The 115,343-nt window shown below is 51.0% G+C and carries 112 protein-coding genes and 6 pseudogenes (1 of these 118 running past the window's edge); 58 read left to right on the top strand and 60 right to left on the bottom strand.

The annotated features are described in order from the left end of the window. The 3 genes from lysO to hcr all read left to right on the top strand — a co-directional run. Positions 1 to 91, top strand: partial view of an L-lysine exporter LysO gene (lysO, locus tag A7589_RS13960; RefSeq protein ID WP_000491125.1) — the final stretch only. Its footprint begins 809 nt before the window's first position; the window shows 91 of its 900 coding nt (coding positions 810-900); its start codon lies beyond the left edge, outside the window; its stop codon occupies positions 89 to 91. Positions 92 to 234: 143 nt separating this feature from the next. Next, the gene (gene hcp / locus A7589_RS13955; RefSeq protein ID WP_000458802.1) at positions 235 to 1,887 is read left to right on the top strand and encodes a hydroxylamine reductase; all 1,653 of its coding nucleotides are present in this window, start codon (positions 235 to 237) and stop codon (positions 1,885 to 1,887) included. A gap of 11 nt (positions 1,888 to 1,898) precedes the next feature. Then, positions 1,899 to 2,867 carry an NADH oxidoreductase gene (gene hcr, locus A7589_RS13950; RefSeq protein WP_000178638.1) on the top strand — a complete coding sequence of 323 codons (969 nt, stop codon included), beginning with the start codon at positions 1,899 to 1,901 and terminating at the stop codon, positions 2,865 to 2,867. Positions 2,868 to 2,909: 42 nt separating this feature from the next. Here the strand turns inward: hcr and A7589_RS13945 are convergent, their stop codons facing one another. After that, positions 2,910 to 3,344, bottom strand: a complete 435-nt coding sequence (locus tag A7589_RS13945; RefSeq protein WP_000258530.1) for a DoxX family protein — start codon at positions 3,342 to 3,344, stop codon at positions 2,910 to 2,912. Positions 3,345 to 3,495: 151 nt separating this feature from the next. On the opposite strand from A7589_RS13945, the gene poxB reads away from it, so the two are divergent. The 4 genes from poxB (at position 3,496) to A7589_RS13925 (ending at position 8,807) form a co-directional block, all read left to right on the top strand. After that, complete coding sequence (gene poxB, locus A7589_RS13940; protein WP_000815331.1) at positions 3,496 to 5,214, top strand: ubiquinone-dependent pyruvate dehydrogenase; 1,719 nt, start codon at positions 3,496 to 3,498, stop codon at positions 5,212 to 5,214. Between the two features lie 37 nt (positions 5,215 to 5,251). After that, on the top strand, positions 5,252 to 6,253 hold the full coding sequence (ltaE, locus tag A7589_RS13935; RefSeq protein WP_000566424.1) for a low-specificity L-threonine aldolase: 1,002 nt from the start codon (positions 5,252 to 5,254) through the stop codon (positions 6,251 to 6,253). Between the two features lie 10 nt (positions 6,254 to 6,263). Further along, positions 6,264 to 7,694, top strand: a complete 1,431-nt coding sequence (locus A7589_RS13930; protein ID WP_001136576.1) for an SDR family oxidoreductase — start codon at positions 6,264 to 6,266, stop codon at positions 7,692 to 7,694. A 99-nt stretch (positions 7,695 to 7,793) separates the two neighbouring features. After that, on the top strand, positions 7,794 to 8,807 hold the full coding sequence (locus tag A7589_RS13925; protein WP_024191085.1) for a 3-beta-hydroxysteroid dehydrogenase: 1,014 nt from the start codon (positions 7,794 to 7,796) through the stop codon (positions 8,805 to 8,807). Here the strand turns inward: A7589_RS13925 and amiD are convergent. Both amiD and A7589_RS13915 read right to left on the bottom strand, forming a co-directional pair. Next, the gene (amiD, locus tag A7589_RS13920) at positions 8,804 to 9,634 is read right to left on the bottom strand and encodes an N-acetylmuramoyl-L-alanine amidase AmiD (RefSeq protein ID WP_001255191.1); all 831 of its coding nucleotides are present in this window, start codon (positions 9,632 to 9,634) and stop codon (positions 8,804 to 8,806) included. The genes A7589_RS13925 and amiD overlap by 4 nt on opposite strands. Continuing rightward, the gene (locus tag A7589_RS13915) at positions 9,631 to 9,954 is read right to left on the bottom strand and encodes a heavy metal-binding domain-containing protein (protein ID WP_001160737.1); all 324 of its coding nucleotides are present in this window, start codon (positions 9,952 to 9,954) and stop codon (positions 9,631 to 9,633) included. The genes amiD and A7589_RS13915 overlap by 4 nt, the downstream gene beginning before the upstream one ends. Before the next feature lie 125 nt (positions 9,955 to 10,079). On the opposite strand from A7589_RS13915, the gene A7589_RS13910 reads away from it, so the two are divergent. The 6 genes from A7589_RS13910 to artJ all read left to right on the top strand — a co-directional run bounded on the left by A7589_RS13910 (position 10,080) and on the right by artJ (position 14,689). Continuing rightward, complete coding sequence (locus A7589_RS13910) at positions 10,080 to 10,595, top strand: lipoprotein (RefSeq protein WP_010347551.1); 516 nt, start codon at positions 10,080 to 10,082, stop codon at positions 10,593 to 10,595. A gap of 217 nt (positions 10,596 to 10,812) precedes the next feature. Beyond that, positions 10,813 to 11,541, top strand: a complete 729-nt coding sequence (artP, locus tag A7589_RS13905) for an arginine ABC transporter ATP-binding protein ArtP (RefSeq protein ID WP_000027203.1) — start codon at positions 10,813 to 10,815, stop codon at positions 11,539 to 11,541. An 18-nt stretch (positions 11,542 to 11,559) separates the two neighbouring features. After that, positions 11,560 to 12,291 carry an arginine ABC transporter substrate-binding protein ArtI gene (artI, locus tag A7589_RS13900; protein WP_000756564.1) on the top strand — a complete coding sequence of 244 codons (732 nt, stop codon included), beginning with the start codon at positions 11,560 to 11,562 and terminating at the stop codon, positions 12,289 to 12,291. A 6-nt stretch (positions 12,292 to 12,297) separates the two neighbouring features. Beyond that, positions 12,298 to 13,014, top strand: a complete 717-nt coding sequence (gene artQ / locus A7589_RS13895) for an arginine ABC transporter permease ArtQ (protein ID WP_001001681.1) — start codon at positions 12,298 to 12,300, stop codon at positions 13,012 to 13,014. After that, positions 13,014 to 13,682, top strand: coding sequence for an arginine ABC transporter permease ArtM (gene artM / locus A7589_RS13890; protein WP_000895401.1), 669 nt, complete (start codon positions 13,014 to 13,016; stop codon positions 13,680 to 13,682). The genes artQ and artM overlap by 1 nt, the downstream gene beginning before the upstream one ends. A 275-nt stretch (positions 13,683 to 13,957) precedes the next feature. Then, positions 13,958 to 14,689 (top strand): arginine ABC transporter substrate-binding protein ArtJ, encoded by a 732-nt coding sequence (gene artJ, locus A7589_RS13885; protein WP_010355412.1) that lies wholly within the window; start codon positions 13,958 to 13,960, stop codon positions 14,687 to 14,689. A 28-nt stretch (positions 14,690 to 14,717) separates the two neighbouring features. Here the strand turns inward: artJ and rlmC are convergent, their stop codons facing one another. The 10 genes and pseudogenes from rlmC to A7589_RS13830 all read right to left on the bottom strand — a co-directional run. Next, entirely contained in the window at positions 14,718 to 15,845 is a 1,128-nt protein-coding gene (rlmC, locus tag A7589_RS13880; RefSeq protein ID WP_001149754.1) for a 23S rRNA (uracil(747)-C(5))-methyltransferase RlmC, read from the bottom strand. Between the two features lie 40 nt (positions 15,846 to 15,885). Further along, a complete protein-coding gene (locus A7589_RS13875) occupies positions 15,886 to 16,374 on the bottom strand; it encodes a YbjO family protein (protein WP_000389254.1) in 489 nt (162 codons plus the stop codon). A 59-nt stretch (positions 16,375 to 16,433) separates the two neighbouring features. Beyond that, positions 16,434 to 17,279, bottom strand: coding sequence for a putrescine ABC transporter permease PotI (gene potI, locus A7589_RS13870; RefSeq protein WP_001061658.1), 846 nt, complete (start codon positions 17,277 to 17,279; stop codon positions 16,434 to 16,436). After that, positions 17,276 to 18,220 (bottom strand): putrescine ABC transporter permease PotH, encoded by a 945-nt coding sequence (gene potH, locus A7589_RS13865; protein ID WP_000105412.1) that lies wholly within the window; start codon positions 18,218 to 18,220, stop codon positions 17,276 to 17,278. Before potH ends, potI begins: the two co-directional genes overlap by 4 nt. 9 nt (positions 18,221 to 18,229) lie before the next feature. Continuing rightward, positions 18,230 to 19,363 (bottom strand): putrescine ABC transporter ATP-binding subunit PotG, encoded by a 1,134-nt coding sequence (potG, locus tag A7589_RS13860; RefSeq protein WP_000995981.1) that lies wholly within the window; start codon positions 19,361 to 19,363, stop codon positions 18,230 to 18,232. Between the two features lie 94 nt (positions 19,364 to 19,457). Continuing rightward, on the bottom strand, positions 19,458 to 20,570 hold the full coding sequence (potF, locus tag A7589_RS13855; RefSeq protein ID WP_000126096.1) for a spermidine/putrescine ABC transporter substrate-binding protein PotF: 1,113 nt from the start codon (positions 20,568 to 20,570) through the stop codon (positions 19,458 to 19,460). A 350-nt stretch (positions 20,571 to 20,920) separates the two neighbouring features. Further along, positions 20,921 to 21,397 carry a type III secretion system chaperone family protein gene (locus A7589_RS13845; RefSeq protein ID WP_000203025.1) on the bottom strand — a complete coding sequence of 159 codons (477 nt, stop codon included), beginning with the start codon at positions 21,395 to 21,397 and terminating at the stop codon, positions 20,921 to 20,923. 87 nt (positions 21,398 to 21,484) lie between these two features. Beyond that, on the bottom strand, positions 21,485 to 22,387 hold the full coding sequence (gene rimK / locus A7589_RS13840; RefSeq protein ID WP_000684316.1) for a 30S ribosomal protein S6--L-glutamate ligase: 903 nt from the start codon (positions 22,385 to 22,387) through the stop codon (positions 21,485 to 21,487). Between the two features lie 60 nt (positions 22,388 to 22,447). Continuing rightward, positions 22,448 to 23,119: pseudogene (gene nfsA / locus A7589_RS13835) on the bottom strand (nitroreductase NfsA); the annotation flags it as partial. After that, positions 23,101 to 23,340 (bottom strand): annotated as a pseudogene (locus tag A7589_RS13830) (DUF1418 family protein); the annotation flags it as partial. The pseudogenes A7589_RS13830 and nfsA, both read right to left, overlap by 19 nt. A gap of 159 nt (positions 23,341 to 23,499) precedes the next feature. Between A7589_RS13830 and grxA the strand changes: the two are divergent. Continuing rightward, positions 23,500 to 23,757 carry a glutaredoxin 1 gene (gene grxA, locus A7589_RS13825; RefSeq protein ID WP_001195224.1) on the top strand — a complete coding sequence of 86 codons (258 nt, stop codon included), beginning with the start codon at positions 23,500 to 23,502 and terminating at the stop codon, positions 23,755 to 23,757. 31 nt (positions 23,758 to 23,788) lie between these two features. On the opposite strand, the gene A7589_RS13820 is transcribed toward grxA, so the two are convergent. After that, positions 23,789 to 24,166 (bottom strand): inner membrane protein YbjM, encoded by a 378-nt coding sequence (locus A7589_RS13820; RefSeq protein ID WP_000681103.1) that lies wholly within the window; start codon positions 24,164 to 24,166, stop codon positions 23,789 to 23,791. Between the two features lie 268 nt (positions 24,167 to 24,434). On the opposite strand from A7589_RS13820, the gene A7589_RS13815 reads away from it, so the two are divergent. Then, entirely contained in the window at positions 24,435 to 26,120 is a 1,686-nt protein-coding gene (locus tag A7589_RS13815; RefSeq protein WP_001024862.1) for an aspartate:alanine antiporter, read from the top strand. Positions 26,121 to 26,355: 235 nt separating this feature from the next. Here the strand turns inward: A7589_RS13815 and A7589_RS13805 are convergent, their stop codons facing one another. The 6 genes and pseudogenes from A7589_RS13805 to A7589_RS13780 form a co-directional block, all read right to left on the bottom strand. Then, positions 26,356 to 26,574, bottom strand: coding sequence for an ogr/Delta-like zinc finger family protein (locus A7589_RS13805; protein WP_000972391.1), 219 nt, complete (start codon positions 26,572 to 26,574; stop codon positions 26,356 to 26,358). Between the two features lie 90 nt (positions 26,575 to 26,664). Beyond that, entirely contained in the window at positions 26,665 to 27,765 is a 1,101-nt protein-coding gene (locus tag A7589_RS13800) for a phage late control D family protein (RefSeq protein WP_040090188.1), read from the bottom strand. Beyond that, positions 27,762 to 27,896: pseudogene (locus A7589_RS13795) on the bottom strand (phage tail protein); the annotation flags it as partial. The pseudogene A7589_RS13795 and the gene A7589_RS13800, both read right to left, overlap by 4 nt. Further along, positions 27,889 to 28,440, bottom strand: a pseudogene (gpM, locus tag A7589_RS13790) (phage terminase small subunit); the annotation flags it as partial. The pseudogenes gpM and A7589_RS13795, both read right to left, overlap by 8 nt. Positions 28,441 to 28,443: 3 nt before the next feature. Next, the gene (locus tag A7589_RS13785; protein WP_073278881.1) at positions 28,444 to 29,502 is read right to left on the bottom strand and encodes a phage major capsid protein, P2 family; all 1,059 of its coding nucleotides are present in this window, start codon (positions 29,500 to 29,502) and stop codon (positions 28,444 to 28,446) included. 16 nt (positions 29,503 to 29,518) lie between these two features. Further along, positions 29,519 to 30,352, bottom strand: a complete 834-nt coding sequence (locus tag A7589_RS13780; RefSeq protein ID WP_028985445.1) for a GPO family capsid scaffolding protein — start codon at positions 30,350 to 30,352, stop codon at positions 29,519 to 29,521. Positions 30,353 to 30,494: 142 nt separating this feature from the next. Between A7589_RS13780 and A7589_RS13775 the strand changes: the two are divergent. Both A7589_RS13775 and A7589_RS13770 read left to right on the top strand, forming a co-directional pair. Beyond that, a pseudogene (locus A7589_RS13775) lies at positions 30,495 to 32,261 on the top strand (terminase ATPase subunit family protein). After that, on the top strand, positions 32,261 to 33,286 hold the full coding sequence (locus tag A7589_RS13770) for a phage portal protein (RefSeq protein WP_095474244.1): 1,026 nt from the start codon (positions 32,261 to 32,263) through the stop codon (positions 33,284 to 33,286). The pseudogene A7589_RS13775 and the gene A7589_RS13770 overlap by 1 nt, the downstream one beginning before the upstream one ends. Here A7589_RS13770 and A7589_RS13765 read toward each other — a convergent pair. The 13 genes from A7589_RS13765 to A7589_RS13705 all read right to left on the bottom strand — a co-directional run bounded on the left by A7589_RS13765 (position 33,283) and on the right by A7589_RS13705 (position 41,467). After that, a complete protein-coding gene (locus A7589_RS13765) occupies positions 33,283 to 33,927 on the bottom strand; it encodes a hypothetical protein (protein WP_095474243.1) in 645 nt (214 codons plus the stop codon). The two genes, A7589_RS13770 and A7589_RS13765, sit on opposite strands and share 4 nt — an antisense overlap. Before the next feature lie 5 nt (positions 33,928 to 33,932). Continuing rightward, positions 33,933 to 34,346: a DUF4325 domain-containing protein gene (locus A7589_RS13760; protein ID WP_095474242.1), complete on the bottom strand. Its 414-nt coding sequence runs from the start codon at positions 34,344 to 34,346 to the stop codon at positions 33,933 to 33,935. 14 nt (positions 34,347 to 34,360) lie between these two features. Then, positions 34,361 to 35,509, bottom strand: a complete 1,149-nt coding sequence (locus A7589_RS13755; RefSeq protein WP_049143191.1) for a hypothetical protein — start codon at positions 35,507 to 35,509, stop codon at positions 34,361 to 34,363. 303 nt (positions 35,510 to 35,812) lie between these two features. Beyond that, a complete protein-coding gene (locus tag A7589_RS13750) occupies positions 35,813 to 36,046 on the bottom strand; it encodes a DinI-like family protein (protein WP_001217575.1) in 234 nt (77 codons plus the stop codon). Positions 36,047 to 36,056: 10 nt separating this feature from the next. Continuing rightward, positions 36,057 to 36,245, bottom strand: a complete 189-nt coding sequence (locus tag A7589_RS13745) for a hypothetical protein (RefSeq protein WP_001154434.1) — start codon at positions 36,243 to 36,245, stop codon at positions 36,057 to 36,059. A gap of 152 nt (positions 36,246 to 36,397) precedes the next feature. Further along, the gene (locus A7589_RS13740; RefSeq protein ID WP_108188891.1) at positions 36,398 to 38,812 is read right to left on the bottom strand and encodes a replication endonuclease; all 2,415 of its coding nucleotides are present in this window, start codon (positions 38,810 to 38,812) and stop codon (positions 36,398 to 36,400) included. Next, the gene (locus A7589_RS13735; protein WP_097697469.1) at positions 38,809 to 39,666 is read right to left on the bottom strand and encodes a DNA adenine methylase; all 858 of its coding nucleotides are present in this window, start codon (positions 39,664 to 39,666) and stop codon (positions 38,809 to 38,811) included. The genes A7589_RS13740 and A7589_RS13735 overlap by 4 nt, the downstream gene beginning before the upstream one ends. Beyond that, positions 39,663 to 39,890 carry a TraR/DksA family transcriptional regulator gene (locus A7589_RS13730; RefSeq protein WP_000752613.1) on the bottom strand — a complete coding sequence of 76 codons (228 nt, stop codon included), beginning with the start codon at positions 39,888 to 39,890 and terminating at the stop codon, positions 39,663 to 39,665. The genes A7589_RS13735 and A7589_RS13730 overlap by 4 nt, the downstream gene beginning before the upstream one ends. Beyond that, the gene (locus A7589_RS13725; RefSeq protein WP_001244223.1) at positions 39,890 to 40,123 is read right to left on the bottom strand and encodes a DUF2732 family protein; all 234 of its coding nucleotides are present in this window, start codon (positions 40,121 to 40,123) and stop codon (positions 39,890 to 39,892) included. The genes A7589_RS13730 and A7589_RS13725 overlap by 1 nt, the downstream gene beginning before the upstream one ends. Positions 40,124 to 40,190: 67 nt before the next feature. Beyond that, on the bottom strand, positions 40,191 to 40,532 hold the full coding sequence (locus A7589_RS13720; RefSeq protein WP_000963475.1) for a DUF5347 domain-containing protein: 342 nt from the start codon (positions 40,530 to 40,532) through the stop codon (positions 40,191 to 40,193). Beyond that, a complete protein-coding gene (locus tag A7589_RS13715; protein ID WP_000956182.1) occupies positions 40,496 to 40,696 on the bottom strand; it encodes a phage filamentation protein Fil family protein in 201 nt (66 codons plus the stop codon). Before A7589_RS13715 ends, A7589_RS13720 begins: the two co-directional genes overlap by 37 nt. Positions 40,697 to 40,703: 7 nt before the next feature. Beyond that, complete coding sequence (locus A7589_RS13710) at positions 40,704 to 41,213, bottom strand: phage regulatory CII family protein (RefSeq protein WP_000460883.1); 510 nt, start codon at positions 41,211 to 41,213, stop codon at positions 40,704 to 40,706. 32 nt (positions 41,214 to 41,245) lie between these two features. After that, complete coding sequence (locus A7589_RS13705; RefSeq protein WP_001247707.1) at positions 41,246 to 41,467, bottom strand: hypothetical protein; 222 nt, start codon at positions 41,465 to 41,467, stop codon at positions 41,246 to 41,248. Positions 41,468 to 41,592: 125 nt separating this feature from the next. Here A7589_RS13705 and A7589_RS13700 point away from each other — a divergent pair, with 125 nt between their 5' ends. From A7589_RS13700 to A7589_RS13685, 4 genes are all read left to right on the top strand, one after another. After that, entirely contained in the window at positions 41,593 to 42,162 is a 570-nt protein-coding gene (locus tag A7589_RS13700; RefSeq protein WP_016237786.1) for a phage repressor protein CI, read from the top strand. Between the two features lie 15 nt (positions 42,163 to 42,177). Then, complete coding sequence (locus A7589_RS13695; RefSeq protein ID WP_000900884.1) at positions 42,178 to 42,369, top strand: YdcA family protein; 192 nt, start codon at positions 42,178 to 42,180, stop codon at positions 42,367 to 42,369. Positions 42,370 to 42,555: 186 nt separating this feature from the next. Beyond that, positions 42,556 to 43,587 (top strand): phage integrase, encoded by a 1,032-nt coding sequence (locus A7589_RS23515; RefSeq protein ID WP_108188890.1) that lies wholly within the window; start codon positions 42,556 to 42,558, stop codon positions 43,585 to 43,587. Positions 43,588 to 43,645: 58 nt separating this feature from the next. Further along, entirely contained in the window at positions 43,646 to 43,915 is a 270-nt protein-coding gene (locus tag A7589_RS13685) for a hypothetical protein (RefSeq protein ID WP_001032044.1), read from the top strand. A gap of 81 nt (positions 43,916 to 43,996) precedes the next feature. Here A7589_RS13685 and A7589_RS13680 read toward each other — a convergent pair whose 3' ends face one another. After that, positions 43,997 to 44,602: a TetR/AcrR family transcriptional regulator gene (locus A7589_RS13680; protein WP_108188889.1), complete on the bottom strand. Its 606-nt coding sequence runs from the start codon at positions 44,600 to 44,602 to the stop codon at positions 43,997 to 43,999. Positions 44,603 to 44,685: 83 nt separating this feature from the next. Between A7589_RS13680 and A7589_RS13675 the strand changes: the two genes are divergently transcribed. The 3 genes from A7589_RS13675 (at position 44,686) to ybjH (ending at position 47,078) form a co-directional block, all read left to right on the top strand. Further along, a complete protein-coding gene (locus A7589_RS13675; RefSeq protein ID WP_000217837.1) occupies positions 44,686 to 45,894 on the top strand; it encodes an MFS transporter in 1,209 nt (402 codons plus the stop codon). Further along, complete coding sequence (ybjI, locus tag A7589_RS13670; RefSeq protein ID WP_010354323.1) at positions 45,894 to 46,709, top strand: 5-amino-6-(5-phospho-D-ribitylamino)uracil phosphatase; 816 nt, start codon at positions 45,894 to 45,896, stop codon at positions 46,707 to 46,709. The genes A7589_RS13675 and ybjI overlap by 1 nt, the downstream gene beginning before the upstream one ends. 84 nt (positions 46,710 to 46,793) lie before the next feature. Further along, on the top strand, positions 46,794 to 47,078 hold the full coding sequence (ybjH, locus tag A7589_RS13665; protein ID WP_077629224.1) for a protein YbjH: 285 nt from the start codon (positions 46,794 to 46,796) through the stop codon (positions 47,076 to 47,078). A gap of 40 nt (positions 47,079 to 47,118) precedes the next feature. Here ybjH and mdfA read toward each other — a convergent pair whose 3' ends face one another. Beyond that, entirely contained in the window at positions 47,119 to 48,351 is a 1,233-nt protein-coding gene (gene mdfA, locus A7589_RS13660; protein ID WP_108188888.1) for a multidrug efflux MFS transporter MdfA, read from the bottom strand. 285 nt (positions 48,352 to 48,636) lie between these two features. Here mdfA and ybjG point away from each other — a divergent pair, with 285 nt between their 5' ends. After that, positions 48,637 to 49,233 carry an undecaprenyl-diphosphate phosphatase gene (gene ybjG, locus A7589_RS13655; RefSeq protein ID WP_010354321.1) on the top strand — a complete coding sequence of 199 codons (597 nt, stop codon included), beginning with the start codon at positions 48,637 to 48,639 and terminating at the stop codon, positions 49,231 to 49,233. Between the two features lie 57 nt (positions 49,234 to 49,290). After that, a complete protein-coding gene (gene deoR / locus A7589_RS13650; protein WP_000450138.1) occupies positions 49,291 to 50,049 on the top strand; it encodes a DNA-binding transcriptional repressor DeoR in 759 nt (252 codons plus the stop codon). A gap of 47 nt (positions 50,050 to 50,096) precedes the next feature. On the opposite strand, the gene dacC is transcribed toward deoR, so the two are convergent. After that, positions 50,097 to 51,299: a serine-type D-Ala-D-Ala carboxypeptidase gene (gene dacC / locus A7589_RS13645; protein ID WP_016159005.1), complete on the bottom strand. Its 1,203-nt coding sequence runs from the start codon at positions 51,297 to 51,299 to the stop codon at positions 50,097 to 50,099. Positions 51,300 to 51,545: 246 nt separating this feature from the next. Between dacC and gstB the strand changes: the two genes are divergently transcribed. Further along, positions 51,546 to 52,172, top strand: a complete 627-nt coding sequence (gstB, locus tag A7589_RS13640; protein ID WP_108188887.1) for a glutathione S-transferase GstB — start codon at positions 51,546 to 51,548, stop codon at positions 52,170 to 52,172. On the opposite strand, the gene yliI is transcribed toward gstB, so the two are convergent. From yliI to A7589_RS13625, 3 genes are all read right to left on the bottom strand, one after another. Continuing rightward, positions 52,169 to 53,284 (bottom strand): aldose sugar dehydrogenase YliI, encoded by a 1,116-nt coding sequence (yliI, locus tag A7589_RS13635; RefSeq protein ID WP_000555064.1) that lies wholly within the window; start codon positions 53,282 to 53,284, stop codon positions 52,169 to 52,171. The two genes, gstB and yliI, sit on opposite strands and share 4 nt — an antisense overlap. Positions 53,285 to 53,394: 110 nt before the next feature. Further along, the gene (gene bssR / locus A7589_RS13630; RefSeq protein ID WP_000497145.1) at positions 53,395 to 53,778 is read right to left on the bottom strand and encodes a biofilm formation regulator BssR; all 384 of its coding nucleotides are present in this window, start codon (positions 53,776 to 53,778) and stop codon (positions 53,395 to 53,397) included. Positions 53,779 to 53,882: 104 nt separating this feature from the next. Next, entirely contained in the window at positions 53,883 to 55,937 is a 2,055-nt protein-coding gene (locus A7589_RS13625; RefSeq protein ID WP_108188886.1) for a beta-galactosidase, read from the bottom strand. Between the two features lie 233 nt (positions 55,938 to 56,170). Here A7589_RS13625 and A7589_RS13620 point away from each other — a divergent pair, with 233 nt between their 5' ends. The 3 genes from A7589_RS13620 (at position 56,171) to rimO (ending at position 60,196) form a co-directional block, all read left to right on the top strand. Further along, entirely contained in the window at positions 56,171 to 57,253 is a 1,083-nt protein-coding gene (locus A7589_RS13620) for a LacI family DNA-binding transcriptional regulator (protein ID WP_000849773.1), read from the top strand. Positions 57,254 to 57,507: 254 nt separating this feature from the next. Then, on the top strand, positions 57,508 to 58,743 hold the full coding sequence (locus A7589_RS13615) for an oligosaccharide MFS transporter (RefSeq protein ID WP_000926278.1): 1,236 nt from the start codon (positions 57,508 to 57,510) through the stop codon (positions 58,741 to 58,743). A 127-nt stretch (positions 58,744 to 58,870) separates the two neighbouring features. Next, positions 58,871 to 60,196 (top strand): 30S ribosomal protein S12 methylthiotransferase RimO, encoded by a 1,326-nt coding sequence (rimO, locus tag A7589_RS13610; RefSeq protein WP_000049371.1) that lies wholly within the window; start codon positions 58,871 to 58,873, stop codon positions 60,194 to 60,196. Between the two features lie 46 nt (positions 60,197 to 60,242). Here the strand turns inward: rimO and A7589_RS13605 are convergent, their stop codons facing one another. From A7589_RS13605 to iaaA, 7 genes are all read right to left on the bottom strand, one after another. Next, positions 60,243 to 61,571, bottom strand: coding sequence for a GGDEF domain-containing protein (locus tag A7589_RS13605; RefSeq protein WP_021550502.1), 1,329 nt, complete (start codon positions 61,569 to 61,571; stop codon positions 60,243 to 60,245). 7 nt (positions 61,572 to 61,578) lie between these two features. Further along, the gene (locus A7589_RS13600; RefSeq protein ID WP_108188893.1) at positions 61,579 to 63,927 is read right to left on the bottom strand and encodes a sensor domain-containing phosphodiesterase; all 2,349 of its coding nucleotides are present in this window, start codon (positions 63,925 to 63,927) and stop codon (positions 61,579 to 61,581) included. 177 nt (positions 63,928 to 64,104) lie between these two features. After that, positions 64,105 to 65,016 (bottom strand): glutathione ABC transporter permease GsiD, encoded by a 912-nt coding sequence (gene gsiD, locus A7589_RS13595; RefSeq protein WP_001236057.1) that lies wholly within the window; start codon positions 65,014 to 65,016, stop codon positions 64,105 to 64,107. 2 nt (positions 65,017 to 65,018) lie between these two features. Next, on the bottom strand, positions 65,019 to 65,939 hold the full coding sequence (gsiC, locus tag A7589_RS13590) for a glutathione ABC transporter permease GsiC (RefSeq protein ID WP_000936029.1): 921 nt from the start codon (positions 65,937 to 65,939) through the stop codon (positions 65,019 to 65,021). A 17-nt stretch (positions 65,940 to 65,956) separates the two neighbouring features. Then, positions 65,957 to 67,495 (bottom strand): glutathione ABC transporter substrate-binding protein GsiB, encoded by a 1,539-nt coding sequence (gsiB, locus tag A7589_RS13585; protein ID WP_000090189.1) that lies wholly within the window; start codon positions 67,493 to 67,495, stop codon positions 65,957 to 65,959. Positions 67,496 to 67,514: 19 nt separating this feature from the next. Continuing rightward, positions 67,515 to 69,386: a glutathione ABC transporter ATP-binding protein GsiA gene (gsiA, locus tag A7589_RS13580; protein WP_010354772.1), complete on the bottom strand. Its 1,872-nt coding sequence runs from the start codon at positions 69,384 to 69,386 to the stop codon at positions 67,515 to 67,517. Then, the gene (gene iaaA / locus A7589_RS13575; protein WP_000513751.1) at positions 69,373 to 70,338 is read right to left on the bottom strand and encodes a beta-aspartyl-peptidase; all 966 of its coding nucleotides are present in this window, start codon (positions 70,336 to 70,338) and stop codon (positions 69,373 to 69,375) included. The genes gsiA and iaaA overlap by 14 nt, the downstream gene beginning before the upstream one ends. Before the next feature lie 201 nt (positions 70,339 to 70,539). Between iaaA and moeA the strand changes: the two genes are divergently transcribed. Next, the gene (moeA, locus tag A7589_RS13570) at positions 70,540 to 71,775 is read left to right on the top strand and encodes a molybdopterin molybdotransferase MoeA (protein ID WP_000397376.1); all 1,236 of its coding nucleotides are present in this window, start codon (positions 70,540 to 70,542) and stop codon (positions 71,773 to 71,775) included. Further along, a complete protein-coding gene (gene moeB, locus A7589_RS13565) occupies positions 71,775 to 72,524 on the top strand; it encodes a molybdopterin-synthase adenylyltransferase MoeB (protein ID WP_000829264.1) in 750 nt (249 codons plus the stop codon). The genes moeA and moeB overlap by 1 nt, the downstream gene beginning before the upstream one ends. 87 nt (positions 72,525 to 72,611) lie before the next feature. On the opposite strand, the gene fsa is transcribed toward moeB, so the two are convergent. Then, positions 72,612 to 73,274 carry a fructose-6-phosphate aldolase gene (fsa, locus tag A7589_RS13560; RefSeq protein WP_000424887.1) on the bottom strand — a complete coding sequence of 221 codons (663 nt, stop codon included), beginning with the start codon at positions 73,272 to 73,274 and terminating at the stop codon, positions 72,612 to 72,614. Between the two features lie 129 nt (positions 73,275 to 73,403). On the opposite strand from fsa, the gene A7589_RS13555 reads away from it, so the two are divergent. From A7589_RS13555 to A7589_RS13540, 4 genes are all read left to right on the top strand, one after another. Further along, on the top strand, positions 73,404 to 74,303 hold the full coding sequence (locus A7589_RS13555) for a glycyl-radical enzyme activating protein (RefSeq protein WP_000576967.1): 900 nt from the start codon (positions 73,404 to 73,406) through the stop codon (positions 74,301 to 74,303). A 5-nt stretch (positions 74,304 to 74,308) separates the two neighbouring features. Next, positions 74,309 to 76,741 carry a glycyl radical protein gene (locus A7589_RS13550; RefSeq protein WP_000209333.1) on the top strand — a complete coding sequence of 811 codons (2,433 nt, stop codon included), beginning with the start codon at positions 74,309 to 74,311 and terminating at the stop codon, positions 76,739 to 76,741. 140 nt (positions 76,742 to 76,881) lie between these two features. After that, positions 76,882 to 77,697, top strand: coding sequence for a sugar-phosphatase YbiV (gene ybiV, locus A7589_RS13545; protein ID WP_000216899.1), 816 nt, complete (start codon positions 76,882 to 76,884; stop codon positions 77,695 to 77,697). A gap of 151 nt (positions 77,698 to 77,848) precedes the next feature. Continuing rightward, the gene (locus A7589_RS13540) at positions 77,849 to 79,108 is read left to right on the top strand and encodes a DUF1479 domain-containing protein (RefSeq protein WP_000144771.1); all 1,260 of its coding nucleotides are present in this window, start codon (positions 77,849 to 77,851) and stop codon (positions 79,106 to 79,108) included. A 228-nt stretch (positions 79,109 to 79,336) separates the two neighbouring features. On the opposite strand, the gene A7589_RS13535 is transcribed toward A7589_RS13540, so the two are convergent. Then, a complete protein-coding gene (locus tag A7589_RS13535; protein WP_000961452.1) occupies positions 79,337 to 80,929 on the bottom strand; it encodes an ABC-F family ATPase in 1,593 nt (530 codons plus the stop codon). A gap of 218 nt (positions 80,930 to 81,147) precedes the next feature. Here A7589_RS13535 and ldtB point away from each other — a divergent pair, with 218 nt between their 5' ends. Beyond that, a complete protein-coding gene (ldtB, locus tag A7589_RS13530) occupies positions 81,148 to 82,068 on the top strand; it encodes a L,D-transpeptidase (RefSeq protein ID WP_001056379.1) in 921 nt (306 codons plus the stop codon). A 57-nt stretch (positions 82,069 to 82,125) separates the two neighbouring features. On the opposite strand, the gene A7589_RS13525 is transcribed toward ldtB, so the two are convergent. Next, complete coding sequence (locus A7589_RS13525; RefSeq protein ID WP_108188885.1) at positions 82,126 to 83,244, bottom strand: anion transporter; 1,119 nt, start codon at positions 83,242 to 83,244, stop codon at positions 82,126 to 82,128. Beyond that, positions 83,241 to 83,708, bottom strand: a complete 468-nt coding sequence (mntR, locus tag A7589_RS13520) for a manganese-binding transcriptional regulator MntR (RefSeq protein WP_000091016.1) — start codon at positions 83,706 to 83,708, stop codon at positions 83,241 to 83,243. Before mntR ends, A7589_RS13525 begins: the two co-directional genes overlap by 4 nt. A gap of 185 nt (positions 83,709 to 83,893) precedes the next feature. Here mntR and mntS point away from each other — a divergent pair, with 185 nt between their 5' ends. Together mntS and opgE are read left to right on the top strand one after the other, a co-directional pair. Next, positions 83,894 to 84,022, top strand: coding sequence for a manganase accumulation protein MntS (gene mntS, locus A7589_RS13515; RefSeq protein WP_001001761.1), 129 nt, complete (start codon positions 83,894 to 83,896; stop codon positions 84,020 to 84,022). Positions 84,023 to 84,293: 271 nt separating this feature from the next. After that, a complete protein-coding gene (gene opgE, locus A7589_RS13510; RefSeq protein ID WP_108188884.1) occupies positions 84,294 to 85,877 on the top strand; it encodes a phosphoethanolamine transferase in 1,584 nt (527 codons plus the stop codon). A gap of 49 nt (positions 85,878 to 85,926) precedes the next feature. Here opgE and ompX read toward each other — a convergent pair whose 3' ends face one another. Together ompX and A7589_RS22840 are read right to left on the bottom strand one after the other, a co-directional pair. Further along, on the bottom strand, positions 85,927 to 86,442 hold the full coding sequence (ompX, locus tag A7589_RS13505; RefSeq protein WP_010351215.1) for an outer membrane protein OmpX: 516 nt from the start codon (positions 86,440 to 86,442) through the stop codon (positions 85,927 to 85,929). A 52-nt stretch (positions 86,443 to 86,494) separates the two neighbouring features. Further along, positions 86,495 to 86,560: a hypothetical protein gene (locus tag A7589_RS22840; protein WP_123056750.1), complete on the bottom strand. Its 66-nt coding sequence runs from the start codon at positions 86,558 to 86,560 to the stop codon at positions 86,495 to 86,497. A 233-nt stretch (positions 86,561 to 86,793) separates the two neighbouring features. On the opposite strand from A7589_RS22840, the gene rhtA reads away from it, so the two are divergent. From rhtA to ybiO, 6 genes are all read left to right on the top strand, one after another. Continuing rightward, complete coding sequence (rhtA, locus tag A7589_RS13500; RefSeq protein WP_010351217.1) at positions 86,794 to 87,681, top strand: threonine/homoserine exporter RhtA; 888 nt, start codon at positions 86,794 to 86,796, stop codon at positions 87,679 to 87,681. Between the two features lie 298 nt (positions 87,682 to 87,979). Beyond that, positions 87,980 to 88,483 (top strand): DNA starvation/stationary phase protection protein Dps, encoded by a 504-nt coding sequence (dps, locus tag A7589_RS13495; RefSeq protein ID WP_000100800.1) that lies wholly within the window; start codon positions 87,980 to 87,982, stop codon positions 88,481 to 88,483. A gap of 403 nt (positions 88,484 to 88,886) precedes the next feature. Beyond that, on the top strand, positions 88,887 to 89,633 hold the full coding sequence (glnH, locus tag A7589_RS13485) for a glutamine ABC transporter substrate-binding protein GlnH (protein WP_000843874.1): 747 nt from the start codon (positions 88,887 to 88,889) through the stop codon (positions 89,631 to 89,633). 137 nt (positions 89,634 to 89,770) lie between these two features. Next, a complete protein-coding gene (gene glnP, locus A7589_RS13480) occupies positions 89,771 to 90,430 on the top strand; it encodes a glutamine ABC transporter permease GlnP (protein ID WP_001159053.1) in 660 nt (219 codons plus the stop codon). Next, positions 90,427 to 91,149, top strand: coding sequence for a glutamine ABC transporter ATP-binding protein GlnQ (gene glnQ / locus A7589_RS13475; RefSeq protein ID WP_000569080.1), 723 nt, complete (start codon positions 90,427 to 90,429; stop codon positions 91,147 to 91,149). Before glnP ends, glnQ begins: the two co-directional genes overlap by 4 nt. 116 nt (positions 91,150 to 91,265) lie before the next feature. After that, entirely contained in the window at positions 91,266 to 93,485 is a 2,220-nt protein-coding gene (gene ybiO / locus A7589_RS13470) for a mechanosensitive channel protein (protein WP_001267278.1), read from the top strand. Here the strand turns inward: ybiO and rlmF are convergent. After that, positions 93,482 to 94,408, bottom strand: coding sequence for a 23S rRNA (adenine(1618)-N(6))-methyltransferase RlmF (rlmF, locus tag A7589_RS13465; protein WP_010354760.1), 927 nt, complete (start codon positions 94,406 to 94,408; stop codon positions 93,482 to 93,484). The genes ybiO and rlmF overlap by 4 nt on opposite strands. A 275-nt stretch (positions 94,409 to 94,683) precedes the next feature. Between rlmF and mcbA the strand changes: the two genes are divergently transcribed. The 5 genes from mcbA to ybiJ all read left to right on the top strand — a co-directional run bounded on the left by mcbA (position 94,684) and on the right by ybiJ (position 99,247). Further along, positions 94,684 to 94,944 (top strand): DUF1471 family periplasmic protein McbA, encoded by a 261-nt coding sequence (gene mcbA, locus A7589_RS22835; protein ID WP_010347475.1) that lies wholly within the window; start codon positions 94,684 to 94,686, stop codon positions 94,942 to 94,944. A gap of 264 nt (positions 94,945 to 95,208) precedes the next feature. Further along, a complete protein-coding gene (locus A7589_RS13455; protein WP_105282691.1) occupies positions 95,209 to 97,491 on the top strand; it encodes a catecholate siderophore receptor Fiu in 2,283 nt (760 codons plus the stop codon). 213 nt (positions 97,492 to 97,704) lie between these two features. Then, entirely contained in the window at positions 97,705 to 98,382 is a 678-nt protein-coding gene (ybiX, locus tag A7589_RS13450) for a PKHD-type hydroxylase YbiX (protein WP_000990156.1), read from the top strand. A 73-nt stretch (positions 98,383 to 98,455) separates the two neighbouring features. Then, the gene (gene ybiI / locus A7589_RS13445; protein WP_000146367.1) at positions 98,456 to 98,722 is read left to right on the top strand and encodes a C4-type zinc finger protein YbiI; all 267 of its coding nucleotides are present in this window, start codon (positions 98,456 to 98,458) and stop codon (positions 98,720 to 98,722) included. A gap of 264 nt (positions 98,723 to 98,986) precedes the next feature. After that, entirely contained in the window at positions 98,987 to 99,247 is a 261-nt protein-coding gene (ybiJ, locus tag A7589_RS13440) for a DUF1471 family protein YbiJ (RefSeq protein WP_000849307.1), read from the top strand. Positions 99,248 to 99,399: 152 nt separating this feature from the next. Here the strand turns inward: ybiJ and A7589_RS13435 are convergent, their stop codons facing one another. The 4 genes from A7589_RS13435 to rhlE form a co-directional block, all read right to left on the bottom strand. Then, positions 99,400 to 100,485, bottom strand: coding sequence for a malate/lactate/ureidoglycolate dehydrogenase (locus A7589_RS13435; RefSeq protein WP_000443554.1), 1,086 nt, complete (start codon positions 100,483 to 100,485; stop codon positions 99,400 to 99,402). Between the two features lie 140 nt (positions 100,486 to 100,625). Further along, positions 100,626 to 101,588 carry a DNA-binding protein YbiB gene (gene ybiB / locus A7589_RS13430; RefSeq protein WP_000386503.1) on the bottom strand — a complete coding sequence of 321 codons (963 nt, stop codon included), beginning with the start codon at positions 101,586 to 101,588 and terminating at the stop codon, positions 100,626 to 100,628. A gap of 27 nt (positions 101,589 to 101,615) precedes the next feature. Then, positions 101,616 to 103,766: an ATP-dependent DNA helicase DinG gene (dinG, locus tag A7589_RS13425; protein ID WP_001218647.1), complete on the bottom strand. Its 2,151-nt coding sequence runs from the start codon at positions 103,764 to 103,766 to the stop codon at positions 101,616 to 101,618. 312 nt (positions 103,767 to 104,078) lie between these two features. Next, on the bottom strand, positions 104,079 to 105,443 hold the full coding sequence (gene rhlE, locus A7589_RS13420) for an ATP-dependent RNA helicase RhlE (RefSeq protein WP_000007077.1): 1,365 nt from the start codon (positions 105,441 to 105,443) through the stop codon (positions 104,079 to 104,081). A 228-nt stretch (positions 105,444 to 105,671) separates the two neighbouring features. On the opposite strand from rhlE, the gene cecR reads away from it, so the two are divergent. From cecR to A7589_RS13395, 5 genes are read left to right on the top strand one after another with little or no spacing between them, the layout of a single operon-like run. Next, complete coding sequence (gene cecR, locus A7589_RS13415; RefSeq protein WP_010354758.1) at positions 105,672 to 106,343, top strand: DNA-binding transcriptional regulator CecR; 672 nt, start codon at positions 105,672 to 105,674, stop codon at positions 106,341 to 106,343. Positions 106,344 to 106,345: 2 nt separating this feature from the next. Then, positions 106,346 to 107,341: a secretion protein HlyD gene (hlyD, locus tag A7589_RS13410; RefSeq protein WP_133174892.1), complete on the top strand. Its 996-nt coding sequence runs from the start codon at positions 106,346 to 106,348 to the stop codon at positions 107,339 to 107,341. Further along, entirely contained in the window at positions 107,334 to 109,070 is a 1,737-nt protein-coding gene (locus tag A7589_RS13405) for an ATP-binding cassette domain-containing protein (RefSeq protein ID WP_108188882.1), read from the top strand. The genes hlyD and A7589_RS13405 overlap by 8 nt, the downstream gene beginning before the upstream one ends. Beyond that, positions 109,063 to 110,196 carry an ABC transporter permease gene (locus A7589_RS13400; protein WP_000070112.1) on the top strand — a complete coding sequence of 378 codons (1,134 nt, stop codon included), beginning with the start codon at positions 109,063 to 109,065 and terminating at the stop codon, positions 110,194 to 110,196. The genes A7589_RS13405 and A7589_RS13400 overlap by 8 nt, the downstream gene beginning before the upstream one ends. 10 nt (positions 110,197 to 110,206) lie before the next feature. After that, the gene (locus A7589_RS13395; protein WP_000469029.1) at positions 110,207 to 111,313 is read left to right on the top strand and encodes an ABC transporter permease; all 1,107 of its coding nucleotides are present in this window, start codon (positions 110,207 to 110,209) and stop codon (positions 111,311 to 111,313) included. Here A7589_RS13395 and A7589_RS13390 read toward each other — a convergent pair. Further along, positions 111,275 to 111,685 carry a YbhQ family protein gene (locus A7589_RS13390; protein ID WP_000871987.1) on the bottom strand — a complete coding sequence of 137 codons (411 nt, stop codon included), beginning with the start codon at positions 111,683 to 111,685 and terminating at the stop codon, positions 111,275 to 111,277. The two genes, A7589_RS13395 and A7589_RS13390, sit on opposite strands and share 39 nt — an antisense overlap. Before the next feature lie 132 nt (positions 111,686 to 111,817). On the opposite strand from A7589_RS13390, the gene A7589_RS13385 reads away from it, so the two are divergent. The 3 genes from A7589_RS13385 to A7589_RS13375 are packed head-to-tail and all read left to right on the top strand — an operon-like array spanning position 111,818 to position 114,773. After that, on the top strand, positions 111,818 to 112,579 hold the full coding sequence (locus tag A7589_RS13385) for an endonuclease/exonuclease/phosphatase family protein (RefSeq protein WP_001113335.1): 762 nt from the start codon (positions 111,818 to 111,820) through the stop codon (positions 112,577 to 112,579). Beyond that, positions 112,576 to 113,817, top strand: a complete 1,242-nt coding sequence (gene clsB, locus A7589_RS13380) for a cardiolipin synthase ClsB (RefSeq protein WP_000650352.1) — start codon at positions 112,576 to 112,578, stop codon at positions 113,815 to 113,817. Before A7589_RS13385 ends, clsB begins: the two co-directional genes overlap by 4 nt. Continuing rightward, positions 113,817 to 114,773: a lysylphosphatidylglycerol synthase domain-containing protein gene (locus A7589_RS13375; RefSeq protein ID WP_000045486.1), complete on the top strand. Its 957-nt coding sequence runs from the start codon at positions 113,817 to 113,819 to the stop codon at positions 114,771 to 114,773. Before clsB ends, A7589_RS13375 begins: the two co-directional genes overlap by 1 nt. A gap of 3 nt (positions 114,774 to 114,776) precedes the next feature. Here A7589_RS13375 and A7589_RS13370 read toward each other — a convergent pair whose 3' ends face one another. Then, positions 114,777 to 114,998: a hypothetical protein gene (locus tag A7589_RS13370; RefSeq protein ID WP_000471747.1), complete on the bottom strand. Its 222-nt coding sequence runs from the start codon at positions 114,996 to 114,998 to the stop codon at positions 114,777 to 114,779. 78 nt (positions 114,999 to 115,076) lie between these two features. Continuing rightward, positions 115,077 to 115,343, bottom strand: a pseudogene (locus tag A7589_RS13365) (Bax inhibitor-1/YccA family protein); the annotation flags it as partial.

Below are 115,343 nucleotides of genomic sequence, written 5' to 3'. Positions count from 1 at the left end.
AGGCGGGCTGGAGATGGTTCCAGCGGCGATTGTTCACGGTTTTATTCTTAGTCTGTTAGTGCCAATTCTGATCGCCCTTTTCTCTGCGTAATACCTCTCTGGCGGTAGATCCCTGCCGCCAAAATTGCGCTAAATCAATCTCCCTTAAAGTTGCATGAAAAACCCCTTTTATCCCGTCTTGAAGAGTCTTAACCTTAAACATGTATATTAAATATAACTTTAAAAGGTGTGATCATGTTTTGTGTGCAATGTGAACAAACTATCCGTACTCCGGCAGGAAACGGCTGCTCATACGCGCAGGGGATGTGTGGTAAAACGGCGGAAACCTCTGACCTTCAGGATTTACTCATCGCGGCGCTGCAAGGGCTTTCTGCCTGGGCAGTAAAAGCGCGTGAATACGGCATCATCAACCACGACGTTGACAGCTTCGCGCCACGCGCATTTTTCTCAACCCTGACCAACGTTAACTTCGATTCTCCGCGTATTGTCGGCTACGCCCGTGAAGCGATTGCCCTGCGCGAGGCGCTGAAAGCACAATGCCTGGCTGTAGATGCCAACGCCCACGTCGATAACCCGATGGCGGACTTACAACTGGTGAGCGACGATCTCGGCGAACTGCAACGTCAGGCGGCAGAATTTACCCCGAACAAAGATAAAGCGGCGATTGGCGAAAACATTCTCGGCCTGCGTCTGCTTTGCCTGTATGGCCTGAAAGGTGCGGCGGCCTATATGGAACACGCACACGTTCTCGGTCAATATGACAACGATATTTACGCCCAGTACCATAAAATCATGGCATGGCTGGGAACCTGGCCTTCCGATATGAACGCACTTCTCGAATGTTCAATGGAAATCGGCCAGATGAACTTCAAAGTGATGAGCATTCTGGATGCAGGCGAAACCGGTAAATACGGTCACCCGACGCCAACTCAGGTCAACGTGAAAGCGACGGCGGGTAAATGCATCCTGATTTCCGGTCACGATCTCAAAGATCTCTACAACCTGCTGGAACAGACCGAAGGCACGGGCGTTAACGTCTACACCCACGGCGAAATGCTGCCAGCGCATGGCTATCCGGAACTGCGTAAATTCAAACATCTGGTCGGTAACTACGGCAGCGGCTGGCAAAATCAACAAGTTGAGTTCGCTCGCTTCCCTGGCCCCATCGTGATGACCTCTAACTGTATCATCGACCCAACCGTCGGCGCTTATGACGATCGTATCTGGACCCGCAGCATTGTTGGCTGGCCGGGCGTGCGTCATCTGGATGGCGAAGATTTCTCTGCGGTTATCGCCCAGGCGCAACAAATGGCGGGCTTCCCGTACAGCGAAATTCCGCACCTGATCACTGTGGGTTTTGGTCGCCAGACGCTGCTTGGCGCGGCGGATACGCTGATTGATCTGGTGAGCCGCGAAAAACTGCGTCATATCTTCCTGCTTGGCGGCTGTGACGGCGCGCGCGGCGAACGTCACTACTTCACTGATTTCGCCACCAGCGTGCCGGATGACTGCCTGATCCTGACTCTCGCCTGTGGTAAATATCGCTTTAACAAACTTGAGTTTGGCGATATCGAAGGCCTGCCGCGTCTGGTGGATGCCGGTCAGTGTAACGATGCTTATTCAGCGATTATTCTGGCGGTAACGCTGGCAGAAAAACTGGGCTGCGGTGTCAACGATCTGCCGTTGTCGCTGGTGCTCTCCTGGTTTGAACAGAAAGCGATTGTCATTCTGCTGACGCTGCTTTCTCTGGGCGTGAAAAATATCGTCACCGGCCCGACTGCACCCGGCTTCCTGACCCCAGATCTGCTGGCGGTGCTGAACGAGAAATTCGGCCTGCGTTCTATCACCACTGTTGAAGAAGACATGAAGCAACTGTTGAGCGCGTAAGGAGTTTGTCGATGACGATGCCAACGAATCAATGCCCGTGGCGGATGCAGGTTCATCACATTAAGCAAGAAACGCCGGATGTGTGGACCATTTCCCTGATTTGCCACGATTACTATCCGTATCGCGCCGGGCAATATGCGCTGGTCAGCGTACGAAACTCAGCCGAAACGCTGCGTGCTTATACTATCTCCTCCACACCTGGCGTGAGTGAATACATCACCCTGACAGTGCGGCGGATTGATGACGGTGTCGGCTCCCAGTGGCTGACCCGCGACGTGAAACGCGGTGACTATATCTGGCTTTCGGACGCAATGGGGGAATTTACCTGCGACGATAAATCTGAAGATAAATTCCTGTTACTGGCGGCAGGCTGCGGCATCACGCCGATTATGTCGATGCGTCGCTGGCTGGCGAAAAATCGTCCGCAGGCCGATGTGCAGGTGATCTACAACGTGCGTACGCCGCAGGACGTTATTTTTGCCGACGAATGGCGCAACTATCCGGTGACGCTGGTGGCGGAAAATAACGTTACCGAAGGCTTTATCGCGGGTCGTCTCACTCGCGAATTGCTGGCAAGCGTTCCTGAACTGGCTTCACGTACCGTGATGACCTGTGGCCCGGCTCCGTATATGGATTGGGTAGAACAGGAAGTGAAGGCGCTTGGCGTGACACGCTTCTTTAAAGAGAAATTCTTTACGCCAGTGGCGGAAGCGGCGACCAGCGGTCTGAAATTCACCAAACTGCAACCGGCGCAAGAATTTTACGCACCGGTTGGCACCACGCTGCTGGAGGCGCTGGAAAGCAACAAAGTTCCGGTTGTCGCCGCCTGCCGTGCGGGTGTTTGCGGCTGCTGTAAGACGAAAGTGGTTTCCGGTGAATATACGGTGAGCAGCACAATGACGCTGACCGACGCCGAAATCGCCGAGGGTTACGTACTGGCCTGCTCCTGCCATCCGCAGGGGGATATGGTTCTCGCCTAAAGTTTAATGCCCGGCAAACTTAGCCGGGCATTTTTTAAAGAATTATCGCCAGGCAGAATTACCTGCCACGGCATAACGCCCGGCACCAAGAAAAGCGACGGCCAGAGCTGCAATAAAAAAATATACCAGGCTTTCGATCGCCCACGCGCCGGTTTTATCCAGCATCCCTGTTTTTCCCATTCCCACCATCAACCACGCCACGACCATTGTCAGGGCGATAACCAATGCGGCAGGTCGCGTCAAAATACCTAATATAATCAATATCGGCGCAACCACTTCCCCAATCAGTACGCCGTAGGCAATAAATCCAGGAAAACCTTTTGCAACCAGCATTCCACTAATACCGTCAATTCCGGCAAATAACTTATGTATCCCGTGGAAAAGCATCAATCCTCCCACCGCCAGGCGTAACAATAATTTGCCAAAATCCTCGTGCGTCAGCATCCGGTTCACTGCATTTAACATTGGTGTAACCATCTGAATTAACTCCCTTTATCGTAAAAATGTCATTCACATCAGCGTTGGCGATTCCCGGATTAAAAGCAACAGAAATATCAGTATTCAGCCAGCGCAACAGGCAGCATCTACTAAACTTGTTACCGTTATCACATTCAGGAGATGGAGAACCATGAAACAAACGGTTGCAGCTTATATCGCCAAAACGCTCGAATCGGCAGGCGTGAAACGCATCTGGGGAGTTACGGGCGACTCGCTTAACGGCCTTAGCGACAGTCTTAATCGCATGGGCACTATCGAGTGGATGCCTACCCGCCATGAAGAAGTCGCGGCCTTTGCCGCTGGCGCTGAAGCCCAGCTTTCAGGAGAACTGGCGGTCTGTGCCGGATCGTGCGGCCCCGGCAACCTTCACTTAATCAACGGCCTGTTCGATTGTCATCGCAATCACGTTCCGGTACTGGCGATTGCCGCCCACATCCCTTCCAGCGAAATCGGCAGCGGCTATTTTCAGGAGACCCACCCGCAAGAGTTATTCCGCGAATGTAGTCACTATTGCGAGCTGGTTTCCAGCCCGGAGCAGATCCCACAAGTGCTGGCGATTGCCATGCGCAAAGCGGTGCTTAACCGTGGCGTTTCCGTTGTCGTTTTACCGGGCGACGTGGCGTTAAAACCTGCGCCAGAAGGGGCGACCTCGCACTGGTATCATGCGCCACAGCCGGTAGTCACACCGGAAGAAGAAGAGTTACGCAAACTGGCGCAACTGCTGCGTTACTCCAGCAATATCGCCCTGATGTGCGGCAGCGGCTGTGCGGGAGCGCATAAAGAGTTAGTCGAGTTTGCCGGGAAAATTAAAGCGCCTATTATTCATGCCCTGCGCGGTAAAGAATATGTCGAATACGATAACCCGTATGATGTTGGAATGACGGGATTAATCGGCTTCTCATCAGGTTTTCATACCATGATGAACGCCGACACGTTAGTTCTGCTCGGCACGCAGTTCCCCTACCGCGCGTTCTACCCAACCGATGCCAAAATTATTCAGATTGATATCAACCCAGCGAGCATTGGTGCGCACAGCAAGGTGGATATGGCACTGGTCGGCGATATCAAATCGACTCTGCGTGCATTGCTGCCGCTGGTGGAAGAAAAAACCGATCGCAAGTTCCTCGATAAGGCGCTGGAAAATTACCGCGATGCCCGCAAAGGGCTGGACGATTTAGCTAAACCGAGCGAGAAAGCAATTCATCCGCAATATCTGGCGCAGCAAATTAGCCATTTTGCTGCCGATGACGCCATCTTTACCTGTGACGTCGGCACGCCAACAGTATGGGCAGCGCGTTATCTGAAAATGAACGGCAAGCGTCGCCTGTTAGGTTCGTTTAACCACGGTTCGATGGCTAATGCTATGCCACAGGCGCTGGGTGCTCAGGCGACGGAGCCGGAACGTCAGGTGGTCGCCATGTGCGGCGATGGCGGTTTTAGCATGTTAATGGGCGATTTCCTCTCAGTAGTGCAGATGAAACTGCCGGTGAAAATTATCGTCTTTAACAACAGCGTGCTGGGCTTTGTGGCGATGGAGATGAAGGCCGGAGGCTACCTGACAGACGGCACCGAACTGCACGACACCAACTTTGCCCGCATTGCCGAAGCGTGCGGCATTACGGGTATTCGCGTAGAAAAAGCGTCTGAAGTCGATGAAGCCCTGCAACGCGCCTTCTCCATCGATGGCCCGGTGCTGGTGGATGTGGTGGTTGCCAAAGAAGAGTTAGCCATTCCGCCGCAAATCAAACTTGAACAGGCCAAAGGATTTAGCCTGTATATGCTGCGGGCAATCATCAGCGGACGCGGTGATGAAGTGATCGAACTGGCGAAAACAAACTGGCTAAGGTAAAAAGGGTGGCATTTCCCGTCATAAATAAGGACATGCCATGATTGATTTACGCAGTGATACCGTAACCCGACCGAGCCGCGCCATGCTCGAAACGATGATGGCCGCCCCGGTTGGGGACGACGTTTACGGAGACGACCCTACCGTTAATGCTTTGCAGGACTACGCCGCAGAGCTTTCCGGTAAAGAAGCCGCCATCTTTCTGCCGACCGGCACCCAGGCTAACCTGGTCGCTCTGCTCAGTCACTGCGAACGCGGCGAAGAGTATATTGTCGGTCAGGCCGCGCATAACTATCTGTTTGAAGCTGGTGGCGCAGCGGTGCTGGGCAGTATTCAGCCGCAACCCATCGACGCTGCTGCTGACGGCACGCTGCCGCTGGATAAAGTGGCGATGAAAATCAAACCCGACGATATTCACTTCGCCCGCACCAAATTACTCAGTCTGGAAAACACCCACAACGGCAAAGTGCTGCCGCGTGAATACCTGAAACAAGCATGGGAATTTACCCGCGAGCGTAATCTGGCATTACACGTTGACGGTGCGCGCATCTTTAACGCCGTAGTGGCTTACGGCTGCGAACTGAAAGAGATCACGCAATATTGTGACTCGTTCACCATTTGTCTGTCGAAGGGTCTTGGTACGCCAGTCGGTTCGTTACTGGTCGGCAATCGTGATTACATTAAACGCGCCATCCGCTGGCGGAAAATGACCGGCGGCGGGATGCGCCAGTCCGGGATTCTGGCTGCCGCCGGAATGTATGCCCTGAAAAATAACGTCGCACGGTTGCAGGAAGACCACGACAACGCCGCCTGGATGGCGGAGCAGTTGCGTGAGGCAGGCGCGGATGTGATGCGTCAGGACACCAATATGCTGTTTGTCCGCGTCGGGGAAGAAAATGCCGCCGCGTTAGGCGAATACATGAAAGCGCGAAACGTGCTGATTAACGCCTCGCCGATTGTCCGCCTGGTGACGCATCTTGACGTCTCGCGTGAACAACTGGCTGAAGTTGCCGCCCACTGGCGCGCTTTCCTGACGCGTTAAGGAGAGAGACGTGCCGCAACGCATTTTAGTTCTCGGTGCCAGTGGCTACATTGGTCAGCATCTGGTGCGCACACTCAGCCAGCAGGGGCATCAGGTTCTGGCGGCGGCACGTCACGTCGACAGACTTTCGAAGCTGCAACTGGCTAATGTCAGTTGCCATAAAGTCGATCTTAGCTGGCCGGATAATCTTCCGGCACTATTGCAGGATATCGATACCGTCTATTTTCTGGTGCACAGCATGGGCGAAGGCGGCGATTTTATCGCGCAGGAGCGCCAGGTGGCTCTCAACGTCCGCGATGCACTGCGCGAAGTGCCGGTTAAGCAATTAATTTTTCTCAGTTCACTGCAAGCCCCGCCCCATGAGCAATCGGATCATCTGCGCGCTCGTCAGGCTACGGCGGACATACTGCGTGAAGCGAATGTACCGGTTACCGAATTGCGTGCCGGAATTATCGTCGGTGCCGGGTCAGCAGCGTTCGAAGTGATGCGTGATATGGTTTACAACCTGCCAGTGTTAACGCCGCCACGCTGGGTACGTTCACGCACCACGCCCATCGCGCTGGAAAACCTGCTGCACTATCTGGTGGCGCTGTTGGAGCATCCGGCCAGCGAACATCGGGTATTCGAAGCCGCCGGACCAGAGGTGCTCAGCTATCAGCAGCAGTTTGAACATTTTATGGCGGTGAGCGGTAAACATCGCTGGTTGATTCCAGTCCCCTTCCCCACCCGCTGGATTTCGGTGTGGTTTCTCAATGTGATTACCTCCGTTCCCTCTACTACTGCCAAAGCGTTGATTCAGGGGCTGAAACACGATCTGCTGGCGGATGACACCGCGTTACGCGCGCTCATCCCACAACCGCTGATCGCCTTCGATGACGCGGTACGTCGCACCCTGAAAGAAGAAGAAAAACTGGTTAACTCCAGCGACTGGGGATACGACGCTCAGGCTTTTGCCCGCTGGCGACCAGAATACGGCTATTTCGCCAAACAGGCGGGGTTTACCGTTAAAACTTCCGCCAGCCTTCAGGCTTTATGGCAGGTGGTGAATCAAATCGGCGGTAAAGAACGTTATTTCTTTGGCAATATTTTGTGGCAGACCCGGGCGCTAATGGAGCGCGCGATAGGTCACAAACTGGCGAAAGGTCGCCCCGCACGGGAATATCTGCAAACGGGCGATGCGGTGGATAGCTGGAAAGTGATTGTCGTCGAGCCGGAAAAACAACTTACCCTGTTATTTGGCATGAAAGCGCCAGGACTTGGGCGACTGTGTTTTACGCTGGAAGATAAAGGCGAATATCGCACTATTGATGTACGCGCCTTCTGGCATCCTCACGGTATGCCAGGGTTGTTTTACTGGCTACTGATGATCCCCGCGCATCTGTTTATTTTTCGCGGCATGGCAAAACGAATCGCCAGACTGGCAGAACAAAGCACAGATTAATCGAAAAAAACCTGCGTTATTCTTTCACGTTTCCCATTGCATCAAGGAGGAAATCACGGAAGAATGCGCTCGTCGTTTTATCAACAACAGTGGAATGATATGAAGGTACTGGTTACCGGCGCCACCAGCGGTTTAGGTCGAAACGCGGTTGAGTTTTTATGCCGGAAAGGCATCAGTGTGAGAGCAACCGGTCGCAACGAAGCGATGGGCAAATTGCTGGAAAAAATAGGTGCAGAGTTTGTCCATGCGGATCTGACCGAGCTGGTCTCATCGCAGGCGAAGGTGATGCTCGCAGGCATTGATACACTGTGGCACTGTTCCAGCTTTACCTCGCCGTGGGGAACGCAGCAGGCTTTCGATCTGGCAAACGTTCGCGCCACTCGCCGCCTGGGCGAATGGGCCGTCGCCTGGGGCGTGCGTAATTTTATTCATATCTCTTCACCCTCCCTGTACTTCGACTATCACCACCATCGCGATATCAAAGAAGATTTTCGCCCTCACCGCTTCGCCAACGAATTTGCCCGCAGCAAAGCCGCCAGCGAAGAGGTGATCAATATGCTTTCGCAGACCAACCCACAAACGCGCTTTACTATTCTGCGCCCACAAAGTCTGTTCGGCCCGCACGATAAAGTTTTTATTCCCCGCCTGGCACATATGATGCACCACTACGGCAGCATTCTGTTACCCCACGGCGGCAGCGCGCTGGTCGATATGACCTACTATGAAAATGCCGTGCACGCTATGTGGCTGGCGAGTCAGGAAGCGTGCGATAAGTTGCCTTCTGGTCGTACGTACAACATTACCAACGGCGAACATCGCACTCTGCGCAGCATCGTGCAGAAACTGATCGACGAACTGAACATTGATTGCCGTATCCGGTCGGTGCCTTACCCAATGCTGGATATGATTGCCCGCAGTATGGAGCGTTTAGGACGCAAGTCAGCAAAAGAGCCGCCGCTGACCCATTACGGCGTCTCCAAGTTGAATTTTGACTTTACACTGGATATTACGCGTGCGCAGGAAGAGTTAGGTTATCAGCCGATCATCACGCTAAATGAAGGTATTGAGCAAACTGCCGCCTGGCTGCGCGACCACGGAAAACTGCCGCGCTAATCCTGGCCGTATTTCTCCAGCAACGCTTCGGCAATCGCCTGAGTTTCTGCATCCGCTTCGCCGTTATATAACGTCGGGCGGAAGTGCATCTGAAACGCCATAATCACTCGCTGCTGTTCGTGCGGCGTCATTTCAGGTTTTACGTCATAACCGTAGCGTGCCAAAAGTTCCAGCAACGATGTGGTTTCTACCGGCGTGTATGGCGCGCGCCCGGCCAGATAAAAGCTAACGCGCGATGCATCGGGCCAGGCACCAATCCCCTGCTGCGCCAGTTGCTGCCACGGGAACAGTGGACCCGGATCGTCTTTGCGCTGTGGGGCAATATCCGCATGTGCCACTACGTTTTCTGGCTTGATGTGATAGCGGGCGATAATATCTTTCGCCAGAGGAATGAGCGCCTGAATTTGCGCTGGTTCAAACGGCGTAAAATATTTCACCCCCGCTGATTTCTGCCAGCCGCGATTTTCCAGCTCAATGCCAATAGAGGTGTCGTTAATCCGCGTCGCCCCGCGCCAGGCGCTGATCCCCGCGTGCCAGGCCAGTTCTTGTTCCGGCACCAGTTGCCAGATACGCGGTTTGCCGTTGTAACGCGGCGGCACGGCTGGCACGAGGTAGTGCGAGCTGACTTTTTTATCGGTCAGCGTCGCCAGCGACGTGTCGAAATCATCCGCCGTGTAGTGGATCACCAGCACTTTAATACGGGGATATGCCGCCTGCGCCTGGCGTCGGGTGTCGAGTTGGTATCCCTCTTTCTCGACAATGCCTTTTTCCCCTGCGCACCCTGCCAGTAACAGGATCGCCGCAACCAGCCAGAAAACTCTTCTCATCGACGCGTTTTCACCGCCGTTCCGCTGACGCTGACCATCAGCATACTGCCGTTTTGCCCGACCGTTTCGTAGTCGATATCAATGCCGACCACTGCATCCGCTCCCAGCGCCCGTGCCTGGGAACCTAATTCTTCAAACGCAATTTCTCGTGCCTTGCGCAGTTCCTTTTCGTAAGCCCCTGAACGACCGCCGACGATATCGCGGATACCGGCAAAGAAATCACGGAAAATATTGGCGCCTAAAATCGCTTCGCCCGTCACCACACCGCAATATTCAACGATGGTCTGACCTTCAAGTGTTGGGGTTGTGGAAAATTGCATGATCGATCTCCTTGTATGCTAAGCCTTCGATCTCAAAAGCATTATCGGACTGATACGCTATTATTGAAAGGATATCATTATTATCGTAGAACGCTTTCAAGGTGTTCGCTTATAAGGAAATCATTATGCGCTACAGCAAATTGACCATGCTTATCCCTTGCGCACTGTTACTCAGTGCTTGCACCACCGTCACGCCAGCCTATAAAGACAACGGCTCCCGCACAGGTTCTTGCGTCCAGGGCGGCCCTGACAGCGTGGCTCAGCAATTCTATGACTACCGTATTCAGCATCGCAGTAACGACATTACCGCTCTGCGTCCGTACTTGAGTGACAAACTGGCGGCACTGCTCAGCGATGCCAGCCGCGATAACAACCAACGAGAATTGTTAAGCAGCGATCCCTTCTCCAGTCGTACCACCTTGCCAGACAGCGCCCGCGTCGCCAGTGCTTCTACCATCCCGAATCGCGATGCACGTAATATTCCGTTGCGCGTGGATCTGAAACAAGGCGACCAGAGCTGGCAGGATGAGGTGCTGATGATTCAGGAAGGCCAGTGTTGGGTCATCGACGATGTGCGCTATTTAGGTGGCAGCGTTCACGCCAAAGCGGGGACATTACGCCAGTCCATTGAGAACCGTTAATCCCTTGATTAGATTATAACCCCCATAAATTGTCCGGCATTCTGTGAGGAATGCCGACATTTATGCTCGCCGAACAACGCCCTCGTTATTTTGTGCTATGTTTATTGAATAATGCGCTTTGCTTTTAACTTTTAAAGCAGAAATATTGCATAATTATTCTGTCAAAGGTACTATCTTCGACCTCAATAGCTATCAGACTGCCAGTATACGAGTGTCAATGAGTATTCAATTAAACGGCATTAATTGCTTCTACGGCGCACACCAGGCGCTGTTCGATATCACGCTGGATTGCCCGCAAGGCGAAACGCTGGTGTTACTTGGCCCCAGCGGCGCGGGGAAAAGCTCGCTGCTGCGTGTACTCAATCTGCTTGAGATGCCGCGCTCCGGTACGCTCAACATTGCAGGCAACCATTTCGATTTCACCAAAACACCGTCTGACAAAGCGATTCGCGACCTGCGTCGCAACGTCGGCATGGTGTTTCAGCAATACAATCTGTGGCCGCATCTCACCGTGCAGCAAAACCTGATCGAAGCGCCATGCCGCGTACTTGGCTTGAGTAAAGATCAGGCGCTGGCTCGCGCAGAAAAACTGCTTGAGCGTCTGCGTCTCAAACCTTATAGCGATCGTTACCCGCTGCACCTTTCTGGTGGTCAGCAACAACGTGTTGCTATTGCCCGTGCGCTGATGATGGAGCCGCAGGTACTGCTGTTTGATGAACCGACCGCCGCGCTGGACCCGGAAATTACGGCACAGATCGTCAGCATCATTCGTGAGCTGGCGGAGACCAATATTACCCAGGTGATCGTCACCCACGAAGTTGAAGTGGCGCGTAAAACCGCCAGCCGTGTGGTGTATATGGAAAACGGTCACATCGTTGAACAAGGCGACGCGCGCTGCTTTTCCGAGCCGCAAACCGAAGCATTTAAAAACTATCTCTCTCACTAAAGATTCGGGATAACGACAATGAAAAAAGTTCTGATTGCCGCGTTAATTGCAGGTTTTAGTCTTTCCGCCACAGCTGCCGAAACCATTCGTTTTGCTACCGAAGCATCCTATCCTCCGTTTGAATCTATAGACGCGAATAACCAGATCGTCGGTTTTGACGTCGACCTCGCACAGGCACTGTGTAAAGAGATTGATGCAACCTGTACTTTCTCCAACCAGGCATTTGACAGCCTGATCCCGAGTCTGAAATTCCGCCGTGTGGACGCCGTTATGGCAGGTATGGATATCACTCCAGAGCGTGAAAAACAGGTACTGTTCACCACTCCGTACTATGACAACTCCGCCCTGTTTGTGGGTCAGCAAGGTAAATACACCAGCGTTGATCAGCTGAAAGGCAAGAAAGTCGGTGTGCAGAACGGGACGACACACCAGAAATTCATTATGGATAAACATCCGGAAATCACTACCGTGCCGTATGACAGCTACCAGAACGCGAAACTGGATCTGCAAAACGGGCGTATCGACGGTGTATTCGGTGACACCGCAGTGGTAACCGAATGGCTGAAAGATAATCCAAAACTGGCGGCTGTGGGCGACAAAGTGACCGATAAAGATTACTTCGGTACTGGCCTCGGCATCGCAGTACGTCAGGGCAACACTGAACTGCAGCAGAAATTTAATACTGCGCTGGAAAAAGTGAAGAAAGATGGCACTTACGAAACCATCTACAACAAATGGTTCCAGAAGTAATTCCTGATGAATGAATTTTTTCCTTTAGCAAGCGCCGCCGGGATGACCGTCGGCCTTGCCGTTTGTGCATTGATTGTCGGACTGGCGCTGGCGATGTTCTTTGCAGTATGGGAGTCAGCAAAATGGCGCCCTGTTGCGTGGGCAGGTTCGGCGCTGGTAACGATTCTACGCGGCCTGCCAGAAATTCTGGTGGTGCTGTTTATCTACTTTGGCTCCTCGCAGTTACTGCTGACGCTTGCGGATGGCTTCACCATCAATCTTGGATTCGTGCAGATCCCGGTGCAGATGAACATTGAGAACTTCGACGTTAGCCCGTTCCTTTGCGGTGTTATCGCTCTGTCACTGCTGTATGCCGCTTATGCTTCGCAAACTCTGCGTGGCGCACTGAAAGCGGTGCCGGTGGGTCAGTGGGAATCGGGTCAGGCGCTGGGGCTGTCGAAATCGGCTATCTTTTTCCGTCTGGTGATGCCGCAGATGTGGCGTCATGCGCTGCCTGGTCTCGGCAACCAGTGGCTGGTACTGCTGAAAGATACCGCGCTGGTCAGTTTGATTAGTGTGAATGATTTAATGCTGCAAACCAAAAGCATCGCCACCCGTACTCAGGAACCGTTTACCTGGTACATTGTGGCGGCGGCGATTTACCTGGTGATTACCCTGTTGAGCCAGTACATACTCAAACGCATTGACCTGCGCGCGACACGTTTTGAGCGGAGACCTGGCTGATGCTTGAGTATTTACCCGAACTGATGAAAGGGCTGCATACCAGCCTGACGCTGACGGTTGCCTCGCTGATTGTGGCGCTCATTCTGGCGTTGATTTTTACCATCATCCTGACGCTGAAAACACCGGTGCTGGTGTGGCTGGTGCGTGGCTATATCACGCTGTTTACCGGTACGCCGCTGCTGGTGCAGATCTTCCTGATTTACTACGGACCGGGTCAGTTTCCGACGTTGCAGGAGTATCCGGCGCTGTGGCATTTGCTGTCGGAACCGTGGCTGTGTGCGCTAATTGCGTTGTCGCTGAACAGTGCGGCGTATACCACGCAACTGTTTTACGGGGCGATTCGCGCGATCCCGGAAGGTCAATGGCAGTCCTGTAGCGCGCTGGGAATGAGCAAAAAAGATACGCTGGCGATCCTCCTGCCGTATGCCTTTAAACGCTCGCTCTCTTCCTATTCCAACGAAGTGGTGCTGGTGTTCAAAAGTACCTCTCTGGCATACACCATTACGCTAATGGAAGTGATGGGCTACAGCCAGTTACTGTACGGACGCACCTACGACGTAATGGTGTTTGGCGCGGCGGGGATTATTTACCTCGTCGTCAACGGCCTGCTGACGCTGATGATGCGTCTGATTGAGCGTAAAGCACTGGCATTTGAACGTCGGAATTAATGTGACTGCGTACACATTCGCCGGGGGGTTTTGTAGGTCTGAGAAGACGCGCCAGCGTCGCATCAGACACCTGCACGGTGCCTGTGCCGGATGCGGCGTACATAGTGCATAAATCCTTATAATGAAGACGGACAACCCACTAAGTTGTCCGTCTTTTTTTATCTAGCGCAAACTATTTAATCATATTTATTGCATATAAATTCATTTGATGGCATTGTAAATCCATGCCGCAGACACGGCTAATAATCATAAGATTGACAGACGGGAGTTCCATCATGAAAAAGCTAGTTCTTGCCGCATTACTTGCATCCTGTGCATTCGGCGCTTCTGCCGCAGAGAAAATCAATTTCGGCGTCTCTGCCACTTATCCGCCATTCGAATCGATGGATGCAAATAACCAGATCGTCGGCTTTGATATCGATCTGGCAAAGGCGTTATGCAAACAAATGCAGGCAGAATGTACTTTTACTAATCACGCTTTCGACAGCCTGATCCCGTCACTGAAATTCAGAAAATATGACGCAGTGATTTCCGGGATGGACATCACACCGGAACGTAGCAAGCAGGTAGCCTTTACCATCCCCTATTACGAAAACTCAGCCGTTGTGATTGCCAAAAAAGATGCCTATAAGACTTTTGCCGACCTGAAAGGTAAACGTATTGGTATGGAAAACGGCACCACTCACCAGAAATATATTCAGGATCAGCATCCGGAAGTGAAAACCGTCTCTTATGACAGTTATCAGAATGCATTTATCGACCTGAAAAATGGTCGTATTGATGGGGTATTTGGTGATACAGCGGTAGTTAATGAGTGGCTGAAAACCAATCCGCAACTGGGCGTTGCGACTGAGAAAGTAACCGATCCGCAGTACTTCGGCACCGGTCTGGGCATCGCTGTACGTCCGGATAACAAAGCTCTGCTGGAGAAACTGAATAAGGCACTGGCAGCCGTTAAAGCAGACGGTACATATCAGAAAATCAGCGATCAGTGGTTCCCGCAGTAAGATTCAGAAAGCCGCAGATGCGGCTTTTTTATTGCTTCACCAGCAGCGTCAGCACTTCATAATGTGCGGTGTGGGGGAACATATCGAAAAGCTGTACCCGCTCAATGCGATATCCTGGCAGTTCGCGGATATCTTTCGCCATCGTTTGGGCGTTACAGCTTGAGTAGATAATAAAACGCGGTGCCATCGTCGAAAGATAATCGCACAGCGGTTTACCAATGCCGCGACGCGGTGGATTAACCAGCACCAGTTCCGGCACTTCACCCTGAGCGGTGGCAAACTGAGTGGAGTCCAGCGCCTGAAATTGCAGACGCGCTAGACCCAGTTCAGCAGCAGATTGTTTCGCACAGGCAATCGCTTCTGGCGCAATCTCAATCCCCGTTAACTGCATTTCTGGCGTTGCGCAATGCAAACCAAAACCGCCAACGCCGCAGAACAGATCCCACATATGATTTACCGGCAATTGCCGCACCCAGTCACGCGCGGTGGCGTACAGCTGGCTGGCGACCGCCGGATTTGTCTGGAAGAAACTTTGCGGGCGGATCCACAGCGGCACGTCATTAAAACGCTCTGCCAGCGCCTGCTGTTCGGTCAGGTAGATCTCCGTCTCCCCTTCCATTATCGCCATATGCACTGGCTGAATATTGACGGTAATGACTTTTAGCTGTGGCAGTTGCGCCTGTAACCACGGCAGCGCCTTACGCAGTTGCGCCAGCTTGGTTTCAGAACGCAGTACAAAGCGCAGCATCATACCGCCATCCATCTGGCTTTCAGTCAGCAGAATATATTTCAGTTCGCCACGCTTGCGCGCCACGTTGTAGGGCGTCAGACCCGCACGGGCGATAAACGGTTTTAGCGCCGAAAAAACGGGCGCAAATGAGGCAGGGTAAAGCGGGCAATCGCAAAGATCTTCTGGCGTACCGTCGCGGTGTAGCATTCCGAGCAGTGGTTTTTCAACGCTACCACTCACCACCATTTTGGCTTTATTGCGAAACCCTTGTTCCGGACCAGACACCGGCGCACACCACTCCGAAACCGGAAAATCGGCCAACAGATTTTTAAGATCGGCGGTTTTAGCGGAGAGTTGCTCTGGAATCGGCTGCGTTATCCACTGACAGGAGCGACAGCGACCCGCGTCGTAAAGTGCGCACTGCATACATTGACCTTCACATCATCAGGGGCGAGGATTATACACATTATTGCAACTGGAAGAACCGCCGACTGGTGGCGGGAACGAACAACAGCAATAAGATGAGCATATCCGGCAGCTTTTGTAACATCAGGCTATGGAAGATTTCACGTTTCGATTCACCAGGAATGCTGAACAGCTCAGGGTAACCATAACCGAGCGAAGCTGCCCACAGGTAACTGGCTGCCGTGATTTGCGTCAACAGATACAGCCAGCGCGCCAGGCGACGCCCTTTCACCAGCGAAAACGCACACCAGATTTCAATAAAAACCAGCGCAAGGCTGCTTAGAAAGACCAGCGTTAAACTCCAGGTTTGTACGCTGCGATGAATGAACTCGCCGATACCGCGCACGCCCAGCGTATTGAAAATCATCAGCACGTCGAGGCCACGGATCATAATAATGGCGAGCGCCGCCACCTGCACCAGTGCAGGCACATTCAGGCGAGCATGTGATGAAGATGTTTTCTTAAAAAATCCCAACGTTTCGTCTTCCATGAAAACAATGCCGCGACATGCGCGGCATTATGTAGCCAGGTTGGCAAATTTTAGTGTCTTCAGCCACGTCTTGCACGCTGGATATCGCGTATCCGCTGCTTTTCTGCGCGCGCCATTAAATACCAGGCGATAAATCCGACAATTCCGACCGCACCGAGAATCAATGTTGCCAGGGCGTTGATTTCCGGATTCACCCCCATCCGCACGCTGGAGAAGACCAGCATCGGTAACGTGGTGGCTCCCGGCCCGGAAACAAAGCTGGCGATCACCAGATCGTCGAGCGACAGAGTAAAAGCAAGCAACCAACCAGAAATGATCGCCGGCATGATCATCGGTAGTGTAATGACGAAAAACACCTTCAGCGGCGTCGCGCCGAGATCCATCGCGGCTTCTTCAATGGAGCGATCCAGTTCCCGCAGACGCGAAGAAATAACAACTGCCACATAAGCCGTACAGAAAGTCACGTGCGCCAGCCAGATAGTTAACATACCGCGATCGGCAGGCCAGCCGATGGCATGAGCAAGGGCAACGAACAATAACAACAGCGACAGGCCAGTGATCACATCAGGCATGACTAACGGCGCGGTGATCATAAAGGCAAAGCCATTTGATCCACGAAACCGCCCGAAACGTACCAGCACGACCGCCGCAATAGTCCCGAGGATCGCCGCCGCCGTCGCCGCACAGGCGGCAATCGTCAGACTTAAGCCGACCGCGCTCATCATCGCATCATCACGCAATAACTCACCGTACCAGCGCGTTGACCAACCGGCCCACACCGTCACCAGCTTCGAACTGTTAAATGAATAGATGACCAGCATCAGCATCGGCGCATAGAGAAAGGTGAAGCCCAGCAACAAAATCACAATTCGCCAGGGCGAACGAACGACCGGTAAATTATTCATCCGTGTTCCCCCACGCTTTTTTGCTGATATTTGTGGAACCACATAATTGGCACAATCAGCAGCAATAACATAATGATCGCCACCGCAGAAGCCACCGGCCAGTCGCGGTTATTGAAAAACTCCTGCCACAGAACGCGCCCGATCATGATGCTATCAGGGCCGCCGAGCAGTTCCGGGATCACAAACTCACCCACCGCCGGAATGAAAACCAGCATTGATCCGGCAATAATCCCACCTTTGGTAAGCGGCACGATCACAGTAAAGAACGTTTTCAGCGGTCGAGCGCCGAGATCCAGTGCCGCTTCCACCAGCGAATAATCAATACGAATCAACGCGGTATAAATCGGCAGCACCATAAACGGCACGTAGGCGTAAACAATGCCGATATAAACTGCCAGATTGGTATGCAGAATGGTCAGCGGCTGATCGATAACCCCCAGCCACAGCAGAAAATTATTCAGCACGCCATTGTTTTTTAGTATCCCCATCCAGGCGTAAACGCGGATCAAAAATGAGGTCCACGAAGGCAGGATCACCAGCAGCAATAAGATATTGCGGGTCGACGGTTTACTGTGCGCCACTGCCCACGCCAGCGGATAGCCGAGCAATAAGCAACAAACGGTCGAAATCGCCGCCACCTGTAACGACTGGAGATAAGCATCGAAATAGAGCGGATCGTCAGTCAGTTGCAGAAAATTACCGAGATTAAGAGTGATGGAAAGTTGCCCGCCAGCCCACTCCATCAGTTCGGTATAAGGTGGAATAGCACGCGCCATCTCCGCCAGGCTTATTTTAAAGACGATAAGAAATGGCAGCAGAAACAACAAAATCAACCAGATATACGGCAGCGCAATCACCAGTTTGCGCCCGTGCTTCATTTGCCACTGTGTAAGCCATTGCTTTAATCCACCCGGCTGGGCAGCAGGTTCAAGTGTACTCATCTTTGCTCCTTAAACCGTCAGCACCACACAACTGTCTGATTCCCAGCACAAACGAACTTCATCGCCCCAGGTCGGTAACCCTTTGCGAAAACGATGGGCGTTTTGTAACTGGGCGCTGATCATCTGCCCGCTTTTCAGGCGGACATGATAAACAGACAAATCACCGAGATAGGCAATATGTGTCACCTCTCCCACTGCAAAATTGCAGCCATCAGCAGGCGGTTCGTCACAGAGCATAATTTTTTCCGGACGCAGCGCCACATGCACCGGCACGTTATCCACCACTGACGCATCGGGATCGACTTTCAACGGATGCACCAGCCCAGGCGAATAAAGCAACAGGCCATCTTCCTGGCGTTCCTTTAGCAGTCCTTCGAAAACATTGACCGATCCAATGAACTCGGCGCTATATCGCGTGGTCGGGTGCTCATAAATTTCTTCCGGCTCGCCAATCTGAACAAATTTACCGCGATTCATAATCGCGATGCGCCCCGCCATGGTCATCGCCTCTTCCTGATCGTGCGTTACCATCACACAGGTCACGCCGACACGCTCCAGAATATCCACCACTTCAAGCTGCATCCGGTCGCGCAGTTTTTTATCCAGCGCGCCCATCGGTTCATCGAGCAGTAATAGTTTCGGGCGTTTGGCAAGGCTTCGGGCCAGCGCCACTCGCTGACGTTGACCACCGGAAAGCTGATGCGGTTTGCGTTTGGCAAACTCCTGCATATGCACCAGCCCCAGCATCTCGTTGACCCGACTGGCAATTTCCGCTTTTGGTAACTTGTCTTGTTTCAGACCAAAGGCAATGTTTTGCTCCACGGTCATATGGGGGAATAGCGCGTAGGACTGGAACATCATGTTGATGGGGCGCAGATAAGGCGGAACCTGTGACAAATCGACGCCATCAAGCATAATCTGCCCGGCAGAAGGTTGTTCGAAACCTGCCAACATACGCAGCAGTGTGGACTTGCCACAGCCGGATGCGCCCAGCAGTGCAAAGATTTCGCCTTTATAAATGGTCAGACTGACATCATCGACCGCATGTTGACCATCGTAAGATTTGGTCAAATTGCGGATTTCTAATAGTGGTGTCAGCGACTTACGACTTTTCGCCTGCGGGCGAGGGATAGCGTCATTCACGGCTGCTCTCCGGCATTTAATGTGTGCAAGCGCACCATGATGGTGCGAATTGCCGGCGGGGATGGTGCGCCCGTCCGGCATCTACGGCTGCGGATTATTTTCCGCTCTTCACTTTGGTCCACGCGCGGGTGCGCACACGATCAATTTTCGGATCCTGTACTTGCAGGGTGAACATTTTGGCGCGGACATCTGCCGGAGGATAAATACCAGGATTGTCACGCACTTCCGCGCTCACCAGCGGCGTAGCTGCTTTGTTCGCATTGGCATAGAACACATGGTCAGAGATGTGTGCCACCACATCCGGACGCAGCAAATAATTCAGGAACTGATACGCTTCGTCTTTATTTTTGGCATCGGCAGGCATGGCGAATACATCAAAGAATGCCATCGCCCCTTCTTTCGGAATTGAGAAAGAGACATTCACGCCATTCTTCGCTTCCTTCGCGCGGTTTGAGGCCTGCCAGACATCGCCCGCCCAGCCAATAGCGACGCATATATCGCCGTTTGCCAGGTCGTTAATGTATTGAGATGAATGGAAATAACGAATGTTCGGGCGCAGCTTTAACAGCAGATCGGTAGCCGGTCCGGTGTAATCATCCGCTTTAGTGCTGTTGGGATCTTTACCGAGATAATTCAAGACAGTGGCAAAAACCTCTTCCGGCGCATCGAGGAAAGAGACGCCACAGCTTTTCAGTTTTTCCAGATTTTCAGGTTTGAGGATCAAGTCCCAGCTATCGACGGGCGCGTTTTCGCCCAGTACCGCTTTGACTTTATCAACGTTATAGCCAATCCCGGTCGTCGCCCACATATAGGGCATAGCAAATTTATTGTCGGGATCGTGTTTGGCGACCAGCTTCAGCAGTTCTGGATCGAGATTCTTCCACTCCGGCAATTTGCTTTTATCCAGCGGCTGGAATACTCCCGCAGTCAACTGGCGCTCCAGAAAGCTGGCTGACGGCACAACGAGATCAAAGCCGGTACTCCCCGCCATTAATTTGCCTTCCAGCACTTCGTTAGAATCAAAAACATCGTAGACGACTTTGATACCAGTCTCTTTTTCAAAATTTGCCACCGTATCCGGGGCGATATAATCAGACCAGTTATAGATGTGGAGTGTTTTTTGTTCAGCCGCGAGCGTGCTGACAGAGACGGCCATCAGAGCACCCGCAACCAGGCCCGATAGCCATTTTTTATTTAAGGCGGTCATATCTCTTTCCTTCTGAAAGTTCGTTAACAAACGAACAAAAGTTGTCACACTGAAAGATATGCAATAAACGTGCATATTTTTTATCGGCGCGGTGCAAGAAAAGAGAACTCTCTCCCGGCCAGCATTGCTCGCTATATAAAAGCCTCGCAAGAATAACTTTAGCCAGGGTTTGAAACTATAGCTGTAATTAAAAAACGGTATTTAACAAATTTTTATGCGTATTTGCTCTATGTGATAAAGCAAACCTGGCACAATAGAAGTGAATTAATCTTTAATGAAAGGTTAAAATCAGCAGGAAATATTACGACGCGCAGTCACTGCGGCAGCGACTGCGTGCTCGAAGAGAGTTATCAGTGAAGGAAATAGTTTTCGGTAACGTTGTTTTGCCCTTCATCGTCAGTCGGCAACAGCAGCTGATGGGCATTAGCTTCGAGGATGACCATCGAAATCTGCTCTTCGCTCTGGCGTACAAACCATGCAAACTGTTCATAGGTTACGCCCTGCATAACAGATAAAGACTGGCAAACCACCAGCTTTGGCAGATTATCATCCTGCATATCGAGAAATGCTTTCACGGTCAGTGAGCTGGCATTGATGGCTGATAAATCCGCCGCCAGCGGCAACACGGCTGAAGGCCTGACTTCCGCCATGGCAGAAAACAGGATTGTGTTATCAATCAGGTCGATTTTGGCATCAAAGACCCCGTCGAAATTCTGCATATGGGGCAGATGCAAAGCCTGACAGTTATCACATTCAAAAAAACTCATCCCCAGGTCATCGAGCCATTGACGCAACGTATCCAGACCAGGAACGACCAGCGATGTCATAATTTTGTACAACCTCTTCCGATAAAAAGACTGGCACAGCTTACGCAAAAAGCGCAGGCAAAACCATGATCAGTAATGTAATTGCGACTAACCACCCGTTTTCAGGCAATATTCTGCTGTGGCGTGGCGTTCGATCCAGCGGATCATTTTACCCGCAATGTCGATACCGGTGGTTTTTTCTATTCCTTCCAGCCCCGGCGACGCATTCACCTCCATCACCAACGGCCCGCGATTGGCACGCAGAATATCCACACCGGCAACATCCAGCGCCATCGTTCGCGCAGCTTTGATGGCGATTTCACGCTCTTTCGGCGTGATACTGGCGATGCTTGCCGCGCCGCCACGGTGCAAATTGGAGCGAAAATCGCCCTCTTTCGCCCGCCGTTCAATCGCCGCGACAACTTCATCACCGACGACCAGACAGCGGATATCGCACCCTTGCGCCTCTTTTATATATTCCTGCACCAGAATATGAGCGTTCAGGCCGCGAAAAGCATCAATCACGCTTTCTGCCGCCTGGCGCGTTTCCGCCAGCACCACACCAATTCCCTGCGTGCCTTCGACCAGCTTAACCACCAGCGGCGCACCACCGACCATATCGATTAAGTCGCTGGTATCATCCGGCGAATGCGCAATCCCCGTGACAGGCAGGTCAATGCCCTGACGCGCCAGCAGTTGCATTGAACGCAATTTGTCACGCGCCCGGGCAATCGCGACCGATTCGTTCAGCGGATAACTGCCCAGCATTTCGAACTGGCGCAGCGCCGCCGTCCCATAAAAGGTAATGGCGGTGCCAATGCGTGGGATCACTGCGTCAAAATGGGGGAGTTTGCGGCCTTTATAGTGAATGGAAGACGCCGCAGGATTAATGTTCATGTAGCAAGAAAGCGGATCGAGAATTTCAACCAGGTGACCACGCTGTATGGCGGCTTCACGCAGCCGCTTACACGAATAGAGCGTTCCATCCCGGGACAATATGGCAATTTTCACCCTGCACCTCTCTGTCAGACCTGGTCAAAAGCCCGCGTATAATACATCGCCGTAACGGTTTTAGCGCGTCGCCCAACCTTGTTTATGCAAATAATCGAGAATAAAAGGACGGCTTTCTTTGATAATCGTCCGCCGAATATGATCGCTCCAGGTATCCCGGCGATTATTGCTGCCACGGGTAAGATAATATTCCGCCAGTTGCTCGTCATACTGCGCCAGAGCATCTTTATCCAGCGACTGGTAGCTGTTTTCATGTACCAAAATGGAGGCCGGTAAACGCGGCTTGAGATCCGGGTTATCCGCAGGCCAGCCGAGACACAGGCCAAACAGCGGCAGAACATGCTTTGGTAATTTCAGCAGTTCCGTCACCGCTTCAATGTTATTGCGCAGGCCGCCAATATATACACCGCCCAACCCCAACGATTCCGCTGCGGTTAAGGCGTTTTGTGCCATCATCGCTGTATCAACAACACCGAGCAACAACTGTTCAGCCAGGCCGAGTTGAGCATCCGGGCAGATCTGCAAATGACGGTTAAAGTCGGCGCAAAACACCCAGAACTCCGCCGCTTGCGCAACGTGTTTTTGCCCACCGGTCAGCGGCACCAGGGCTTCACGCAATGCGGGATCGGTAATGCGAATAATGCTGCTGCACTGCAAAAAGCTGGAACTGGAGGTCGCGCGGGCGCTGTTGATAATCGCCTCACGCTGTTCAGCGGAGATAGGTTCATCAGTTGCGGGGCCAGCCGTTTTGCCACCTGAAGAATAACCACCACCGCAGCGGGAAGCATGAGCAAAACACCGAGAAAAATCATCAGAATTTGCGCTTCTGGCGTAGAAAACGGCGCTGGAAGCGAAAAGTTGTCACTTATCGACAGCAGCGCCGCCGCCAGTAACATCATTCCAATAAATTCCAGTATCAACACGCTTTTAGGCAATTTACCGATCGCGCGCATAAACTTCCCTCTGCAAAGTGAGCTGCTAGTTTAAAACCTTTCGCCGCGTTGTGCTTAACAGTTATAGCTTTAAGCAATCAATGCAACAGGTTAAACCTACTTTCAGCGAATAAGATTTGGCGTGATCATGCACACATGAGAGATAAATGGAGAAAGCCAATGCAAACCGTTATTTTCGGTCGTCCGGGTTGCCCTTACTGCGTGCGTGCCAAAGATTTGGCAGAAAAGTTAAGTAATGAACACGATGATTTTCACTATCAGTATGTGGATATTCGTACTGAAGGGATCACTAAAGAGGATCTGCAACAGAAAGCTGGCAAGCCGGTAGAAACCGTACCGCAGATTTTTGTCGATCAGCAACACATCGGTGGCTATACCGATTTTGCTGCCTGGGTGAAAGAGAATCTTGACGCCTGATTACCGGATAAGCCCTCTCTGTTTGAGGGCTTTATTGATTTTTTCTGTGTTGCGGCCTGAACAAGCTACTGATAAACAAAAAACATAATGCGCCCAGCGCACACCAGAAGACGGCACTCAACAACCACGCCAGCTCCTGCCAGAATGAGCGTGATGGTGAAAAAAACAGACGCATAATTAACATAGAACACGGTGCTGCCAGCATTGCGCCAAACAGTGGTTTAAGGACTTCTCTACGCCGCGAAAAAAAGCTGGCTACAGCCCCAGGAAGAATGAAAAACAGTAAGCCGATTTCAGGGTGCCCGGCAGCCCGAAAAGCTCCCTTCATATGTGTCGCCAGAAAAAGGCACACCACAATAAAGAGGACAAAACAGCAAATTGCCCCCGCCCAATGTTGTTTATGTTTCACATGTTCCTCCTGACACTGCCTCTATCGAACACATTTTTCGCCGGTGTGGCGCTCAGTAAGATAAAGCCGCTTCGCATTCCATGCTAATATAGGCCAACACAATTCTTATAGCCGTTGGTATCTAATGTGATTACACTAGTAAAATATATTGTTACTTTACTATTGATTAAGTGCGCTGAATGAATCTGCGCTCTGAATTCAGGTAAAAACATTATCTTAAATTACCATTTCTTTCAACAGCTTACTCGTAAACAAGAAGTTAGTCTCCGTGAATATAAACGTCGCCGAATTGTTAAATGGGAATTACATTCTGTTATTATTCGTGGTCCTCGCGCTTGGACTATGTCTCGGAAAATTACGACTTGGTTCAATCCAACTGGGTAATTCCATTGGCGTTTTAGTCGTATCACTGTTATTAGGTCAACAACATTTCAGTATTAACACCGACGCGCTTAATCTTGGCTTTATGCTGTTTATTTTCTGCGTCGGGGTCGAAGCCGGACCCAACTTTTTTTCCATTTTTTTCCGCGATGGGAAAAATTACCTAATGTTAGCCCTGGTAATGGTCGGTAGTGCACTGCTGATCGCCTTAGGACTGGGTAAGTTGTTTGGCTGGGACATCGGCCTGACGGCCGGTATGTTGGCTGGTTCAATGACATCAACACCGGTTTTGGTTGGTGCGGGCGATACCTTACGCCACTCAGGAATAGAAAGCGGGCAGCTCTCTGCGGCACTGGATAATTTAAGCCTCGGGTATGCATTAACCTATTTGATTGGCCTGGTGAGTTTGATTGTCGGTGCGCGTTACTTGCCTAAGTTGCAGCATCAGGACTTACAAACCAGCGCCCAACAAATCGCTCGTGAACGGGGTCTGGATACCGACGCCAGCCGTAAAGTCTATCTGCCGGTCATTCGCGCCTACCGCGTCGGGCCGGAACTGGTCGCCTGGGCCGATGGCAAAAACTTGCGCGAACTGGGTATTTATCGACAAACCGGTTGCTACATTGAACGTATTCGTCGTAACGGGATTCTGGCAAATCCGGATGGTGACGCCGTGCTACAGATGGGCGATGAAATAGCGTTGGTAGGATATCCCGACGCCCACGCCCGACTCGATCCCAGCTTCCGTAACGGTAAAGAAGTTTTTGATCGAGATCTTCTCGACATGCGTATCGTCACTGAAGAGGTGGTCGTCAAAAACCATAACGCTGTCGGTAAACGCCTGGCACAACTGAAGCTGACCGATCACGGTTGTTTCCTTAACCGCGTCATCCGCAGCCAGATCGAAATGCCGATCGACGATAACGTGGTGCTTAATAAAGGCGATGTATTGCAGGTGAGCGGCGATGCCCGTCGCGTGAAAACCATCGCCGATCGCATCGGCTTTATCTCGATTCACAGCCAGGTTACCGATCTACTGGCATTCTGCGCGTTCTTTGTCATCGGTCTGATGATCGGGATGATCACCTTCCAGTTCAGCACATTCAGCTTCGGCATGGGTAACGCCGCCGGATTGTTATTCGCTGGTATTATGCTGGGCTTTATGCGAGCGAACCACCCGACCTTCGGCTATATTCCCCAGGGCGCGTTAAGCATGGTGAAAGAGTTCGGTTTGATGGTATTTATGGCGGGCGTGGGTTTAAGCGCCGGTAGTGGCATCAATAACGGCCTGGGTGCGATTGGCGGTCAGATGTTGATTGCCGGGTTAATTGTCAGCCTGGTGCCCGTTGTTATTTGCTTCCTGTTTGGCGCTTATGTGCTGCGCATGAACCGCGCGCTGTTATTCGGTGCAATGATGGGCGCACGTACTTGTGCTCCGGCAATGGAGATCATCAGCGACACTGCGCGCAGCAACATCCCGGCCTTAGGTTATGCGGGCACTTATGCAATAGCTAACGTACTGCTGACGCTGGCAGGGACAATCATCGTAATGGTATGGCCAGGACTCGGATAAAACTGAAGTTGCCCCAAAAATGAAATTTTTTTGTACAACCGCAGAACTTTTCCTCGGGGCATCAGTCTTAATTAGTGCCACTGCTTTTCTTTGATGTCCCCATTTTGTGGAGCCCATCAACCCCGCCATTTCGGTTCAAGGTTGATGGGTTTTTTGTTGCCTGAAATTTATGCCGTTTAAAATCATGATGTTAGAAACACTGTTTTTTAACGATGGCGACAAAATGGCGGCAGCGTCAAAGAGAGAGCGCCACCTGTCCTGATTTCATTGGATGCGGCTGAACCGGATTTGACTCTTTTGGCGTTGCAATCGAACGAACAAAAGTTTCATGGGTAACAAAAGTATGGCTGCAGTTAATGTTCTGGCACTGGTTGTAACGCTCTTTGGTCAATGAAGATACCTGAAAACTGCTGCGAGTATGGGCGGCACTTCCACACAGTGGGCAAATCATCATTTTTCGAGTTCTCCCCATTTTTGCTAAATTCACAATAATGATACCGCATTATTCCATTTTGCAAACTTAAAAGTTCTCCATTGCGAAGAATCATTCCATTTCGAAATCATCAATCCTCACTTCAAGCTCCAGACTGGTTGTAAAACCGTTATCGGGGCTGACGGTATGCGTCAGAGTCGTAATGGTCCATTCCGCATCATCTATCGGCTGTTTAAAGCCACTGACCTTCACAGGCATTTCTGTGTAGAGATCTGCCCGCCCTTCCGCCAGTTGTAGCGAGAATGATGCAACGCCGCGTTGCAGGCGTTCCCACTGCATTTTCGCTGCCCGTTCGGCGTTGCTCCGGTTGGCATAAGTGCGATTAAGTACCAGCACGTTTTCATCCGTACCCACCAGGTAATCGCCCTGCTTCGCTTCCGGCTCTTTCTTCTGCTTCTTAGTCCTGCGCTTACGCTTCACCGTGGTGCTTTCTTTCTTCTCGGGTTCGCGGGTATGCAACCAACTGGCAATTACGCCCGTGTAGGCTCCGCGATCTGCCAGGGTAAAGCGGTGACTGTCGCCGTCCTTACGTGTGATTGAGATCACCGGCAGTGGTTTACCGCTGGCGCTTTTGCCCTGTCCCTGCCGGATGAATAACAGATTGCCATTTTTCACCGACGCGATGGCACCGTACTGGCGCGCCAGCCGCATCAGAAAACTGCCGTCACTCTCATTAGTCTGGTCTATATGCTCCACGGGCTTATCCGACAGGTCTTTACCCAGTGCCATCTTCAGCTTATGACGCGCGGCTATTTCCTTCACCACTTCCCCGACAGTGGTCTTGTGCCACGATTTTTCACGGCGGGTATTCAGCGTTTCCCTAAAATCAGCACTTCGCGCCCGGATAGTCAGGCGATCCGGTGCGCCGGTGTGTTCAATCTCGTCCACCGTGAATGCCCCTTTCGGGAAAAGCGGCTGCCCCTTCCAGCCCAGCGCCAGCGTGATGACCGCACCACGGCGCGGCAGCACGATTTTTCCGTCGGCGTCGTCCAGCTCCAGATCAAGCTGGTCCGCTTCAAAGCCCCGATTGTCCGTCAGCGTCAGACTCATCAGACGGTTATCCAGCACAGTAGTGATATCCCTGCCCTCAATACTGATGCTGAATGCGGGAGTTTTGTTGCCTTTGTTAAGCAGTTCAGAGCTGAAATTCACGACAGCAGCCCTCCCACCGTTTTACTGATATCACTTAAGGCAGATGTTGCCGTGTCCTGCAGATTATTCAGTTGCGTACTGAGATCACCGAACATACCGGACAGGGATTCATCCACCCGTTTGAGCGACAGCCGGATTGCTTTCACTCAGGACAGCGCCAATCGCTTTATGCAGACGCGCCCGTGACTGGTCCGGCATATCCAGACCGTCTGTCAGCTCCAGCGTCTGCAGCAACAGATCGGCATCAAAGTCGGTGGCGGCAAGCATTGCGCTCTGCGCTGCATCTGCCATTTCCTCTGCCAGCACGGTCTGCACGTTGCGGTTACCCAGCGGCATCACCCAGCCATGACGCAGGGCATGACGCCCGATCTCCAGCGCCCCGGCATAATCTCCGGCATCAATGCGCCACAGCATCACGTACATCAGCACGTCATCCTGTTGAGCGCCTCCGGCAGCCAGGACGCCCTCCGCCCAGGCGGCGTACTTCGGCAGCAGCTCCACCTTGATTTCCGCTTTTTTGACCGTGGACTGAACGCCCTTGAGACGGCGGCGGTCTTCCGCCAGTTGCAGCAGCATCAGGTCATAGCCCGACGCGTGGCGAACACTGCCCCCCTCGCGAGCGGCCTGTTCAGCCTGAACGCGCAGGCGATGCTGCCGTGCGGGACTCAGGCTCATGAATTACGCTCCGGTTTCTGCTGCGGCGGCGCTGAAGTCACCAATCTGGATGTTTTCCACCAGTGCAGCGCAGCGATAGTCCTCAACCACATAGGCTTCGTTAACGGATTCAAAGTTTTCAATCCGGTCACGTTTCGGGTTGTCGATAACTGAACGGCGGCGGGTATCTTCCTGCCAGTAGATGGACAGGTTATCCAGACGGGTGATCAGCAGCGCATTCGGCGGGAAGAACGGCGCACGCACCGCCTGCAGGCCACCCATGCGTTTCTGACTGATGATCATATCGGCAGCCAGTTTTTCACTGTTTTCCTGCTCTTTGTTGACCAGCGGGAAATACTTGTCAGACAGCAGTTCACGCCCGCAAATCACCACCAGATCGTCATCGTCCTGGTAGACAACGTCGATAAGCTCACTGACGGCATCCATCACTACGGCGTCCAGGTTGGCATATTCGCCCCCTTTCCCGACTTTCACCGCACCCGGTGTGGTTTCACCGCCCGTGGTGGTGCTGCCCATGACGTGATCCGGTGCATCCTCACGGATTTTCTGCAGCCAGCCTTTATTCACATCCTGCAGTAGCGGGTTTTCGCTACGGTTGGAGGTTTTCGCACGCTTCACGCCGTTAAAGCCGATCATGATGCGGTCCAGTGCCTGACGTTTCACGATGGCGTCACGGATACGCACCTGAAAATCCTGAAACTTCGCCCACAGGTCCAGCTTCGCGTAGGTCAGTACCGTGTCAAAGTTGGTTTGCTCGCATTTGTATTCCACATCGACCATCAGCGTCGGATCGACAGGTTCACGCTCTTTCGCGGTGGTGTCAGTGGTTCCGGCAATGGTGCTGCCAACACCCAGCCCCAGCAGCTGACCGGACTGCTCAGTCACTGGCGTGACGTTAATCAGCGTCAGGAAAGCGGCGGACTGCTGGATCTGGTCTTCCAGCGTCTGCTGTACAGACGGCTCTACGGTGAATTTGCTGGACAGTTCTTCAACTGCCACACCGTTCAGACGCGCCAGCTGCTGCAGGTAAGCGTTAAAAGCAAAGCGGGTATTCTTCTTCATCAGGTTTTGTGCTCCATCAGCAATTGGTCAGAGTGTCAGCGGGGGCGTTACCGCCTGTTGCACGCTGGCGGTAGTCCTGGCGGCTGTCTTCATGGCTCAACTTGTCCACCAGTTCGTTAAAGGCGGTCAGCTGTGCCTGCAGGGCTGTCTCCAGCTCAGACAGGCGTTCTTCCTGTTCAGACAGGGATTTTTCGGTGCGCGCACTCAGGTTTTGCTGCTCAGTGGCGACCAGCTCCACGGCCTTATGCACATCAGAGAACCGGGCATCATCGGACTGCTCTTTTTTGGTGAACAGCGCCGTGACACGGGCAAACAGGGATGGTTTTTCGTCCTGGACTTCTTCCAGTTCGATCACCGTTTCCTCTGCAGCGGTAAAAAGATTGGCGGGATTCTGCTTGCGGTTTGCCAGCGGGTTATGGGCTGCACTGGCGCTGAATGTCAGCATTTCCGTACCCAGACTGGCTGGATCATCAGTGGCGGCCAGGCCAACCAGGTAGGCTTTGCCCGTATCAGCGAACTTCGGGCTGACTTCCATAGAGGTGAATAATTTCTGGCCTTTTTTCACCAGCTCCACCAGGGACTCCGTTGGCTCAACATCGGCATACAGCGCCATCTTGCCTGCCAGCGGACCTTCCGTGATTTCTTCAGCAAACAGCGCCGTCACCTTGCCGTAGCGGTTAAAGGTGCTGTCCGGCAGATAAGACTTGATGTGCTCAAGGTTAATCAGCGCGGTGTACACCGCCGGGTTGTAGCTGGCTGCCATCTGTTCCAGCCATTCACGCTGGATTTCGCGTCCGTCGGTGGTGGCACCTTCCACCCCGATGCGAAAACGCTTTGCTTTCACTGTCATGAGCCGTGCTCCGTTAGAAAAAACTTACTGGAGCCTTATGGTTGCGGTGATGGGGGCAGTGAAACAATGCGCGGTATTTGTACCGACAACCACACAAACCGCAGGCGGGGAAAGCCTTCATTCAAGGCTGTAGGTTTGTGCCATGAACACCACACTGACACCCGCAGATCTCGATCCCCGTCGGCAGGCCATGCTGCTGTACTTTCAGGGATACCGCGTAGCCCGCATTGCTGAAATGCTGGGGGAGAAAGTTGCAACCGTTCACAGCTGGAAAAAACGCGACAAGTGGGGTGACTATGGGCCGCTGGATCAGATGCAGCTCACCACCGCCGCACGCTACTGCCAGCTCATCATGAAGGAGCACAAAGAAGGGAAAGATTTCAAAGAGATTGACCTGCTGGCGCGCCAGTCGGAGCGCCACGCGCGGATCGGCAAGTTTAACAATGGCGGCAACGAAGCCGACTTAAACCCTAACGTCGCCAACCGCAACAAAGGCCCGCGCCGTCAGCCGGAAAAGAATGTTTTCACCGATGAGCAGATTGAGAAGCTGGAAGAAATCTTCCATTCCTCCATGTTCAACTACCAGCGCCACTGGTGGGAAGCCGGAAAAACCAACCGCATCCGCAACCTGCTGAAGTCACGCCAGATCGGCGCGACCTTTTACTTTGCCCGTGAAGCCCTGATTGACGCTCTGCTTACCGGACGTAACCAGATTTTTCTTTCCGCCAGCAAGGCACAGGCTCACGTCTTTAAGCAGTACATCATAGACTTCGCCAAAGAAGTCGAGGTGGAGCTGAAAGGCGATCCGATGGTGCTTCCTAACGGAGCCACGCTTTACTTCCTCGGCACCAATGCCCGCACGGCCCAGAGTTACCACGGCAACCTGTATCTGGATGAATATTTCTGGATACCGAAATTCCAGGAGCTGCGCAAAGTGGCTTCCGGGATGGCTATTCACAAGAAATGGCGACAAACCTATTTTTCCACGCCATCCAGCCTGACCCACAGTGCTTATCCGTTCTGGTCCGGTGCGCTGTTCAACCGTGGACGCAACAAAGCTGACAAGGTGGACATCGACCTGTCCCACAGCAATCTGGCCCCCGGCCTGCTGTGCGCAGACGGGCAATACCGCCAGATAGTCACCGTGGAAGATGCGGTGCGCGGCGGCTGCAACCTGTTCGACCTTGACCAGTTGCGCATGGAGTACAGCCCGGACGAATACCAGAACCTGCTGATGTGCGAGTTTGTGGACGATCTCGCGTCCGTGTTTCCGCTCAGCGAGCTGCAGGCGTGCATGGTGGACAGTTGGGAAGTCTGGACCGACTTTCATGCTCTGGCCCTGCGCCCGTTTGGCTGGCGCGAAGTGTGGATCGGTTATGACCCGGCAAAAGGTACGCAGAACGGCGACAGTGCCGGATGCGTGGTGGTGGCACCGCCAGCCGTGCCGGGTGGTAAGTTCCGCATTCTTGAGCGTCACCAGTGGCGCGGGATGGACTTCCGCGCCCAGGCTGACGCCATCAAAAAACTGACCGAGCAGTACAACGTGACCTACATCGGCATCGACTCGACAGGTGTCGGCCACGGGGTTTACGAGAACGTGAAAGCGTTTTTTCCAGCCGTCCGGGAGTTTGTCTACAACCCCAACGTTAAAAACGCCCTGGTACTCAAGGCCTACGACATTATCAGTCACCGTCGTCTGGAGTTTGACGCCGGACACACCGACATAGCGTAGTCATTTATGGCAATCCGTCGCGCCACCACCGCCAGCGGCAACCGCCCAACCTATGAAGCCAGCCGCAGCGAAGAAGCCAGCCATGCCGATCTGGCCTGGGCAACAATGCACGCACTGTTTAACGAACCGCTGCAGGGCGAGTCCGCCAATACCAGCAATATTGTGGAGATTTTTTGATGGGAAAGAGTAAGAAAAACCGCGCTGCGGCGACGAATCAGATCCTGCATAAAAACCAAACTTCAGCCGAAGCATTCAGCTTCGGTGATCCCGTTCCTGTTCTGGACCGCCGCGAATTACTGGACTATGTGGAATGCGTACAGATGGACCGCTGGTATGAGCCACCAGTGAGTTTCGACGGGCTGGCGCGAACCTTTCGCGCCGCCGTGCACCACAGCTCACCGATTGCCGTAAAGTGCAACATACTGACCAGCACCTACATCCCTCATCCGCTGCTCAGCCAGCAGGCGTTTTCACGTTTTGTGCAGGACTATCTGGTATTTGGTAACGCCTACCTAGAGAAACGCACGAACCGCTTCGGTGAAGTGATCGCCCTTGAACCTGCCCTGGCAAAATACACCCGACGCGGATTAGATCTGGATACCTACTGGTTTGTGCAATACGGCATGACCACGCAACCGTATCAGTTCACGAAAGGCAGCATTTTTCACCTAATGGAACCGGATATTAATCAGGAGATCTACGGCCTGCCCGGTTATCTTTCTGCCATTCCGTCTGCCCTGCTCAACGAGTCCGCCACGCTGTTCCGTCGCAAGTATTACATTAACGGCAGTCATGCGGGCTTTATCATGTACATGACCGATGCCGCGCAAAACCAGGAGGATGTGAACAACCTCCGCAATGCGATGAAAAGCGCCAAAGGCCCTGGCAACTTCCGCAATCTGTTTATGTACTCGCCTAACGGCAAAAAGGACGGGCTTCAGATCATTCCTCTGTCAGAAGTCGCGGCGAAGGATGAATTTCTGAATATCAAAAATGTCAGCCGCGATGACATGATGGCAGCACACCGAGTGCCGCCGCAAATGATGGGGATAATGCCTAATAATGTTGGGGGGTTTGGGGATGTGGAGAAAGCTGCCAAAGTATTCGTAAAAAATGAATTAGAAATTCTTCAGAAAAGAATAACAGAGCTAAATATTTGGTTAAACATAACAGTAATTAACTTTGAGGATTACCGTTTTTAAATCAAACCAAGAATGATGGCTTTTGCTTCACTACATTTTTTCGATATAGCAAAGGCCTTTGTTTTATTGGGAGGCCTAACCTCTGCTTCGAAATCTTCACCAGATGCCAAATCATAAATATCAGAAGAAAATTTCTCCAGCTTATTTTTATTTAAAGACTTGTTTTTTAACGGTAAATTATCAACCATAAACCTAATATTTTTATCCAAGGTCATTAACATGGCTTTGATATTAATCTCATCACAAATATTGCTTTCATTATCAGCACAAGATGAATCGTGCCCTCTGACCCAATAACGTACTGCAATATCCTCCAATTCATTTATCAAGGATAACATTGCTTCACCAGATTTGGTGAGACGTTTTGCCTTAGCGTCAATTCCTTTTTGAATCAAATTAAAGAAAAAAGCACTCAACGCACCTGCTAATGCAAGTATAATCCCATCAGAAAGTGTGGTGTTTCCTGAGTTACTAATAGCTTCTGCAACAGATGAAAAACCACCATTGATAATATGTATCAAGTCGACATTATCAACAGCCGAATGAGAAAAAACAACCCCATATTGCTGAGCATCATAACCCGCCCTAAAATAAAGCTCATTATTACTCATCATATAATGATAATTATAATTGGGCTCCATTTGCTTTACTCCTTACGTGTTTTTTGCGTCAACAACTTAGACAAATAAATAGGTTTGGTACTTTCATAAACCTTTGAATCAAACACTGCCTCGTTAATATATTGTATTATTTTTCTCTTAAACAAAGCAAAATCAGGATCTCTCTGAATTAACTCAAGTTTACTTAATAGTTGTTGTTTATCCATATATCCATATTTTACTATACCGGCAAAACCTTCAACGAGGAAAGAAGAACCATAACCTTCAACGTCATCATCCAAAATAATGTCGATCTTTTGCTTTTCTTTAAGCAACTGTAAGCGAGGCCATAAAAGCTCCTCTCTAAACTGTTCGCCGCTGCTATCTGTCATATCAGAATAGAAACGTCCTGAAGGAGTAGAAGAAAACTCTTTCCCTATATTAATTTCTAGATTTTTCATATTAAACCTCCATCTCAATCAAGAGATACACTCCAAGTTATTAGTGTACCATAGATTGGGGATGCAAAACTCTTAGTTTTTATTTTTGTATTACCTTGATTCATTGAGTGTTTATAAAGTCCCTTAAGGCTCATGATTGATAAATAACCATTTTCTCTTTGTTTAATAAACTCAAGTAGATCCTGTAGGCCTTTACCACGATCTCCCTCTTCTGTACTTGTCCTATCCAACTCTACCGCAGCTTTCAAGAGTGCTTCATCACGATATCGCTCCAATACAGGAATTGATGCTAATACATTTAATGCCTTTTCCCAAACTTTTGATGCAGGTAAAGTTTTAGGGATACCAACACCCTGATCATAAAAAACTATCTTCAATTCCTTACTTTCTAAATGATAAGATCCTGTTAGATACCAGTTCTTATCATATTCTTTATATCCGCAATCAGAAGGATATGCATGATGAGAAACATTGGTAATAGCCTCACTTAGGCCCCCATGTAAGAAAGTCCATTTTTCAATAGACTCACCAACTAATTTAATAATCTCCTCTTTTAATACTTTTGTTTTCTTAATTTCCCCACACTTTCCTTTAAGATATTTTACAAATCGCTTACCTTTTATTTTTGAATACTCATCATTAAAATTTAATTTTATATCCCTGCTTTTTTTGAATAAATCAAAGAACCCCAATTCATAGAAATTACGTAGAACATTTTTATCCCAACCGTCTATTTTTGGAGTCAACCTCTGCCTAATAGCATCATCCCATTTAGATAACTCTGCAGTTAACACAAGAGCTGCAGATGTCGATATTTTCTTCAAATTACAAAAATTAACAGATGCTAATTGATAACCTGCATTAGGCAATCCTTTTCTCTCTGATAACATTCGAATCGCATTAATATGCTGAACAGTAACATCGTAGTGTGTAGAAAAATTCATTTCAGAAGGTAAAGTTAGAATTAACCCTTTCTTTTTTTTACTTACAAATTGTACATCTAATCCATTTTTTGATTGTTCTTCAATCCAATAGTTAGCCTTACGCCATTCAACATTATAGTGAAATGATTTACCTTTTTTTCTAACTTTAGCACGCCCTTGTCGTAACTTTATCGAGCGTTTTACGTCAATCTCTCTTTGTCTCGCAGTTAACTTCTTCATATTCTTTTCTTTTTTCTGGATTTTGGTAATTTTCCTATTTAAACATCTGATATGTCAATACTTAACGATGTCAGCGCGCGCTCGTATCCCCGCCACGCCTGCCCGCTTTATGTAGTGGTTTTCATGCAGGTGCATGATCTACGCAAAAGCCCGCCAGTTCTGGCGGGCCTTAGCAAAAACGATCCTCAAACGATCATGCGATCTCATGCGGCATAGACATGCACTACAGAGCTAACGCCTCGCAAGGGCTCGTTGTTCAACCTTGCTGACGCCAGAAACAAGTTCAGACGCCAGCAACGTTTCTTAATGCAGCCAGCTGTCGTCTTCCCACACCTTCTGCATAATTTTCATCACTTGTTTTCTTTCTTCGTCCAGTTGCAGTCCGGTCAGTTCCACACCGTTAGAGCTACCTTTGCGAATACGAATTACCGTTTTGGGATACAGGGGGCGCAGATTGCGGTAAAGCTCGGATTCAAGGGCGTCCAGTGTAGACTGGCTAATCTTCTGCTCTTTATCGATCATTATTTCAATGCGCATAAAAGTCACCTCAGCTGATGACATCCATTGAGCGGTTGTATTCGTGGGTTCTGATTTTTGCCATGAGTTCATCTGTCAGTTCAGAAACCCACTGCAGAGCCAGCCCCTTCTCTTCATCACTACACTCACTAGCCGCTACAAGCTTAAGAAAAAAATCAATGCGCTGGAGCTTCAAAGACTCCAAAAAATAGTCCTGCATCTTTCCTCCTATGACACCAAAGCAATACTGTATATATAATCACTGTTTATATTTACAGTATATAATAATCTTACTGATGTAAAACGTTTTTTTACGTTCATCAGCCTGATATGCCTGGTATTATTAAGAGCACGAATTGTTAACCCGCGTAATTAATACAGGTTTCGCCACTTATCATCTTCCTGCAAACGCTGGTTCCGATAGAAGATACGCAGGCCTGCTCCTGACGGAATACTGCCACCGCGAAGGAGTAAATCGACCTCTTTCTCGCTGCCATCAAATCCTCTGGACTTCAGTTCATAGACGAGCTGCTGTCGCTGATGATCTGTAATTCGCTGTTTGTAGTCTTTACGCCGTTTCGGCTTAACCAGGCGTAACCTTGCTGCCAGTTCCCGGCGCTCTTTTTTGCTCATACTGTGCAGATAATCGTGCAACGCCTTGTCATCCATGCGGGTAATATCCGTTCTGGTGTCCCCATCAGCTGATTTATCTTTCTCCTGTTGGTTCAAATTTTCAGCAAGGGGACAGTTATTGCCACGAGTCCAAGGGGCGCAAGCGCCCTGGTCGGCTGCCGCCTCCTGAACGTCAACGGCCTTACGAACCATTTTCCACTTCACTGCATGAGTGCAGATCTTGCCCTCTGCAATGGGTGACCAGATGCCATAAATACGAATACCGTGATCGCCATAGGCGGTTGGCTCTTCGTTGATTTCATAAGCGGTTCTGATGAGGTGATATTTGCGGGGAACCAGTACGCCGCCCTGCTTCATGATGTAGGTGGCAAAACAACCAGCATCAGCAGCAGCCAGGATGGCATCAAGGCGCGGGTTATCCAGTACCGGCGCACCTGCTTTTTTGTCACCCTGTTGCCTTGCCGCCTGACCAGCCAGCAAGCGAAGTTCACGGTAAGCCTGGCGCCCCGGAATACCAAAGAAGCGGAACTGCTGAACACGATGCAGAGACGCCCAGGCATTAACGTATTCGGCGTTATCACGCAGGGATTTACCCGTTTCCTTGCTGATCTCGTTAGCCAGACCACGCCCGTCAATGTTCTTACTGATGTATTTTGCGATGTAGCTTGTCGGCGTTCCTTTGCGTGGGTTTATCAGCTCAGACTTAAAGCGTGGGCCCGTGTTATTGCCCAGCTCCTCGCGGTCTTCACGGATGGCAAACTTACGCAACAATGCAGTAATGGCGCGGCGGTCTTTTTTGCGCATGAAACACATGAGATGCCAGTGCACAGTACCGTCATGGTGCGGCTCAGCCACCCGTACGCCATACCAGCGCAACCCGGTTTTGTGCATCGCCTTACGAAATGCAGCAAACATGCCGACCAGATAATCGCTGCTTTGTCTTACCGTCGCATTTGTCCAGGTCGGGTTGGGCCTGCCGTTATTGAGCGTGGAATGGAAACGTGACGGACATGTGATGGTGTAGAAAACGGCGCAGTCACCGCGCATTTCCGCGATAAGCTCCAGACCTTTAACGCAGGCCATCATCTCATTGCGGCGATGTGCCGGGTTGCTGCTGCTGGCGTTTACCACATCTTCCATATCCAGCGTGTCTCCGTCTTCGTTCACCAGTTCATGAGAACGGAAAAACTCCAGCGACTTGCGGCGCTGCTCACGTTTATGCGTCACTGCTTCATAGCTGACATAGGGAGATGCTTTTTTGCTGACCAGACAGACAGCACGCAACTGCTCTTCCCGCCATTCGCAACGCATCTTCCACAATTTTCGATACCACCAGTCGGCGCAAAGCATACGTGCCAGCGAACCCGGAATGAGTTCATAGGGCACAGGTTTGCGGCGGTTTCTTTTCCGACGAAGTTTCTCAAACGCAGGCGGGATAACATCCAGACGCAGGGTTTCCGCTGCCACCTTTTCCCATGTCTTGCGGATTTCTTCTGGCTTTACGTCATCGTTGGTATACAAATCACCACAAGCGGCCTCAAGACACATGCTCATATGCGCAGCTACCAGGGTGGACAGGCGTTTCACCTGATCCTGACTCATTTCAGGCAGGATCAGCAGGCCCTCCAGCCCTTGATGGCTTGCCATAAAACGGAAAGAAGTAGATAGCTGACTGTCGCGTACACAATCCAGTCGCTCCAGACATGGCTTAATCGTCTCACGCAAATAGCGGGAATAAGCCTTTGGCCTGCCAAGGCTGCAGAAGTATTCGATACTTTGCATCAGCTGCTTGCTGATGTGGGTGGGCTGGGCGCTGACGTCCGCCAGAATGACCATGTCCGGGTTAAAACGCTGCTGCTCATGCGCCAGCTTTGCCCGACTAATGAGCTTATCCTGCTCCATTTCGCGCTGGACAGGATCACGGGATTCATTAAAGAAATAACGCTCCCAGACCTGTTCACTCAATTCCTCGCGGCGCAGCTGTTCCTGCTCGTTATCGGCAGCATACAGAGTGATCAGGTTTGAAAGCGCAGAAACCGGCGCAACTTCCGCCGGGTCCAGATAAGGGTTTATGGCCTTTTTCGGGCCGTTCCATGAAAATGCTGCAGCGGCCTCGTTAAAGCCGCTAGAGTCGCTCATATCGGCATGACTCATACACGCACCTCGTACACAGCAGAACTATCCACGCCACGCGAAGGATCAAATCCCACCCAGCAGCGCGCCCCGGAAACAGCAATGATTTCTGTTGCAGATTTACTCTCGCCAGCCGACACGCCGATGCTGCGTTTTGCCTTGATGTAGTAGTGAGTGAAATTGCGATACAGCGAACGGATCAGGGATGTGTCACTGTTAGAAACAATGACCGGATGTCCTTCAGATGCTCGATGTTCAAGAACGGATGCCAGGTGATACTGGTCATCTTCAGTGAAACCATCAGTGTGATAGCCGGAAAACGTACCGTCATAAGGCGGATCGCAATACACCACATCCCCCGCCTTCAACATCGCCAGCGTTTCATCAAAGCTCGTGCAGATAAACGTTGCCTGCGGGGCTTTCTCTGCAAATGCGCGAATTTCTTTTTCAGGGAAATACGGATTTTTATAATTACCGTAGGGAATGTTGAAATGCCCGCTCTTGTTATAGCGACATAAACCACGGTAACCGTGACGATTGAGATACAGGAAATATATCGCCTTCATGAAATCAGTAATTTCAGTTGAGTAATTAAACTCCTGTCTTATGTTGTAATAAGCCAGCTCACTGTTTGCTTCCTCAAATAAAACTCTGGCACGAGATATAAACGCTTCGCAATCAGCGGCAATCTTTTTATAGAGGTTGATTAAATCAGGATTAATATCCGCAACCAGATAGCTGGGGTAATCCGTCGCCATCATCACAGCACAAGAACCCGCGAAAGGTTCAACCAGTCGCGGGCCAGCAGGAAGGTATTTTTTCAGTTCGGACATAATGGCGGTTTTATTTCCCGCCCATTTCAGGATGGTGCTCATACAGCACCTCCGTTGTAATGTTTACCTTTCAGCTCTGCGATTTCCTGGCAGGTAATGCAAAGCTGCACTCCTGGAATGGCGCGGCGGCGTGCTGGCGGAATTGGCGCTTCACATTCAATACAAAGCACGCGAGACACGCCCGGTGTTTTGGCACGGGCAGCACGGATATGGCGCTGGCGTTCTTCTTCAACGCGCTGCTGTACGAGATCCATTGCATCAGCCATTAGTGGATCTCCTGCGCTTCGTTCTGGATTGCTTCAGCGGTCACACGCAGCAGTTCTGCCGCTTCGACGTGGTTTAGCTGGCGGGATGTGATATGACACGCCAGGCGATCAAGGCGAGCTGCCATTGCTTCAGCCCTTGCCCGGCGTTCTTCCAGACGAGCCTCTGTCAGTAAAATATTAAGCCCTGCGTCATCCGGTCCGGTTTTAGTCGTGAGGGTTTCAATATTACGCATAATCAATTCTCCTGAATTTAGATAAAGGGATGCCCGGCGGGTTTACGCCATTAATTTCATTAGTTGGTTAATTCGGCATGGTTAGCCGTCTGGGAAATAAGCTCACCACTGCACGAAAATGATTCATTGCTTTAATCAGCTCCCGCTTTTCGTCAGTGGTCAGCTCATTAATGCTGATGCTATGACGTTCAGCCGGAATTTTTGCCATAAAGAATATAGCAGCCAGTGCCCGTTTATTTTGTTCATTATTGATATCCCGTGGATCACGCATATCTTTAATAAACCGCTCAAGCTCTGACTCAATATTCAGGCCAAAAACTTTCGCCCTTAATTCCGCTATGTGATTAAGTCCACTCAGGCGTTCACCGGGGCTTAATGGAACAGTCGCCGCAGCGCCTTCAATAGCCATTTGTTCCCCCGTTTTTTCGTAGATAGTTCTGCCAGCAATTCATCTTGTGAACGGCACGGATGCCAGCGTTTACCATCCTCCCCCATGATCCAGCCGTGACCGTAGTGCATTGCCGGACTTTGTTTTACCAGCAGCGATGCAAATGATGGTTCTTTCGTCAGCATAAGCACCTCACAGCAAACCGAATGAAGCACCGAGGCCAGTCACGGTATCAACTGCACTCGCCATCGCAGGATTAGCCTGTAAACGGGCCTGCAATGAAACAGCAGCCAGCGCCATCAGTCGTGTTACAGAGTTAATGCTGCTGATCGCATCACGACGGCCTGCACTGGTTTTTACATCGCCAGAAACCGCACCTGCCGCGACACGTCCTATCTCTGCAGTTGCACTCATGACGTAATGCGGCAGTTTCTCTTTTGCCACCTCATTAATCGGAACACATGGCAGACAATGAATCTGTGCCAGAAAACCATCTACCAGTGTTGAGTCCTCAGTCAGATCGGTAAGCAGCCAGATGTCTGGTGCGGTTAATAAATGAGGTTGAGCTGGGTTCAGCTTGTTCCGCAGAATCTGCACATTCATGCCTGCACGTTCTGCCAGTTGCACCAGGTTGTGGCGCAGTGCGAATGCACGACAGGCTTCATCAAAATGTGGATGTTTGGAAACTTGGTAATCAAACATGGTCAATGCCTCTGATGTATTTCAGAATCGAACTAATTAAGGTTTAGATTGCATTCTGAAAGCGCATCAACGGTCATGGCTGCTATGTTGATCATCACTTTTTCGCGTTTTTTATCTTTGCGCAGACGGTGACGGATAAGGCGTCCGTCAGCCAACATGTCATTGATGGTATCGATGGACAGCCCTGTCAGCTCGCTATAGCGTTCAATAGTCACATGAGGCGTGGTAAGAGTGATTGAAATGTTAGGTCTCATGATGCAACATTCCTCGTTTAATGATGATTAATCAGGACGAATACGGATCGTTTGTATTTTGTGAACATCATAAACATACGATCGCACAGTGAAATCGTCAAGATAAAAGTTCACTTGGAGTGACCATGAATTTGGAGAAAGGCGGACGAGGCGCTATAGAGCGCATGGTAGAAGCTTATGGATTCAAAACTCGACAGGCGTTGTGCGATCATTTAGGAATCTCTAAAAGTACACTCGCCACACGCTACATGCGTGACTCATTCCCAGCAGAATGGGTAATCCAGTGCGCCCTTGAAACGGGCACCTCGCTTAATTGGCTCACAACTGGACATGGTTCAAAGCAAACTTCAGGTAATACAAATACTATGGAAGTTGCTAAATATGTATTATCTGATGGTGCCTTGCGTGAAGACGGTTTTTATATTTTTGATAAGGGATTTCTACCCTCTACGTTTAAAAAACCTTTTGTCATCACAGATAACAATTCTGAATTTATTTGTGATAAAGAATTTGATGATATACGTGATGGTAAATGGGTAATAAGTATTGATGGCGAGATAACAATCCGCGACATTACTCGTTTACCCGGTGGAAGAATCTTCGTTGAAGGTGGAAACAGAGCCTTCGACTGCAAGATAGAAGATGTTGAAATTATTGGAAAAATTATAAGTTTAACAGTTAAATATGTTAGATAATACCGGGAGGAAACTATGCTTGGTAAAGTATTTTTTGTGGTTTTATCATGCTCTTTGTTATTAAGCCCACTAACTACCTATGCTAAAAATTATCCTTGTTCTGGGAAAAAGGGTGGTGTATCTCACTGTACCTCCGATGGAAAATTTGTTTGCAATGATGGAACTATTAGTAAATCCAAAAAAATCTGTACTAAAAACTCACGATAAACTTTGCTTTTATATCTGCGCCTAATATAACAATGAGCCGCAGGCTAACCGCAAAAGTTACATACTCACATAGCAAAAAATAGCCAACTTCATTATGGCTTCAGTGAGATGTATGGTCGCAAGATTTCATACATTGACACTGGTTATACATACAGTAAAAATGCTCTCTATTGGAGGGCATTTTTTATGGCAGTACGAAAACTCACCACAGGAAAATGGCTTTGCGAATGTTACCCCGCCGGACGTAGTGGGCGTCGTGTGCGTAAACAATTCGCCACCAAAGGCGAAGCTCTGGCTTTTGAGCGCCACACGATGGAAGAAACCGAAGCAAAGCCCTGGCTGGGTGAATCAGTGGATCGTCGAACACTGAAAGACGTGGTTGAACTATGGTTCAAACTACATGGTAAATCTCTGACAGCTGGGCAGCATGTCTATGACAAATTGCTGTTGATGGTTGACGCTCTGGGCAATCCTCTTGCAACCGATCTCACCTCTAAAATGTTTGCCCACTATCGAGATAAACGCCTGACAGGCGAGATCTACTTCAGCGAGAAATGGAAGAAAGGAGCAAGCCCAGTCACCATTAACCTGGAGCAAAGCTATCTAAGTAGTGTTTTTAGCGAACTATCCCGTCTGGGCGAATGGTCGTATCCGAACCCACTGGAGAACATGCGAAAATTCACCATAGCAGAAAAAGAGATGGCATGGCTTACCCATGAGCAGATTGTTGAATTGCTGGCTGATTGCAAACGTCAGGACCCAATTCTGGCACTGGTAGTTAAGATATGCTTAAGCACAGGCGCACGTTGGCGTGAAGCCGTAAATCTTACCCGCTCACAGGTGACCAAATACCGAATTACCTTTGTAAGAACGAAGGGGAAGAAAAACAGAAGCATCCCTATCAGTAAAGAGCTTTACGAAGAGATCATGGCGCTTGATGGGTTCAATTTCTTTACAGACTGCTATTTTCAATTTTTATCCGTGATGGAAAAAACGTCTATCGTGCTCCCTCGCGGTCAACTGACACACGTTCTGCGCCATACGTTTGCGGCGCACTTCATTATGTCGGGTGGAAACATTCTGGCCTTACAAAAAATTCTCGGACACCACGATATAAAAATGACTATGCGTTACGCACATCTGGCACCGGATCACCTGGAAACTGCATTACGGTTTAATCCGCTGGCAACACTACCAACATCAATAGCAAGTTTTTGAAAATGCGTATTTTGCCCTGTTGAGCTAATATTCTTTTTTTTCACATGGAGCACTATCAATGAATAAGTTTCAGCATCAGGGAGCGGAATTGCGCAACAGAGCCAAAGAATTGGCTTTATCCGTACTTAAAACTCACCCAGATGCCCAAAAAAACGGCAACGGCGTTAAGCAAGCTGAGGTATTTCGTCTAAGCGGCCTCGATTGGGGAGAAAAACGGAAAGCAACAAGTTCGAACCAACAATATTGGGTTGTTGCACTATTGCGTGAACTAGAAGAGGAGGGGTTAGTCGAACAGATTGAAGATAGAGGCCCCTGGCGTCTAAGGTAAAACAAGTGGCGACAAAGTGGCGGCAGCGGTTGGCATTACCCCGTAATAACCACCACTGACCACCAACCTAACTTATTGTTTTTAATCTAACTTATTGTTTTCATTAACCCATTTACATAAATGGGTTTTTTGTTGCCTGAATTTTATCTCCTGCCCTGCCAATTGCGCCACCATCTGTAAAATATCCTCGCGCGATAGCGGCTTACGGTCAGTGACAAAATGCAGTGTCATCCCTTCAATAAACGCATCCAGCGCGCGGGCGGTTCCGGGTTCAAACCATTGTTCGAGCGTTTGCTGACTACGCTGCATCCAGTTTTGCATCACCGTTTTTAATAGCGGTTTTCGGCTGGCCAATGCGTAAAGTTGATACATCAGTTCCATGTTATCCGGCGTTGCAACCTGCGAGCTGTAGATCATGTCGGTTATGGCCTGGCAGGCGCCTGAAGCATCACTAACATCGCTAAAAAATGCCTGATATTGCTTAGACATTATCTCTGTAAAACTGCTGAACGCCTCCAGCAGCAACTCATCAATTCCTGAAAAATAGTAGGTCATCGACCCCAACGGCACTCCGGCAAGGGTAGCGATTTTGCGGTGCGTAACGGCATGTATTCCGTAAAGTTTCACCGCCTCCAGCGTGGCCTGGATGATTTTTTCTCGCCGTTGCGGATCGTTAGCGCGACGCATGTCATTTCCTCTCTTTGCAATTGTGTACAAATGTACACAACCTTGCTAAGGTTGTCTTCCCTCTTCTTTTTTTGACGTGACCTATGACCGTAAATTCTTCACGTAATGCCTTGAAACGCCGAACCTGGGCGCTGTTTATGTTCTTCTTTTTGCCAGGCTTGTTAATAGCGTCCTGGGCAACCCGTACGCCAGCGATTCGCGACATTCTTTCTGTTTCGATCGCTGAAATGGGCGGTGTACTCTTTGGTTTGTCGATCGGTTCGATGAGCGGAATTCTCTGCTCAGCGTGGTTAGTGAAACGTTTTGGGACGCGTAATGTCATCCTGGTCACGATGTCCTGCGCGTTGATCGGGATGATGATATTAAGTGTGGCGCTCTGGCTGACATCGCCCGTGCTCTTTGCCGTTGGTCTTGGCGTCTTTGGAGCCAGTTTTGGTTCCGCTGAAGTTGCTATAAACGTTGAAGGTGCCGCCGTTGAGCGAGAAATGAATAAAACGGTTTTGCCGATGATGCACGGCTTTTATAGCCTCGGCACGCTGGCAGGCGCTGGTGTTGGGATGGCGCTAACGGCCTTTGGCGTTCCGGCAACTGTGCATATTTTGTTGGCGGCACTGGTAGGCATCGCGCCTATTTATATCGCCATTCAGGCAATCCCTGGCGGTACGGGAAAAAATGCCGCCGATGGCACGCAGCATGGCGAAAAAGGCGTACCTTTTTATCGCGATATCCAGTTGCTGTTGATTGGTGTTGTGGTGCTGGCGATGGCCTTTGCAGAAGGTTCTGCCAACGACTGGTTACCCTTGTTAATGGTTGATGGTCACGGTTTTAGCCCCACTTCCGGCTCACTGATTTATGCCGGTTTCACATTGGGGATGACCGTTGGACGCTTCACTGGCGGTTGGTTCATAGACCGTTACAGCCGCGTTGCCGTGGTTCGGGCCAGTGCGCTAATGGGTGCGTTGGGTATTGGGCTGATTATTTTTGTCGATAGCGCCTGGGTCGCTGGGGTGTCTGTTGTTCTTTGGGGATTGGGTGCCTCGCTGGGCTTCCCGCTGACCATTTCTGCCGCCAGCGATACCGGCCCCGATGCGCCGACCCGCGTCAGCGTAGTAGCGACGACCGGTTATCTGGCTTTCCTCGTCGGGCCGCCGCTGCTGGGCTATCTCGGCGAACATTATGGATTACGTAGTGCAATGCTGGTTGTACTGGCGCTGGTTATTCTCGCGGCTATTGTCGCGAAAGCCGTCGCCAAACCCGATACCAAAACGCAGACGGCGATGGAGAATAATTGATGAGCATTAAATTAATTGCGGTAGACATGGATGGTACTTTCTTAAGCGATCAAAAAACCTATAACCGCGAGCGGTTTATGGCTCAGTATCAGCAGATGAAAGCACAAGGGATTCGCTTTGTGGTCGCCAGCGGGAATCAATATTATCAGTTGATCTCTTTCTTCCCCGAAATTGCCGATGAAATTGCCTTTGTGGCAGAAAACGGTGGTTGGGTTGTGAGCGAAGGCAAAGATGTTTTTAATGGCGAGCTGTCGAAGGATGCATTTGCCACTGTCGTGGAACATTTACTGACGCGCCCGGAAGTGGATATTATTGCCTGCGGAAAAAATAGCGCCTATACCCTCAAAAAATATGACGATGCCATGAAAACGGTGGCGGAAATGTATTATCACCGTCTGGAATATGTCGATAACTTTGACAACTTAGAAGATATCTTCTTTAAGTTTGGCCTGAATCTTTCCGATGAACTGATTCCGCAAGTGCAAAAAGAGTTACATGATTCGATTGGCGATATTATGGTGCCGGTTCACACCGGCAACGGTAGCATCGATCTGATTATCCCCGGCGTACATAAAGCCAATGGCCTGCGGCAACTCCAGAAGTTATGGGGAATAGATGACAGTGAAGTGGTGGTCTTTGGCGATGGCGGTAACGATATCGAAATGCTGCGCCAGGCTGGCTTTAGCTTTGCGATGGAAAATGCTGGCAACGCGGTCGTAGCTGCGGCGAAATACCGCGCAGGCTCCAATAACCGTGAAAGCGTACTGGATGTGATCGATAAAATTCTTAAGCACGAAGCGCCATTTAATCAATAAAACGGCAGCACGCCCGGCAACACAATGCCTGAATGAAGGATGCATAATTCGCGGAAATTCCCCTTCTGGATTATTTCAGGCGAAATGATGATGAAAAATTGTGTACTGCTGGGCGCGTTTCTGTTGAGTTTTACTGGTGTGGCAATGGCGCAAAGTGTCACCGTTGATGTGCCGAGCGGATACAAAGTGGTGGTAGTCCCCGATTCAGTCAGCGTTCCACAAGCGGTCAGCGTCGCGACTGTACCACAAACTGTCTATGTGGCGCCTACTCCAGCTCCGGCTTACCGCCCACATCCGTATGTTCGTCATCTTGCCAGCGTAGGCGAAGGGATGGTTATCGAACATCAAATCGACGACCATCACCATTAATCCATGAATGCCTGATTGTACAAAGCAACCAGGCATTTTCTTATCCATCGTTTGAATTTCCTGTTTGTTTATCTTTTAAAAAAATAAACATCAGCAGCAGCCACAAAATTCCGTTGGCAAGGTTAAAGAGATTAAACAGTCCATTACCGCCATTCAGCCAGGCATGTTTACTGATCTCGATACCGACGGTAAAGATCAGCATTTGCAACATCCCCATCGCCGCAGAAACCGTACCTTTACTCATATCGCTGGCAAACAGGGTTAATCGCACCAGTCCCGCATTCGCCAGACCAATACCGAAAGCATAAATACTTAACCCGGCGGTCATCCATAAATACGCGTGCGATGAGATAACCGTTGCGGCAGCGGCGACGAGCAAGCCAATCATAATCGGCCAGCCACCCATGATGATCAATGCACGAACGGTGCGGCGCGAGGTCAAACGCGCTAACAGCAAGTTACCCGCAATTAACGCCCCGAAAACTGGCACTTGCAGCAACCCATATTCATATCTGCTCAACTTTTCGCCGGTGATGATGATAATCGGTGACTGGGCGATCCACGCCAGCAGCGGCAGGCTGACGAATCCCAGCGCCAGAGCTCCGGCAACAAAGCGACCGTTCTTCAGCACCAGCTTGTAGTCATGGCCTAGCTCTTTCAGGGACAGTTTCTCACCAATACGCGTGGCAGTTTCCGGCATAGCGCGTTGCAGACCGAAAAAGGAGATCGCCGCCAATGCAGCAAACAGCACAAACATGCCTTCCCAAGGCAGCACATGGATCCACGCGGCGCCCACCAGCGGACCGAGTAGCGGAGCAATCAGCGCCACGTTCGCCATCAGCGCGGTGATCTTGATACAAACCGCCTCTTCGAAGGATTCCTGAATCGCGGCGTATCCAACAGCGCCAATGAAACAAAGGCTTATGCCTTGCAGGAAGCGTAGTAGCGTGAATTGTTCAATGTTTTGCGCCAGCAATATTGCCAGACAGGTGACGATAAACCACACCACGCCTGCCAGCATCACCGGACGGCGACCAATACGATCCGACAGCGGCCCCAGGAGCCACTGTAAAAACATCCCGCCCGCCAGGTAAGCGGTCATCGAAGTAGGAACCCAGTCAATACCCGCCTGATACTCTTCCACTACCGCGAGCATACCGGGTTGAATCATATCATTGCCGATATAGGTCGAGAATTCGTAGAGCACCAGACAGAGGGGGAAAAGTAATGCCTGACGCCCAAGTCTGGCACCAGTAGCTAATCTATTTTGCATGCAATTTCTTCGCCAAGAATAATCGCACAAAGTTTAATAAAAGCGCAGCAAACGAGAAAGCAAATTTTGTAGGTGAAACCACGCTTAAGCACATTCTTACATTATTCCGAGTATAGCTACTCTTTCTTTAAGCTTTATTTAATTCCTTCGCGTTACTATTCCCTGTTGTAAGCCAATCCGAAAGTGAAATAAGACGATGCTGCTTTACCCTGTTTAACAGGCACTTTATGCTCATCGACTTGCCTGATGGCTCCCCATTTTAATCACCTTTTGAGTCTGAAAGTTATGCTGGAAAATCTGAATTACTCATTATTCTCTCTTATTAATGCGACGCCAGACTCATCCGCATGGATGATTTCGTTAGCGATTTTTATTGCCAAAGATTTAATTACTATAGTGCCGCTGCTGGTTACGGTGCTTTGGCTATGGGGATTTACGGCTCAACGGCAACTGGTGATAAAAATCGCCATCGCGCTGGCAGTCAGCCTGTTTGTTTCCTGGACGATGGGGCACTTATTTCCGCACGACCGTCCGTTTGTTGAGCATATCGGCTATAACTTCCTGCATCATGCGGCGGATGACTCTTTCCCAAGCGACCACGGTACGGTGATTTTCACCTTTGCGCTGACATTTTTATGCTGGCATCGCCTGTGGTCAGGCACAATCCTTATGGCGCTGGCGGTGGTCGTTGCCTGGTCACGTGTTTATCTCGGTGTTCACTGGCCGCTGGACATGCTCGGTGGATTGTTGGCAGGAATGATTGGTTGCCTTAGCGCCCAGATTATCTGGCAGGCTGTGGGGGCTATACTCTACCAGAAGCTGCAATTGTGGTATCGCTTCTGTTTCGCCTTACCTATACGTAAAGGCTGGGTGCGTGGCTGATTTCGGATAAAAAGTGTAATATCAGGCGGCTCGCTTCAATAACTATTCAGAGGGAATATGGAAACACGTCGCGAAGAGCGTATAGGGCAGTTACTACAAGAATTAAAACGCAGCGATAAGTTACACCTGAAGGACGCCGCCGCCCTGCTCGGGGTTTCAGAGATGACGATTCGTCGCGATTTGAATAACAACAGTGCCCCCGTCGTACTACTCGGCGGCTATATTGTTCTGGAACCGCGTAGTGCCAGCCATTACCTGTTAAGCGATCAAAAATCCCGCCTGGTGGAAGAAAAACGCCGGGCGGCCAAACTGGCCGCGACGCTGGTTGAACCCGATCAGACCCTCTTTTTTGACTGTGGCACCACCACGCCGTGGATTATTGAAGCGATAGATAATGAAATCCCTTTCACCGCCATTTGTTATTCACTAAATACCTTTCTGGCGCTAAAAGAGAAACCCCATTGCCGCGCGTTTCTTTGTGGTGGTGAATTTCACGCCAGCAACGCCATTTTCAAACCCATTGATTTTCAGCAAACACTGAATAATTTTTGCCCGGATATTGCTTTTTATTCCGCAGCGGGCGTGCATGTCAGTAAAGGCGCAACCTGTTTTAATCTTGAAGAGTTGCCGGTAAAACACTGGGCGATGTCGATGGCACAAAAGCACGTGCTGGTTGTCGACCACAGTAAGTTTGGCAAGGTACGTCCGGCGCGCATGGGCGAGCTGAAACGCTTTGATATTGTGGTGAGCGATTGTTGTCCGGAAGATGAGTATGTGAAGTATGCGCAGACGCAGCGTATTAAGTTGATGTATTAATAACGCATAACCGGATGACGTTTCCGCGCCATCCGGTCATCAGAAGATTAAGAGAACCAGCTGCCGAACCACTGATGGAATTTCATCATCACGAAGTCCCACATCCGACCAAAGAACCCGCCCTCTTCCACATTTTCCATCACGATCAGCGGACGCTGTTCAATAGATTTACCGTTAAGCTGGAAATCAATGGTGCCGACAACCTGACCTTTTTTCAGCGGCGCGGTGAGCTGCGGTTCCGTTAACGTATAACTCGCTTTCAGGTTTTTCAGTTGCCCGCGTGGGATGGTCACTGATCCCCCTTCGCCTGCGCCGAGATTCACTTCGCTCTTATCACCGAACCAGACGCGCTGAGTCACAAAGGTGGCATCAGGTTTAATTGGCGTCACGGTTTCAAAAAAGCGGAAGCCCCAGGTCAGTAATTTCTCAGACTCATTAAAACGGATGCGGTCAGTTTTTGCCCCCAGCACCACAGAGATCAAACGCATATCACCCTGAGTAGCAGAAGCGACCAGATTGTATCCCGCACCAGCCGTGGTTCCGGTCTTCATACCATCAACGTTAACGTTGCTGCTCCACAGCAGACGGTTACGGTTTGGTTGGCGAATTTTGTTAAAGGTAAACTCTTTCTCTTTATGAATGGCGTACTCTTCCGGCACATCGTGGATTAACGCTTTACCCAGCAACGCCATATCGCGCGCGGTACTGAATTGCCCCGGCGCATCCAGACCGTGCACAGTCTGGAAGGTAGTGTTGGTCAGGCCCAGTTTTTTGGCATAACCATTCATCAAACCAATAAATGACTCCTGGCTCCCGGCAACGTAATCGGCCAACGCAATACAGGCGTCATTACCGGACTGGATAATCACACCTTTGTTCAAATCTGCCACCGAAACCTGATCGCCCGGTTTGAGGAACATCACCGACGAACCGCGCAGTGCCGGGTTTCCCGTCGCCCAGGCATCTTTACCGACCGTCACCATATCGGTGAGTTTGATCTTATCAGCCTTAAGCGCCTGTCCAACCACATAGCTGGTCATTATTTTGGTCAGGCTCGCGGGATCCAGTTTCTCATCCGCATTGCCTTCTGCCAGCACTTTACCGCTGGCGTAATCCATTAAAATCCATGCACGCGCATCCACGCTCGGCGCGTCAACGGTTTGTTCCGCCGCGAATGCCGTTGGGGCAAAAAGGAATAAAAATGCAGAACCCGCTGCAAGACCACGAAGGAAAGAGGAGTATTGCGTCATAAATGCCACCCGAGTATCCATTCAAAAAAAATACGTTATATCGCCGTATGATAAGTTCGGTGATTAATAACGCACACACAAGTTTAAAGAAACCGTAAGTTGGTAAAGTTTTTAAAGTTTATGCAATATCCTGCCGCTTCGCTGCTTCTGGCGTCATTTTTTTACTCGCTGTTGCTTAAAAGTTAACTTTACTTCACCATCGGAGTCCTGTTCAGCCTGTGGCTGCCTGTCGGAAAAGGGGTGAGTATGATTACGCTGTGGGGTCGGAATAATTCAACCAACGTTAAAAAAGTGTTGCTAACACTCGAAGAACTGGAACTGCCTTATGAGCAAATTTTGGCGGGTCGTGAGTTTGGGGTAAACCATGACGCCGATTTTCTGGCGATGAATCCCAACGGGCTGGTGCCGCTGTTGCGTGACGATGAAAGTGATTTAATTCTTTGGGAATCAAATGCCATTGTCCGCTACCTGGCTGCACAGTACGGGCAAAAACGTCTGTGGATCGACTCGCCGGCACGTCGCGCAGAAGCCGAAAAGTGGATGGACTGGGCAAACCAGACGCTCAGCAATGCCCATCGTGGGATCCTGATGGGGTTAGTCAGAACGCCACCGGAAGAACGTGATCAGGCCGCCATTGATGCCAGCTGCAAAGAGTGCGATGCCCTGTTTGCTCTACTTGATGCGGAACTGGCAAAAGTAAAATGGTTTTCTGGCGACGAGTTTGGTGTGGGCGATATTGCTATCGCACCGTTTATCTACAATTTGTTTAACGTTGGCCTGACCTGGACACCGCGTCCGAATCTGCGACGCTGGTATCAGCAACTCACCGAACGCCCCGCAGTGCGTAAAGTGGTGATGATCCCCGTTAGCTAATTGCGTGGGCTAACTTTGAGTAATTCCCCGTTGGACTCGTCGGTGAGAACGTATAAATAACCGTCGGGTCCAGTGCGAACATCACGAATTCGCTGCCCTCTGTCCGTTAAAATACGACCATCTTCTGTCACTTTATCGCCGTTAACGCTCATCACGATGACATCTTTATCTTTCAGCGCACCAATAAATAATTTTTGCTGCCACTGGGGGAATTTGTCGCTGTTATAGAAGGTCATGCCGCTCACCGCTGGTGAGTCTTTCCAGTAAAAAACCGGTTGCTCGGTTCCGGCGACGATTTCCCCTTTCGCTTCCGGTATTTTAAAACCTGAGTAATTAATGCCCCAGGTAGCCAGCGGCCAGCCGTAGTTTTTGCCTTTTTGCGGGATATTTATTTCATCGCCGCCGCGCGGGCCATGTTCATTCAGCCACAGTGCATTACTCCACGGGTTCATCGCCATTCCTTGCGGGTTACGAATGCCATAAGACCAGATCTCTACGCGCGCACCGGATTCCCTGGCAAAAGGATTATCATCCGGGATCTCGCCCTGGTCAGTCAGACGCACTAATTTACCCTGCAATTTATCCAGATCCTGCGCTGTCGGGCGCTGATTGTTTTCTCCCAGACCAATAAAAAGATAACCTTTACCGTCGAAGACCAGCCGCCCGCCAAAATGGTTGCCGGTAGAAAGTTTTGGTGTCTGGCGAAAAACGGTGCGGAAGTCGGTCACTTTTGAGAGATCATCACTTAAGCGACCATAACCCACGGCGGTTCCGGCTTTGCCATCATCGCCAACTTCGGAATAACTTAACCAGATGCGGCGCGACTGGGCAAAATCAGGCGCTAATGCCACATCCAGCAAGCCTCCCTGTCCATGCGCCCAGACGTTCGGCACACCAGCAAGCGGCGCAGATAATCCTTTTCCTGCTTGCCAGTGACGCAACTCGCCACCGCGCAGGGTGATTAACATGCCATGATTATCAGGTAAAAAGGCCAGCGCCCACGGATGATCGAGTTTGTCTTGCAGTACTTCGACATTTACCGGCGCAGGAGCCGCCCAGAGAGCGGAAGAAACACAGAGAAAGGGCACAAGGAAAAGGGATTGTCGATGCATAACGCCTCCGGATTGACTCTGGCTTAAAGCGTAGTCAGTGGAGGAGATGACAAATTCATTTTTACAAAAACTTAAACATGAAGGGGGAGACGCTTTCTCCCCCTTAGTTTTCAGGCCTGCTCAAGCATGGTGTGCTGTTCAAGGCTCTGGATACTCAGCGTTAAGCTCATCAGACAATTTTCAAGCTTATCGGCGTTGACGGTAATAACAGTCGGGCAATCATGATGCCCGCTCATCAAACATACTGCGGCTGTCGCTAATGCTTCTTCAGCATGATGAAGAGCACTCCACTCTTCCTGATCCAGATGAAGATTCAACCGCAGCGATTTATCGTGCAGTTCGCGATTCAGTTTAAAAAAGTTATCTCGTAGATGATTGCTTTCGCTGACGGACATGTATCCTTTGGCCTTCCTCAGTTGCACGTATGCGGCGAGGTCAACTCTTGCATCGATCAACCGGTTAAGTAGATCGCTTCGCTGTCTGTCAACGAACATACTTCGATCCTCCTCTTTGCAGCCTTTGTGCAATTAAATAGTATGGCTACTTTTTATACAAAATGCTGTCAGGGATCAATACTTCACATCTTATTAATAAGAATTTACATTATTTCTCTTTCCAGTACCTCACATCCCCACGGCGCCAGTTCTAATGCTTGTGAACAAGCCTTGCCTGTTTCCGTCACTCGCCACGCTCCAGGAAGCACAACATTTTGTACATGAGCAGTGTAATTTTGTACAAAAACCCATTCTTGCTCGCCGTCTGTCCGACGCGTTGCAATAACGCCAGCAGGAAGTTCAGTAGCAAGTGCTTTTGGGAGATGAAGTGTGTTGATCAACATCGCGGCAAGCGCTTGATGAAATGACGCATCATTACGCGAAGCCACATAGAAAGCTCGACCTTGTCCGACGTGATTTACCGTTAACGCAGGTGTACCCGCATAAAAATCCTCACCATAGCGCGCCAGAACCTGTGCACCTTCGGCGTGAATAACCGCACATAATTCCCGTGCCTGCCATTGCCCCTGCAGTCCATACGCATTCGGCTCGCAGATAACTTTGTTATGCTGATAATCATTAAGGCTATCAATCTCTTCAGCCCACACACCCATCAGGTCACGCAACGGGCCAGGGAACCCACCCAGGTGACATAAATCGGTTTCATTGACAATCCCGGACCAGTAAGTGGTGACAAAATTGCCACCAGCGTCAACATAGGCGCGAGCACGAGCAGCAAATCCATCGCGAACCATATAGAGCATTGGGGCAATAACTAACTGATAACCCGTAAGATCACAATCAGCATTGATAATATCGACCGCCACGCCCTGCTCCCAGAAAGGTCGGTAATGCTCCACTACCGTTTGCTCGTAGTGGATACCGCAATTGCGCGGCCCGGCAGCATCGTTGACCGCCCAGCGGTTTTCCCAGTCGAAAATAATGGCAACTTTTGCCTGGGTTTTCGTTCCGACCAATTGTTTAAGATGAGCCAGCCGTTGCCCCAGTTGTATGACTTCGCGCCCGGTACGCGTCTCCAGATGACCGACGTGATCAACCACCGCACCATGAAACTTCTCCACGGCGCCACGACTCTTACGCCACTGAAAATAATGCACGCCGTCTGCGCCGTGAGCGACGGCCTGTAAGGAAGAAAGAATATTCATTCCCGGCTTTTTCAATTTGCTGGTTGGCTGCCAGCTTGTCTGGCTGGGCGTGGATTCCATCAGAATAAACGGTTTATTTTTTAAAGTACGCATCAGGTCGTGATACATCGCTGTTTTACAAGCAACGGCGCGTTCATCTTCCTGTTTATGCCACATGGGATAGCTATCCCAACTCACAAAATCAACCACTTCAGCTAATGCCCAGTAGTTGTAGTCATTGAAATACCACATAAAATTGGTCGTCGCAGGTAAATCGGGGCGTTCTGCTTTTAACGGCGCAATCTCCATTTGATAGAACTCTTTTACCTGCGATGTGACAAAGCGCCGCCAGTCAAGATTCAAACCGTGGTTAGACATCTCACCTAATGGGGAAGGAGATTCAATTTGTGACCAGTCACTGTATGTATGGCTCCAGAAGCCAGTCCACCATGCCTGATTAAGCGCCTCAAGAGTGGTGTAACGAGTCTGCAACCAACGGCGAAACGCCTGTTGGCATCCATTACAATGACACTCTCCGCCATACTCATTACTGATATGCCATCCCAGAACCGCCGGATGATTTGCGTATCGCTGCGCCAGCTTACGGTTAATTTGCGTCACTTTCTCTTTATACACGGGAGAAGAAAGGCAGTGATTATGGCGACCGCCGTGAAGCATTTTCTCGCGTGAGGCGCTAACTCTCAGAACCTCTGGATAACGTGCAGCAAGCCAGGCAGGTTTGGCTCCGCTTGGTGTTGCGAGGAAGACAGAGATCCCACCAGCATGAAGTTTATCCAGCACCTCATCCAGCCAGTTAAAGCAATATTCCCCCTCTGTGGGTTCCAGCATTGACCAGCTAAAAATACCCACCGACATGGTGTTACAACCAGCCTGTTGCATCATGGCGATATCTTTCTCCAGAATCCCGGGGACATGTAACCATTGCTCCGGGTTGTAATCAGCACCATGAAGTAACCATGGGGCTCTGGGGATGATCGGTGGGTGCTTGTCCATGCTGACTCCTGAATTGTTTTAAACAGACAAAAAATGTTATTCGTTCACAATACTGTCATCTAGTAATTAATTGCTTCGTTATGCAAGGAATGTCCGGCAGGAATGTGATCAAGTACGCGTTTTTCCCTGCAAACAGGTTCGATGGGTCAGCTTACCGGCACTGAGACAGGTGAGCGTGATACGTATGACATTCACTGCGGTATACTGTGACAAATCTTTTAGCCGGGGCGAATATGAAAACCAAAGCTGCAACCCTTGCCGATGTTGCTCGTCATGCCAATGTTTCTTATCAGACAGTGTCGCGGGTGCTTAACAATTCAGCGAACGTGTCTGCCAAAACACGTCAAAAAATTGAACAAGCCATTGCCGAACTTAAATACGTTCCAAATCGCGTAGCTCAACAGTTGGTAGGGAAAGAGAGCAAAACGGTCGGGCTGGTTACAACTTCGCTCGCCCTACATGCCCCCTCGCAAATTGCGGCAGCAGTGAAAAAATATGCCGGAGAACAGGGATATCAGGTGCTGATATCCATGATCGATGATGTTGATATTAAAGGTATTCAGGCTGCAATTAATGACTTAAAAGCACAACGGGTAACAAAGATTATTATCAACGCACCGCTGGAAACGGCATTGGCTGAAACTCTGGTTGCTGAAAACAGCGATGTGTTGTGTCTGTTTCTCGACGTGGACCCTTATAGCCCGGTGTTTAACGTCACTTTTAATCCTGCAGAAGGTGCACGCGCCAGCGTGAAATATCTTTACGATTTGGGGCATCGTCAATTTTGCCTGATCTCTGGCCCAGAAAACTCAGTACCGGCGCGGCTACGACTCAATACCTGGCGCGATACTCTCGCCTCACTCCAACTGACGCCGCTGGCCATTCATTACGGTAGTTGGGACGCTCAAAGCGGCTATCTGGCGACGTTACAGATGCTACGTGAAACGCCACAGGCGACCGCTCTTCTGATCGCCAATGATCAGATGGCATTGGGGGCGTTAAGCGCCTTACATCAACAAAAACGTAAAATCCCGCAAGATATTTCTGTCATTGGCTATGACGACACCTATGAGAGTGCGTTTTTTGAACCTTCGCTAACGACCGTCGCAATCGACTTTGATTTACAAGGGAAAATTTCCGTTCAACAGATTTTACAGCCGGACGATGAACACGCGATGCTCCGCTCTTCAACCATCCTTCCCAGTCGCCTGGTCGTGCGTAACTCTGCTGGCCCTCTGCACTCACCACAGACTGATCTGATGAATATTGCTGAACACCTTCGCACACTGGCGGATGAGCTAACACGCAAGGCATAAAAGTAATACGTTCTCATAAAAAGATTTAGTGATCTATTTCGCTAAATCTTTTTTATTACCAGCAATAATTGTGATGCAAATCGCAAACATTCATTTAACACATTGCCTAATCATCACAGTCAGGGTCAGAGTAAAAATGAAATTGTTAACGTATGACATTTTCCGGAGATGCATACCAAAACAATAACCAGTAAGCACAGCGAATGCCTGTGCCAACGGTAAATGACCCAACGCCAGTGATTGAGGATATGGCTATGTTATTGCCCGGTAAACGTAATTATATTTTGCTCAGTATTTTCGATTTCCTGTACCTCTTTGCCTGGTCGGCAACGATGGCATTTTTTGTCATATGGACGACACAGCATCTGGAAATTACCGCCACACGCACAGGATTACTTTATTCCGTTAATGCTTTCATTGCGTTATTAATGCAACCGTTCTTCGGTTTCATCTCCGATAAATTTGGTCTTAAGAAACAACTCATCTGGATCCTCGTCGCATTATTACTTCCCGTAGGCCCATTCTTTATTTATGTGTATGCCCCGCTTCTGGTTCATAACTTCTGGCTGGGCGCTGTTTTGGGTGGCGTTTACCTGGGGATAATTTTTAATTCTGGTTGTGGCGTTCTGGATTCCTGGATAGATAAAGTTTCGCGTCGTTATCATTTTGAATATGGTCGCGTAAGAATGTGGGGCTCTCTGGGATGGGCCGCCGCCGCGTGGATTGTGGGTAAATACATTGATACCAACCCTAATCTCTCTTTCTGGCTGGCAAGCTGTGCCATTGTGGTCGCCGCAATCTGCTTTATGTTTACCAAAATCGAACTTACCGAGGCCGAAATTGAAAAAACTAATTCGCTGAAAGCTATCCATGCGCTTGAACTGGCGAAAAATAGTCAGTTCTGGTTTTTATTGATGTTCACTCTGTTCGTAACGCAAATTTATGACACCTACGATCAACAATTCGCACAATATTTTTCGCTGCAATTTCCGACGCCAGAAGAAGGCAATCGCTGGTACGGGATTCTGGCTTCTGTCCAGGTCTGCGGAGAAACCCTATTTCTCTGTCTGATGCCGTGGTTTGTTAACCGCACTGGCGCAAAATGGGCATTAGTGATTGCCGGAACCATTATGTCGTTACGCATTGCCGGTTCTGCTATCCAACTGGGACCGGTGTGGATTGCGGCCGTTAAAATGATGCATGCCATCGAAAAACCACTGATCCTGGTGTCTGTGTTTAAATTTATCGCGGCTAACTTTGATCACAAACTCTCTTCGACGGTCTACCTGCTGGTGCTTTTTGTGGCATCCATCGCCACGGCAATCTATTCACCCATTGCTGGCTATCTGTATGACACCATTGGCTTTGCTGAAACCTATCTCATCCTGGGGGCGATTGCCGGTTGCTTCACGCTTATTTCGGTCTTTACGCTGCGGGACAAATCCAGCAACCAGCCTGCAAAGGCGCTAACGGAAAACCCAGTAGCCTGATAACCATTTACGCCCCGATAGTTGGGGCGTTTTCCTCGCCTGTTGACCAGATTACGATACAAATTTTATCCAGAACTCTGTAGAATCCCTGCCCTGACCTTTCCTGTAACTGAATATTTTTTAAGCTATGAGCAAAGTAACTCCCCAGCCGAAAATCGGCTTTGTTTCCCTCGGCTGTCCGAAAAACCTCGTCGATTCAGAGCGTATTCTGACCGAACTGCGCACTGAAGGTTATGACGTAGTACCGAGCTACGACGACGCAGACATGGTGATCGTCAACACCTGCGGTTTTATTGACAGTGCGGTGCAAGAATCACTGGAAGCCATTGGTGAAGCGTTGAATGAAAACGGCAAGGTAATAGTGACCGGTTGTCTGGGGGCGAAAGAAGATCAGATCCGCGAAGTCCACCCAAAAGTGCTGGAAATCACCGGCCCTCATAGCTATGAGCAGGTTCTGGAGCACGTTCATCACTACGTGCCAAAACCGAAACACAACCCATTCCTGAGCCTGGTGCCGGAGCAAGGCGTTAAGCTGACGCCACGTCATTACGCCTATCTGAAGATTTCCGAAGGCTGTAACCACCGCTGCACCTTCTGCATTATTCCGTCTATGCGCGGCGATCTGGTGAGCCGTCCGATTGGCGAAGTGTTAAGCGAAGCGAAACGTCTGGTAGATGCAGGCGTTAAAGAGATTCTGGTGATCTCCCAGGATACTTCCGCGTATGGCGTTGATGTTAAACACCGTACAGGCTTCCACAACGGCGAGCCGGTAAAAACCAGTATGGTCAGCCTGTGCGAACAGTTATCAAAACTGGGGATCTGGACACGTCTGCACTACGTTTACCCTTACCCGCATGTAGATGACGTTATCCCGCTGATGGCTGAAGGCAAAATCCTGCCGTATCTGGACATTCCGTTGCAGCACGCCAGCCCGCGAATTCTCAAACTGATGAAGCGTCCGGGTTCTGTAGATCGCCAACTGGCGCGCATTAAACAGTGGCGCGAAATTTGCCCGGAACTGACCCTGCGTTCAACCTTTATTGTCGGCTTCCCTGGCGAGACGGAAGAAGATTTCCAGATGCTGCTCGACTTCCTGAAAGAAGCACGTCTGGATCGCGTTGGCTGCTTTAAATACAGCCCGGTTGAAGGCGCTGATGCCAATGCTCTGCCAGATCAAGTGCCGGAAGAAGTGAAAGAAGAACGCTGGAATCGCTTCATGCAACTGCAACAGCAGATTTCCGCCGAGCGCCTGCAAGAAAAAGTGGGCCGTGAAATTCTGGTGATCGTCGATGAAGTAGACGAAGAAGGCGCAATCGGCCGCAGCATGGCAGACGCTCCGGAAATCGACGGCGCAGTTTATCTCAATGGTGAAACCAACGTTAAGCCGGGCGATATCCTGCGTGTGAAAGTCGAGCACGCCGACGAGTACGATTTGTGGGGTAGTCGGGTTTAATTAATTCAGGCCGGGCAAAATCATTTGCCCGGTTCGTTAATAAAAATTACTGCCAGCTAATCTGTGCCCTGCCGTTTTTCTTACTCTTATACAGCCGCTCATCCGCCAGCATTTTCAGTCGTTCAACGGTAGTACATTCATTTGAATGCGCCACGCCGATACTGGTGCTTAAATTAATACTCCCCACCTGGAAATTGACAATATCTTTTAAAATCGATAGCAACTCATCCAGGGTTCCGCCAGTATAAATTACCGCAAATTCGTCGCCGCCAAAGCGGTAGACTTTACCTTTATCCACCGGGATTTGTGATTTAAGGATTTTCACTACCTTCATCAACACTTCATCGCCCAACAAATGACCGAAGGTGTCGTTAATATTTTTGAATTTATCGACGTCAAACAGGCATAAATAACCGCCTTTTTCCGGTAAGGCTTTTAAATCTTCGTCAAAGGATTTTCTGCCCATTGCTTTGGTCAGATCGTCAAGAAACGCCGAGTTATACATGCTGTAGAGTTTTTTGACATCCGCCGCCGAAAAGAAAAGCCCACCGTCCAGAACGCGATCAAAATGGTTATTAATAATGGCTTCTTTCTCAACAATGCCACGATTAATCACTCTGCGTATCAGATAGAGGCAACTTGTGCCTGAAATAACTGCCACCAGGGCAGCAAAGAAAATAATCAGCGTACATACCTGCAAATAAACGTCTTTTTTATAAGCAAATACGTACAATCCGGTCGGCAAATAGGAGAAATGCTCCATCGCTTCCGAAACGGTGAAGATGGCATTTTTGGCATTATATTCATCACCGGTAACTGGTTTGCCGTTCTTAAACAGTGAGAACATCAGGTTCTCGCTATCCATTGCCAGTGACTTTGACAGTAACGAAAATCGTTCCAGCCCAAGCAAAAATATCAGACTGCGATTGTGAGTAACCGGATAGAGATAATAGACGAAGGTTTTGCCGTCAAAAGAGATGAACCCCGTATTTTTAACATGCCGATACTTAACAACCTGCATAATATCTGCACAATAATTGTTTTCATACTCCTTAACCTGAATACACTCATCACTGGAAATCAGATAAGGGCCAACATCATACAAATAAGAAGGTGAAACCGAGTCAGCATAAGCTGTGCGCAAGCCAACCAGCAGTTGTTCTTCAGTCGGGTTAAGCGTGTTAATGAGATCAATTGCCACACTACGCCGATATTCAGCAATATTTGCCACCGCAAAAGCAGTATCAATAACGGACTGTTTCAGGCCATACACCCGTTCTTTTACCATCTGGGTATAGATCCCGCAGGCAACCGCTGAAATCATGATAAAAATCAGCAGACTGACTGTAAGTACGAATTTATTGATTCTGGACATACCTAAACTACTCTTTTACTAACTTCCCATTTTTGTCCCAGGCAGAGAATGGCAACGGCTTCTGGTACAGATACCCCTGGGCCTGAATACACCCTAACTTGATTAATTCACGCGCAACCTCTTCGCTCTCAACACCTTCTGCAATCACCGGGATCCGGTTATAGCGTGCCAGATCGAAGATAATGCGCAAAATTTTGCCCGCAGTGCCGAAAATATCGCCGGTAAATTGCGAGTCCACTTTTATGCTATCAGGATTAATTTCATAAAAACGTTTCAGGTTTGACAAACCTGTACCAAAGTCATCAATCGATATTCGTACCCCTTGTTTACGCAATTGTTCAATATTGAGATAAAAATGTTCACTAATTCGCTCGATCACAGTTTCAGTGATCTCAATACAGAGACTTTTCGCTGTCAGTTCATGTTCTTTCATGATGGCGATAAAACGCTCATGAAAATGTGGTTCGTTTAACTGCCAGGGCGAAACATTAATATGCAGTAAGAAATCCTGTTTCAGGAGCACACGCTGGCTAAAATGGCGGAATTCAGCCATCGCCGTTTTAATAATTTGGTAACCCAGTTCATTGATAAAACCGATATCTTCCGCGATAGCAATAAACTTCAGCGGCGAGATGATCCCCCGCTCCGCAGAAACCCAGCGACACAGCGCCTCAGCGCCCAGAATGTCGCGGGTGTTAATATCAACAATCGGTTGATAAACCAGGAATAGCTCGCCTTTTTCCATGGCGTGACGGATATTGCGCGCAATCCAGATATTCTCTTCAATTTCGCTGAGTTTCGCATCATCACAGAAAATAAACTCAGAGAACATATGGTCACGGATGCTGGAAATCGCCAGCTTCAGTTTTTCTGCGTAGCTCCAGGCATTTTCGCCCTTCAGAGGTTCACAAATGGCAGATTTGTGTATACGCAGATTGCGATAGCCAAAGCTACTGTCGAAATCGTTTATCATCGCTATTTTACGAGTAAACGTCTGTATATTTTCCCGACACAATAATAAATATAAATCGGCATTAAATGTCACGATATCGCAGCATTGTGCATATTTCTCGGCAATTCGCTGACACAGCCTCCTGACGATTTTGTTGCGTTCCTCGACACCAAACACGGCTTCGACGGCTTCCAGTCCGCACAGTTTGATGATCCCGGCGGCCAGATACTGATTATTGTTTGACTCAATAATCGCCATATTTTTGATAAAACCGCTTTCCTGATCGTAGGAGATCAGCGAGAGCAATTTATTTGAACGCTCAACTTCAGCATCTTTCATTTCCGCGATCGAATTTTTGATGCTGATAATCTCTTTCGCATCGCCGTCACGAATTTTCAGTGCCTGCATTTGATCCGCAGAGTCAGGTAAAAACTCCAGCGTATTGACCAGCGTTGTCATTTCTGAAAATTGGCGACGGAACACACGGGTCGTCATTAAGTAAAGCGCCAGCAATACGACAATAATGAAAGCAAACGGCAAATAAAAGAGTTTATCTGACGCGTTAAATAGCTTCCTCGTAGGATAATAAAAATAGATTTCGAATAGCGAGTTATTGGGTACGCGCGATGTTTTTGCTATATACTCCGTATCGACAGAATCAATAATATTATAATTATCTTCGCTATTATAAATAATCAATTTTTCACGGGCGAGTTGGTTCTTGGCAATGATTTCATAACCTTGTTTCAGAAACAAGACTTCATCAGTTGCGCTGATATGATCAAGGTATTCGTTCAGATATCGCCAGTTTAAATCGACATGAATTTTATCAATAGCCAGCAAATCACGGTCTTTGCCGTTAATTCGCAGCGTAAAAGAAATACATTTTTTCCCCGGACGATCAAAGCAATTATATGCCGGATTCCAGCTACTGTCAGAGCCATCCGAAGCTACTGACCACGGGCGCTGCGACGGATTAAAATCGGCAAAGATGACGCGTCCAGCCTCATCAACAAGGGGGCCATTTACCTTTTCCTGATGATAAACAACGATTTTATCATTCGTCCGCCGCGAAAATAGATAATATTTATTATTATCCAGTACCAGCCCCACTGAATCTAAAAATGGCATCATTTCCATTTTCAGGATGACGGCACGTTTAATCTCCTCACTGTTTTTCAATAAATAGAGTGAGTCCTTTAACGTCAGAGCGGAACGTTCAATATCTTTAAAGAAATAGCCAACGTTTTTTTGAATAAGTTCAAAGCGGCTATCGGCACGTTTTACCGCACGCTCCGATACCAGTTGATAGTTAATGATGAAAAAAAGAACAATAAATGACAGCGCAGCCAATAAAAATAAAATTATCAGCCTTATCTTTATCTTTTCGTATAAACTCAGCATGTTAATACATTTAACAAAATAACTGTCAGTACGCTGTGCCGCTGCATAAATAGTCCCTCGCAACGGCTTTTTAACCAAATTACTCGATTCTACAAAATTAGAAAAAAGTTACAACACTTGCTTAAGGCAATAATTTCCTCTGAGGTCATTACCCTTTCAAGCAATATTCAACCGTGACTATCCTTTAATTTTGGGGTCCAGCGCATCACGCAAACCATCACCCAGCAAGTTGAACGCCAACACGGTCAGGAAAATAGCCAGTGCCGGAAAAACCGCCACATGCGGCGCGATAACCATATCCGCTCTCGCTTCGTTGAGCATCGCTCCCCACTCCGGGGTCGGCGGCTGCGCTCCCAGGCCGAGAAACGACAGACTGGCGGCGGAGATAATCGAGGTGCCAATGCGCATGGTGAAAAACACGACGATGGAAGAGACTGTCCCCGGTAAGATGTGGCGCAACAAAATGGTCATATCGCTGGCACCAATACTGCGCGCTGATTCAATAAAGGTTTGCTGTTTTAACACCAGCGTGTTGCCGCGCACCAGTCGGGCAAACGCCGGAATAGAAAAGATAGCGACGGCGATAATCACGTTAGCAATGCCGCTTCCCAGCACCGCAACAACAGCAATAGCCAGCAAAATGCCAGGGAAAGCAAACAGCACATCACAAATACGCATGATCAGCCGATCCCACCAGCCTTCATAATATCCAGCCAGCAAACCCAGCAACGTCCCAATCGCCGCACCGATAAACACCGCAAACACACCCGCCGCCAGCGAGATTTGCGCACCAACCAGGACGCGGCTGAAAATGTCGCGCCCCAGTGAATCGACGCCAAACCAGTGCTGCAAAGAAGGTCCGTTATTCAGATTGTCATAATCGAAATAATTTTCGGCGTCATAGGGGGCGATCCAGCGAGCAAAAATGGCCACCACAATCAATAAAATAACGAACAATACGGCGGTCATCGCCATATGCTGGCGGCGAAAACGTCGCCAGAACTCATGCCACGGAGTACGCACCTGATCAGGTTTTACCAGTGGCATGGCGTTTAACACCGCCTGACGACGCCAGTTAAATAATCGCATCCTTACTTGTACCTGATAGCCGGGTTAATGGCGGCATAAAGCACGTCCACCACTAAGTTGATAAGAATAAATTCCAGCGAGAAAAGCAGAATTTCCGCCTGAATCACCGGGTAATCGCGCATTTCTACGGAGTCAACGAGTAAGCGCCCAAGTCCGGGCCAGTTGAAGACTTTCTCCACCACGATGGAACCACCGAGCAAAAAGCCAAACTGTAAGCCCATCATGGTCACTACCGGAATCATCGCGTTGCGTAGCCCGTGTTTGAGGACAACCCAGGTTTCGCTCACCCCTTTCGCCCTCGCGGTACGCATATAATCTTCGCTTAAGACGTCGACAAACGATGCGCGGGTAAAGCGCGCCATCACGGCTGCCACTGCCGCGCCGAGCGTCAGGGAGGGTAAAATGTAGTGCTGCCAACTATCCGCACCGACAGTCGGCAGCCAACCCAGCTCAACGGAAAAAACCTGAATCAAAAGCATCCCCAGGGCAAATGCCGGGAAGGAGATCCCCGACACCGCGATGGTCATACTCAAGCGATCTGGCCAGCGGTTACGCCAGACGGCGGCAACAATCCCCGCCGCCATACCAAATATCACCGCCCAGGCCATACTGGTTATGGTCAGCCACAGCGTTGGCATGAAGCGGCTGGCAATCTCATCGGCAACCGGACGACGCGAGACCATCGACAGGCCAAAATCTCCCTGCACGGCATTGCTGATATAGTGCCAGAACTGGTGATACAGCGGCTGATCCAACCCCAGTTGCTGACGCACCAGTTCGATGACCTGAGCATCAGCTTCGGGCCCGGCAATCAATCGCGCCGGATCGCCGGGCAGCATATGGACAAATAAAAACACCAGCACCGAGACGATAAACAGCGTCGGAATCAACCCCAGTAAGCGTTTTATAACGTAATTAAGCATTCCACTCCCTGCGTTGCTTATTGCAAGTCCGCATCTTCAAAGCTGAAGCCGGTGTCTGGCATGATCCAAAAACCGGTCAGATTTTTACTGTGTGCCGACACCAGTTTTTCGACCACCAGCGGAACCCACGGCGACTCTTGCCAGATGATATCCTGCGCCGCCTTATACAAGCGGGTCTTTTCCGCCGGATCGTTAGTTTTCAGTGCCTGAGCCAGGTAGTCATCTACCTGTTTATTGCTGTAAAACGCAGTATTAAACAGCGTCGGTGGCCAGTTCTGTGACGCAAACAGCGGCGATAACGCCCAGTCAGCTTCGCCGGTCGAAGCCGACCAGCCGGTATAGAACAGTCGCACGCCACTCTCTTTTTGCCCTTTACCTTCTACTTCTGCCGCCCGCTGTCCGGCATCCATCGCCGTCACCTGGGCTTTAATCCCTACCTGCGCTAACTGCTGCTGGGTAAATTGCAGCACTTTCTGCGCGGTGCTGTGGTTATGCGACGACCACAGCGTGGTACTGAAACCGTTGGGATATCCCGCCTCTTTGAGTAATGCGCGCGCTTTTGCCGGATCGTAAGGCCACGGTTGGTAACTTTGCGCGTAGGCGATACTCGGCGGCACCACGCCAGTGGCGGGCGTTGCATATCCCGCAAACGCGACTTTCACCAGCGCCGGACGGTTGATGGCATAATTCAGCGCCTCACGTACCTTCGGGTTATCGAATGGCTTTTGCGTCACATTCATACTGATATAACGCTGCATAATCGACGGACTGGCCATCAGCTCGATATTTTTGTTTTTCTCCAGCAGCGCGGCCTGCTCGTAGGGAATGGGGAAAGCAAACTGCGCTTCACCGGTTTGCAGCATGGCCGCACGGGTGTTGTTATCCGCCACCGGACGCCAGGTAATGCTGTCCAGTTTGGGCAGTCCCGACTGCCAGTAACCAGTGAATTTTTTGACCTTCACAAAATCGGTCTGATTCCAGGTATCCAGTTCATACGGCCCGGTGCCGACCGGATGAAAGCCGATCTCCGTGCCATATTTTTCCAGCGCCGCCGGAGAAATCATCGCTGTCGCCGGATGGGCAAGAATATTAATAAACGCTGAGAACGGCTGCTTAAGCGTAATCTTCACCGTTGTCGGGTCGACCGCTTCAGTTTTGGCAATATTCTTGTACAGGTTATAGCGTTTAAGATGATTCGCTGGGTCACTGGCCCGATCCAGATTCGCTTTTACCGCCGCCGCGTTGAAGTCGGTGCCGTCCTGGAACTTAATCCCTTCACGCAATTTCACGGTATAAGTGAGGCCGTCGCCGGAGACGGTATAACTCTCCGCCAGCACATTTTTCAGCTTCATCTCTTTATCCAGACCGAACAGCCCCTGGTAAAACGATTTCGCCACGGCCTGTGACAACGTGTCATTCGCGTCATACGGGTCGAGGGTGGTGAAGTTCGATCCCACCGCCACAACCACATCTTTGGCAGCGAATGCACAAGATGCCATCAACGCTGTGACAATACCCAGCGCCACTAACCCACTACGGTGTACAGCTCTTGCCATTTGATTCTCCGCCTGAATGTTATCTACGCATGAATGCGTATTCTGATTGTGGTTGTGCGACGTAATGCCCCGGCCCGACGCATTGCAACGAGACGGCTGCAACCTCTTCGCCACGCTGATAAATATTGCTGGGAAGATCGTCCGATAGCAGTACGCGCTGTGGCCGCAGTCGGGATGGTTCAGCAACCGGAACTGCCGCCAGTAATTTACGCGTATAAGGGTGCTGCGGATTTTCAAAGATCGCGCGCCGGGGGCCTATTTCGACAATTTGCCCGAGATACATCACCGCTACACGATGGCTGATCCGCTCCACGACCGCCATATCGTGGGAGATAAACAGATATGCAATACCGAAATCACGCTGGAGATCGAGCAACAAGTTGATAATCTGCCCGCGAATAGAAACATCCAGCGCCGACACGGCTTCATCGGCAATAATGACTTTGGGATTCAACGCAAGCGCACGGGCAATACAGATACGCTGACGCTGACCGCCGGAAAACTCATGCGGGTAGCGCCACGCATGTTCGGGTAACAGACCAACGCGTTCCAGTAGCCACGCAACGCGTGCAGCAGCGTCTTTACCCTGCAATAACCCATGAACACGCAGCGGTTCTATGATCGAATCACCGATCGTCTGGCGTGGATCCAGTGAGGCGTAAGGATCCTGAAAAATGAACTGAATATCGCGGCGCAATGCCTGAAGTTTGCCGGGTGACAGAGTATCAATTCGCTGACCGTTGAAGATAATTTCGCCGCCCTGGCTTTCAACCAGGCGCAACAGCGCCCGTCCGGTGGTGGATTTGCCACTGCCAGACTCCCCCACCAGCGACAACGTTTCACCCGGCCAGAGATCAAAACTAACCTTTTCAACGGCGTGCACTTCCCGCGTTACGCGATTCAACAACCCACTACGCAAAGGGAAACGGGTGACCAGATTACGCACCTGTAAAACAGGTTCGCCATCAACTACCGTTTTCTGCTCGACAGGGCGTTCCTGTTTAGTCGGATGTTCAAGCGATATCAACGGGAAACGTCGGGGATAATCTTGCCCTCTCATCGCGCCAAGCTGCGGAACAGCAGCCAATAGCGCACGGGTATAAGGATGCTGTGGCGCATGAAAAATCTGTTCGACGCTGCCCGTTTCCACCGCCTCGCCCTGATACATCACCAGTACCCGATCGGCAATCTCCGCCACCACGCCCATGTCGTGAGTGATAAAGATGACGCCCATCGACATCTCTTTTTGCAACACTTTGATTAATTGCAGGATCTGCGCCTGAATGGTGACGTCCAGTGCGGTCGTCGGCTCATCGGCTATCAGCACCGCCGGGCGACATGACAGCGCCATGGCAATCATCACCCGCTGGCGCATCCCACCGGAGAGTTGATGCGGATAACGCGAAAGAATGGTTTGCGCTTCCGGGATGCGAACCTGATCCAGCATCCGTTTCGCCTCCGCCATCGCGTCTTCACGACTGGCGTTCTGATGCAGACGGATAGACTCGGCAATCTGCTCGCCCACGGTAAATACCGGATTTAGCGACGTCATTGGCTCCTGGAAAATCATCGCCATATCCGCACCGCGTATATGCTGCATTTGCCGGGAACTCTGCTCACTAAGCTCAATCACCTCACGACTGCGGCGCCGCAATAACATTTTGTCGCACTGCACCAGCCCCCCCGCCTGTTCTAACAGACGCATCAGCGCCAGAGCTGTGACTGACTTGCCGGAACCGGACTCTCCAACAATCGCCAGCGTCTCACCACGTCGCAGGCTAAAAGAGAGACCGCGAACCGCAGCCACTTTCTGCTGGTCCTGCATAAAGGCAATATTGAGATTATCAACCGCCAGCACATCACCGGCATCAAGCTCATCACTGTGTGGCAACGGCGTCCCCTTTTTCACGATAGATACCGGTGGTTGGCGTATCGCCTGCGTAGCCCCAGGCGCGATACATTCCCTCGGTGTTAAAAGGTAGCGCGACGTTACCTTCGTGATCGATAGCGATTAGACCGCCACTGCCGCCGAGCGCAGGGAGTTTTTCCATAACGACCCGCTCGCAGGCTTGTGCGAGGCTTAATCCGCCGTAATCCATCAACGCGGCAATGTCATACGCCGCCAGCGCGCGAATGAAGACTTCGCCCGTGCCGGTACAAGAAACTGCCACGTTGGCGTTATTGGCGTAGCACCCGGCGCCAACCAGCGGGCTGTCGCCGACCCGACCAGGTAATTTATTGGTCATTCCCCCCGTGGACGTGGCAGCCGCCAGATTGCCATGGAGATCCAACGCCACAGCTCCCACAGTGCCCATTTTCTGTTGTTCATCCAACGGTGCGCCACTATGGTCAAGGAGCGTTTCCCCTTCCTCACGCGCCGCCAGCAATTGTTCATAACGCAAAGGCGTGGAGAAAATCTCCGGCGAGACGCGCTCCATGCCATGAGCAAAAGCAAAATTTTCTGCGCCCTCACCTATCATCATCACATGCGGGCTTTGTTCCATCACCAGACGGGCGGCAAGAACCGGATTACGCAGATGACTGACGCCCGCCACAGCACCGGCTTTCAGGGTGTTGCCATCCATCACGCAGGCGTCGAGCTCATGGGTTTCATCACGCGTAAAGACAGCGCCAGTTCCGGCGTTAAACAATGGACACTCTTCCAGCAAGCGCACGGCTTCCGTCACTGCATCCAGCGCACTTGCGCCCGCTTCGAGCATTTTCTGTCCAGTTTCGACAATGGCTGACAGTGCCTCAATGTAGCGTAATTCCTGTTGCAGACTCATCTGTGCGCGGCTAATTGCGCCTGCGCCGCCGTGAATTGCAATCACTGCTTTGCCCATAGTATTCGTCCATTAAGGGTGGCTCGCCACTTTGCTATAAATATCAGAATTTTTATGAATTATTCATTCAATTTTTGAATATAGAAAGATGTATATGGCATGTAAAGGCAGGAGCCCGCTCTACGACCGAGGTGGCATACAGTCCGTGGCGTTTTTCTGACATAATAGGCGGATTCGATTTTGCCCCGCAGGAGTGTTTTCATGGAATTTACCACCGGTTTGATGTCGCTCGACACCGCGCTTAATGAGATGCTTTCTCGCGTTACCCCTTTGACTGCCCAGGAAACGCTGCCACTGGTTCAGTGTTTTGGTCGTATTCTGGCGAGCGATGTGGTTTCGCCGCTCGATGTCCCTGGATTTGATAACTCGGCAATGGACGGCTACGCGGTTCGCTTAGCCGATATCGCCTCCGGGCAACCGCTTTCTGTTGCTGGCAAATCGTTTGCCGGTCAGCCGTATCATGGTGAATGGCCTGCTGGCACCTGTATCCGCATTATGACCGGTGCGCCAGTGCCGGAAGGCTGCGAAGCGGTGGTCATGCAGGAACAGACCGAACAAACAGACGCAGGGGTACGTTTTACCGCTGAAGTGCGTAGCGGGCAAAATATTCGTCGTCGCGGTGAAGATATCTCTGCAGGTGCGGTTGTTTTCCCGGCGGGTACTCGCCTGACTACCGCTGAGCTGCCGGTGATTGCTTCGCTGGGAATTGCCGAAGTTCCGGTGATTCGCAAAGTGCGTGTGGCGCTGTTTTCCACCGGTGATGAACTCCAGTTGCCAGGTCAGCCGCTGGGCGACGGTCAAATCTACGATACCAACCGTCTCGCCGTACACCTGATGTTAGAACAACTGGGTTGCGAGGTGATCAACTTAGGGATTATCCGCGACGATCCCCATGCCTTGCGCACAGCATTTATTGAAGCCGACAGCCAGGCGGATGTGGTGATCAGTTCCGGCGGAGTTTCAGTGGGTGAAGCAGATTACACCAAAACCATTCTCGAAGAGCTGGGTGAAATTGCCTTCTGGAAGCTGGCGATTAAACCGGGTAAACCGTTCGCGTTCGGTAAACTCGGCAATAGCTGGTTCTGCGGCCTGCCGGGTAATCCAGTTTCAGCAACGCTAACCTTCTACCAACTGGTACAACCGTTACTGGCAAAATTAAGCGGCAACACCGCCAGCGGCCTGCCCGCGCGTCAGCGCGTACGCACGGCTTCTCGCCTCAAGAAAACGCCTGGTCGTCTTGATTTCCAGCGTGGTGTGCTGCAACGCAATGCCAACGGAGAACTGGAAGTCACCACTACCGGGCATCAGGGCTCACATATATTTAGCTCCTTTAGCCTCGGCAACTGTTTTATCGTGCTGGAACGCGATCGCGGCAATGTGGAAGTGGGCGAATGGGTGGAAGTCGAGCCATTTAACGCGTTATTCGGAGGCCTGTAATGGCGGAACTCAGCGATCAGGAGATGCTGCGCTACAACCGGCAAATCATCCTGCGTGGTTTTGATTTTGACGGTCAGGAAGCGTTAAAAGATTCTAGCGTGCTGGTCGTCGGCCTTGGTGGACTCGGCTGCGCAGCCTCGCAGTATCTGGCAAGCGCCGGTGTTGGTAACCTGACGCTGCTCGACTTCGACACTGTTTCGCTCTCGAATCTGCAACGCCAGACGCTACACAGTGACGCTACGGTCGGGCAACCGAAGGTTGAATCTGCTCGTGATGCCCTGGCACGGATCAATCCCCATATCTCGATTACGCCGGTGAATGCGTTGCTTGATGACGCTGAGCTTGCAGCGTTGATTGCTGAACACGATCTGGTGCTCGACTGTACGGATAACGTAGCGGTACGTAATCAACTGAACGCTGGCTGTTTTGCCGCAAAGGTGCCGCTGGTTTCCGGAGCAGCAATTCGTATGGAAGGGCAAATCACCGTCTTTACTTATCAGGACGGCGAGCCTTGCTACCGCTGCCTTAGCCGTTTGTTTGGCGAGAACGCGCTAACCTGCGTGGAAGCAGGTGTGATGGCGCCGTTGATTGGTGTAATTGGTTCGTTGCAGGCAATGGAAGCGATCAAACTGCTGGCAGGTTATGGCAAACCTGCCAGCGGAAAAATCGTGATGTACGATGCGATGACCTGTCAGTTCCGCGAAATGAAACTGATGCGCAATGCGGGATGTGAGGTTTGCGGGCAGTAATTGTCGCCTCCAGGCCTGATAAGACGCGGCAGGCGTCGGTGCACTCCGCCACGTCATAAGCAATTTATGAGGATGCAGAACATCCTGTTAAATCGACGTTCTGCCAAACGCGCCCTGCCAGTCCTGCTCAAACTTCGCCACGGCAGCATCAACCGCCGGATAGCTAATCATCTGCTGCGCCACATCCAGCGGCAGGGTGATTGATTCACATCCTGCCAGTAAACAATCCAGCGCCTGACGCGGGGTTTTGAAACTCGCGGCTAACACTTTCGCCTGTGGCGCATGCATTTTCAGTAACTGATGCAAATCGGTCACGGTTTGAATACCGCTCCCCCCCTGAGCATCAATACGGTTGACGTAAGGCGCAACATATTCCGCGCCCGCCAGCGCCGACAACAGCCCTTGTGCTGCGCCATACACCGCCGTGCCCAGCGTCGGGATCCCTTCCGCTTTTAACATTTTGATAGCTGCCAGCCCCTCGGCGGTCACCGGTACTTTCACCACGATATCCGCAATGATAGAACGTAGTTTGCGCGCATCGTTCACCATGCCTTCAGCAGTGGTAGACATTACCTGGGCAAACAAACGCCCCTGACCGCCCATAGCTTCATGAAGTTCCGGAAGCACAACGTCCAGCGTTTTTTTACCCGCAGCGATAATGCTTGGGTTAGTGGTCACACCCGCCAGCGGAAAAACGCGCGCCAGCGCCTTCACTGCAGCAACGTCTGAAGTATCCAGATACAGTTCCATAACCATCCTCAAAATGTACTTTTGTCTGAAACCAGACTACCACGAGAAAACTCTCTGAACAGTTGACGCACATCAACATAACTTTCATTCGAAAGTAATTTAATGTTTGAACGAAACAGAGAGGCATCTATGATCTTCAATATTCAACGCTACTCGACCCACGACGGTCCCGGCATTCGCACAGTGGTTTTTCTGAAAGGTTGCTCGCTGGGTTGCCGCTGGTGTCAGAACCCAGAAAGCCGCGCCCGCACGCAGGATCTGCTGTATGACGCGCGTCTGTGCCTGGAGGGCTGCGAGCTGTGTGCTAAGGCCGCCCCGGAAGTGATTGAGCGCACGCTGAATGGCCTGCTTATCCATCGGGAAAAGTTCACCCCTGAACATCTGACGGCGTTAACCGACTGCTGCCCGACACAGGCGTTAACCGTGTGCGGCGAAGTGAAAAGCGTTGAGGAGATCATGGCGACCGTTCTGCGCGATAAACCGTTTTACGATCGCAGCGGCGGCGGATTAACGCTTTCTGGCGGTGAACCGTTTATGCAGCCGGAAATGGCGATGGCGCTACTGCAAGCCAGCCACGAGGCCGGCATTCATACTGCGGTAGAAACCTGCCTGCATGTGCCGTGGAAATATATCGCCCCTTCTCTGCCCTATATCGATCTGTTTCTTGCCGATTTAAAACACGTCGCCGACGCACCGTTTAAACAGTGGACCGACGGTAACGCCGCCAGAGTGCTGGATAACCTGAAAAAACTCGCTGCGGCGGGCAAAAAAATCATCATCCGCGTACCGCTGATTCAGGGCTTTAATGCCGATGAAACCTCTGTGAAAGCCATTACCGATTTTGCCGCCGACGAGCTGCACGTTGGCGAAATCCATTTCCTGCCCTACCACACGCTGGGCATCAACAAATATCACTTACTTAATCTGCCCTATGACGCCCCGGAAAAACCGCTTGATGCGCCAGAACTGCTCGACTTTGCCCAGCAGTATGCCTGCCAGAAAGGGTTAACCGCGACTTTACGAGGATAACAACCATGACAACACTGAAACTGGACACGCTCAGCGACCGCATTAAAGCGCACAAAAATGCGCTGGTGCATATTGTGAAACCGCCGGTTTGTACCGAGCGCGCACAGCACTATACCGAGATGTATCAACAACATCTCGATAAGCCAATCCCGGTACGTCGCGCGCTGGCGCTGGCGCATCACCTGGCGAATCGCACCATCTGGATCAAACACGATGAGTTGATCATCGGCAACCAGGCAAGCGAAGTTCGTGCCGCGCCGATCTTCCCGGAATATACCGTCTCCTGGATCGAAAAAGAGATTGATGATCTGGCGGATCGTCCGGGTGCTGGTTTTGCGGTGAGCGAAGAGAACAAACGCGTTCTGCATGAAGTCTGCCCGTGGTGGCGCGGTCAGACGGTACAGGATCGCTGCTACGGCATGTTTACCGATGAGCAAAAAGGCCTGCTGGCGACCGGTATCATTAAAGCAGAAGGCAATATGACCTCCGGCGATGCGCACCTGGCGGTGAATTTCCCGCTGCTGCTGGAAAAAGGGCTTGATGGTCTGCGCGAGAAAGTGGCGGAGCGTCGCTCGCGTATCAACCTGACGGTACTGGAAGATCTGCACGGCGAGCAGTTCCTGAAAGCCATTGATATCGTGCTGGTGGCAGTCAGTGAACACATTGAACGTTTCGCTGCTCTGGCGCGTGAAATGGCAGCCACCGAAACTCGCGAAAGCCGTCGTGATGAACTGCTGGCGATAGCAGAAAACTGCGACCTTATCGCCCACCAGCCGCCGCAAACTTTCTGGCAGGCGCTGCAACTGTGCTACTTCATCCAGTTGATTTTGCAGATTGAATCAAACGGTCACTCAGTATCGTTTGGTCGTATGGACCAGTATCTGTACCCGTACTATCGCCGCGACGTTGAACTCAACCAGACGCTGGATCGCGAACACGCCATCGAGATGCTGCATAGCTGCTGGCTGAAACTGCTGGAAGTGAACAAGATCCGCTCCGGCTCGCACTCGAAAGCCTCTGCGGGTAGCCCGCTGTATCAGAACGTCACCATTGGTGGGCAAAATCTGGTTGATGGTCAACCGATGGACGCAGTGAATCCGCTATCTTACGCGATCCTTGAATCCTGCGGTCGTCTGCGCTCCACTCAGCCTAACCTCAGCGTGCGCTACCATGCAGGAATGAGTAACGATTTCCTCGATGCCTGTGTACAGGTGATCCGCTGCGGCTTCGGGATGCCCGCGTTCAACAACGACGAAATCGTGATCCCGGAATTTATCAAACTCGGTATTGAACCGCAGGACGCTTACGATTACGCAGCGATTGGCTGTATCGAAACCGCCGTCGGCGGTAAATGGGGCTATCGCTGCACCGGCATGAGCTTTATCAACTTCGCCCGCGTGATGCTGGCGGCGCTGGAAGGCGGTCGTGATGCCACCAGCGGCAAAGTGTTCCTGCCACAAGAAAAAGCGTTGTCAGCGGGTAACTTCAACAACTTCGATGAAGTAATGGACGCGTGGGATACGCAAATCCGTTACTACACCCGCAAATCAATCGAAATCGAATATGTCGTCGACACCATGCTGGAAGAGAACGTGCACGATATTCTCTGCTCGGCGCTGGTGGATGACTGCATTGAGCGAGCGAAAAGTATCAAGCAAGGCGGCGCGAAATATGACTGGGTTTCTGGCCTGCAGGTCGGCATTGCCAACCTCGGCAACAGCCTGGCGGCAGTGAAGAAACTGGTATTTGAACAGGGTGCGATTGGTCAGCAACAACTGGCTGCCGCACTGGCGGAAGACTTCGAAGGTCTGACTCACGAGCAACTGCGTCAGCGTCTGATTAACGGCGCGCCGAAGTACGGCAACGACGATGATAGCGTCGATACGCTGCTGGCTCGCGCTTATCAGACCTATATCGACGAACTGAAACAGTACCATAACCCGCGCTATGGTCGTGGTCCAGTTGGCGGCAACTATTACGCAGGTACATCATCTATTTCCGCCAACGTACCGTTTGGCGCGCAGACGATGGCAACGCCGGACGGACGTAAAGCGCATACCCCGCTGGCAGAAGGCGCAAGCCCGGCCTCCGGAACTGACCATCTCGGCCCAACGGCGGTCATTGGCTCCGTGGGTAAACTGCCTACGGCAGCGATTCTCGGCGGTGTGTTGCTCAATCAGAAACTGAACCCGGCGACGCTGGAGAACGAATCTGACAAGCAGAAACTGATGATCCTGCTGCGCACCTTCTTCGAAGTGCACAAAGGCTGGCATATTCAGTACAACATTGTTTCCCGAGAAACATTGCTGGAAGCGAAAAAACATCCTGATCAGTACCGCGATCTGGTAGTGCGTGTCGCGGGCTATTCCGCCTTCTTCACCGCGCTCTCTCCTGACGCACAGGACGATATCATCGCCCGTACTGAACACATGCTGTAATCCCCTCAGCCCGGCGTCGCCGCCGGGCTAAAACATTCACGAAATCAATTTTACTCTCGCTTTCATTCGAAATTAGTTTGTGCTCCGCATCACATTGTCATTACACTGTGGCGTTTGCATTAATTGCCGGGAGCACTTTTATGACTGTAAAAGTTATCGTTTGCGATATGGACGGTACTTTTCTTAACGACGCCAAAATGTACAACCAGTCACGTTTTATGGCGCAGTATCAGGAACTGAAAAAGCGCGACATTGAGTTCGTTGTCGCCAGTGGTAACCAGTATTACCAGCTTATTTCCTTCTTTCCTGAGCTAAAAGATGAAATCTCTTTTGTCGCGGAAAATGGCGCGCTGGTCTACGAACATGGCAAGCAGTTGTTCCACGGTGAACTGACCCGGCATGAATCCAGAATTGTCATTGGTGAACTGCTGAAGGATAAACAACTCAATTTTGTCGCCTGTGGTCTGCAAAGCGCATACATCAGTGAAAATGCGCCGGAAGCATTCGTCGCACTGATGGAAAAACACTACCATCGACTGAAACCTGTGAAGGATTACCAGGAGATTGATGACGTGCTTTTTAAGTTTTCGCTCAACCTGCCGGATGAACAAATCCCGCTGGTTGTCGACAAACTGCACGTTGCGCTCGATGGCATTATGAAACCTGTCACCAGTGGCGCGGGTTTTATCGACCTGATTATTCCCGGCCTGCATAAAGCAAATGGTATTTCGCGGTTGTTAAAACGCTGGGGTCTGTCGCCGCAAAATGTGGTAGCGATTGGCGACAGCGGTAACGACGCAGAGATGCTTAAAATGGCACATTATTCCTTTGCAATGGGCAATGCTGCGGAAAACATTAAACAAATCGCCCGTTACGCTACCGATGATAATAATCATGAAGGCGCGCTGAATGTGATTCAGGCGGTGCTGGATAGCACCACTCCTTTCAATAAGTAATCTTCTCCCGGCCGGAGTGACCGCTCCGGCATCTCTCTTTTTTGCTCACCTTGTGCACTAACTCAAGATTTTCATCTTGCGTTAACTTATTTTTAACTTAAAGTATCAATCGTAATCATTTTTGATTTCGAACGAAAGTTGTGAGGTTGATATGACTTTTACCTATGAGACGCTGCCAACAGATGCAAAAACAGCTATCCGTGAGATGAAAGCGGAGCTGCGAAAACAGATCGGCGATGTACAACAGGTCTTCGATAAACTCTCTGCAAAAATCGAAGCGCGTGTAGCAGAAATAGACGCACTGAAAGCGCAAGGACTGCCGGTTTGGCCGGAAGTTCCTTATAGCGACATTGCAGCAGGTACAGTGAGTGAAGCCACGCGCAATGAGATAAAACGTCGCGGCTGCGCGGTAATAAAAGGCCATTTCCCCCGCGAGCAGGCGCTGGCGTGGGATCGCGCAATGCTCAACTACCTTGATGCCAATCACTTTGATGATGTTTATAAAGGTCCCGGTGACAGCTTTTTCGGCTCGCTGGAGGCGTCTCGCCCCGAAATCTATCCCATTTACTGGTCACAGGCACAGATGCAGGCGCGGCAGAGCGACAATATGGCTGCGGTGCAATCTTTCCTTAACCGCCTGTGGAAGTCTGAAAGCAACGGCAAACAATGGTTTGATCCCGATGTCAGCGTAATCTATCCAGACAGGATCCGCCGTCGCCCACCGGGCACGACGTCCAAAGGTCTGGGCGCACACACTGATTCTGGCGCACTGGAACGCTGGTTATTACCCGCTTATCAGCGCGTTTTTGCCCATGTTTTCAACGGTAATTTTGATGATTACGATCCGTGGGATGCAGCACACCGTACCGATGTAGAAGAATACACCGTCGATAACACTACCAAATGTTCCGTGTTCCGCACGTTCCAGGGCTGGACGGCACTTTCCGATATGTTACCAGGCCAGGGGTTGTTGCATGTGGTGCCGATCCCGGAAGCGATGGCGTATGTTTTATTACGCCCGCTGTTGGATGACGTGCCGGACGACGAGCTGTGCGGAGTCGCGCCTGGTAAAGTTCTGCCTGTTTCTGAAAAATGGCACCCCTTATTGATGAAAGCACTAACGTCAATTCCGGCAATAACAGCGGGGGATTCTGTCTGGTGGCACTGCGATGTGATCCACTGTGTCGCACCGGTAGACAATCAACAGGGCTGGGGGAACGTGATGTATATTCCTGCCGCGCCGATGTGCGAGAAGAACCGGGCTTATGCGCACAAGGTCAAAGAGGCACTGGAAAAAGGCATCTCGCCGGGGGATTTCCCGCGGGAAGATTATGAAACAAACTGGCAAGGTCGTTTTACGCTGGAGGATCTGAACGTTCACGGTAAACGCGCGCTGGGCATGGATGTTTGAGAAGTGATGGATTAGTGGAAGTGAATTGATGTGAGGTTAAGAAAGTAGGTTCGATGTTGCTCAGATTGCTGACAAAGTGCGCTTTCTTCATGCCGGATGCGGCGTTAACGCCTTATCCGGCCTACAAAGCCCTTCAGATTCAATATATTGCAGGGTCTACGTAGGCCTGATAGCAATCTTGTATTTGTCATCAGTAGCCCTGACATAACCAGGGCTACTGACTATAACTTACTCGATTCCTTTACTACGCAGGTAATCTTCGTAATTACCGCTAAAGTCAATCACGCGTTCCGGCGTGATTTCCAGAATGCGGGTCGCCAGGGAGCTTACGAACTCACGGTCGTGTGAAACAAAGATCAGCGTGCCCTGATACAGTTCCAGCGCCATGTTCAGTGACTCGATGGATTCCATATCCAGGTGGTTGGTCGGTTCGTCCATGATCAGAATGTTCGGTTTCTGCATCATTAACTTACCAAACAACATACGGCCTTTTTCACCACCGGAAAGCACTTTGGCAGGCTTTTTGATGTCATCCTGACTGAACAATAAGCGACCGAGAATGCTGCGCACCGCCTGCTCGTCATCGCCTTCCTGCTTCCACTGGCTCATCCATTCAAACACGGTCAGGTCATTATCGAACTCATATTCGTGATCCTGCGCGTAGTAACCAATGCGCGCGTTCTCTGACCATTTTACGGTGCCACTATCCGGTTCCAGATCACCCACCAGCGTTTTCAGCAAGGTCGATTTACCGACGCCGTTGGTGCCGAGTACCGCCAGTTTTTCACCCACTTCCAGCAGCAGGTTGAGATTTTTAAACAGCGGACCGTTATCAAACCCTTTGGTCAGCCCTTCCACTTCCAGCGCGTTACGGAACAGTTTCTTATCCTGCTCAAAACGGATGAACGGGTTCTGACGGCTGGAGGCTTTCACCTCTTCCAGTTTGATTTTATCAATCTGACGCGCACGCGAAGTTGCCTGACGAGATTTCGAGGCGTTGGCGCTAAAGCGGCTAACGAAAGATTGCAGCTCGGCAATCTGCGCTTTCTTCTTGGCGTTATCAGCCAGCAGACGTTCGCGTGCCTGCGTCGCCGCCGTCATGTACTCATCGTAGTTGCCCGGATAAACGCGCAGTTCGCCGTAATCCAGATCCGCCATGTGGGTACAAACCATGTTCAGGAAGTGACGGTCGTGCGAGATGATGATCATGGTACTGTCACGCTCGTTCAGCACCTGCTCCAGCCAGCGAATGGTATCGATGTCGAGGTTGTTGGTTGGTTCGTCGAGCAGGAGAATGTCTGGATCAGCAAACAGCGCCTGCGCCAGCAGCACACGCAGCTTCCAGCCGGGAGCAACTTCACTCATCGGGCCGTAGTGTTGTTCCACTGGAATTCCCACGCCAAGCAACAGTTCACCAGCGCGAGCTTCCGCAGAGTAACCGTCCATTTCGCCGTATTTCACTTCCAGATCGGCAACTTTATAGCCATCTTCTTCGCTCATTTCCGGCAAAGCATAGATGCGGTCGCGCTCCTGCTTCACTTCCCACAACTCTTTATGCCCCATGATCACCGTATCCAGCACGGTGAACTCTTCAAAGGCAAATTGATCCTGACGCAGTTTACCAATGCGCTCGTTGGGATCGAGGGAAACGTTACCCAGCGTCGGCTCTAAGTCGCCGCCGAGAATCTTCATAAAGGTGGATTTACCACTACCGTTCGCGCCAATCAGGCCGTAACGGTTGCCGCCGCCAAATTTGACGGAAATGTTTTCAAACAACGGCTTACTGCCGAACTGCATGGTGACGTTACTGGAAACTAACACAGGCGTATCCTGAAAAGAGATATGACAAACCGCGCATTATGCCATAAATCTGAAAGAAGATCCCGTCCCCCGCTTAAGGTCTACACTCTTCCCAAAGGCAAAAAATGTGATTTCGTACACATCTGATTTCACTGTTAGCTGGAATGAACATATAATGCGCTTCCAATACTCTAATATTCTCAACCTAATGGCCTGCCAGGCACGAAATCTCGCTTAACATGAATATGAAATTGAAAACGTTATTCGCAGCGGCCTTCGCTGTTGTCGGCTTTTGCAGTACCGCTTCAGCGGTAACTTATCCTCTGCCAACCGACGGGAGTCGCCTGGTTGGTCAGAATCAGGTGATCACTATCCCTGAAGGTAACACTCAGCCGCTGGAGTACTTTGCGGCTGAGTATCAGATGGGGCTTTCCAATATGATGGAAGCGAACCCTGGTGTGGATACCTTCCTGCCGAAAGGCGGCACCGTACTGAACATCCCGCAGCAACTGATCCTGCCGGACACTGTTCATGAAGGCATTGTGATTAACAGCGCAGAGATGCGTCTGTATTACTATCCGAAAGGGACTAACACCGTTATCGTACTGCCGATCGGCATTGGTCAGTTAGGTAAAGACACGCCTATCAACTGGACCACCAAAGTAGAGCGTAAGAAAGCAGGCCCGACCTGGACGCCGACCGCTAAAATGCATGCAGAATACCGCGCTGCGGGCGAACCGCTTCCGGCTGTCGTTCCGGCTGGCCCGGATAACCCGATGGGACTGTATGCACTGTATATCGGTCGCCTGTACGCTATCCACGGCACCAACGCCAACTTTGGTATCGGCCTGCGCGTAAGCCACGGTTGTGTGCGTCTGCGTAACGAAGACATCAAATTCCTGTTCGAGAAAGTGCCGGTCGGTACTCGCGTACAGTTTATTGATGAGCCGGTAAAAGCCACCACCGAGCCGGACGGCAGCCGTTATATTGAAGTCCATAATCCGCTGTCTACTACCGAAGCTCAGTTTGAAGGTCAGGAAATTGTGCCAATTACGCTAACCAAGAGCGTGCAGACAGTGACCGGTCAGCCAGATGTTGACCAGGCTGTTCTGGATCAGGCTATTCAAAACCGTTCCGGGATGCCGGTTCGTCTGAATTAATCTTTAAAACTTAAAGCACAAGGCGGACTCATAATCCGCCTTTTTATTTGCCAGCTCTTACACTGCCGGGAGCATAACTAACAAAACGAATCCTACCAGCGCCGCCCACAACAGCATTGGTATCGAATAAAGATGGAAACGCCACCAGATACGACGATCGTTCGCCATCCGTAGCGCAATCAAATTTGCCAGCGATCCCGGTAACAAGCCAAAACCACCTACGTTAACCGCCCATGCCAGCAGCAACGACGGCGGCACATAGTTCAGCAGCAAAATAGTACTCGGCACGTTACTGATCACCTGCGATAAACCAATCGCCGTTACCCATAATCCGGGTTCGGATAAATGACTCACGTTACTCAACACGCCTTGCAACGCCGGAAGCTGGGTCAGTAAATGGACGTCGATAAACATCGCCATAAACACCAGCAGCAACGTCCAGTCCACACTGAGCACCACGCGACGTGCCAGCAGCGCAAAGCCCGCCGCCACAATCACCAGCCCCCACAGCTCTTGTTTCAACTCCAGCGCCGTAAGGAAGACGATATACAGCCCCAGACAACTCCACACCAGCCGTGGTTTCCACTCCGGCGTTTGCGTCCCCGTATGATATTGCAGCGCCTTTCCAGGAAAACAACACCAGCACAGCAGCAGCAATGTCAGCATCATCGCACCAGCCAGCGGTGCCATCTGTGCAATAAAACCGGCAAACGAAAGACCCGAACGTCCCCAGATAAGGATATTTTGCGGATTACCAATCGGCGTCAGCAGCGATCCGGCATTCACTGCCAGCGCCTCAAAAATAATCAGCCGATTAACCGGGATCTCACACAGTCTTTTCAGCGTGATGGTCAGCGGGACAACAATAAACAGCGCGACATCGTTGGTCAGAAAGGTAGAAAGCAGCGCCGCCGCCAGTACCATAAACATCGCCAGCCGACGCTCAGTAGCAAAACGGCGCACCATTTTGCGCCCCAGCACATCAAAATAACCGCTTAATTCAACACCTTTGGTCAGCAGCATCAGGCCACTTAAAGTAATGATGGTGTGCCAGTCGATAGCAGCAGGCCAGGATTTCGGCGCAAAGGGAACAAAAAAACTTAATCCGATACCAACGAGAATTAATAACTGAAAAAAGCGATCGCCTTGCAGCGTGCGTAAAAAAGGCAGGCTCATTTGGCACCGTGTTTCTGGGTAAACAAACGAAAGGCGTCCAGCGTCTCTTCACTCACATGGTGTTCCATACCCTCCGCGTCACGACGGGCAATTTCCGGGCTGACGCCCAACACCAGCAAGAAATTTTCGACTATCTGATGGCGCTCGCGGCTTTCCTGCGCCAGCTTCTCCCCTTCCGCCGTTAAAAACACACCACGCCACGGGATCATCTCAATCAGTCCCATGGTTGCCAGCCGCTTAAGCATTTTAGCCACCGTCGGTTGCGAAACGCCCAGACGAGCAGCCATGTCCACCTGACGGGCTTCCCCCACTTCTCTTATCAGGTCAGATATCAGCTCAACATAATCGTCAATAAGTTCACGGCGATGCGCTTCTCTGACCTGGCGAAACCCTTCAACGTGTTCTTCCACGTTCACTAACTGCGTCACTTTTTTTGCTGTTGGCGTACCTGCGCGACGACTCATTGTGCTTCCTCATTATGGTGACACATATATAGCGTTCTCATTTCGTGCGCACATTGTAAACCAGAGTTGCGAAGGCACAAAAAATTAACGTTTTAGCAATAGCTATATAATATAGCCTGTGCTATATCTGTATGTAATGCAATCATCCCTCATGGATCGACGGGATTAGCAAGTCAGGAGGTCTTATGAATGAGTTCAAGAGGTGTATGCGCGTGTTTAGTCATTCTCCCTTTAAAGTACGGTTAATGCTGCTCTCTATGTTGTGCGATATGGTCAACAATAAACCGCAGCAAGATAAACCTTCCGATAAATAGCGGCGTCGCGGTACGCCGCTTCACTCCTGCGTTATTGCAGGCATAAATAGTTTCTGCCTGAAAACCCCCACTTTTTGTCGGATTTACAATCCCCTTCGCAAAAGATTTGTTCGTCAGTAGTTGACCTGAACGGCGGCTCGCTCTATCTTCTTGCAGCCCTGCGTATATTGCGGCTCGCGGATGCGGACCCTTTTCCCCTCTTCACGCACTCTTGCAGGTATTGACCCTTGACGCCAGGGTAAGCACATGGCGTTTGTTACGATAGTGGCATATGAATTTAACCCTCAAAGAATCGCTTGTTACCCGTAGCCGGGTATTTAGCCCGTGGACTGCGTTCTACTTTTTACAGTCGCTATTAATTAATCTCGGCTTAGGTTATCCCTTCAGTTTGCTCTACACCGCTGCGTTTACGGCTATTTTGCTTTTGCTATGGCGAACATTGCCTCGCGTACAAAAAGTTCTGGTCGGTGTCAGTTCGCTGGTGGCGGCTTGTTATTTCCCTTTTGCTCAGGCCTACGGCGCGCCTAATTTCAATACATTGCTGGCATTGCACTCCACCAATATGGAAGAGTCGACCGAAATCCTGACGATTTTTCCGTGGTACAGCTACCTGATCGGCTTATTTATTTTTGCGCTCGGCGTAATAGCAATCAGGCGAAAAAAAGAGAATGAAAAAGCGCGCTGGAATACCTTCGACAGCCTGTGTCTGGTATTCAGTGTGGCGACATTTTTAGTTGCTCCCGTGCAAAACCTGGCCTGGGGCGGCGTATTTAAATTGAAGGATACTGGCTATCCGGTATTTCGTTTCGCTAAGGATGTCATCGTCAACAATAACGAGGTGATTGAAGAGCAAGAGCGGATGGCAAAACTTTCCGGGATGAAAGATACCTGGACGGTTACTGCAGTTAAACCGAAATATCAGACCTATGTGGTGGTGATCGGTGAAAGCGTACGTCGCGACGCTCTCGGTGCCTTTGGCGGTCACTGGAACAACACCCCGTTTGCCAGCAGCGTTAACGGTCTGATCTTCGCTGACTACATTGCCGCCAGCGGCTCCACGCAAAAATCGCTTGGCTTAACGCTTAACCGCGTCGTCGATGGCAAGCCACAATTTCAGGATAACTTTGTCACCCTTGCCAACCGCGCAGGTTTTCAGACCTGGTGGTTTTCCAATCAGGGACAAATTGGTGAGTACGATACCGCCATCGCCAGCATTGCCAAACGTGCAGATGAAGTGCACTTCCTGAAAGAAGGTAATTTTGAAGCAGATAAGAACACCAAAGACGAAGCGTTACTGGACATGACCGCTCAGGTGCTGGCGCAAGAACACTCGCAACCGCAACTGATTGTTTTGCATCTGATGGGCTCACATCCGCAGGCCTGCGACCGGACACAAGGCAAATACGAAACCTTTGTGCAATCGAAAGAGACGTCGTGCTATCTCTACACCATGACGCAAACGGACGATTTACTGCGCAAACTCTATGACCAGTTACGCAACAGCGGTAGCAGTTTCTCGCTGGTTTACTTTTCTGACCACGGTCTGGCCTTTAAAGAACGCGGTAAAGAAGTGCAATATCTGGCTCATGACGATAAATATCAGCAAAATTTCCAGGTGCCTTTTATGGTCATTTCCAGCGACGATAAAGCGCACCGGATAATTAAAGCCCGCCGTTCAGCCAATGACTTCTTAGGTTTTTTCTCTCAATGGACAGGGATTAAAGCGAAGGAGATCAACATCAATTACCCGTTTATCTCTGAGAAGAAAGCCGGGCCGATATACATCACTAACTTCCAGTTACAGAAGGTGGATTACAACCATCTCGGAACCGATATATTCGATCCCAAATCTTAAGATAAAAAAATCCGCCCCGAGAGGCGGATTTTTTATATCACCGAAGTGATTAGAAGCGGTAACCAACACCGGCAATCCAGGTGCCTACGTCAACGTTACGAATACGGCTCTGCTCGTAAGAGAAGTCCAGAGCAACGTTTTCGATTGGGTTGAACTGCAGACCCGCGCCGTAGGAGAAGCCGTAGTCGCTGGTGTCATGTTTGTAGATCGGGTATTCAGTGGTCTGGAATTTACCATAGCCCACACCCACTACACCGTAGATGCTTGCCCAGTCGTTAATGCGGTAAGCCGGACCAGCAGTGATGCCGTAGTACTGGGTTTTGTTGTAGTCACCAGAGCTTGCAGTACGGCTTTTCTCGGTGTAAGTGAAAGAACCGATCACACCCAGCGGGCTGTTGTCTTCTTCATAGCGGTATTTCAGGTTGAAACCGCCCATTTTGTTCATTTTGCCCTGAGCGTCGCTCTGTGCATAACCACCAGTTACGGTAGAAGTAGCAGCTACGGAAGTACCTGCGGTGAAAGCCAGAACTGCGGCCAGTGCTGAAAGACATGCAATTTTTTTCATAACCACCTCAAATGTGATTCAAATAAGTCCTAAGTTTTAAATATATCAAAAATTAATGGGAAACTCTTCGCGATTTGTGATGTCTAACGGGCCATTTCGTGTAACAGAACGTTTCCATTTGCCGCTATCCATCTAAATTTAAATCACTTTTTCAGTGAACAGCGTAAGTATTACGCATATATTCACACTCTCTCATCCAGATTATTCTTAATCAGCAAACTGATGAATCCATCAATCCTGGCGCATTTTAGCCAAAATGGGGAAAAATTTTTCAACAAATGCTCAACCAGCCACTGGTACATCCAGTACACTCCACGCTTTACCTTGCTATACAACTTTATGGGAGAAAAGATGCCAGGGTCATTACGTAAAATGCCGGTCTGGTTACCAATAGTCATATTGCTCGTTGCCATGGCGTCTATTCAGGGTGGGGCTTCATTAGCAAAATCACTTTTTCCACTGGTTGGCGCGCCTGGCGTGACTGCACTGCGCCTTGCGCTGGGAACATTGATTCTTGTCGCTTTCTTTAAACCGTGGCGGCTGCGTTTTGCCCGAGAACAACGGTTGCCGCTGTTGTTTTACGGTGTATCTCTGGGTGGGATGAACTATCTCTTTTATCTCTCTATTCAGACTGTACCTCTGGGAATTGCAGTTGCGCTGGAGTTCACCGGGCCACTGGCGGTGGCGCTGTTCTCCTCTCGTCGCCCGGTAGATTTCGTTTGGGTTTTGCTGGCAGTGCTCGGTCTGTGGTTCCTGCTGCCGCTGGGGCAAGATGTTTCCCATGTCGATTTAACCGGCTGTGCGCTGGCGCTCGGTGCCGGTGCTTGTTGGGCTATCTACATATTAAGTGGGCAACGTGCCGGTGCTGAACACGGCCCTGCGACGGTGGCGATCGGTTCGCTGATTGCGGCATTAATTTTCGTGCCAATCGGCGCGTTACAGGCTGGAGAGGCTCTCTGGCATTGGTCGGTTGTTCCATTAGGTTTAGCTGTCGCAATTCTCTCGACCGCTCTGCCCTACTCGCTGGAGATGATTGCCCTCACCCGTTTGCCGACGCGGACATTTGGTACGCTGATGAGCATGGAACCGGCACTGGCTGCCATTTCCGGGATGATTTTCCTCGGTGAGATGCTGACGCCAATACAGATTCTGGCGCTCGGCGCTATCATCGCGGCTTCAATGGGCTCCACGCTGACAGCACGCAAAGAGAGCAAAATAGAAGAAATAGATATTAATTAAATTTACAATTCTGCATGGTTATGCATAACCATGCAGAATATTTCGCTAATTTTCACCTGCCACATCCTTATATATCTGACTACACAAAAGCATATTTATTCCGAAAATTCCTGGTGAACAAATAAATAAGAATCGTTCTTATTGGAATATATAAGCCACTGTATTTTAGCCGGTTTTATCTTTCACGCTTGTTACCACTATTAGTGTGATAGGAACAGCCAGAATAGCGGAACACATAGCCGGTGCTATACTTAGTCTCGTTAATTACTGGGACATAACATCAAGAGGATATGAAATTATGAGTACCGCTAAATTAGTTAAATCAAAAGCGACCAATCTGCTTTATACCCGCAACGATGTCTCTGACAGCGAGAAAAAAGCGACAGTAGAGTTGCTGAATCGTCAGGTTATCCAGTTTATTGATCTTTCGTTGATTACCAAACAGGCACACTGGAATATGCGCGGCGCTAACTTCATTGCCGTACATGAAATGCTGGATGGCTTCCGTACCGCTCTGATCGATCATCTGGATACCATGGCTGAACGCGCGGTACAACTGGGCGGCGTTGCCCTTGGCACCACTCAAGTTATCAATAGCAAAACACCGCTGAAAAGCTACCCGCTGGACATCCACAACGTTCAGGATCACCTGAAAGAGCTGGCGGATCGTTATGCAATTGTCGCCAATGATGTACGTAAAGCCATCGGTGAAGCAAAAGATGATGATACTGCAGATATCCTGACCGCCGCCTCCCGCGACCTGGATAAATTCCTGTGGTTTATCGAATCTAACATCGAATAACACCACCGCTGATGCTTCAAAACGTTAACAAACAATAAAAGCGGCTTCCTGAAAGGGGGCCGTTTTTTTTGATGCCTCGTCTCTACGCACTTTTTTAGTGCATCCAACTGCCCTTCCAGCCTGACAAAGTAAACTTTTTGTATCAACATCATCACACAATCATTACATAAAGATTGTTTTTTCATCAGGATTTACGCTAAATAATCACTGTGTTGACTGCACTATTTTAGCGCACCACTTTGGCGCCCCATAATGGTGCAATCTAACGGTGTTGCCTCATAAATCGTGCAATTCGTTTTCATCGCCTCTCGAAAAATCAACGAGTTGCAAAACTGGCACGATTTTTTCATATAGGTAAATGTTACGCAGGGGATCGTCCCGTGGATAGAAAAAAGGAAATGCTATGAAGTCTGTATTAAAAGTTTCACTGGCAGCACTGACCCTGGCTTTTGCGGTTTCTTCCCATGCCGCAGATAAAAAATTAGTTGTCGCGACAGATACCGCTTTCGTTCCGTTTGAATTTAAACAGGGCGACAAATACGTGGGCTTTGATGTCGATCTGTGGGCGGCAATCGCCAAAGAACTGAAGCTGGATTACGAACTGAAACCGATGGATTTCAGCGGTATCATTCCGGCGCTGCAAACCAAAAACGTCGATCTGGCGCTGGCGGGCATCACTATCACCGACGAGCGTAAAAAAGCGATCGATTTCTCTGACGGCTACTACAAAAGCGGTCTGTTAGTGATGGTGAAAGCGAACAACAACGATGTGAAAAGCGTGAAAGATCTCGACGGTAAAGTGGTTGCTGTGAAGAGCGGCACTGGCTCCGTTGATTACGCGAAGACGAACATCAAAACCAAAGATCTGCGACAGTTCCCGAACATCGATAACGCCTATATGGAACTGGGTACTAACCGCGCAGACGCCGTCCTGCACGATACACCAAACATTCTTTACTTCATCAAAACCGCCGGTAACGGCCAGTTCAAAGCGGTGGGTGACTCTCTGGAAGCACAGCAATACGGTATTGCTTTCCCGAAAGGTAGCGACGAGCTGCGTGATAAAGTCAACGGCGCGTTGAAAACCCTGCGCGAAAACGGAACTTACAACGAAATCTACAAAAAATGGTTCGGTACAGAACCGAAATAATAACACCACGCCTGTAAAGCGCACGGACAGTCCCCTCTCCCCTCTGGGGAGAGGATTAGGGTGAGGGCACAGGCCTGCTCCAACGCCATTAATTACCCTGAATTTGATTATTTACACCACGGTAACAGGAACAACATATGCAGTTTGACTGGAGTGCCATCTGGCCTGCCATTCCGCTTCTGATTGAAGGCGCCAAAATGACCCTGTGGATTTCGATCCTCGGTCTGGCTGGCGGCCTGGTGATCGGACTGGCGGCAGGTTTTGCACGCACCTTTGGCGGTTGGATAGCCAACCACGTCGCGTTAGTCTTTATTGAAGTGATTCGCGGCACACCTATCGTCGTCCAGGTGATGTTTATCTACTTCGCCCTGCCGATGGCGTTTAACGACTTACGCATCGACCCGTTTACTGCGGCGGTGGTCACCATCATGATTAACTCCGGCGCATACATTGCGGAAATCACTCGTGGTGCAGTGCTGTCAATCCACAAAGGTTTCCGTGAAGCCGGGCTGGCACTTGGTCTTTCACGTTGGGAAACCATTCGCTACGTCATTTTACCTCTGGCACTGCGCCGTATGCTGCCGCCGCTGGGCAACCAGTGGATCATCAGCATTAAAGACACCTCGCTGTTTATTGTTATCGGCGTGGCGGAGCTGACCCGTCAGGGGCAAGAAATTATTGCCGGTAACTTCCGCGCCCTTGAGATCTGGAGCGCCGTGGCGGTGTTTTATCTGATTATTACCCTGGTGCTGAGCTTTATTCTGCGTCGTCTGGAAAGAAGGATGAAAATCCTGTGATTGAATTTAAAAACGTCTCCAAGCATTTTGGTCCTACCCAGGTGCTGCACAATATCGATTTGAACATTGCTCAGGGCGAAGTGGTGGTGATTATCGGGCCTTCTGGTTCCGGTAAATCAACCCTGCTGCGCTGCATCAACAAACTGGAAGAAATTACCTCTGGTGATCTGATTGTCGATGGTCTGAAGGTTAACGATCCGAAAGTTGACGAGCGTCTGATTCGCCAGGAAGCGGGCATGGTGTTCCAGCAATTTTACCTCTTCCCGCACCTGACGGCGCTGGAAAACGTAATGTTTGGTCCGCTACGCGTGCGTGGCGCAAACAAAGAAGAGGCGGAAAAACTGGCACGTGAGCTGCTGGCGAAGGTCGGTCTGGCAGAACGCGCACATCACTACCCTTCCGAACTTTCTGGTGGTCAACAGCAGCGTGTGGCGATTGCCCGCGCGCTGGCGGTGAAGCCGAAAATGATGCTGTTCGATGAACCGACTTCCGCTCTTGACCCGGAACTGCGCCATGAAGTGCTGAAGGTTATGCAGGATCTGGCAGAAGAAGGCATGACGATGGTGATTGTGACCCACGAAATCGGTTTTGCTGAGAAAGTGGCTTCACGTCTGATCTTTATTGATAAAGGCCGGATTGCGGAAGATGGCGATCCTCAGGTGTTGATCAAGAACCCGCCGAGCCAGCGTTTGCAGGAATTTTTACAGCACGTCTCTTAACTTCTCAGCCTCCCTTTCCCCCGAAAGGGAGGAACACCAGATTCCTCTCATTTCAAATCGCTCCTCCCCCAGCATCTATACTTATCTTTTTGCTCTGTTTTCTCACTGGAGGAGTCATGCGGTGGATTCTGTTCATCCTCATCTGCCTGCTGGGCGCACCTGCCCACGCGGTGTCCATACCCGGCGTAACAACCACAGCAACAACAGATTCAACCTCCGAACCGGCTCCGGAACCGGATATCGAACAAAAAAAAGCGGCCTATGGCGCACTGGCGGATGTGCTGGATAATGACACCTCGCGCAAAGAGTTGATCGACCAGCTACGCACCGTTGCCGCCACGCCCCCCGCAGACCCCGTACCGAAAATCGTGCCGCCGACGCTGGTTGAAGAGCAAACCGTGCTGCAAAAGGTGACTGAAATCAGCCGCCATTATGGTGAAGCCCTCTCCGCGCGCTTCGGGCAACTTTACCGCAATATCACTGGCTCCCCGCATAAACCCTTTAACCCGCAAACCTTCAACAACGCGCTGACCCATTTTTCAATGCTCGCGGTGCTGGTGTTTGGTTTTTACTGGCTGATTCGCCTGTGCGCGCTGCCGCTGTATCGCAAAATGGGTCAGTGGGCGCGGCAAAAAAACCGTGAGCGCAGTAACTGGTTGCAGCTTCCAGCGATGATTATCGGGGCGTTTATTATCGATTTGCTGTTGCTGGCTCTGACGTTATTTGTCGGCCAGGTACTAAGCGACAACCTCAACGCCGGTAGCAAAACCATCGCTTTTCAACAAAGCCTGTTTCTCAATGCTTTCGCTCTGATTGAATTTTTCAAAGCTGTTTTACGCCTGATTTTCTGCCCGAACGTGGCAGAGCTGCGCCCGTTCAATATTCAGGATGAAAGCGCCCGCTACTGGTGCCGCCGTCTTAGCTGGTTAAGCAGTCTGATTGGTTATGGACTGATTGTGGCAGTGCCGATTATCTCTAATCAGGTGAATGTGCAAATTGGGGCGCTGGCAAACGTGATAATCATGCTGTGCATGACCGTCTGGGCGCTGTATCTGATCTTTCGTAATAAAAAAGAGATTACCCAGCATCTACTCAACTTCGCGGAGCACTCGCTGGCATTCTTCAGCCTGTTTATCCGCGCCTTTGCGCTGGTGTGGCACTGGCTGGCAAGCGCCTATTTTATTGTGCTGTTTTTCTTTTCGTTGTTCGATCCGGGAAACAGCCTGAAATTTATGATGGGCGCAACGGTGCGCAGTCTGGCGATTATTGGTATCGCGGCGTTTGTTTCCGGTATGTTTTCCCGCTGGCTGGCGAAGACCATCACTCTCTCGCCACATACTCAGCGTAACTATCCGGAGCTGCAAAAACGGCTGAACGGCTGGCTATCAGCAGCACTGAAAACGGCACGTATTCTGACGGTGTGCGTGGCGGTAATGTTGCTGCTCAGCGCCTGGGGGCTGTTCGATTTCTGGAACTGGCTGCAAAACGGCGCGGGACAGAAAACCGTGGATATCCTGATCCGTATCGCGCTCATCCTTTTCTTCTCGGCGGTTGGCTGGACGGTGCTCGCCAGTTTGATCGAAAACCGGCTGGCTTCAGATATTCACGGTCGCCCGCTGCCCAGCGCCCGTACGCGTACCCTGCTGACACTGTTTCGCAATGCGCTGGCGGTGATTATCAGCACCATCACCATCATGATTGTTTTGTCGGAAATCGGCGTCAATATCGCACCGCTGCTGGCAGGTGCCGGGGCATTAGGTCTGGCTATCTCGTTTGGTTCGCAAACGCTGGTGAAAGATATTATTACCGGCGTGTTCATTCAGTTTGAAAACGGTATGAACACCGGAGATTTGGTTACCATCGGGCCGTTGACCGGCACGGTGGAACGGATGTCGATTCGCTCCGTGGGCGTGCGTCAGGATACCGGTGCGTATCACATCATTCCGTGGTCTTCGATAACCACCTTTGCTAACTTCGTCCGTGGCATTGGTTCGGTGGTAGCAAACTATGATGTCGATCGGCATGAGGATGCCGATAAAGCCAATCAGGCGCTGAAGGATGCCGTAGCGGCGGTGATGGAAAATGAAGAAATTCGCGGGCTGATTATTGGTGAACCGAACTTTGCCGGTATTGTCGGCTTAAGCAATACCGCGTTTACGCTGCGTGTTTCGTTTACCACGCTGCCGCTCAAACAGTGGACGGTGAGATTTGCCCTCGACAGCCAGGTGAAAAAACATTTCGACCAGGCTGGTGTTCGTGCGCCGGTGCAAACTTATCAGGTGCTGCCGGGAACGCCCCCGGTAGCACCACTGCCATCGGGGGAGCCTACGCTTTAACGCTGGCGATTGACAAAACGACGGCGCTGTTCGTCGTTCATAAAGGTCCAGGCAATAAAGCGACTCTGTTTTTGCCCCTGGGCCATCTCTTTTTTGACCACTTTCACCGCGCCAACATCCGTCAGAGCACGATACAACGGCGGTAAGTTTTCGCCACGAGATACCAGCGAGGTAAACCACATCACCTGCTTCGCGAAGCCTTTACTCTCTTCAATCATCTTTTTGATAAAGGCCACTTCGCCACCTTCACACCACAGCTCCTGTTGCTGACCGCCAAAGTTCAGCGCGTTATCTCTGTCCAGCCCCAGGTTACGCCGTTTGCGTTCGCTGCCGGCACGCGCTGCTGCTGCGGAGTCATGGAACGGTGGGTTGCACAAGGTTGCGTCGTATTGCTCGTTTTTGTGGATGATGCCGTTAAAAATGGCGCCGGTATCCTTTTGCCGACGCAGGCGGATAGCGCGGTTAAGACCCGGATTGGCGCTGATGATCGCCTGCGCGCTGCTTAATGCCTGGCTGTTAGTTTCTGTACCAGTAAAACGCCAGCCATATTCATGCACACCAATCAGCGGATAAATACAATTTGCACCAACACCGATATCCAGAATGCTGGCATTGGCTGGAATTGTTCCGCTTGCCTCAGCCAGTAAATCAGCAAGATGATGAATATAATCTGCCCGACCCGGCACCGGTGGGCAGAGAAAACCGTCAGGGATATCCCAGCTCGCCACAGCATAAAAATGTGCCAACAGCGCCTTGTTGAGCGCCTTCACTGCCAGCGGATTGGCGAAGTCAACGCTTTGCTCACCGGCAGGGGTAAGCGTAAGGAATTGCGCCAGTTCAGGATTCACCTGACAAAGCGTGGCGAGATCGTAGCGACTGTGATGACGATTGCGCGGGTGTAACCCCGGTTTCTGGGCGGACATAGCATTCTCCTTTAAGCAGCGGCGTAAGATACCCGCATAACGCAGCAGGGTAAATATCTGGCTGCGTTTAACATGCTTCAAAACCTTAACCCGACTGCATTTTTCATCAATTCATCATAAAAATCAGCACGCTGCATGTCATTGATTTGTCTTGTTTTGTAAAAATATATTGTTCAAAAAATAAGCGCATGTCTGTCAATTTTTTGCGTCATTTTCATCGCACAGGAGACCTACACTTATCAGGCACTACTCGTTGTATTTATGAGGATGTCATTATGAAAAAGTGCCTCGCACTACTGATTGCCACCGTCCTGAGCGGAATCACCTTCACGGCTTATGCCGCGCAGCCACTGAGTAACCAGGACAGCGGTCAACTACGACCAGCCGGAACCGTTTCGGCGACCGGCGCATCTAACCTAAGCGATCTGGAGGATAAACTGGCAGAAAAAGCGCGCGAACAAGGCGCGAAAGGTTATGTCATTAATTCCGCAGGCGGAAATGACCAGATGTTCGGTACTGCAACCATCTACAAATAACCCCACCAACGTAACTGCATTCGCCTCTGGATGCAGTTTTCGTCCATTTTGTAATCGAAAAACATCAAATATGAACATAATGTAAATAAATGTATTTCTTTTTCGCGCAATGGGTGATAGAAAATCGCGCCAAGTGATAATGCTTATCAAAATTATTATCACTTGCACGATCGCTTTTACGGGATTAACAGTGGCATCGCATCCGCAGAGATGCTTTCTCGTGACAGTGAAAATTTTAACATATAAGAAAAAGTCACCTGCAAAATGGAAAACAATCGCAATTTCCCTGCCAGACAATTTCATTCGCTCACGTTCTTTGCCGGTCTTTGTATCGGTATCACGCCTGTGGCACAGGCACTCGCCGCCGAAGGGCAAACTAACGCGGATGACACGCTGGTTGTCGAAGCATCAACGCCTTCGCTTTATGCACCACAACAATCTGCCGATCCGAAATTCTTACGTCCGGTAGCGGATACAACCCGCACGATGACGGTGATTTCGGAACAAGTGATTAAAGATCAGGGCGCAACCAACCTTACCGACGCGCTTAAAAACGTCCCCGGCGTGGGTGCGTTTTTTGCTGGTGAGAACGGTAACTCCACCACTGGTGACGCCATTTATATGCGCGGAGCCGATACCTCTAACAGCATTTATATTGATGGTATTCGCGATATTGGCAGCGTCTCGCGCGACACCTTCAATACCGAACAGGTCGAAGTGATTAAAGGCCCGTCCGGCACCGACTACGGGCGTAGTGCGCCGACGGGTTCGATCAATATGATCAGCAAACAGCCGCGCAATGATTCAGGTATTGACGCCTCCGCCAGTATTGGTAGCGCCTGGTTCCGTCGCGGCACGCTGGATGTTAATCAGGTCATTGGCGATACCACTGCGGTACGTCTGAATATGATGGGCGAAAAGACGCACGATGCCGGGCGCGATAAAGTCAAAAACGAGCGTTACGGCGTCGCCCCTTCCGTGGCATTTGGTCTCGGTACGTCGAATCGTTTGTATCTCAACTATTTACACGTCACCCAGCACAATACGCCAGACGGCGGCATTCCGACCATTGGTTTACCGGGCTATTCCGCACCTTCTGCGGGTACGGCGGCGCTGAATCATTCCGGAAAAGTTGATACGCATAACTTTTATGGTACAGATTCCGATTACGACGATTCGACCACCGATACTGCCACCATGCGTTTTGAGCACGACATCAGCGATAACACCACTATTCGCAATACCACGCGTTGGTCGCGCGTGAAGCAGGATTACCTGATGACGGCAATTATGGGCGGGGCGTCGAATATTACCCAGCCCACCAGCGATGTGAATAGCTGGACGTGGTCACGCACTGCGAATACCAAAGATGTGAGTAATAAAATTCTCACCAACCAGACCAACCTGACCTCGACGTTCTATACCGGCTCTATCGGTCATGATATCAGTACCGGCGTGGAATTTACCCGCGAAACGCAAACCAACTACGGCGTTAATCCGGTGACGTTACCGGCGGTGAATATTTATCATCCTGACAGCAGCATTCATCCCGGTGGCCTGACGCGCAACGGCGCAAATGCCAATGGTCAGACGGATACCTTTGCAATTTATGCCTTCGATACGCTGCAAATCACCCGTGATTTTGAGCTGAACGGCGGAATTCGGCTGGACAATTATCATACTGAATACGACAGTGCTACCGCCTGCGGCGGCAGTGGTCGCGGTGCCGTCACCTGCCCGAGCGGCGTGGCATACGGTTCTCCAGTCACTACTGTCGACACCGCTAAGTCTGGCAATCTGGTGAACTGGAAAGCCGGGGCGCTGTATCACCTGACAGACAATGGCAATGTCTACGTGAACTATGCCGTTTCCCAACAACCACCAGGTGGCAGTAATTTCGCCCTTGCGCAGTCTGGTAGCGGTAACAGTGCCAGCCGTACCGACTTTAAACCGCAAAAAGCCAAAACCAGTGAGATTGGCACCAAATGGCAGGTGCTGGATAAACGCCTGCTACTCACTGCCGCGCTGTTCCGTACTGATATCGAAAATGAAGTTGAGCAAAATGATGACGGGACTTACTCGCAATACGGTAAGAAACGCGTCGAAGGCTATGAGATTTCCGTTGCCGGGAATATCACTCCGGCCTGGCAAGTGATTGGCGGTTACACCCAGCAAAAAGCGACTATCAAAAACGGCGCTGACGTTGCTCAGGATGGTTCCTCATCACTGCCGTATACGCCGGAACACGCCTTTACCCTATGGAGCCAATATCAGGCAACCGATGATATCTCCGTTGGTGCAGGCGCTCGCTATATCGGCAGTATGCGTAAAGGTTCAGACGGCGCGGTGGGAACGCCAGCGTTTACCGAAGGTTATTGGGTCGCCGATGCCAAACTGGGTTATCGGGTTAATCGCAATCTCGACTTCCAGTTAAACGTCTACAACCTGTTCGATACCGATTACGTCGCCTCAATCAACAAGAGCGGCTACCGTTATCATCCGGGTGAGCCAAGAACTTTCCTGCTCACCGCCAATATGCATTTCTGATTCAGATGTGGGGTGCAGGGCGCACTAAGATTGATGGCGAGAACAGAACTGCCTGATGCGCTACGCTTATCAGGCCTGCGAAATTCGTGCAATGTATTGAATTTACATCATTTTGTAGACCGGATAAGGCGTTCACGCCGCATCCGGCATGAGTTAAGTGCACTCTATCAACAATCGGTGTGATGCTCAGCCCCCACTTTTTGGAGAACCTATATGATGTACCACATTCCCGGTGTGTTATCGCCACAGGACGTCGCCCGGTTTCGTGCCCAACTGGAACAAGCCGAATGGATTGATGGACGTGTCACCACCGGCGCACAAGGCGCGCAGGTCAAGAATAATCAACAGGTAGACACCCGCAGCGCGTTATATGCCGCATTACAAAATGAAGTGCTGAACGCGGTTAACCAACATGCACTGTTCTTTGCCGCTGCCTTGCCGCGTACCATTTCCACGCCGCTGTTTAATCGCTATCAGAATAATGAAACCTATGGTTTTCATGTGGATGGCGCGGTACGCAGTCATCCGCAAAACGGCTGGATGCGCACCGATCTTTCCGCCACGCTGTTTTTGAGCGATCCACAAAGTTACGAAGGCGGCGAACTGGTCGTCAATGACACCTTCGGGCAACATCGGGTAAAACTTCCGGCAGGCGATCTGGTGTTGTATCCCTCCAGCAGCCTGCACTGTGTAACCCCCGTAACGCACGGCGTACGGGTGGCGTCATTTATGTGGATACAATCAATGATCCGCGACGATAAAAAGCGCGCCATGCTGTTCGAGCTGGACAACAATATTCAGTCACTCAAAAACCGCTACGGCGAAGGAGAAGAGATCCTGTCGCTACTCAATCTTTATCATAATCTGCTGCGGGAATGGTCGGAGATCTGACGCTTGAACTGCCCAGGTTCGCCCCTATATTAGCTACACTTAACTGTACAAGCATTGATATGGGGAGGACGATATGGCATCCGGTTGGGCTAACGATGACGCCGTCAACGAACAGATCAACAGTACAATTGAAGATGCGATTGCCCGCGCCAGGGGTGAAATTCCGCGTGGCAAAAGCCTGTATGAATGTGAAGAGTGCGGCGCTCCCATCCCGCAGGCTCGTCGGGAAGCCATTCCTGGCGTGCGCTTATGCATTCACTGTCAGCAGGAGAAAGATTTACAAAAACCGGGTTATACAGGATATAATCGCAGAGGTTCGAAAGACAGCCAGTTACGTTAACTGCAACTAGCATGATGTGTAGATAGTATGATTTGCGTTTTTCGTGGCATTCCGTGCCTTTAACGCAGCCGTAACTGCCACATGTTACAAAATTGGTTAATACATACGATAAATGAATGGATTATCAGCATGTTAGATATCAATCAATTTATTTGAACAAGGCGGTCAATTCTCTTCGATTTTATCTCTCGTAAAAAAACGTGATACTCATCACATCGACGAAACAACGTCACTTAAACAAAAATCACCTGCGAGAGATTAATTATGAAAACTATCAATACTGTTGTTGCTGCTATGGCTCTTTCCACTCTGTCATTTGGCGTGTTCGCGGCGGAGCCGGTCACGGCATCCCAGGCACAAAGCATGAATAAAATTGGCGTAGTTTCTGCCGATGGCGCATCCACCCTCGATGCCCTGGAAGCGAAACTGGCTGAAAAAGCGGCGGCGGCTGGCGCCAGTGGATACAGCATCACATCCGCCACCAACAACAATAAATTAAGCGGCACAGCGGTTATCTATAAGTAATTCGCAGGCCGGATAAAGCGTTTACGCCGCATCCGGCAAGAAGCTATCAGGTTCTGAATTTCCCTGTCTGTTTGCCGACAGACGCATGTGCTCCAACCCTCATTGATCCTATGTTACCCTTGTTTGCCCGTCCGTCACTGGACGGGCTTTTTTTAGCTGGCTGACTGCTGGCTGAAAGCCTGCAACGTCTCTTCTGATATACCAATCTGCCGCGCGGCGTCACAAATTGCCTGCCAGCTCCCGGCATCCAACGGAACCCCCGTTTCCTGCCGTTCACGGCGCATATTAACTTCCCACTCTCCCGGCAGCAAAATCGGTTTATCGTCATCATGCGGCGAGGCTTTCACCCACTCGGCAAAGGCTTCGGACTGCGCTGCACAATCTGGCGCACCGAACAGCTCCGGGTTAATGATAATGCTCGTCATGCAGTTAAAACCGGCATCCGGGCTGTGCTGCAATGTTTCCTGATAAGTGGTTTTACCACCAGAAAGCGCACCACCGAGAATTTCGCACATCACCGCCAGGGCGTAACCTTTATGTTCAGCAAAAGCCAACAACGCTCCTAACGGTGACTCCAGCATTACTGCCGGATCGGTCGTTGGCACACCGTTAACGTCGATCAGGCAACCAGGTGGTACGGGCACGCCTTTATGCCAGGCCACACGCGCTTTACCAAACGCAATGGTGCTGGTGGCGTAATCGAGCAACAGCGGGAAGTCATCTTTACGTGGGAAAACAACGCAAAACGGATTGGTGCCGAAGCGACTATCACGACCACGGAACGGCGCAACAGCCTTGCTCCCTACCACACTGACAAAGTGGATAGAGACAAACCCCGCCGCCGCGCACTGTTCCGCCCAATAACCAATGCGCCCGATATGATGTGAGTTACGCAGCGCCACGGCAGCAATACCGTGGTGACGTGCTTTTTCAATCCCCAGAGTCATGGCCTCATATGCAGCTACCTGACCACATGCGCGATCGCCATCAAGCGTGACCACAGCTCCCGCATCTTTGACAATTTTGGCGTGATGGTTGATCTGCAAATAGCCCTGCTGCCAGGAACGCACATAATTCGGGATCATGCCAATACCATGTGAATCATGCCCTGCCAGATTTGCTGCGATTAAATGATCTGCTACTAATTTTGCTTCCTGTTCCTCGCTACCCATCTGACGAAACACAGTCAGAACAAAGTTGTGCAGCGTCCGGGCATGAAAGCGATGACCACTTTCCATGGTTAACTCCTGTTTATGTTATATGCCTGTTGTTTTTTTATGCTGCGCGCCGCACACGGGAAGGTCAATAAAGATGCTGCACTTTCATGGTGCAGTGGAGTAAAGACCGGATGACACTCATCATCCGGCTGAGGAAGAAATTAAAATGATTGCTTAATGCGCGCCAGACCATCGCTAATGGTTGCCACTTCGCCCGCCGCCGCCAGACAGCAAGCCATCTGGATGTTGAGTGACTCGGGAATTGGTTCGCTGCCAGCCAGGCAACGTTCAATCCACTTCGCCGTGGTTTCCGGGTCTTTTGCTTGTGGCAGTAGCTCGTTGCCAGCAGTGTCCTGTTTTTCATACAGCACCCGCATCCCTTCGCGGTCAATAAGATTTATTTGCGGGCAGCGTTGCGGATTAGCATAGACTTCGCCTTCAGTGCCGTGCATTAACAGCGCCCGTCCGCCGATATCGCGAAAGAACTTCGCGACTCGCCCGATGTATTCCGGATGCGAGACGCTGGAAAGACGCAGTGCCTCACCTTCGGCAAACGGTGTCGCCAGTTTCGCCAGGGTATGCGCACTGTTGCGCACGCCCATCCGCCAGCGCATCGCCAGTTGTTTTTCCAGCGGCGGGCAAAACGCGCCTACGGGCATAAATACCGGCTGGTGCTCGTCAAGCTTCGCCTGTGCTTGTCCGGCATGTAGCGTTGGCGCAATCCCCATCAGTTGAAAAATGGTTTCGGTCAGCACGCGAGTCGGATCTTCACTAACGCCGTGAACGACCACCGGAAAACCGAGTTTATGCAGCAGAATCGCCAGCAACGGCGTCAGGTTGGCCTGTTTACGCGCGCCGTTGTAACTGGGGATGACAATCGGCATCGGCTTGCCGACGGGGGGCGTCAGCTTGATGGTGTGATTTTGCATGGCTTCGTAAAAGCCGAGCATCTCTGCTTCCCCTTCCCCTTTGATACGCAGTGCAATCAATATGCCACCCAACTCAAGGTCAGGCACTTCGCCATTGAGCATATGGGCATACAGACCGCGCGCCGTATCCTGGTCCAGATCGCGTGCGTGGTTTTTCCCGCGCCCGATCTCTTTAATGATTTTGCGATAGTCCATTTACGACTCCTTACCTGACTCACATCATTAACGCCGCCGACGGCGTGGGGATTTCGCTTTTTCTTTCTTTTTAACTATACCTTCAGGGACTTCCGGTTGCTCTATTGGAAATACCGGTAATGCATCCAGTAGTCGCTTGCCATAATTTTTGGTCAACAAGCGTTTGTCGTAGATAACCACTTCGCCCCAGCAACTGTGGCTTCGAATAAGACGCCCAACTTGCTGAATCAGATTAAACGAAGCACTCGGCAGGCTTTGCACCTCAAACGGGTAGCGATTAAGACTTTTTAGCCATTCGCCTTCGGTGATCACCACCGGACTGTCGATAGGCGGAAAGGCGATTTTATGGATATGCACCTGGCTGAGCAGATCGCCTTTCAGATCAAGGCCTTCGGCGAATGACTGTAAGCCCACCAGCACGCTGCGCTCACCGTTAGCGACGCGTTTGCGATGCAGTTCAACTAAGCGGTAGCGCGGCTGATCGCCCTGCACCAGTAACATCAAACGTAAATCCGTCACATAGTCGAGAAACCGATGCATCGCCCGTCCGCTGGCAAACAGCACCAACATGCCGAGATGCTTTTTGCTCTCCACCTGCTCACGGAAAAAGGCCGCCATTTCAGCAATGTGCTGCTCTTCGTTGTCGATGGAAGGCTCAAAGCGCATCCGGGGAATAACAATTTTGCCCTGCTCGCAGTGGTTGAACGGTGAATCCAGCGCCACAAAGCGGTCGCCTGCTTTCTCTTTCAGCCCGCTCATCTCCTGCAAACGCGAAAAACTGTTCAACGAACGCAAGGTCGCGGAAGTGACAATAATGTGCGGAATGCTGCGCCACAGCAGCCTTTCCAGCTGATCGCTGACGCGGATCCCCACGCAGTGAAACCAGAGATGTAGCTGCCCGTCACGCTCTTCCCGCGTCGCCCATTTGGTCACTGGCGCACCGGAAGATTGCGCCAGCGAGGCCAGCCGCCAGAGTTTGCTTTGCGCCTCAAACATCCCCAGCGCGCGGTTCATCTGCAAAATCAACCGATGCAGACGCACAATATCGTGGCTGCCGGTTTTCTCGCTTAAATCGTTGAGGAACAGTTCTGCCAGGCCACGCAGCATCTCGGTCAGTTTCGCCAGCCGCTGGCAGATCTCCAGCACTTCATCAGGCAGTTCGCCCATCGCAAACCGGTGCTCAGCCTCCTGCCCGGCAGGCATATAGAGATTGAGAATGTTGTTTAAAGAGGCGATAAGCTCATACAACTCTTCACAATGCGCATTCAAACGTTCAGGGATTGCCAGCGGTGGGATCGTCTTCGGGCGAAACTGCTCTATGCAGGTGGCGACCAGTTTCGTGAACAAGTCCAGTTGGAGCCGATACCAGGGCGCGGTGATTTCGGCGCTCATCTCCAGCGCATCCCGCGCCACGTCCGGCAGGTGATGCCCTTCATCCAGCACCAGCAGCAAGTTTTTCGGGTCTGGCAATACAGCTTCGCTTTCCATCGCCGCCATCACCAGCGCATGGTTTGCCACCACCACTTCTGCTTCCTGAATCTCCCGACGGGCAACAAAAAACGGGCATTCGCGGTAGTAGTAACAGTTGCGGTTGAGGCAGCTGGCTTTGTCGGTACTCAGCCGTCGCCAGAGATCGTCATCAATAGCGATATCAGTATGATCGCGCAGGCCATCCCATTTATAAGTGTCGAGATCGCCCTTCAGCTTTGCACAGCGTTTTTGCTCTTCCTGATTATTAGGCGTCAGTTCGTCGTCAAGAAAAGCGAGCAGGTCCTGTTGCGTGGGTTCAGTGCTGGCGAGCGCCGTCAGGTTGCGTGGGCAAACGTAGCGCCCACGCCCGAAAGCGGCGGTGAATTTAAGATCGGGAATGATCTTTTTCAACAAAGGTAAATCTTTGCTGTAGATCTGATCCTGCAATGCCACGTTGGCGGTACTGACCACCAGCGTTTTTTGCTCTTCGCGGGCAATCGCAATGCCAGGAATCAAATAGGAGAGCGTTTTCCCAACGCCGGTGGGTGCTTCAATCGCCAGATGCCGCCCTTCTTCTCCGGCCAGCGTTTTGGCGACGTCCGCAATCATCTGCCGCTGCGGCGCACGGGGAATAAAGTCGGGGATCTGTTCCTGAAGCGCCTTATACCAGGCGGCAATTTGCGCTTTAAGCGCGGCGGTTAATGCCATGAGAAAACCTGAAATACTGTATAAACAGCCAATATTGTGGCATTTTTCGGTTTTCAGGGGTAATGGTTTTTCTGTTTCTGGAAAGCGGCTCGCAATAACGTTTTCCGGATGTAGGGATTTCCCGCATCGGGAGAAACATCATTGTCCCCCCTCGCCCTTTTAGGGAGAGGGTCGGGGTGAGGGTAAATAATCACGCCAGTGCGGGTTTGTTCCCCTCACCCTAACCCTCTCCCCGAAGGGGCGAGGGGACTGTCCAGGCACTTTTGGGACTTTGTCATCAGTCTGCTGCCGGGCATAGCCCGGCATAAAAGATTACTGCGCAGCGGCAGGTTTACGCGGACGGCGGCGACGTTGTTGTTCGCCTGCTGGTTTGGCATCGCCGAGACGACGAGACGGTTTTTCTGCGGGTTTCGCGTTACCAGACTTCGCACCACCTTCTCCACGGCGTGGTTGCTGTTGACTGCGACCACCACCCTGCCCACGACCGCCGCCACTGCGTTGCTGGCGACCATTCTGGATCGGTTCGGCTTTGATTGACGGGTCCGGCTCATAGCCCGGAATCGCAATGCGTGGGATCTCTTTTTTCAGCAGTTTTTCGATATCACGCAGCAGTTTGTGTTCATCAACACACACCAGCGATAACGCTTCGCCGGTGGCGGCGGCACGACCAGTACGCCCGATACGGTGGACATAATCTTCCGGTACGTTTGGCAGCTCATAGTTGACGACGTGCGGCAACTCTTCGATATCCAGGCCACGCGCGGCGATGTCGGTCGCCACCAGCACACGAATATCACCCGATTTAAAATCGGCCAGCGCACGGGTACGCGCACCTTGCGATTTATTGCCGTGGATCGCCGCACTGCGAATGCCATCTTTATTTAATTGTTCAGCCAGATGGTTAGCGCCATGTTTGGTTCGAGTAAACACCAGCACCTGCTGCCAGTTACCTTTACCAATCATGTGTGACAGCAATTCCCGTTTGCGTTTCTTATCGACAAAGTGAACGTGCTGGGTCACTTGCTCAGAGGCGGTATTGCGGCGTGCCACTTCGATTTCCAGCGGGTTATGCAGCAGTTTTTCTGCCAGAGCTTTAATCTCGTCAGAGAAAGTCGCGGAGAACAGCAGGTTCTGGCGCTTCGCGGGCAGTTTTGTTAACACACGACGAATATCGTGGATAAAGCCCATATCGAGCATACGGTCAGCTTCATCAAGGACGAGGATCTCTATCTGATCCAGTTTCACCGCGTTCTGGTGTTCCAGATCCAGCAAACGCCCCGGCGTTGCCACCAGCACATCAACACCGCCACGCAGCTTCATCATCTGTGGGTTAATGCTGACGCCACCAAACACCACCAGCGAACGAATATTCAGGTATTTGCTGTAATCACGGACGTTTTCACCAATCTGCGCCGCCAGTTCGCGGGTCGGGGTGAGGATCAACGCGCGTACTGGACGACGCCCTTTGGCGTGCGGCTCGCGGGAAATCAGGTGTTGCAACAGCGGTAACGTAAAGCCCGCTGTTTTGCCCGTGCCGGTCTGGGCACTGGCCATCAGGTCGCGGCCTTCCAGCACCGCAGGGATCGCCTGCTGCTGAATAGGGGTGGGTTCACGGTAACCTTGCTCGGCAACGGCGCGCAGGATATCAGGGCTTAAACCCAAAGAATCGAAAGACATAACTACTCCGAACCGCCCCGACCGTTACCGGTGTAGTTTTCAGGGAGATACTGAAAAGGAAAATGACAAAAACCACAATGTCATGAGGGAGCGGAGTGTAGCAGTTTTTGTGACGCAGCGCATAAATTATCCCTGTGACTGGCGTTGCTCAAATTCTTAGCCATACTGGACAACGCGAAAAATGAGTCATAATCTTAATCAATCATTTGATTAAGAATGGGCTGTGCTATGAATAGTCCTGCCATGACAACCAAAGGTGAACAGGCGAAAAAGCAGCTGATTGCCGCTGCACTGGCGCAGTTTGGTGAGTATGGAATGAACGCCACCACCCGCGATATCGCCGCCCAGGCCGGGCAGAATATCGCTGCTATTACCTATTACTTCGGTTCGAAAGAAGATTTATACCTCGCCTGCGCCCAGTGGATTGCCGATTTTATTGGCGAACAGTTCCGTCCGCACGCCGAGGAAGCCGAACGCTTATTCGCGCAACCACAGCCGGATCGCGCAGCCATCCGCGAACTGATCCTTCGCGCCTGCAGGAACATGATTCAACTGCTCACCCAGGAGGACACTGTCAACCTCAGCAAGTTTATCTCCCGTGAGCAGCTCTCTCCTACGGCGGCCTACCATCTGGTGCATGAACAGGTGATTAGCCCGCTACACAGCCATCTTACGCGTCTGATCGCCGCCTGGACCGGTTGTGATGCCAACGATACCCGCATGATCCTCCATACCCATGCATTACTTGGCGAGATTCTGGCGTTTCGTCTTGGTAAAGAAACGATTCTGTTACGCACCGGCTGGAGCGCGTTCGATGAAGAAAAGACCGAACTGATCAACCAGACGGTGACCTGTCATATCGACCTGATTTTGCAAGGATTATCGCAAAGGAGTTTGTAGTGATGAAAAAAACTGTCGTGACTGGACTGACGGTAGTGGTGCTTGCCGCCGTGGTTGCCGGAGGCTACTGGTGGTATCAAAGCCGCCAGGATAACGGCCTGACGCTGTATGGCAACGTGGATATTCGTACGGTGAATCTGAGCTTCCGTGTCGGAGGTCGCGTTGAGTCGCTGGCGGTAGACGAAGGTGATGCGATCAAAGCGGGCCAGGTGCTGGGCGAACTGGATCATAAGCCGTATGAGATTGCCCTGATGCAGGCGAAAGCGGGCGTTTCGGTGGCTCAGGCGCAGTATGACTTGATGCTTGCCGGGTATCGCGACGAAGAAATCGCTCAGGCGGCCGCCGCCGTGAAACAGGCGCAAGCCGCATATGACTATGCGCAGAACTTCTATAACCGCCAGCAAGGGTTGTGGAAAAGCCGCACCATTTCGGCAAACGACCTGGAAAATGCCCGCTCCTCGCGCGACCAGGCGCAGGCAACGCTGAAATCAGCTCAGGATAAATTACGTCAGTACCGTTCCGGTAACCGTGAACAGGATATCGCCCAGGCAAAAGCCAGCCTCGAACAGGCGCAGGCGCAACTGGCGCAGGCGGAGCTGAATTTGCAGGATTCGACGCTGGTCGCACCGTCTGACGGCACGCTGTTAACCCGTGCAGTAGAGCCTGGCACGGTGCTCAATGAAGGCGGCACGGTGTTTACCGTCTCGCTGACGCGTCCGGTGTGGGTGCGCGCTTATGTTGATGAACGTAATCTTGACCAGGCGCAGCCGGGACGCAAAGTGCTGCTCTATACCGATGGTCGCCCGGACAAGCCCTATCACGGGCAGATTGGTTTCGTTTCGCCGACTGCTGAATTTACCCCGAAAACCGTCGAAACGCCGGATCTGCGTACCGACCTCGTCTATCGCCTGCGTATTGTGGTGACCGACGCCGATGATGCGTTACGCCAGGGTATGCCAGTGACGGTGCAATTCGGTGACGAGGCAGGACATGAATGATGCCGTTATCACGCTGAACGGCCTGGAAAAACGCTTTCCGGGCATGGATAAGCCCGCCGTCGCGCCGCTCGACTGCACCATTCACGCTGGTTATGTGACGGGGCTGGTGGGGCCGGACGGTGCGGGCAAAACCACGCTGATGCGGATGCTGGCGGGATTACTGAAACCCGACAGCGGCAGTGCCACGGTGATTGGCTTTGATCCGATCAAAAACGACGCTGCGCTGCACGCCGTGCTCGGCTATATGCCGCAGAAATTTGGTCTGTATGAAGATCTGACGGTGATGGAGAACCTCAATCTGTACGCGGATTTGCGCAGCGTCACCGGTGAAGCGCGGAAGCAGACTTTTGCTCGCCTGCTGGAGTTTACGTCTCTTGGCCCGTTTACCGGACGCCTGGCGGGCAAGCTCTCTGGCGGGATGAAGCAAAAACTCGGGCTGGCCTGTACCCTGGTGGGCGCGCCGAAAGTGTTACTGCTCGATGAACCCGGCGTCGGCGTTGACCCTATCTCACGGCGCGAACTGTGGCAGATGGTGCATGAGCTGGCGGGCGAAGGGATGCTGATCCTCTGGAGCACCTCGTATCTCGATGAAGCCGAGCAGTGCCGTGACGTGTTACTGATGAACGAAGGCGAGTTGCTGTATCAGGGGGAACCGACGGCTCTGACGCAGACTATGGCCGGACGCAGTTTTCTGATGACCAGCCCGCACGAGGGCAACCGCAAATTGCTGCAACGGGCATTGAAACTGCCACAGGTCAGCGACGGGATGATTCAGGGGAAATCCGTGCGCCTGATCCTCAAAAAAGAGGCCACACCAGACGATATTCGCCGCGCTGACGGGATGCCGGAAATCAACATCAACGAAACTACGCCGCGTTTTGAAGATGCGTTTATTGATTTGCTGGGCGGTGCCGGAACCTCGGAATCGCCGCTGGGCGCAATATTACATACGGTAGAAGGCACACCCGGCGAGACGGTGATCGAAGCGAAAGAGCTGACCAAGAAATTTGGTGATTTTGCCGCCACCGATCATGTGAATTTTGCCGTCAAACGCGGTGAAATCTTTGGTTTGCTCGGGCCAAACGGCGCGGGGAAATCAACCACCTTTAAGATGATGTGTGGCTTGCTGGTGCCGACCTCTGGTCAGGCGCTGGTGCTGGGGATGGATCTGAAAGAGAGTTCCGGTAAAGCGCGCCAGCATCTCGGCTATATGGCACAAAAATTTTCGCTCTACGGCAACTTGACGGTCGAACAGAATTTACGCTTTTTCTCCGGTGTGTATGGTTTACGCGGTCGGGCGCAGAACGAAAAAATCTCCCGTATGAGCGAGGCGTTCGGCCTGAAAAGTATCGCCTCACATGCCACCGATGAACTGCCGTTGGGTTTTAAACAGCGGCTGGCGCTGGCCTGCTCGCTGATGCATGAACCGGACATTCTGTTTCTTGATGAACCGACCTCCGGCGTCGATCCCCTCACCCGCCGCGAGTTCTGGCTGCATATCAACAGCATGGTAGAGAAAGGCGTTACGGTGATGGTTACCACCCACTTTATGGATGAAGCGGAATATTGCGACCGCATCGGGCTGGTGTATCGCGGGAAGCTGATTGCCAGCGGCACGCCGGACGATTTGAAAGCGCAGTCGGCTAACGATGAGCAACACGATCCCACTATGGAGCAAGCCTTTATTCAATTGATCCACAACTGGGATAAGGAGCATGGCAATGAGTAACCCGATCCTTTCCTGGCGTCGTGTGCGGGCGCTGTGCGTCAAAGAGACGCGGCAGATCATTCGCGATCCAAGTAGCTGGCTGATTGCGGTGGTGATCCCGCTGTTGCTGCTGTTTATTTTTGGTTACGGCATTAACCTCGACTCCAGTAAGCTGCGGGTCGGGATTTTGCTGGAGCAGCGTAGCGAAGCGGCGCTGGATTTCACCCACACTATGACCGGCTCGCCCTATATTGACGCCACCATCAGCGATAACCGTCAGGAACTGATCGCCAAAATGCAGGCGGGGAAAATTCGCGGTCTGGTGGTGATTCCGGTGGATTTTGCCGAACAGATGGAGCGCGCCAACGCTACCGCGCCGATTCAGGTGATCACCGACGGCAGCGAGCCGAATACCGCCAACTTTGTGCAGGGTTATGTCGAAGGGATCTGGCAGATCTGGCAAATGCAGCGGGCAGAGGACAATGGGCAGACGTTTGAACCGCTTATCGACGTCCAGACACGCTACTGGTTTAACCCGGCGGCGATAAGCCAGCACTTTATTATCCCCGGTGCGGTAACCATTATCATGACGGTTATCGGCGCGATCCTCACCTCGCTGGTGGTAGCGCGGGAGTGGGAGCGCGGCACTATGGAGGCTTTGCTCTCTACGGAGATTACCCGCACGGAACTGCTGTTGTGTAAGCTGATCCCCTATTACTTCCTCGGTATGCTGGCGATGCTGCTCTGTATGCTGGTGTCGGTGTTTATTCTCGGCGTGCCCTATCGCGGTTCGCTGCTGATCCTGTTTTTTATCACCAGTCTGTTTTTGCTCAGTACCCTGGGGATGGGGCTGCTGATTTCTACGATTACCCGCAACCAGTTCAACGCCGCTCAGGTAGCACTGAACGCAGCTTTCCTGCCGTCGATTATGCTTTCCGGCTTTATTTTTCAGATCGACAGTATGCCAGCGGTGATCCGCGCGGTGACGTACATTATTCCCGCACGTTATTTCGTCAGCACCCTGCAAAGCCTGTTCCTCGCCGGGAATATTCCGGTGGTGCTGGTGGTGAATGTGCTGTTTTTGATCGCTTCGGCGGTGATGTTTATCGGCCTGACGTGGCTGAAAACCAAACGTCGGCTGGATTAGGGAGAAGAGCATGTTTCATCGCTTATGGACGTTAATCCGCAAAGAATTGCAGTCGCTGCTGCGCGAACCGCAAACGCGGGCGATTCTGATTTTACCCGTGCTTATTCAGGTGATCCTGTTCCCGTTTGCCGCCACGCTGGAAGTGACAAACGCCACCATCGCTATCTACGATGAAGATAACGGCGAGCATTCGGTGGAGCTGACCCAACGTTTTGCCCGCGCCAGCGCCTTTACCCACGTACTGCTGCTGAAAAGTCCGCAGGAGATCCGCCCAACCATCGACACGCAAAAGGCGCTACTGCTGGTGCGTTTCCCGGCAGACTTCTCACGCAAACTGGATACCTTCCAGACCGCGCCGTTGCAGTTAATTCTCGACGGGCGTAACTCCAACAGTGCGCAAATCGCCGCCAACTACCTGCAACAGATCGTCAAAAACTATCAGCAGGAGCTGCTGGAAGGAAAACCGAAACCCAACAACAGCGAACTGGTGGTACGCAACTGGTATAACCCAAACCTCGACTACAAATGGTTTGTGGTGCCATCGTTGATCGCCATGATCACCACTATCGGCGTGATGATCGTCACTTCACTTTCTGTCGCCCGCGAACGCGAACAGGGAACGCTCGATCAGCTACTGGTTTCGCCCCTCACCACCTGGCAGATATTCATCGGTAAAGCCGTACCGGCGTTAATTGTCGCCACGTTCCAGGCCACCATTGTGCTGGCGATTGGTATCTGGGCGTATCAAATCCCCTTCGCCGGATCGCTGGCGCTGTTCTATTTCACGATGGTGATTTACGGTTTGTCACTGGTGGGATTCGGTCTGCTGATTTCATCACTCTGTGCAACGCAACAGCAGGCGTTTATCGGCGTATTCGTCTTTATGATGCCCGCCATTCTGCTTTCCGGTTACGTTTCGCCGGTAGAGAACATGCCGGTGTGGCTGCAAAACCTGACGTGGATTAACCCTATCCGCCACTTTACGGACATTACCAAGCAGATTTATTTGAAGGATGCGAGTCTGGATATTGTGTGGAACAGTTTGTGGCCGCTACTGGTGATAACGGCCACGACAGGGTCAGCGGCGTACGCGATGTTTAGACGCAAGGTGATGTAACTTTTTATCTTTCGCCAGTAACGACACCACCGCCGGGCCGGCAAGGATCGCCAGCCCTGCAATTGCCAGCAAATAGTTGTTTTCCAGTACGCGGGACAACAGCCACAGCACAATCAGCGCCGCGCCAAAATACCAGGTGGTGGTCAGCTCTTCCAGTACGTCTGCCACCTCGCGCCAGCGTTGTTCGGGGTGGCGCTGAAACACCAGCATCATCACTACCGTTACACAATACAGCACGCACAATCCCACGCCGACGTGAACCAGAGTTTTACTCATCCAGCCCACCACCAGCAGCGCCACTACCAGTAAATGCAACATAATCTGCCAGCAACTTAGGCCAGTTGCGACACGAACACGTTGTTGCCACTTCATGGCTTCTCTCCTGAAGAATTTATCTCTACTAACTCAGAGTACCGAACTTTACGGAAAATTCCGTAAGACCGCACCTTTTTGTGACGCCGACTACACTATTTCAATGAGATAAGAGGCAAAGACAGGAAAATTATGCCCGATCAAACACAACAATTTTCGTTCAAGGTACTCACCATCAATATTCACAAAGGCTTTACAGCGTTTAACCGACGCTTCATTTTGCCGGAACTTCGCGACGCCGTGCGCACTGTCAACGCCGATATTGTTTGCCTGCAGGAAGTGATGGGCGCGCACGAAGTTCATCCGCTGCATGTAGAAAACTGGCCCGACACATCTCACTACGAGTTTCTTGCCGACACCATGTGGAGCGATTTTGCCTACGGTCGCAATGCTGTGTATCCGCAAGGGCATCACGGCAACGCCGTACTGTCACGCTATCCCATTGAACATTATGAGAATCGCGATGTTTCGGTCGATGGCGCGGAAAAACGTGGCGTGCTCTACTGCCGCATTGTGCCGCCAATGACCGGAAAAGCGATTCATGTGATGTGCGTACATCTCGGTTTGCGAGAGGCGCACCGTCAGGCGCAACTTGCGATGCTTGCCGAATGGGTAAACCAGCTTCCGCCAGACGAACCCGTTTTAGTGGCGGGTGATTTCAACGACTGGCGGCAAAAAGCCAATCATCCGTTAAAAGTACAGGCCGGGCTGGATGAGATATTTACCCGCGCCCACGGACGCCCGGCGCGCACGTTTCCGGTGCAATTTCCTCTACTACGTCTGGACAGGATCTATGTCAAAAACGCCAGCGCCAGCGCGCCAACCTCGCTACCGCTGCGCACCTGGCGACATCTTTCTGATCATGCCCCTTTGAGTGCGGAGATTCATTTATGAAATGTAGCTGGCGCGAAGGCAATAAGATCCAGTTGCTGGAGAACGGCGAGCAATATTATCCCGCTGTATTTAAAGCGATTGGTGAGGCGCAAGAACGCATTATTCTTGAAACGTTTATCTGGTTCGAGGATGACGTCGGTAAACAATTACACGCAGCATTGCTGGACGCTGCGCGACGCGGGGTTAAAGCGGAAGTCTTGCTGGATGGCTACGGTTCGCCGGATCTCAGCGATGAGTTTGTCAATGAACTGACGGCGGCTGGCGTGGTGTTTCGTTATTACGATCCCCGCCCTCGCCTGTTCGGTATGCGCACCAATGTGTTTCGCCGGATGCATCGCAAAATTGTGGTGATCGACGCACGCATCGCCTTTATTGGCGGGCTGAATTACTCCGCCGAGCATATGTCCAGCTACGGTCCAGAGGCCAAACAGGATTACGCGGTGCGCCTGGAGGGGCCAATTGTGGAAGATATTCTGCAATTTGAACTGGAAAACCTGCCCGGACAAAGCGCGGCACGGCGCTGGTGGCGACGTCATCACAAGGCAGAAGAGAACCGCCAGCCGGGAGAAGCGCAGGTATTGCTGGTCTGGCGCGATAACGAAGAACATCGCAGCGATATTGAGCGCCACTATCTGAAAATGCTCACTCAGGCGCGGCGGGAAGTGATTATCGCCAACGCCTACTTCTTCCCCGGCTATCGATTTTTACACGCCTTGCGTAAAGCGGCACGGCGTGGGGTGCGGATCAAACTGATCATTCAGGGTGAACCGGATATGCCTATTGTCAGAGTCGGCGCGCGCTTGCTGTATAACTATCTGGTTAAAGGCGGCGTTCAGGTATTTGAATATCGCCGCCGCCCGCTCCACGGCAAAGTGGCATTGATGGACGATCACTGGGCGACGGTTGGCTCCAGTAATCTCGATCCGCTCAGTTTGTCGCTGAATCTTGAAGCAAACGTTATCATCCACGATCGTAATTTTAACCAGACGTTACGCGACAATCTGAATGGCATCATCGCCGCTGACTGCCAGCAGGTAGATGAAACCATGCTGCCAAAACGCACCTGGTGGAACCTGACTAAAAGCGTGCTGGCATTCCACTTTCTACGCCATTTCCCGGCGCTGGTGGGCTGGCTTCCGGCGCATACGCCACGTCTGGCGCAAGTTGATCCGCCCGCGCAGCCGGCAATGGAAACTCAGGATCGGGTAGAAACAGAAAACACGGGGGTAAAACCCTGATGAGTAAATCGCATCCACGCTGGCGCCGGGCAAAGAAGATCCTCACCTGGCTGTTTTTTATCGCGGTGATTGTGTTGCTGGTGGTCTACGCCAAAAAGGTAGACTGGGAAGAGGTCTGGAAGGTCATCCGCGACTACAATCGCGTTGCACTGCTCAGTGCGGTTGGGCTGGTGGTCGTCAGCTATCTGATTTACGGCTGTTATGACCTGCTAGCCCGCTTCTACTGCGGTCATAAACTGGCGAAGCGCCAGGTGATGCTGGTGTCATTTATCTGCTACGCCTTCAACCTGACGCTCAGTACCTGGGTCGGCGGCATTGGTATGCGTTATCGTCTTTACTCCCGCCTGGGATTACCGGGTAGCACTATTACACGGATTTTCTCGCTGAGTATTACCACCAACTGGCTGGGCTATATTTTGCTCGCCGGGATTATTTTTACCGTGGGCGTGGTGGAACTGCCGGATCACTGGTATATCGATCAAACCACGCTGCGTATTCTCGGCATTGGTTTGCTGCTGATAATTGCAGTCTATTTATGGTTTTGCGCCTTCGCTAAACACCGTCATATGACCATCAAAGGGCAAAAGCTGGTGCTACCTTCATGGAAATTCGCCCTCGCCCAGATGCTGATTTCCAGCGTTAACTGGATGGTTATGGGAGCGATTATCTGGCTGTTATTTGGTCAAAACGTGAACTATTTCTTTGTACTGGGCGTGTTGCTGGTTAGCAGTATTTCCGGCGTCATTGTGCATATTCCAGCGGGTATTGGCGTACTGGAAGCGGTGTTTATCGCGCTACTGGCAGGGGAACATACATCAAAAGGAACGATTATCGCCGCCCTGCTCGCTTACCGTGTCCTGTACTACTTTATCCCGCTGCTGCTGGCGCTGATCTGTTACCTGCTGCTGGAAACCCAGGCGAAGAAGCTACGGGCGAAAAATGAAGCGGCGATGTGAAGCTCAGTTAAGTTCTTTTGGTTTAAGTTCGGGATGCTGTGTATAAATGGGGGTCATGATGTCGATTAACATGCGCCCCATAATTTCCCCGACGGCGGAACGATAAGTATTGAGCTCAGATTCATCGCAAGTTTGCTGAACAAGCGATACTGATGTATCTAATTTAGAACCAATATCGAGCATTAATGCGCTGATATCTGCTGCCAGAGTTTTATCTTTGAACATTCCATAAACCTTTTTAATTTTTAGATAAAGGCACAACTGTACAAAATATCAAAATTTAGCCACATTCCACTTTAAATACTAATGGAAAAATCGAGTATGTCTTTGCCAGACAAGCGTTATAGCTATTGCTGCAAGTATCCCAAAGAAGCCGATAAAATAGTAATAGAGTGTTAATGCACCTATAAAAGCGCAACGAACCGGACTCCATAACTCTTCGCTATGGCTTTTTCCTGCCAGTTCAAGGAGCTTATTTCGTCCATGGGAGATAAGGCCTGACCACAACACAATCATTAAGCAACTTATTACCCAAACAGGTCGTTCACTCATTAGGTGATGCTGCCAACT

Source organism: Escherichia sp. MOD1-EC6475 (assembly GCF_003046645.1).
Taxonomy (GTDB): domain Bacteria; phylum Pseudomonadota; class Gammaproteobacteria; order Enterobacterales; family Enterobacteriaceae; genus Escherichia; species Escherichia ruysiae.
The sequence above is the reverse complement of the archived record's forward strand: the minus strand, read 5'-3'. Positions and strand labels throughout refer to the sequence as shown.

Bases quoted from the DNA above. Each gene is read 5' to 3' on its own strand.
- A7589_RS13780 (WP_028985445.1), bottom strand. From the start codon at position 30,352: ATGACAGTGAAAGCAAAGCGTTTTCGCATCGGGGTGGAAGGTGCCACC.
- ybiV (WP_000216899.1), top strand. From the start codon at position 76,882: ATGACTGTAAAAGTTATCGTTTGCGATATGGACGGTACTTTTCTTAAC.
- A7589_RS13765 (WP_095474243.1), bottom strand. From the start codon at position 33,927: ATGGAGCCCAATTATAATTATCATTATATGATGAGTAATAATGAGCTT.
- A7589_RS13370 (WP_000471747.1), bottom strand. From the start codon at position 114,998: ATGTTCAAAGATAAAACTCTGGCAGCAGATATCAGCGCATTAATGCTC.
- opgE (WP_108188884.1), top strand. From the start codon at position 84,294: ATGAATTTAACCCTCAAAGAATCGCTTGTTACCCGTAGCCGGGTATTT.
- dinG (WP_001218647.1), bottom strand. From the start codon at position 103,766: ATGGCATTAACCGCCGCGCTTAAAGCGCAAATTGCCGCCTGGTATAAG.
- A7589_RS13785 (WP_073278881.1), bottom strand. From the start codon at position 29,502: ATGAAGAAGAATACCCGCTTTGCTTTTAACGCTTACCTGCAGCAGCTG.
- hcp (WP_000458802.1), top strand. From the start codon at position 235: ATGTTTTGTGTGCAATGTGAACAAACTATCCGTACTCCGGCAGGAAAC.
- A7589_RS13525 (WP_108188885.1), bottom strand. From the start codon at position 83,244: ATGAGCCTGCCTTTTTTACGCACGCTGCAAGGCGATCGCTTTTTTCAG.
- iaaA (WP_000513751.1), bottom strand. From the start codon at position 70,338: ATGGGCAAAGCAGTGATTGCAATTCACGGCGGCGCAGGCGCAATTAGC.
- ybiJ (WP_000849307.1), top strand. From the start codon at position 98,987: ATGAAAACTATCAATACTGTTGTTGCTGCTATGGCTCTTTCCACTCTG.
- A7589_RS13700 (WP_016237786.1), top strand. From the start codon at position 41,593: ATGAATTTGGAGAAAGGCGGACGAGGCGCTATAGAGCGCATGGTAGAA.
- mntR (WP_000091016.1), bottom strand. From the start codon at position 83,708: ATGAGTCGTCGCGCAGGTACGCCAACAGCAAAAAAAGTGACGCAGTTA.
- A7589_RS13755 (WP_049143191.1), bottom strand. From the start codon at position 35,509: ATGAAGAAGTTAACTGCGAGACAAAGAGAGATTGACGTAAAACGCTCG.
- dps (WP_000100800.1), top strand. From the start codon at position 87,980: ATGAGTACCGCTAAATTAGTTAAATCAAAAGCGACCAATCTGCTTTAT.
- gsiD (WP_001236057.1), bottom strand. From the start codon at position 65,016: ATGCGATTATTTAACTGGCGTCGTCAGGCGGTGTTAAACGCCATGCCA.
- A7589_RS13390 (WP_000871987.1), bottom strand. From the start codon at position 111,685: ATGAAGTGGCAACAACGTGTTCGTGTCGCAACTGGCCTAAGTTGCTGG.
- A7589_RS13435 (WP_000443554.1), bottom strand. From the start codon at position 100,485: ATGGAAAGTGGTCATCGCTTTCATGCCCGGACGCTGCACAACTTTGTT.
- A7589_RS13845 (WP_000203025.1), bottom strand. From the start codon at position 21,397: ATGACATCGCTGGTCGTTCCTGGTCTGGATACGTTGCGTCAATGGCTC.
- mdfA (WP_108188888.1), bottom strand. From the start codon at position 48,351: ATGCAAAATAGATTAGCTACTGGTGCCAGACTTGGGCGTCAGGCATTA.
- yliI (WP_000555064.1), bottom strand. From the start codon at position 53,284: ATGCATCGACAATCCCTTTTCCTTGTGCCCTTTCTCTGTGTTTCTTCC.
- amiD (WP_001255191.1), bottom strand. From the start codon at position 9,634: ATGAGAAGAGTTTTCTGGCTGGTTGCGGCGATCCTGTTACTGGCAGGG.
- rlmF (WP_010354760.1), bottom strand. From the start codon at position 94,408: ATGTCCGCCCAGAAACCGGGGTTACACCCGCGCAATCGTCATCACAGT.
- A7589_RS13730 (WP_000752613.1), bottom strand. From the start codon at position 39,890: ATGGCTGATGCAATGGATCTCGTACAGCAGCGCGTTGAAGAAGAACGC.
- A7589_RS13385 (WP_001113335.1), top strand. From the start codon at position 111,818: ATGCCCGATCAAACACAACAATTTTCGTTCAAGGTACTCACCATCAAT.
- ybiI (WP_000146367.1), top strand. From the start codon at position 98,456: ATGGCATCCGGTTGGGCTAACGATGACGCCGTCAACGAACAGATCAAC.
- A7589_RS13925 (WP_024191085.1), top strand. From the start codon at position 7,794: ATGAAGGTACTGGTTACCGGCGCCACCAGCGGTTTAGGTCGAAACGCG.
- A7589_RS13395 (WP_000469029.1), top strand. From the start codon at position 110,207: ATGTTTCATCGCTTATGGACGTTAATCCGCAAAGAATTGCAGTCGCTG.
- artQ (WP_001001681.1), top strand. From the start codon at position 12,298: ATGAATGAATTTTTTCCTTTAGCAAGCGCCGCCGGGATGACCGTCGGC.
- mntS (WP_001001761.1), top strand. From the start codon at position 83,894: ATGAATGAGTTCAAGAGGTGTATGCGCGTGTTTAGTCATTCTCCCTTT.
- bssR (WP_000497145.1), bottom strand. From the start codon at position 53,778: ATGTTCGTTGACAGACAGCGAAGCGATCTACTTAACCGGTTGATCGAT.
- A7589_RS13770 (WP_095474244.1), top strand. From the start codon at position 32,261: ATGGGAAAGAGTAAGAAAAACCGCGCTGCGGCGACGAATCAGATCCTG.
- artM (WP_000895401.1), top strand. From the start codon at position 13,014: ATGCTTGAGTATTTACCCGAACTGATGAAAGGGCTGCATACCAGCCTG.
- gsiC (WP_000936029.1), bottom strand. From the start codon at position 65,939: ATGCTTAATTACGTTATAAAACGCTTACTGGGGTTGATTCCGACGCTG.
- A7589_RS13550 (WP_000209333.1), top strand. From the start codon at position 74,309: ATGACAACACTGAAACTGGACACGCTCAGCGACCGCATTAAAGCGCAC.
- A7589_RS13910 (WP_010347551.1), top strand. From the start codon at position 10,080: ATGCGCTACAGCAAATTGACCATGCTTATCCCTTGCGCACTGTTACTC.
- A7589_RS13805 (WP_000972391.1), bottom strand. From the start codon at position 26,574: ATGATGATTTGCCCACTGTGTGGAAGTGCCGCCCATACTCGCAGCAGT.
- A7589_RS13745 (WP_001154434.1), bottom strand. From the start codon at position 36,245: ATGCAGGACTATTTTTTGGAGTCTTTGAAGCTCCAGCGCATTGATTTT.
- A7589_RS13405 (WP_108188882.1), top strand. From the start codon at position 107,334: ATGAATGATGCCGTTATCACGCTGAACGGCCTGGAAAAACGCTTTCCG.
- ltaE (WP_000566424.1), top strand. From the start codon at position 5,252: ATGATTGATTTACGCAGTGATACCGTAACCCGACCGAGCCGCGCCATG.
- A7589_RS13715 (WP_000956182.1), bottom strand. From the start codon at position 40,696: ATGCTGACGAAAGAACCATCATTTGCATCGCTGCTGGTAAAACAAAGT.
- A7589_RS13555 (WP_000576967.1), top strand. From the start codon at position 73,404: ATGATCTTCAATATTCAACGCTACTCGACCCACGACGGTCCCGGCATT.
- A7589_RS13540 (WP_000144771.1), top strand. From the start codon at position 77,849: ATGACTTTTACCTATGAGACGCTGCCAACAGATGCAAAAACAGCTATC.
- poxB (WP_000815331.1), top strand. From the start codon at position 3,496: ATGAAACAAACGGTTGCAGCTTATATCGCCAAAACGCTCGAATCGGCA.
- potH (WP_000105412.1), bottom strand. From the start codon at position 18,220: ATGAGTACACTTGAACCTGCTGCCCAGCCGGGTGGATTAAAGCAATGG.
- clsB (WP_000650352.1), top strand. From the start codon at position 112,576: ATGAAATGTAGCTGGCGCGAAGGCAATAAGATCCAGTTGCTGGAGAAC.
- artP (WP_000027203.1), top strand. From the start codon at position 10,813: ATGAGTATTCAATTAAACGGCATTAATTGCTTCTACGGCGCACACCAG.
- glnH (WP_000843874.1), top strand. From the start codon at position 88,887: ATGAAGTCTGTATTAAAAGTTTCACTGGCAGCACTGACCCTGGCTTTT.
- dacC (WP_016159005.1), bottom strand. From the start codon at position 51,299: ATGACGCAATACTCCTCTTTCCTTCGTGGTCTTGCAGCGGGTTCTGCA.
- A7589_RS13625 (WP_108188886.1), bottom strand. From the start codon at position 55,937: ATGGACAAGCACCCACCGATCATCCCCAGAGCCCCATGGTTACTTCAT.
- cecR (WP_010354758.1), top strand. From the start codon at position 105,672: ATGAATAGTCCTGCCATGACAACCAAAGGTGAACAGGCGAAAAAGCAG.
- A7589_RS13455 (WP_105282691.1), top strand. From the start codon at position 95,209: ATGGAAAACAATCGCAATTTCCCTGCCAGACAATTTCATTCGCTCACG.
- hcr (WP_000178638.1), top strand. From the start codon at position 1,899: ATGACGATGCCAACGAATCAATGCCCGTGGCGGATGCAGGTTCATCAC.
- A7589_RS13615 (WP_000926278.1), top strand. From the start codon at position 57,508: ATGTTATTGCCCGGTAAACGTAATTATATTTTGCTCAGTATTTTCGAT.
- gstB (WP_108188887.1), top strand. From the start codon at position 51,546: ATGATTACGCTGTGGGGTCGGAATAATTCAACCAACGTTAAAAAAGTG.
- A7589_RS13945 (WP_000258530.1), bottom strand. From the start codon at position 3,344: ATGGTTACACCAATGTTAAATGCAGTGAACCGGATGCTGACGCACGAG.
- rimO (WP_000049371.1), top strand. From the start codon at position 58,871: ATGAGCAAAGTAACTCCCCAGCCGAAAATCGGCTTTGTTTCCCTCGGC.
- A7589_RS13750 (WP_001217575.1), bottom strand. From the start codon at position 36,046: ATGCGCATTGAAATAATGATCGATAAAGAGCAGAAGATTAGCCAGTCT.
- ybjH (WP_077629224.1), top strand. From the start codon at position 46,794: ATGATGATGAAAAATTGTGTACTGCTGGGCGCGTTTCTGTTGAGTTTT.
- A7589_RS13735 (WP_097697469.1), bottom strand. From the start codon at position 39,666: ATGAGCACCATCCTGAAATGGGCGGGAAATAAAACCGCCATTATGTCC.
- hlyD (WP_133174892.1), top strand. From the start codon at position 106,346: ATGAAAAAAACTGTCGTGACTGGACTGACGGTAGTGGTGCTTGCCGCC.
- A7589_RS13675 (WP_000217837.1), top strand. From the start codon at position 44,686: ATGACCGTAAATTCTTCACGTAATGCCTTGAAACGCCGAACCTGGGCG.
- moeA (WP_000397376.1), top strand. From the start codon at position 70,540: ATGGAATTTACCACCGGTTTGATGTCGCTCGACACCGCGCTTAATGAG.
- ybiX (WP_000990156.1), top strand. From the start codon at position 97,705: ATGATGTACCACATTCCCGGTGTGTTATCGCCACAGGACGTCGCCCGG.
- A7589_RS23515 (WP_108188890.1), top strand. From the start codon at position 42,556: ATGGCAGTACGAAAACTCACCACAGGAAAATGGCTTTGCGAATGTTAC.
- A7589_RS13725 (WP_001244223.1), bottom strand. From the start codon at position 40,123: ATGCGTAATATTGAAACCCTCACGACTAAAACCGGACCGGATGACGCA.
- A7589_RS13685 (WP_001032044.1), top strand. From the start codon at position 43,646: ATGAATAAGTTTCAGCATCAGGGAGCGGAATTGCGCAACAGAGCCAAA.
- A7589_RS13760 (WP_095474242.1), bottom strand. From the start codon at position 34,346: ATGAAAAATCTAGAAATTAATATAGGGAAAGAGTTTTCTTCTACTCCT.
- fsa (WP_000424887.1), bottom strand. From the start codon at position 73,274: ATGGAACTGTATCTGGATACTTCAGACGTTGCTGCAGTGAAGGCGCTG.
- glnP (WP_001159053.1), top strand. From the start codon at position 89,771: ATGCAGTTTGACTGGAGTGCCATCTGGCCTGCCATTCCGCTTCTGATT.
- rlmC (WP_001149754.1), bottom strand. From the start codon at position 15,845: ATGCAGTGCGCACTTTACGACGCGGGTCGCTGTCGCTCCTGTCAGTGG.
- A7589_RS13680 (WP_108188889.1), bottom strand. From the start codon at position 44,602: ATGCGTCGCGCTAACGATCCGCAACGGCGAGAAAAAATCATCCAGGCC.
- potF (WP_000126096.1), bottom strand. From the start codon at position 20,570: ATGACCGCCTTAAATAAAAAATGGCTATCGGGCCTGGTTGCGGGTGCT.
- artJ (WP_010355412.1), top strand. From the start codon at position 13,958: ATGAAAAAGCTAGTTCTTGCCGCATTACTTGCATCCTGTGCATTCGGC.
- A7589_RS13875 (WP_000389254.1), bottom strand. From the start codon at position 16,374: ATGGAAGACGAAACGTTGGGATTTTTTAAGAAAACATCTTCATCACAT.
- grxA (WP_001195224.1), top strand. From the start codon at position 23,500: ATGCAAACCGTTATTTTCGGTCGTCCGGGTTGCCCTTACTGCGTGCGT.
- A7589_RS13605 (WP_021550502.1), bottom strand. From the start codon at position 61,571: ATGTCCAGAATCAATAAATTCGTACTTACAGTCAGTCTGCTGATTTTT.
- potI (WP_001061658.1), bottom strand. From the start codon at position 17,279: ATGAATAATTTACCGGTCGTTCGTTCGCCCTGGCGAATTGTGATTTTG.
- ompX (WP_010351215.1), bottom strand. From the start codon at position 86,442: ATGAAAAAAATTGCATGTCTTTCAGCACTGGCCGCAGTTCTGGCTTTC.
- ybiO (WP_001267278.1), top strand. From the start codon at position 91,266: ATGCGGTGGATTCTGTTCATCCTCATCTGCCTGCTGGGCGCACCTGCC.
- rhtA (WP_010351217.1), top strand. From the start codon at position 86,794: ATGCCAGGGTCATTACGTAAAATGCCGGTCTGGTTACCAATAGTCATA.
- A7589_RS13600 (WP_108188893.1), bottom strand. From the start codon at position 63,927: ATGCTGAGTTTATACGAAAAGATAAAGATAAGGCTGATAATTTTATTT.
- moeB (WP_000829264.1), top strand. From the start codon at position 71,775: ATGGCGGAACTCAGCGATCAGGAGATGCTGCGCTACAACCGGCAAATC.
- A7589_RS13695 (WP_000900884.1), top strand. From the start codon at position 42,178: ATGCTTGGTAAAGTATTTTTTGTGGTTTTATCATGCTCTTTGTTATTA.
- gsiB (WP_000090189.1), bottom strand. From the start codon at position 67,495: ATGGCAAGAGCTGTACACCGTAGTGGGTTAGTGGCGCTGGGTATTGTC.
- A7589_RS13915 (WP_001160737.1), bottom strand. From the start codon at position 9,954: ATGCAATTTTCCACAACCCCAACACTTGAAGGTCAGACCATCGTTGAA.
- A7589_RS13705 (WP_001247707.1), bottom strand. From the start codon at position 41,467: ATGAGACCTAACATTTCAATCACTCTTACCACGCCTCATGTGACTATT.
- ldtB (WP_001056379.1), top strand. From the start codon at position 81,148: ATGAATATGAAATTGAAAACGTTATTCGCAGCGGCCTTCGCTGTTGTC.
- A7589_RS13620 (WP_000849773.1), top strand. From the start codon at position 56,171: ATGAAAACCAAAGCTGCAACCCTTGCCGATGTTGCTCGTCATGCCAAT.
- A7589_RS13720 (WP_000963475.1), bottom strand. From the start codon at position 40,532: ATGGCTATTGAAGGCGCTGCGGCGACTGTTCCATTAAGCCCCGGTGAA.
- deoR (WP_000450138.1), top strand. From the start codon at position 49,291: ATGGAAACACGTCGCGAAGAGCGTATAGGGCAGTTACTACAAGAATTA.
- rhlE (WP_000007077.1), bottom strand. From the start codon at position 105,443: ATGTCTTTCGATTCTTTGGGTTTAAGCCCTGATATCCTGCGCGCCGTT.
- ybjG (WP_010354321.1), top strand. From the start codon at position 48,637: ATGCTGGAAAATCTGAATTACTCATTATTCTCTCTTATTAATGCGACG.
- ybiB (WP_000386503.1), bottom strand. From the start codon at position 101,588: ATGGACTATCGCAAAATCATTAAAGAGATCGGGCGCGGGAAAAACCAC.
- A7589_RS13740 (WP_108188891.1), bottom strand. From the start codon at position 38,812: ATGAGTCATGCCGATATGAGCGACTCTAGCGGCTTTAACGAGGCCGCT.
- mcbA (WP_010347475.1), top strand. From the start codon at position 94,684: ATGAAAAAGTGCCTCGCACTACTGATTGCCACCGTCCTGAGCGGAATC.
- A7589_RS13710 (WP_000460883.1), bottom strand. From the start codon at position 41,213: ATGTTTGATTACCAAGTTTCCAAACATCCACATTTTGATGAAGCCTGT.
- A7589_RS13375 (WP_000045486.1), top strand. From the start codon at position 113,817: ATGAGTAAATCGCATCCACGCTGGCGCCGGGCAAAGAAGATCCTCACC.
- artI (WP_000756564.1), top strand. From the start codon at position 11,560: ATGAAAAAAGTTCTGATTGCCGCGTTAATTGCAGGTTTTAGTCTTTCC.
- A7589_RS13400 (WP_000070112.1), top strand. From the start codon at position 109,063: ATGAGTAACCCGATCCTTTCCTGGCGTCGTGTGCGGGCGCTGTGCGTC.
- ybjI (WP_010354323.1), top strand. From the start codon at position 45,894: ATGAGCATTAAATTAATTGCGGTAGACATGGATGGTACTTTCTTAAGC.